Source organism: Gluconacetobacter tumulisoli, assembly GCF_014174155.1.
Classification (GTDB): domain Bacteria; phylum Pseudomonadota; class Alphaproteobacteria; order Acetobacterales; family Acetobacteraceae; genus Gluconacetobacter; species Gluconacetobacter tumulisoli.
This window is the reverse complement of record NZ_JABEQM010000007.1, coordinates 55,731-169,474: the sequence shown is the minus strand read 5'-3', so window position 1 is coordinate 169,474 and position 113,744 is coordinate 55,731. Positions and strand designations below refer to the sequence as shown.

105 protein-coding genes, 3 tRNA genes and 1 pseudogene (2 of these 109 cut by a window edge) are annotated in these 113,744 nt (G+C 67.5%); 51 read left to right on the top strand and 58 right to left on the bottom strand.

The features are described 5' to 3' along the window. Positions 1–241 carry the 3' portion of a Rid family hydrolase gene (locus HLH28_RS10465; RefSeq protein ID WP_182958643.1) on the top strand. The gene continues 83 nt to the left of window position 1, outside the view, so the window shows 241 of its 324 coding nt (coding positions 84–324); the start codon falls outside the window, past its left edge; its stop codon occupies positions 239–241. Between the two features lie 100 nt (positions 242–341). Here HLH28_RS10465 and HLH28_RS10460 read toward each other — a convergent pair whose 3' ends face one another. The 6 genes from HLH28_RS10460 to HLH28_RS10435 all read right to left on the bottom strand — a co-directional run bounded on the left by HLH28_RS10460 (position 342) and on the right by HLH28_RS10435 (position 6,057). Continuing rightward, positions 342–833 carry a UPF0262 family protein gene (locus HLH28_RS10460; RefSeq protein WP_182958641.1) on the bottom strand — a complete coding sequence of 164 codons (492 nt, stop codon included), beginning with the start codon at positions 831–833 and terminating at the stop codon, positions 342–344. 71 nt (positions 834–904) lie between these two features. After that, positions 905–1,831: a 2-hydroxyacid dehydrogenase gene (locus HLH28_RS10455; protein WP_182958637.1), complete on the bottom strand. Its 927-nt coding sequence runs from the start codon at positions 1,829–1,831 to the stop codon at positions 905–907. Between the two features lie 111 nt (positions 1,832–1,942). Further along, on the bottom strand, positions 1,943–2,698 hold the full coding sequence (locus HLH28_RS10450) for a fumarylacetoacetate hydrolase family protein (RefSeq protein WP_182958635.1): 756 nt from the start codon (positions 2,696–2,698) through the stop codon (positions 1,943–1,945). 81 nt (positions 2,699–2,779) lie between these two features. Further along, positions 2,780–4,207 carry an MFS transporter gene (locus tag HLH28_RS10445; protein ID WP_182958632.1) on the bottom strand — a complete coding sequence of 476 codons (1,428 nt, stop codon included), beginning with the start codon at positions 4,205–4,207 and terminating at the stop codon, positions 2,780–2,782. Beyond that, positions 4,204–5,208, bottom strand: coding sequence for a Gfo/Idh/MocA family protein (locus HLH28_RS10440; protein WP_182958630.1), 1,005 nt, complete (start codon positions 5,206–5,208; stop codon positions 4,204–4,206). Before HLH28_RS10440 ends, HLH28_RS10445 begins: the two co-directional genes overlap by 4 nt. A 312-nt stretch (positions 5,209–5,520) precedes the next feature. Further along, the gene (locus tag HLH28_RS10435) at positions 5,521–6,057 is read right to left on the bottom strand and encodes a heme-degrading domain-containing protein (protein WP_182958628.1); all 537 of its coding nucleotides are present in this window, start codon (positions 6,055–6,057) and stop codon (positions 5,521–5,523) included. A gap of 175 nt (positions 6,058–6,232) precedes the next feature. On the opposite strand from HLH28_RS10435, the gene HLH28_RS10430 reads away from it, so the two are divergent. Next, positions 6,233–7,273 carry an L-idonate 5-dehydrogenase gene (locus HLH28_RS10430; protein ID WP_182958818.1) on the top strand — a complete coding sequence of 347 codons (1,041 nt, stop codon included), beginning with the start codon at positions 6,233–6,235 and terminating at the stop codon, positions 7,271–7,273. 128 nt (positions 7,274–7,401) lie between these two features. Here the strand turns inward: HLH28_RS10430 and HLH28_RS10425 are convergent, their stop codons facing one another. Both HLH28_RS10425 and HLH28_RS10420 read right to left on the bottom strand, forming a co-directional pair. Beyond that, positions 7,402–7,812 carry a YjjA family protein gene (locus HLH28_RS10425; RefSeq protein WP_182958626.1) on the bottom strand — a complete coding sequence of 137 codons (411 nt, stop codon included), beginning with the start codon at positions 7,810–7,812 and terminating at the stop codon, positions 7,402–7,404. A gap of 92 nt (positions 7,813–7,904) precedes the next feature. Then, the gene (locus tag HLH28_RS10420) at positions 7,905–8,213 is read right to left on the bottom strand and encodes a YggT family protein (RefSeq protein ID WP_182958624.1); all 309 of its coding nucleotides are present in this window, start codon (positions 8,211–8,213) and stop codon (positions 7,905–7,907) included. A gap of 130 nt (positions 8,214–8,343) precedes the next feature. Between HLH28_RS10420 and HLH28_RS10415 the strand changes: the two genes are divergently transcribed. Further along, positions 8,344–8,419 (top strand) — tRNA-Ala (locus HLH28_RS10415). Between the two features lie 340 nt (positions 8,420–8,759). Continuing rightward, positions 8,760–8,912: pseudogene (locus tag HLH28_RS18090) on the top strand (toxin-antitoxin system HicB family antitoxin); the annotation flags it as partial. Positions 8,913–9,694: 782 nt separating this feature from the next. Here the strand turns inward: HLH28_RS18090 and HLH28_RS18395 are convergent. Genes HLH28_RS18395 through HLH28_RS10395 form a run of 3 tightly spaced genes read right to left on the bottom strand, consistent with a single transcriptional unit; the run spans position 9,695 to position 11,161 of the window. Next, a complete protein-coding gene (locus HLH28_RS18395; protein WP_182958622.1) occupies positions 9,695–10,147 on the bottom strand; it encodes a glutathione S-transferase family protein in 453 nt (150 codons plus the stop codon). 35 nt (positions 10,148–10,182) lie between these two features. Beyond that, a complete protein-coding gene (locus HLH28_RS18390; protein ID WP_182958620.1) occupies positions 10,183–10,425 on the bottom strand; it encodes a thioredoxin domain-containing protein in 243 nt (80 codons plus the stop codon). A 31-nt stretch (positions 10,426–10,456) separates the two neighbouring features. Further along, positions 10,457–11,161, bottom strand: coding sequence for a glutathione S-transferase family protein (locus HLH28_RS10395; protein WP_182958618.1), 705 nt, complete (start codon positions 11,159–11,161; stop codon positions 10,457–10,459). Positions 11,162–11,279: 118 nt separating this feature from the next. On the opposite strand from HLH28_RS10395, the gene HLH28_RS10390 reads away from it, so the two are divergent. Beyond that, on the top strand, positions 11,280–11,885 hold the full coding sequence (locus tag HLH28_RS10390) for a TetR/AcrR family transcriptional regulator (protein ID WP_246395944.1): 606 nt from the start codon (positions 11,280–11,282) through the stop codon (positions 11,883–11,885). Here HLH28_RS10390 and HLH28_RS10385 read toward each other — a convergent pair. Together HLH28_RS10385 and HLH28_RS10380 are read right to left on the bottom strand one after the other, a co-directional pair. Further along, positions 11,866–12,609 (bottom strand): aspartate/glutamate racemase family protein, encoded by a 744-nt coding sequence (locus tag HLH28_RS10385; RefSeq protein ID WP_182958616.1) that lies wholly within the window; start codon positions 12,607–12,609, stop codon positions 11,866–11,868. The two genes, HLH28_RS10390 and HLH28_RS10385, sit on opposite strands and share 20 nt — an antisense overlap. Next, positions 12,606–13,220, bottom strand: a complete 615-nt coding sequence (locus HLH28_RS10380) for a LysE family translocator (protein ID WP_182958614.1) — start codon at positions 13,218–13,220, stop codon at positions 12,606–12,608. The genes HLH28_RS10385 and HLH28_RS10380 overlap by 4 nt, the downstream gene beginning before the upstream one ends. 112 nt (positions 13,221–13,332) lie before the next feature. Here HLH28_RS10380 and HLH28_RS10375 point away from each other — a divergent pair, with 112 nt between their 5' ends. From HLH28_RS10375 to HLH28_RS10365, 3 genes are all read left to right on the top strand, one after another. Next, positions 13,333–14,799, top strand: coding sequence for an aminotransferase-like domain-containing protein (locus tag HLH28_RS10375; RefSeq protein ID WP_182958611.1), 1,467 nt, complete (start codon positions 13,333–13,335; stop codon positions 14,797–14,799). A 101-nt stretch (positions 14,800–14,900) separates the two neighbouring features. Beyond that, positions 14,901–15,383 carry a phosphate-starvation-inducible PsiE family protein gene (locus tag HLH28_RS10370; protein WP_182958607.1) on the top strand — a complete coding sequence of 161 codons (483 nt, stop codon included), beginning with the start codon at positions 14,901–14,903 and terminating at the stop codon, positions 15,381–15,383. Positions 15,384–15,447: 64 nt separating this feature from the next. Beyond that, the gene (locus HLH28_RS10365) at positions 15,448–15,672 is read left to right on the top strand and encodes a DUF2171 domain-containing protein (protein WP_182958604.1); all 225 of its coding nucleotides are present in this window, start codon (positions 15,448–15,450) and stop codon (positions 15,670–15,672) included. A gap of 21 nt (positions 15,673–15,693) precedes the next feature. Here HLH28_RS10365 and HLH28_RS10360 read toward each other — a convergent pair whose 3' ends face one another. From HLH28_RS10360 to hemE, 5 genes are all read right to left on the bottom strand, one after another. Then, positions 15,694–16,350, bottom strand: a complete 657-nt coding sequence (locus HLH28_RS10360) for an SOS response-associated peptidase (RefSeq protein WP_182958601.1) — start codon at positions 16,348–16,350, stop codon at positions 15,694–15,696. Between the two features lie 103 nt (positions 16,351–16,453). Further along, a complete protein-coding gene (locus tag HLH28_RS10355; protein ID WP_182958599.1) occupies positions 16,454–17,338 on the bottom strand; it encodes an aldose 1-epimerase family protein in 885 nt (294 codons plus the stop codon). Between the two features lie 104 nt (positions 17,339–17,442). Continuing rightward, positions 17,443–17,892 carry a protoporphyrinogen oxidase HemJ gene (hemJ, locus tag HLH28_RS10350; protein WP_182958596.1) on the bottom strand — a complete coding sequence of 150 codons (450 nt, stop codon included), beginning with the start codon at positions 17,890–17,892 and terminating at the stop codon, positions 17,443–17,445. After that, the gene (locus HLH28_RS10345) at positions 17,889–18,596 is read right to left on the bottom strand and encodes an HAD family hydrolase (protein WP_182958593.1); all 708 of its coding nucleotides are present in this window, start codon (positions 18,594–18,596) and stop codon (positions 17,889–17,891) included. The genes hemJ and HLH28_RS10345 overlap by 4 nt, the downstream gene beginning before the upstream one ends. Before the next feature lie 2 nt (positions 18,597–18,598). Then, positions 18,599–19,660 (bottom strand): uroporphyrinogen decarboxylase, encoded by a 1,062-nt coding sequence (gene hemE, locus HLH28_RS10340; protein ID WP_182958814.1) that lies wholly within the window; start codon positions 19,658–19,660, stop codon positions 18,599–18,601. Positions 19,661–20,088: 428 nt separating this feature from the next. On the opposite strand from hemE, the gene HLH28_RS10335 reads away from it, so the two are divergent. The 3 genes from HLH28_RS10335 to HLH28_RS10325 all read left to right on the top strand — a co-directional run bounded on the left by HLH28_RS10335 (position 20,089) and on the right by HLH28_RS10325 (position 21,342). Continuing rightward, positions 20,089–20,742 carry a Maf family protein gene (locus HLH28_RS10335; RefSeq protein WP_246395942.1) on the top strand — a complete coding sequence of 218 codons (654 nt, stop codon included), beginning with the start codon at positions 20,089–20,091 and terminating at the stop codon, positions 20,740–20,742. Positions 20,743–20,823: 81 nt separating this feature from the next. Beyond that, positions 20,824–20,899, top strand: a tRNA-Ala gene (locus HLH28_RS10330). A 299-nt stretch (positions 20,900–21,198) separates the two neighbouring features. Continuing rightward, the gene (locus tag HLH28_RS10325; protein ID WP_220790032.1) at positions 21,199–21,342 is read left to right on the top strand and encodes a hypothetical protein; all 144 of its coding nucleotides are present in this window, start codon (positions 21,199–21,201) and stop codon (positions 21,340–21,342) included. A gap of 446 nt (positions 21,343–21,788) precedes the next feature. Here the strand turns inward: HLH28_RS10325 and HLH28_RS10320 are convergent, their stop codons facing one another. After that, positions 21,789–24,416 carry an ABC transporter permease gene (locus HLH28_RS10320; protein ID WP_246395939.1) on the bottom strand — a complete coding sequence of 876 codons (2,628 nt, stop codon included), beginning with the start codon at positions 24,414–24,416 and terminating at the stop codon, positions 21,789–21,791. After that, positions 24,413–25,183, bottom strand: coding sequence for an ABC transporter ATP-binding protein (locus HLH28_RS10315; protein WP_182958588.1), 771 nt, complete (start codon positions 25,181–25,183; stop codon positions 24,413–24,415). The genes HLH28_RS10320 and HLH28_RS10315 overlap by 4 nt, the downstream gene beginning before the upstream one ends. Positions 25,184–25,241: 58 nt before the next feature. On the opposite strand from HLH28_RS10315, the gene HLH28_RS10310 reads away from it, so the two are divergent. Continuing rightward, a complete protein-coding gene (locus HLH28_RS10310) occupies positions 25,242–25,922 on the top strand; it encodes an arylesterase (RefSeq protein WP_182958586.1) in 681 nt (226 codons plus the stop codon). A 137-nt stretch (positions 25,923–26,059) separates the two neighbouring features. Here HLH28_RS10310 and HLH28_RS10305 read toward each other — a convergent pair whose 3' ends face one another. Continuing rightward, positions 26,060–26,632 carry a helix-turn-helix domain-containing protein gene (locus HLH28_RS10305; protein WP_182958583.1) on the bottom strand — a complete coding sequence of 191 codons (573 nt, stop codon included), beginning with the start codon at positions 26,630–26,632 and terminating at the stop codon, positions 26,060–26,062. A gap of 377 nt (positions 26,633–27,009) precedes the next feature. Here HLH28_RS10305 and HLH28_RS10300 point away from each other — a divergent pair, with 377 nt between their 5' ends. The 3 genes from HLH28_RS10300 (at position 27,010) to HLH28_RS10290 (ending at position 33,313) form a co-directional block, all read left to right on the top strand. Next, positions 27,010–28,875, top strand: coding sequence for an NAD(P)/FAD-dependent oxidoreductase (locus HLH28_RS10300; RefSeq protein WP_338029708.1), 1,866 nt, complete (start codon positions 27,010–27,012; stop codon positions 28,873–28,875). Positions 28,876–28,932: 57 nt separating this feature from the next. Next, positions 28,933–30,810 carry an NAD(P)-binding protein gene (locus HLH28_RS10295; protein ID WP_182958578.1) on the top strand — a complete coding sequence of 626 codons (1,878 nt, stop codon included), beginning with the start codon at positions 28,933–28,935 and terminating at the stop codon, positions 30,808–30,810. A 319-nt stretch (positions 30,811–31,129) separates the two neighbouring features. Further along, a complete protein-coding gene (locus tag HLH28_RS10290; RefSeq protein ID WP_338029707.1) occupies positions 31,130–33,313 on the top strand; it encodes a TonB-dependent receptor in 2,184 nt (727 codons plus the stop codon). A 58-nt stretch (positions 33,314–33,371) separates the two neighbouring features. On the opposite strand, the gene HLH28_RS10285 is transcribed toward HLH28_RS10290, so the two are convergent. From HLH28_RS10285 to HLH28_RS10270, 4 genes are all read right to left on the bottom strand, one after another. After that, positions 33,372–33,620 carry a hypothetical protein gene (locus HLH28_RS10285; RefSeq protein WP_182958841.1) on the bottom strand — a complete coding sequence of 83 codons (249 nt, stop codon included), beginning with the start codon at positions 33,618–33,620 and terminating at the stop codon, positions 33,372–33,374. Between the two features lie 676 nt (positions 33,621–34,296). After that, positions 34,297–34,779 carry a hypothetical protein gene (locus tag HLH28_RS10280; protein ID WP_182958571.1) on the bottom strand — a complete coding sequence of 161 codons (483 nt, stop codon included), beginning with the start codon at positions 34,777–34,779 and terminating at the stop codon, positions 34,297–34,299. A 154-nt stretch (positions 34,780–34,933) separates the two neighbouring features. Further along, positions 34,934–36,625, bottom strand: coding sequence for a M28 family metallopeptidase (locus HLH28_RS10275; protein WP_246395937.1), 1,692 nt, complete (start codon positions 36,623–36,625; stop codon positions 34,934–34,936). A gap of 209 nt (positions 36,626–36,834) precedes the next feature. Further along, positions 36,835–38,238: a M20/M25/M40 family metallo-hydrolase gene (locus HLH28_RS10270; protein WP_182958565.1), complete on the bottom strand. Its 1,404-nt coding sequence runs from the start codon at positions 38,236–38,238 to the stop codon at positions 36,835–36,837. 691 nt (positions 38,239–38,929) lie between these two features. Here HLH28_RS10270 and HLH28_RS10265 point away from each other — a divergent pair. Both HLH28_RS10265 and HLH28_RS10260 read left to right on the top strand, forming a co-directional pair. Continuing rightward, entirely contained in the window at positions 38,930–39,367 is a 438-nt protein-coding gene (locus HLH28_RS10265) for a DoxX family protein (protein WP_182958562.1), read from the top strand. Between the two features lie 146 nt (positions 39,368–39,513). After that, on the top strand, positions 39,514–39,672 hold the full coding sequence (locus HLH28_RS10260; RefSeq protein WP_182958560.1) for a hypothetical protein: 159 nt from the start codon (positions 39,514–39,516) through the stop codon (positions 39,670–39,672). A 93-nt stretch (positions 39,673–39,765) separates the two neighbouring features. Here HLH28_RS10260 and HLH28_RS10255 read toward each other — a convergent pair. From HLH28_RS10255 to mnmE, 6 genes are all read right to left on the bottom strand, one after another. Further along, positions 39,766–39,841: transfer RNA gene (locus HLH28_RS10255), tRNA-Lys, on the bottom strand. Between the two features lie 97 nt (positions 39,842–39,938). Further along, positions 39,939–40,826 carry a ParB/RepB/Spo0J family partition protein gene (locus HLH28_RS10250; RefSeq protein ID WP_182958557.1) on the bottom strand — a complete coding sequence of 296 codons (888 nt, stop codon included), beginning with the start codon at positions 40,824–40,826 and terminating at the stop codon, positions 39,939–39,941. Continuing rightward, the gene (locus HLH28_RS10245) at positions 40,823–41,668 is read right to left on the bottom strand and encodes a ParA family protein (protein ID WP_220790031.1); all 846 of its coding nucleotides are present in this window, start codon (positions 41,666–41,668) and stop codon (positions 40,823–40,825) included. The genes HLH28_RS10250 and HLH28_RS10245 overlap by 4 nt, the downstream gene beginning before the upstream one ends. Beyond that, positions 41,631–42,269 (bottom strand): 16S rRNA (guanine(527)-N(7))-methyltransferase RsmG, encoded by a 639-nt coding sequence (gene rsmG, locus HLH28_RS10240; RefSeq protein ID WP_182958554.1) that lies wholly within the window; start codon positions 42,267–42,269, stop codon positions 41,631–41,633. The genes HLH28_RS10245 and rsmG overlap by 38 nt, the downstream gene beginning before the upstream one ends. Further along, on the bottom strand, positions 42,269–44,131 hold the full coding sequence (mnmG, locus tag HLH28_RS10235) for a tRNA uridine-5-carboxymethylaminomethyl(34) synthesis enzyme MnmG (protein WP_182958552.1): 1,863 nt from the start codon (positions 44,129–44,131) through the stop codon (positions 42,269–42,271). Before mnmG ends, rsmG begins: the two co-directional genes overlap by 1 nt. Positions 44,132–44,147: 16 nt before the next feature. Beyond that, the gene (mnmE, locus tag HLH28_RS10230) at positions 44,148–45,455 is read right to left on the bottom strand and encodes a tRNA uridine-5-carboxymethylaminomethyl(34) synthesis GTPase MnmE (protein WP_182958549.1); all 1,308 of its coding nucleotides are present in this window, start codon (positions 45,453–45,455) and stop codon (positions 44,148–44,150) included. A 161-nt stretch (positions 45,456–45,616) separates the two neighbouring features. On the opposite strand from mnmE, the gene HLH28_RS10225 reads away from it, so the two are divergent. Both HLH28_RS10225 and HLH28_RS10220 read left to right on the top strand, forming a co-directional pair. Further along, entirely contained in the window at positions 45,617–46,078 is a 462-nt protein-coding gene (locus HLH28_RS10225; RefSeq protein ID WP_182958546.1) for a methylated-DNA--[protein]-cysteine S-methyltransferase, read from the top strand. A 34-nt stretch (positions 46,079–46,112) separates the two neighbouring features. Beyond that, positions 46,113–47,084 carry a quinone oxidoreductase family protein gene (locus HLH28_RS10220; RefSeq protein WP_182958544.1) on the top strand — a complete coding sequence of 324 codons (972 nt, stop codon included), beginning with the start codon at positions 46,113–46,115 and terminating at the stop codon, positions 47,082–47,084. A 127-nt stretch (positions 47,085–47,211) separates the two neighbouring features. Here HLH28_RS10220 and HLH28_RS10215 read toward each other — a convergent pair whose 3' ends face one another. Next, complete coding sequence (locus HLH28_RS10215; protein WP_246395934.1) at positions 47,212–47,838, bottom strand: YitT family protein; 627 nt, start codon at positions 47,836–47,838, stop codon at positions 47,212–47,214. Positions 47,839–48,050: 212 nt separating this feature from the next. On the opposite strand from HLH28_RS10215, the gene HLH28_RS10210 reads away from it, so the two are divergent. Further along, on the top strand, positions 48,051–48,464 hold the full coding sequence (locus HLH28_RS10210; protein WP_182958540.1) for a hypothetical protein: 414 nt from the start codon (positions 48,051–48,053) through the stop codon (positions 48,462–48,464). Between the two features lie 100 nt (positions 48,465–48,564). Here HLH28_RS10210 and rho read toward each other — a convergent pair whose 3' ends face one another. Further along, complete coding sequence (gene rho / locus HLH28_RS10205; RefSeq protein ID WP_182958538.1) at positions 48,565–49,866, bottom strand: transcription termination factor Rho; 1,302 nt, start codon at positions 49,864–49,866, stop codon at positions 48,565–48,567. A gap of 278 nt (positions 49,867–50,144) precedes the next feature. Next, positions 50,145–51,116 carry a magnesium transporter CorA family protein gene (locus HLH28_RS10200; protein WP_182958536.1) on the bottom strand — a complete coding sequence of 324 codons (972 nt, stop codon included), beginning with the start codon at positions 51,114–51,116 and terminating at the stop codon, positions 50,145–50,147. Between the two features lie 298 nt (positions 51,117–51,414). Between HLH28_RS10200 and trpB the strand changes: the two genes are divergently transcribed. The 5 genes from trpB (at position 51,415) to HLH28_RS10175 (ending at position 56,931) form a co-directional block, all read left to right on the top strand. Then, a complete protein-coding gene (gene trpB / locus HLH28_RS10195; protein WP_246395972.1) occupies positions 51,415–52,683 on the top strand; it encodes a tryptophan synthase subunit beta in 1,269 nt (422 codons plus the stop codon). Continuing rightward, a complete protein-coding gene (trpA, locus tag HLH28_RS10190) occupies positions 52,680–53,528 on the top strand; it encodes a tryptophan synthase subunit alpha (protein WP_182958533.1) in 849 nt (282 codons plus the stop codon). Before trpB ends, trpA begins: the two co-directional genes overlap by 4 nt. Positions 53,529–53,657: 129 nt before the next feature. After that, positions 53,658–54,533 (top strand): acetyl-CoA carboxylase, carboxyltransferase subunit beta, encoded by an 876-nt coding sequence (gene accD / locus HLH28_RS10185; protein WP_182958531.1) that lies wholly within the window; start codon positions 53,658–53,660, stop codon positions 54,531–54,533. Between the two features lie 10 nt (positions 54,534–54,543). Further along, positions 54,544–55,863, top strand: coding sequence for a bifunctional folylpolyglutamate synthase/dihydrofolate synthase (locus HLH28_RS10180; protein ID WP_182958528.1), 1,320 nt, complete (start codon positions 54,544–54,546; stop codon positions 55,861–55,863). 105 nt (positions 55,864–55,968) lie between these two features. Then, positions 55,969–56,931, top strand: a complete 963-nt coding sequence (locus tag HLH28_RS10175; protein ID WP_182958525.1) for a nucleoside hydrolase — start codon at positions 55,969–55,971, stop codon at positions 56,929–56,931. 210 nt (positions 56,932–57,141) lie between these two features. Here HLH28_RS10175 and HLH28_RS10170 read toward each other — a convergent pair whose 3' ends face one another. The 4 genes from HLH28_RS10170 to HLH28_RS10155 form a co-directional block, all read right to left on the bottom strand. Continuing rightward, positions 57,142–58,530 (bottom strand): sugar porter family MFS transporter, encoded by a 1,389-nt coding sequence (locus tag HLH28_RS10170; protein WP_182958522.1) that lies wholly within the window; start codon positions 58,528–58,530, stop codon positions 57,142–57,144. 63 nt (positions 58,531–58,593) lie between these two features. Then, entirely contained in the window at positions 58,594–59,592 is a 999-nt protein-coding gene (locus HLH28_RS10165) for an asparaginase (RefSeq protein WP_182958519.1), read from the bottom strand. Positions 59,593–59,624: 32 nt separating this feature from the next. Next, entirely contained in the window at positions 59,625–60,428 is an 804-nt protein-coding gene (locus HLH28_RS10160; RefSeq protein WP_220790030.1) for a hypothetical protein, read from the bottom strand. Between the two features lie 72 nt (positions 60,429–60,500). Beyond that, entirely contained in the window at positions 60,501–61,031 is a 531-nt protein-coding gene (locus HLH28_RS10155) for a transcriptional repressor (RefSeq protein ID WP_182958516.1), read from the bottom strand. Between the two features lie 164 nt (positions 61,032–61,195). Between HLH28_RS10155 and HLH28_RS10150 the strand changes: the two genes are divergently transcribed. From HLH28_RS10150 to HLH28_RS10140, 3 genes are read left to right on the top strand one after another with little or no spacing between them, the layout of a single operon-like run. Then, positions 61,196–62,098 (top strand): metal ABC transporter solute-binding protein, Zn/Mn family, encoded by a 903-nt coding sequence (locus tag HLH28_RS10150; RefSeq protein WP_246395932.1) that lies wholly within the window; start codon positions 61,196–61,198, stop codon positions 62,096–62,098. Between the two features lie 28 nt (positions 62,099–62,126). Beyond that, positions 62,127–62,951, top strand: coding sequence for a metal ABC transporter ATP-binding protein (locus tag HLH28_RS10145; protein ID WP_182958496.1), 825 nt, complete (start codon positions 62,127–62,129; stop codon positions 62,949–62,951). Positions 62,952–62,973: 22 nt separating this feature from the next. Further along, complete coding sequence (locus HLH28_RS10140; protein WP_182958493.1) at positions 62,974–63,789, top strand: metal ABC transporter permease; 816 nt, start codon at positions 62,974–62,976, stop codon at positions 63,787–63,789. A gap of 51 nt (positions 63,790–63,840) precedes the next feature. On the opposite strand, the gene HLH28_RS18260 is transcribed toward HLH28_RS10140, so the two are convergent. Together HLH28_RS18260 and HLH28_RS10135 are read right to left on the bottom strand one after the other, a co-directional pair. Then, positions 63,841–63,975 carry a hypothetical protein gene (locus tag HLH28_RS18260; protein ID WP_275943724.1) on the bottom strand — a complete coding sequence of 45 codons (135 nt, stop codon included), beginning with the start codon at positions 63,973–63,975 and terminating at the stop codon, positions 63,841–63,843. After that, positions 63,972–64,481, bottom strand: a complete 510-nt coding sequence (locus HLH28_RS10135; RefSeq protein ID WP_182958490.1) for a flavin reductase — start codon at positions 64,479–64,481, stop codon at positions 63,972–63,974. The genes HLH28_RS18260 and HLH28_RS10135 overlap by 4 nt, the downstream gene beginning before the upstream one ends. Positions 64,482–64,585: 104 nt before the next feature. On the opposite strand from HLH28_RS10135, the gene HLH28_RS10130 reads away from it, so the two are divergent. The 6 genes from HLH28_RS10130 (at position 64,586) to HLH28_RS10105 (ending at position 73,227) form a co-directional block, all read left to right on the top strand. Next, entirely contained in the window at positions 64,586–65,626 is a 1,041-nt protein-coding gene (locus HLH28_RS10130; RefSeq protein WP_182958487.1) for an enoyl-CoA hydratase/isomerase family protein, read from the top strand. A 216-nt stretch (positions 65,627–65,842) separates the two neighbouring features. After that, positions 65,843–67,264, top strand: coding sequence for a protein adenylyltransferase SelO (locus HLH28_RS10125; protein WP_182958484.1), 1,422 nt, complete (start codon positions 65,843–65,845; stop codon positions 67,262–67,264). Positions 67,265–67,350: 86 nt separating this feature from the next. Further along, on the top strand, positions 67,351–68,799 hold the full coding sequence (locus tag HLH28_RS10120; protein ID WP_182958481.1) for a sugar porter family MFS transporter: 1,449 nt from the start codon (positions 67,351–67,353) through the stop codon (positions 68,797–68,799). 217 nt (positions 68,800–69,016) lie between these two features. Then, positions 69,017–70,198 (top strand): beta-ketothiolase BktB, encoded by a 1,182-nt coding sequence (gene bktB, locus HLH28_RS10115; RefSeq protein WP_182958479.1) that lies wholly within the window; start codon positions 69,017–69,019, stop codon positions 70,196–70,198. A 396-nt stretch (positions 70,199–70,594) separates the two neighbouring features. Continuing rightward, complete coding sequence (locus HLH28_RS10110; RefSeq protein WP_182958476.1) at positions 70,595–71,107, top strand: hypothetical protein; 513 nt, start codon at positions 70,595–70,597, stop codon at positions 71,105–71,107. 839 nt (positions 71,108–71,946) lie between these two features. Then, positions 71,947–73,227: a DEAD/DEAH box helicase gene (locus HLH28_RS10105; RefSeq protein ID WP_182958798.1), complete on the top strand. Its 1,281-nt coding sequence runs from the start codon at positions 71,947–71,949 to the stop codon at positions 73,225–73,227. Positions 73,228–73,779: 552 nt separating this feature from the next. Here the strand turns inward: HLH28_RS10105 and HLH28_RS10100 are convergent. Beyond that, positions 73,780–75,780, bottom strand: a complete 2,001-nt coding sequence (locus tag HLH28_RS10100; protein ID WP_182958473.1) for a S9 family peptidase — start codon at positions 75,778–75,780, stop codon at positions 73,780–73,782. Between the two features lie 103 nt (positions 75,781–75,883). On the opposite strand from HLH28_RS10100, the gene HLH28_RS10095 reads away from it, so the two are divergent. Together HLH28_RS10095 and HLH28_RS10090 are read left to right on the top strand one after the other, a co-directional pair. Further along, on the top strand, positions 75,884–76,528 hold the full coding sequence (locus HLH28_RS10095; protein ID WP_246395970.1) for a DedA family protein: 645 nt from the start codon (positions 75,884–75,886) through the stop codon (positions 76,526–76,528). Then, positions 76,525–77,472: an SDR family oxidoreductase gene (locus HLH28_RS10090; protein ID WP_182958470.1), complete on the top strand. Its 948-nt coding sequence runs from the start codon at positions 76,525–76,527 to the stop codon at positions 77,470–77,472. The genes HLH28_RS10095 and HLH28_RS10090 overlap by 4 nt, the downstream gene beginning before the upstream one ends. Before the next feature lie 130 nt (positions 77,473–77,602). Here the strand turns inward: HLH28_RS10090 and trmB are convergent, their stop codons facing one another. The 6 genes from trmB to HLH28_RS10060 all read right to left on the bottom strand — a co-directional run bounded on the left by trmB (position 77,603) and on the right by HLH28_RS10060 (position 84,883). Continuing rightward, a complete protein-coding gene (trmB, locus tag HLH28_RS10085; RefSeq protein ID WP_182958467.1) occupies positions 77,603–78,391 on the bottom strand; it encodes a tRNA (guanine(46)-N(7))-methyltransferase TrmB in 789 nt (262 codons plus the stop codon). Between the two features lie 19 nt (positions 78,392–78,410). Continuing rightward, entirely contained in the window at positions 78,411–79,598 is a 1,188-nt protein-coding gene (gene metK / locus HLH28_RS10080) for a methionine adenosyltransferase (RefSeq protein ID WP_182958464.1), read from the bottom strand. Between the two features lie 159 nt (positions 79,599–79,757). Continuing rightward, complete coding sequence (gene dapB, locus HLH28_RS10075; RefSeq protein ID WP_182958461.1) at positions 79,758–80,531, bottom strand: 4-hydroxy-tetrahydrodipicolinate reductase; 774 nt, start codon at positions 80,529–80,531, stop codon at positions 79,758–79,760. Between the two features lie 294 nt (positions 80,532–80,825). After that, the gene (gene dnaJ, locus HLH28_RS10070; RefSeq protein ID WP_182958792.1) at positions 80,826–81,953 is read right to left on the bottom strand and encodes a molecular chaperone DnaJ; all 1,128 of its coding nucleotides are present in this window, start codon (positions 81,951–81,953) and stop codon (positions 80,826–80,828) included. Positions 81,954–82,141: 188 nt separating this feature from the next. Next, entirely contained in the window at positions 82,142–84,052 is a 1,911-nt protein-coding gene (gene dnaK, locus HLH28_RS10065) for a molecular chaperone DnaK (RefSeq protein ID WP_182958458.1), read from the bottom strand. 207 nt (positions 84,053–84,259) lie between these two features. Further along, positions 84,260–84,883: a nucleotide exchange factor GrpE gene (locus HLH28_RS10060; RefSeq protein ID WP_182958455.1), complete on the bottom strand. Its 624-nt coding sequence runs from the start codon at positions 84,881–84,883 to the stop codon at positions 84,260–84,262. 271 nt (positions 84,884–85,154) lie between these two features. On the opposite strand from HLH28_RS10060, the gene HLH28_RS10055 reads away from it, so the two are divergent. The 3 genes from HLH28_RS10055 (at position 85,155) to HLH28_RS10045 (ending at position 89,018) form a co-directional block, all read left to right on the top strand. Beyond that, positions 85,155–85,868: a response regulator transcription factor gene (locus HLH28_RS10055; RefSeq protein ID WP_182958453.1), complete on the top strand. Its 714-nt coding sequence runs from the start codon at positions 85,155–85,157 to the stop codon at positions 85,866–85,868. A 110-nt stretch (positions 85,869–85,978) separates the two neighbouring features. Further along, positions 85,979–87,664: a sensor histidine kinase gene (locus tag HLH28_RS10050; RefSeq protein ID WP_246395967.1), complete on the top strand. Its 1,686-nt coding sequence runs from the start codon at positions 85,979–85,981 to the stop codon at positions 87,662–87,664. A 7-nt stretch (positions 87,665–87,671) separates the two neighbouring features. Continuing rightward, complete coding sequence (locus HLH28_RS10045) at positions 87,672–89,018, top strand: cation:dicarboxylate symporter family transporter (RefSeq protein ID WP_182958445.1); 1,347 nt, start codon at positions 87,672–87,674, stop codon at positions 89,016–89,018. Positions 89,019–89,085: 67 nt separating this feature from the next. On the opposite strand, the gene pqqE is transcribed toward HLH28_RS10045, so the two are convergent. The 5 genes from pqqE to pqqA are packed head-to-tail and all read right to left on the bottom strand — an operon-like array spanning position 89,086 to position 92,291. After that, positions 89,086–90,189, bottom strand: a complete 1,104-nt coding sequence (pqqE, locus tag HLH28_RS10040; RefSeq protein ID WP_182958442.1) for a pyrroloquinoline quinone biosynthesis protein PqqE — start codon at positions 90,187–90,189, stop codon at positions 89,086–89,088. Beyond that, positions 90,186–90,500, bottom strand: coding sequence for a pyrroloquinoline quinone biosynthesis peptide chaperone PqqD (pqqD, locus tag HLH28_RS10035; protein WP_182958439.1), 315 nt, complete (start codon positions 90,498–90,500; stop codon positions 90,186–90,188). The genes pqqE and pqqD overlap by 4 nt, the downstream gene beginning before the upstream one ends. Then, positions 90,497–91,234, bottom strand: a complete 738-nt coding sequence (gene pqqC / locus HLH28_RS10030; protein WP_182958436.1) for a pyrroloquinoline-quinone synthase PqqC — start codon at positions 91,232–91,234, stop codon at positions 90,497–90,499. The genes pqqD and pqqC overlap by 4 nt, the downstream gene beginning before the upstream one ends. Beyond that, positions 91,231–92,154, bottom strand: coding sequence for a pyrroloquinoline quinone biosynthesis protein PqqB (gene pqqB, locus HLH28_RS10025; protein WP_182958433.1), 924 nt, complete (start codon positions 92,152–92,154; stop codon positions 91,231–91,233). The genes pqqC and pqqB overlap by 4 nt, the downstream gene beginning before the upstream one ends. A 56-nt stretch (positions 92,155–92,210) precedes the next feature. Next, positions 92,211–92,291 carry a pyrroloquinoline quinone precursor peptide PqqA gene (pqqA, locus tag HLH28_RS10020; protein WP_182940777.1) on the bottom strand — a complete coding sequence of 27 codons (81 nt, stop codon included), beginning with the start codon at positions 92,289–92,291 and terminating at the stop codon, positions 92,211–92,213. Positions 92,292–92,587: 296 nt separating this feature from the next. On the opposite strand from pqqA, the gene HLH28_RS10015 reads away from it, so the two are divergent. Next, positions 92,588–93,814 carry an AI-2E family transporter gene (locus tag HLH28_RS10015; protein ID WP_182958431.1) on the top strand — a complete coding sequence of 409 codons (1,227 nt, stop codon included), beginning with the start codon at positions 92,588–92,590 and terminating at the stop codon, positions 93,812–93,814. Between the two features lie 40 nt (positions 93,815–93,854). On the opposite strand, the gene HLH28_RS10010 is transcribed toward HLH28_RS10015, so the two are convergent. After that, the gene (locus HLH28_RS10010; protein WP_182958428.1) at positions 93,855–94,607 is read right to left on the bottom strand and encodes a Crp/Fnr family transcriptional regulator; all 753 of its coding nucleotides are present in this window, start codon (positions 94,605–94,607) and stop codon (positions 93,855–93,857) included. A gap of 192 nt (positions 94,608–94,799) precedes the next feature. Here HLH28_RS10010 and HLH28_RS10005 point away from each other — a divergent pair, with 192 nt between their 5' ends. From HLH28_RS10005 to HLH28_RS09975, 7 genes are all read left to right on the top strand, one after another. After that, entirely contained in the window at positions 94,800–95,279 is a 480-nt protein-coding gene (locus HLH28_RS10005) for a hypothetical protein (RefSeq protein WP_182958425.1), read from the top strand. An 88-nt stretch (positions 95,280–95,367) separates the two neighbouring features. Continuing rightward, positions 95,368–96,159 carry an OmpW/AlkL family protein gene (locus tag HLH28_RS10000; protein WP_182958422.1) on the top strand — a complete coding sequence of 264 codons (792 nt, stop codon included), beginning with the start codon at positions 95,368–95,370 and terminating at the stop codon, positions 96,157–96,159. A gap of 4 nt (positions 96,160–96,163) precedes the next feature. Continuing rightward, the gene (hemN, locus tag HLH28_RS09995; protein WP_338029705.1) at positions 96,164–97,534 is read left to right on the top strand and encodes an oxygen-independent coproporphyrinogen III oxidase; all 1,371 of its coding nucleotides are present in this window, start codon (positions 96,164–96,166) and stop codon (positions 97,532–97,534) included. After that, positions 97,518–98,213: a 2OG-Fe(II) oxygenase gene (locus HLH28_RS09990; RefSeq protein ID WP_182958418.1), complete on the top strand. Its 696-nt coding sequence runs from the start codon at positions 97,518–97,520 to the stop codon at positions 98,211–98,213. Before hemN ends, HLH28_RS09990 begins: the two co-directional genes overlap by 17 nt. A 144-nt stretch (positions 98,214–98,357) precedes the next feature. Next, positions 98,358–99,995, top strand: a complete 1,638-nt coding sequence (locus tag HLH28_RS09985; RefSeq protein ID WP_182958415.1) for an electron transfer flavoprotein-ubiquinone oxidoreductase — start codon at positions 98,358–98,360, stop codon at positions 99,993–99,995. A 78-nt stretch (positions 99,996–100,073) separates the two neighbouring features. Beyond that, positions 100,074–100,823, top strand: coding sequence for an electron transfer flavoprotein subunit beta/FixA family protein (locus HLH28_RS09980; protein WP_182958413.1), 750 nt, complete (start codon positions 100,074–100,076; stop codon positions 100,821–100,823). 2 nt (positions 100,824–100,825) lie between these two features. Continuing rightward, positions 100,826–101,758 (top strand): FAD-binding protein, encoded by a 933-nt coding sequence (locus tag HLH28_RS09975; protein ID WP_182958410.1) that lies wholly within the window; start codon positions 100,826–100,828, stop codon positions 101,756–101,758. A gap of 58 nt (positions 101,759–101,816) precedes the next feature. Here HLH28_RS09975 and HLH28_RS09970 read toward each other — a convergent pair whose 3' ends face one another. The 4 genes from HLH28_RS09970 to HLH28_RS09955 form a co-directional block, all read right to left on the bottom strand. Then, the gene (locus tag HLH28_RS09970) at positions 101,817–102,020 is read right to left on the bottom strand and encodes a hypothetical protein (RefSeq protein WP_182958407.1); all 204 of its coding nucleotides are present in this window, start codon (positions 102,018–102,020) and stop codon (positions 101,817–101,819) included. Positions 102,021–102,137: 117 nt separating this feature from the next. Next, positions 102,138–102,677, bottom strand: coding sequence for a superoxide dismutase[Cu-Zn] (gene sodC, locus HLH28_RS09965; protein WP_182958404.1), 540 nt, complete (start codon positions 102,675–102,677; stop codon positions 102,138–102,140). A gap of 60 nt (positions 102,678–102,737) precedes the next feature. Then, positions 102,738–104,165 carry an MATE family efflux transporter gene (locus tag HLH28_RS09960; RefSeq protein WP_182958789.1) on the bottom strand — a complete coding sequence of 476 codons (1,428 nt, stop codon included), beginning with the start codon at positions 104,163–104,165 and terminating at the stop codon, positions 102,738–102,740. Positions 104,166–104,412: 247 nt separating this feature from the next. Next, the gene (locus HLH28_RS09955) at positions 104,413–105,147 is read right to left on the bottom strand and encodes a TetR/AcrR family transcriptional regulator (protein WP_246395929.1); all 735 of its coding nucleotides are present in this window, start codon (positions 105,145–105,147) and stop codon (positions 104,413–104,415) included. 280 nt (positions 105,148–105,427) lie between these two features. Here HLH28_RS09955 and HLH28_RS09950 point away from each other — a divergent pair, with 280 nt between their 5' ends. The 4 genes from HLH28_RS09950 to HLH28_RS09935 all read left to right on the top strand — a co-directional run bounded on the left by HLH28_RS09950 (position 105,428) and on the right by HLH28_RS09935 (position 112,391). Beyond that, positions 105,428–106,597, top strand: a complete 1,170-nt coding sequence (locus tag HLH28_RS09950) for an efflux RND transporter periplasmic adaptor subunit (RefSeq protein WP_182958401.1) — start codon at positions 105,428–105,430, stop codon at positions 106,595–106,597. Positions 106,598–106,603: 6 nt separating this feature from the next. Then, positions 106,604–109,762 carry an efflux RND transporter permease subunit gene (locus HLH28_RS09945; protein ID WP_182958398.1) on the top strand — a complete coding sequence of 1,053 codons (3,159 nt, stop codon included), beginning with the start codon at positions 106,604–106,606 and terminating at the stop codon, positions 109,760–109,762. Positions 109,763–109,766: 4 nt separating this feature from the next. Continuing rightward, a complete protein-coding gene (locus tag HLH28_RS09940; RefSeq protein WP_182958395.1) occupies positions 109,767–111,287 on the top strand; it encodes an efflux transporter outer membrane subunit in 1,521 nt (506 codons plus the stop codon). Positions 111,288–111,710: 423 nt separating this feature from the next. After that, the gene (locus tag HLH28_RS09935; RefSeq protein WP_182958392.1) at positions 111,711–112,391 is read left to right on the top strand and encodes a DUF1275 family protein; all 681 of its coding nucleotides are present in this window, start codon (positions 111,711–111,713) and stop codon (positions 112,389–112,391) included. A 195-nt stretch (positions 112,392–112,586) separates the two neighbouring features. Here HLH28_RS09935 and pyk read toward each other — a convergent pair whose 3' ends face one another. Beyond that, on the bottom strand, positions 112,587–113,744 hold the 3' portion of the coding sequence (gene pyk, locus HLH28_RS09930; RefSeq protein WP_182958389.1) for a pyruvate kinase. Its footprint extends 282 nt past the window's final position; only the last 1,158 of its 1,440 coding nucleotides appear in the window; the start codon falls outside the window, past its right edge — the gene reads right to left on this strand; the stop codon is at positions 112,587–112,589.

Here is a 113,744-nt window from a genome sequence, read left to right as displayed (position 1 = left end):
ATGCCGCCTGGCCCTTGACCACGGCGCGGCCGCCCTGGCGCGCGACGGTCATGCGATGCATGACGTGACGCGGGCCGTCTTCCTGCTGCGCGATACCGACGGCTTCGCCGCCTGCTTTCCGCACCTGCGCGAGGCATTCGGATCGGGCCGTCCGGCCACGACCCTGCGCCTGGTTCCCGGCTTCGACGACCCGGACGTGCTGATCGAGATCGAGCTGGTGGTAGGACGCCCCGACGCCTGAACCTGTCTGCACATGCGTACCGGTGCCGATCCGATGCACACTCTCGCTCGGCAGGGCGAATTTTGAGTCCGCCTCGCCGGCCGTCACCGCGCGGCGCCGACTATCGGCGCTGCTGCAGGACGCAGGCCAGAGTGAACAGCCGGCGGGCGGTTTCGGCATCCATTTCGATCTTACCGCGCAGCCGGTCGATCATCAGTTCGGCGCCATCATTATGCAGGCCGCGCCGGCCCATATCGATCGCACGGACGCGCATCGTGTTGCCCTCGGTCACCGCCTCATCGAAACTGTCGACCAGCAGGATGTAATCCTTGATCAACCGGCGGAAGGGCATCAGCGAGACCCGATAGATCCGCAGCGGCCGGTCGTCGTCGGCGTGGCGCAGATCGAAGATCAGCCCGTTGGTCTGGACCGACAGATGCAGGTTGAACGGCCCGGTCAGCCCCTCGGGCATGAAACGGGCCGTCTGCCGCAGGTCCGCTACCGCCTGGTCGACGTCATTTCGCCGGGTCTGGCTGGCCAGCAGCCCGCCATCCACATCGTCGAGGATGACATGGGCCAGGCTGCCCGGCCCCGCGTCAGGCGATGGATGCACCGAAAACCCTTTCTGTGGTCCCAGGCCCCGGCACGCCCCGGGAACGGGAACCGCACCGGGGCGCCGTCATGCTACACGACGGGGGTCAGCAGCGACTCCCCGGCAAACCAGGCGGCGAGGTTGCGGACGACCAGGTCGCCCATCGCCAGGCGCGTCTCCACCGTGGCACTGGCGCGGTGGGGCTGCAATACGACATTGTCCATCGTCTTCAGGGCGTCGGGCACGTGCGGTTCGTGCTGGAACACGTCCAGCCCGGCGCCGCCCAATGTGCCGGCCTGCAGGGCGGCAACCAGCGCGTCCTCGTCAACCACGCTGCCGCGCGCGACATTGATCAGCACGCCCTCGGGCCCCACGGCCTCCAGCACCGCCTGGTTGACGATGTTGCGCGACTGCGCCCCGCCGGACGCCGCGACGACCAGGATGTCGCTGGCACGGGCCAGTTCGACCAGGTCGGCATGGTAGGTGTACCCGGTCTCGGGGAATTCGCGGATGTCGTGATAGGCGATCGGCATGCCGAACGCCTGGCCCCGCACGGCGATCGCGCGCCCGACCTGCCCCAGGCCCAGGATTCCCATCTTCTGTCCCGTGACGGTGTGCCCCAGCGCCAGCGGCGCCTTGCCCCACGACCCGGCGCGGACATACCGGTCGCCGATCGCCAGGCCACGGCAGGTCGCCAGGATCAGGCCCAGGGCCATGTCGGCGACATCGGCGGTCAGCACGCCGGGCGTCGTCGTCACCCGGATGCCGCGATCCCGCGCCACGTTCAGGTCCACCGCGTCGGTGCCGATGCCGTTGATCGCCACGATCCCCAGTTCGGGCAGCGCCGCCATCACGTCGGGCGGCACGCCCACGCCCCCGCCGGTCGCGATCCCGCGGATGGACGACGCGACCCCCTGCAGGGCCGCCAGGTCGGTGAAGCGATGCACGGTATAGGCATCGTCCAGCGCCTTTTCGATCTGCGGCATCATCGGTTCGAGCAGAAGGATGTCGGGTTTCATTCATGGTCTCCGGTTCTTGGCCCCGGCGTGCCGGGGCGGGGAAAGACAAGGTGGATAAACAAACGACAGGACCGATTAACGACCTGGCGCCAGCGACTGGGGCGCCCGGGATCAGCAGGTGATCGACAGCGTGCCCAGATGCGCGAAGGTCGCACTGACGCGCGCGCCGGGCGCGACGAAGACCGTGCCGGTCGTCGACCCGGTGGTGACGATCGCCCCTTCGGCCAGGCCGCCGGCGTACCGCGCGGCGTGCGCGGCCAGCCAGACCAGCGTGCGGATCGGATCGCCCGCCGAATTGCCGCCCACATGATCGGCGACCACCTTGCCGTCGATCGACAGCACCACCCGTTCCTCCAGCGGAACCAGCGATTGCCAGTCGGTCACCGCGGGACCGACGAACAGGGCGCCATGGCTCTGCTGGTCGGCCAGATGGTCCAGCGCCGGCTGGCTGCCGGGGGTGACGAAGCGCGTGTCCACGATTTCGATCGCCGTATGGACGGATACGATCGCGTCCCGCACCTCGGCGGTCGTATAGGGCACGTCGCGCGCGGGCAGGGCGCGGCCGAACCGGTAGGCGATCTCGGCCTCGACGCCGATATGGCGGCATAGGCCCGGCGGCAGCGCGGTAACGCCGTCGAACACGGTCGCCTCCAGGATCGGGGCGGCGAACGGCTCGGATTCCGGGGTGCGGGCCCCGACCTTCCATCCGGCGATCCGCCCGCCCAGGGCGCGGATGGTTTCGTGCTGCACGGCGTAGGCGTCGGCGGCGGACCCGACCCGATACCCGTCGGGCAGGCGGGTCAGGGGCGGCGCACCGGACCGGACCCGCAGAAAGGACCCGGCCAGATGATCGACTGAAACGGTCACGTAGATACTCCTGCACGCCAAATCGAACGCGCCACGATACCGCCCCCGGAGGGGAAAACCATCCGGAGGCGGCGCGGCTCTTCAGGTATTGATCAGATCCCGACGGTCCAGCAGGTCGCGATCGCGCGGTTCGGGTGCGAACAATGTCGCCAGGATGGTCATGCAGGCCAGCAGCATGACATACAGCGCCAGCGGCAGCCACGAGGCCAGGCCGGGATGGGCCGCGCCGACATAATGGCTCGACACCATGGCGATGATCACCGACCCCACCAGCGGGGCCAGGCCGCCCGACAGCACGGCCGAGATCTCACGCGTCATCGACACGCCCAGATACCGGTGACGGCTGCCGAACATTTCCGGCAACAACGCCCCCTGCGTTCCGAACATGCCCCAGGTGGCGCAGCCCAGCGCGACCGACAGGGCCAGGATGGTCAGCGGCAGGTAGCCCAGGCTGAGGATGTACCAGACCGGGATCGCCGCCACGAGCTGCAGCGTCGCGAAGGCGCGATAGACCTTGATCCGCCCGAACCGGTCGCTGAGCATGCCGGCGATCGGCACGATGAACGCCCCCACGACGGCGGCGCACAGCAGCGACAGCGCGCCGGTCGCGTTGCGCATGCCCACGACATTGACCGAATAGCTGACGGCCAGCACCTGGTAGATCGACGATCCGCCATTTTCCGCCATCCGCAGGCCCATGCCCAGCAGGATCGTCTTCCACGATTCCCGCACGACCTCGGGCAGGCTTTGCGATTGCGCGCGCTCCTCTTCCTCGATCTCGACGAACGCCGGCGATTCCTTCAGCTTCACCCGCATGTACAGGGCCACCAGCAGGATCAGCGAGCTGAGCAGGAACGGCAGGCGCCACAGCCAGCTGTGCAGGACGTCCTGCACATGGAACAGCAGCGCGAAATACACGATCGCCGCGACGATGGTGCCGATCTGAATGCCCAGGAACGGCAGCGCGGCATAGAATCCCCGCTTTCCCTTCGGGGCGTATTCAGTCATCAGCACGGCGGCGCCCGCTTGCTCCGCGCCGGCCCCCAGGCCCTGAAGCAGGCGCAGCACGATCAGCATCACCGGTGCCCAGATGCCGATGCTCTGGTAGGTCGGGATCAGGCCGATCGCCGTGCTGGCGCCCCCCATCAGGGTGACGGTGATCAGCAGGACCATCTTGCGTCCGTACCGGTCGCCCATCATCCCGAACAGGATGCCGCCGACGGGCCGGACGGCAAAGCCCAGGAAATAGGTGCCGAAGCTGGAAATCAGCGCCATGCTCGGGCTCTGGCGCGGAAAGAAGAGCGGGCCGAATACCAGCGCCGCCGCCAGGCTGTAGAGCGCGAAATCGTAATATTCCAGGGCGCTGCCCAGGGAACTGGTCCAGGCCGCACGGCGCAGGTCCGCCGTGGTCACGGTATGGTGCGCCATCGCCGCCTCCCGGGTCGTCACGCGCGGCAACGGGCCGGCGGCGTGCACATGGGCAGCCCCGGCAAGAATTGGCTGTTTCATGGCAGGTCTACCCCGATCTCGCGTCCGGTTCTGGCGGATTCACGCAGCGCAAGCGCAATGGCCAGCGAGGCAACCCCGTCCTCGCCCGTGGCGGCCGGCAGGCCGCCGCCATGGATGGCATCGGTGAACAGTTCCAATGCGCGATGATAAAGATTGTGATGCTTTAAGGGAATTTCCCGTTCGCCGTCGCCATCGCGGACCGACACGGTGCCGATCGGCCTCTGGCTCATGCAATCGCGGCCGATGATGACGCCGCGTTCCCCCATGATTTCCACCCCGCCCGGCGAATAGGGTACGGTGTAGCCGCCATGGATCTGGACCAGCATGTCGTCGGGGAAGCGCAGGACGGCCATGATCCCGTCCTCGATCCCGTCCTGGGCCAGGCGGCCGCTCTGCGTCATGGCAAAGACGCTGACCGGGTCCTGGTCGAACAGGAAACGCAGGGTATCGATATCATGGATCGTGCTGTCCAGGATCACTCCGCCGCCCTGGTCGTTGACGCGCCAGCCCTGCAGGGCGGCAGCCAGGAAATTGGCATGGAAGACCCGCCCGGCGATCAGCCGGCCGACACGCCCGTCCTCGATCATGCCGTGGATCGCGATATGGGTCGCGGCATTGCGCAGATGGTGGTTCGTGCCCAGAACGACGTCGCAGGCCCGGCAGACGCGGACCATTTCGTTCGCATCCTCGACCGACAGGGCCAGGGGCTTTTCGCACAGGACATGCTTGCCCGCCCGCGCGGCGGCAATCGTCTGCTCGAAATGCAGGCGATTGTTCGTGCTGATATACACCGCGTCGATGTCCGGCCTGGACAGCAACTCGTCCAGCGACGTGGTGTGATAGGGAATATCATTATCGCGGGCGAAGGCGGCGCCGCGCTCCGTACTGCTGCTCAGAACCGCGCGGACCTCGCCACCGGGCTGCGCCCGGATCGCATCGATGATCCATTCCCGCGCGACGTTGCTGGCACCTATCAGACCCCATCCGGTCGGATGCGTCATTCCGTCCTCCCTCGAGGCACCAGGGCCCCGGTCCGTTCCCGTTATGTTATTGTTAAGATTGCCGTGGCGGTCGGACGTCGCACCAAAAACACGATACGGCGCCGAGAGTTCCGCCGGGCCTGCATGGCCCCCTTCCTCGCGTGCCGGTCCTGTCTGTCGGTCGTCCGGGCAATCCGTTTCCCGGGAACGGCATGTCCGCCGCCCCCGCAGGATACGAGCCCCCATGATAGAGGCCAACGCCCAAGGGGCCGCAAGCGCTTCCGCAAACGATCTGCTTCACAAATTCGTATTTGTGCGCTGCAAAATTTACGATCAGGGCCGAAGCTGCATCTCGTCCGTCGGAATGCCCAGGAACGCGCCCAGCGCCTCGACCACCAGCCGGTGGTCCTCGCGCTGCGGCAGGCCGGACACGCAGACCGTCCCGACCACTCCCACCCCGCGCACGCGCAACGGAAAGGCGCCGCCAAAGGGGGCGTACTCGGCCTCCGGCAGGCCGAAGCGCGCGGTGATCGTCTTGCCTTCCTGCTGCAGCAGCAGCCCGATCGCATAGGACGGGCGGTGGAAGCGCTCGGCCACGCGCGTCTTGCGCGCGATCCAGCCCAGATTGTCCGGCGTCGCGCCTTCCAGACACGCGCTGAACAGCGTCTGGCCGCCACGCCGGATGTCGATGGCGATCGGGTGGCGCCTGTCCGCCGCCGTCCGCCGCAGCCAGCATCCCAGTTCCCAGGCGTCGGCCTCGGTCAGGCCCGGCAGGACCAGATCCCGCTCCTGCCGGGCGATCAGTTCCAGGTCCCTGACCTCCGACGACAGGCCGCTGGCCGCGCCGCCCGTTCCTGCCTGATTCGCCATCCATGTGCTCCCTGTCTGCGACGCCGCGATGCGGCGACATGATGTGCCGCGATAGCACCGAAAACGCAGTGGCGACCGGTGGGTGACTTTATCGTGATTTCTGCCCGGTCCGATCCGGATCGATAGTCCCGTCACGTTTCCCCCCTTTTCTGCGGATATCGACGCGATGGATCTCATGACGGATCTTTCCACCAGCACCGACGCCCTGGTCATTCACGGCGCGGGCGACCTGCGGATCGATTCGGTCGCCCTCCCGCCCCCCGGACCGGACGAAGTCAGCGTCCGCATCGCCTGGGGCGGCATCTGCGGATCGGACATGCATTACCTGCAGCATGGCGGCGTGGGCGCATCCGTCCTGCGCGAACCCATGGTCCTGGGGCATGAGGTTTCGGGCATCGTCCTGTCCTGCGGCGCGAACGTCACCGGGTTCCAGGCCGGCGATCCGGTGGCGATCCACCCGGCCCGCCCGTGCGGCACATGCCCCGAATGCCGGCGCGAATTACATAATCTGTGCCGCAACATGCGGTTTTTCGGCAGCGCGGCCTACCTGCCGCACACCCATGGCGGATTTCGCCGGGTCATGACCGTGGCCGCATCGCAGCTGCATCACCTGCCGCCCGGGCTGGATTTGCGCCGCGCGGCCCTGGCCGAGCCGTTCGCGGTGGCGCTGCACGCCATCGCCCGCGCCGGAACCTGCGCCGGGGCATCCGTGCTGGTTCAGGGATCCGGCCCCATCGGGGCGCTGATCGTCGCCGGCCTGGCCGTCAGGGGGGCCGCCCGCATCGTGGCCACCGATTTGCATGATTTTCCGCTGTCGGTCGCCCGCCGCCTGGGCGCGACCGAAACATGGAACACCGCCACCACCGCCCCGGACGAGGAATTCGACATCGTGTTCGAGGCCACGGGCGTCGTTCGGGCCCTGCCCTTCGCGATCGCCCACACGCGCCGGGGCGGCATCCTGGTCCAGGTCGGGATGTTCCCCCCCGGCAATATCGAGGTGCCGATGGCACAGATCATCGCGCGCGAGCTGGATCTGCGCGGCTCGTTCCGCTTCGATTCCGAATTCGTCGACGCGCTGGACCTGCTGGCGGCGCATCCGGATATCGCGGATGGACTGGTCACCCACGAATTCGGTTTCACGTCCTACGGCGCCGCGTTCGCCGCCTCGTCCGACCGGCAGAGCGCGTCCAAGGTTCTGCTCAGCATCGGGGAATGAGGCGTCCCCCGCCGCATTGGGCGGGGGAAGGCAAGGGCGCTGCCCTTGACCCACCAAAGGGCGCAGCCCTCTGGAAACCCCGAACTTTCTGAAGCCTTATGGGATCGCAAGGGCCGAGGCCCTTGCTGTCACAGCAGGGATTGCGCGCGGCTGAGGACCTGGTTGCAGACCTTCTGCGTCATCTGCTGCTTGATGCCCTGGCCGGCGCCGGCCAGGGAGAATGTCCTGCCATTCCCGGTGTCCAGCAGCCCGCGTTGCCCCGCCTGATATTGGCTGCTGTCGGTACCCGTCTTCTGGCCGAGGGCGCTCATGACCGGGGACGCCGTGCTGGCCCCCAGATAATTGTTCTGAACGCAGAACCCCAGGACGCCCGCCAGATTGCCCGGCGCCGCCGACGTCACCGACGGCAGCCCCATTCCGCCGCCCATGTTCATGCCAGGCATCCCCGGCATGCTCGGCATCTGCGCCCGTGCCGTTGCGACACCCGCCGCGAGCGCCAGAACGGCAAGAGCCGACGAAACAGCGATACGTCCGGTCATGACCATGTCCTTTCTATCTATCGTCAGGCCCGCCATCCTGAGCCGAAGTTATGTCCGCATTATGAAGGATAAAGGATATCCGCCTCGGCCTGTCAGGGGACGCCACCGATGATCAGGGCAAAATAAAGCTGCCGCAGCAGCGGGGTCAGGACATATTGTATCAACAGCAGCAGCACCAGCGGGCTGAAATCCATGTTGCCCATCGCCGGCAGGATACGTCGGATCGGCTGCAAGGCGGGCTCCGTCAGGCGGTTCAGGAAATTGCCGATATTCCACACGATCCGGTTACGGGGATCGAGCACGCCGAATCCATACAGGAAACTGAACACGCACGAGATCACGAGCACCCACGTGTACAGTCTGATCAGTTCGAACAACAGGGTGAAGACAAGAGTGATCAATGCGGCAATCTCCGGCAATGGCAGGACCGAAAGCCTATCGTCAGCCGGACGCCGGCACAACTCCACGCGCCCCCCGATCCCCGCTTGACAAACGCCCGCTTGCCGTTATTTATCCAGCCCGTCAGGCAGTGGGGCTGTAGCTCAGTTGGGAGAGCGCCTCGTTCGCAATGAGGAGGTCAGGGGTTCGATTCCCCTCAGCTCCACCACTGGCCGACATTTCCACCTGAAAATCAGGACGTTGGAAGAGGGGTTGAAAATCGCCCCCTCGTGCTGTCCCTCTTGAATGACTGGGATAGCCAAGGCCCCGGCAGACATTCGTTAAGCCGTGACCTTCCCCAGACATCGCGACCGCGATGGGCTCCGGCCCGGATGTCGTCGCTCCAATGCTCGACGGCCCTCGCGCCGGGATCCCGTTTTATCCCGAGATCGGCATCTTCCCCAGGGAACTCGTCGGCCCCGGCGAAGGGGTTGGCTTCTATGCCGACAGCATGACCGACCTGCGGCACCTGGGGGCATCTCGCTTCCGGTCTTCCTTCGACATGTGCGCCGAAAAGGAATCAACCCGGTGCGGCATATTCGGGCAAGTTCCCGGTCCGGGTGGACAAGGAACTGCATGCGCGCACCGCCGAAGCTGCTGCGGCCATGGGCGTAAGCCCCAACCAGTTTATGCAGGATGTGATCTCCGAGGCCGCCAGCTGATTCTTTCCCGGTGCAACTCATGCGGCCGGACGACTGGAACCGATGGCAGGAATGAGCCACCGCGGGCGGCCCGACCACGCGCCGGGCGTCCGCAAAGGTTTCGCCTGACGGCCGAAGTCCGGCATTTTCGCCCGCGCCGAGGCCGGTCCGGAGGACTCAAAATATCCCTGTTTCCCCAGGGTCATCCGCCCTTGCAGCCCTCGTGCGCCACCTTATGTCCTGTTCCACATCCCAAGGAGGGCGCTATGGACAGGAACAGAAGTACCCCATCTTCCGCATCCAAGAAAGCGACGGCGTCCAAGACCGCGCAAACGAAGACGAAAGCCTATGCCGATCTCGCCACCGGCAAGGATCCGAAAGAACATCCTGCGCCCGGACAGAGTCCGAGACCCACACCCGGCGCCACGAAGTGAGCGACACGCAAAAAAGCCCGGCCAACGCCGGGCTTTTTTGATGGCAGTTCTGCTCGGCCCGCGCAACAGCCCCCCTCCCCGCCGTCCTCTGCTACCGCGTCTTGAGCAGGCCATCGTACTGACAAGCAGCCTCCCCTTTTCCAACATTCGAAAAGCCATCATTGGCTTCCCGCCACGGCTGTCCCGGTTCCCACGTTCTGGGATCGGTATGCATTTGCGAACTTTTGCCAAGGCGCGGTGATTCGACCGGCACATGGGAGCCTGGAACAGGCGACCACGTCGATGTACCGGCTTGGAGAAAAATCGCTGCCGACAATTCTGTCTCTTCTTAAACCTCGTAAAATGCTGATGTTTTCGAAGACATCCTGGTCAAGATATACGCATGAATTGCCACGCACGAAATGGGAAGACCTGCCGCCCGTCATGAATGGTGCGGCGCATATTGAAACAGGCCGCTTCGTGTCGTGCGACGGCTTGTTTTCCGTCGAGAGCATTTGCCTGAATCATCCCGGCGAACGGGGATGGACAGGACCGGATTTTTGGCACCCGATCATCACGGAATTTCTCGACCGCCCTTGAAATCTCCAGGGCGGTCCGTTCGGCAGGACGAGTCCGCAGCCCACCGCGCCCGCCCGGCGTTGGCCTTCCATGCCCCTGTCGCCATCGTGCCGCGATGATGGCAAACCAGAAATGCAGGTTCGCGACATCGTCCAGATTTTTCTGCTGGCGTCGCCATGGCACGGTCCACGGATAGCGGGCCATGTCCGCAATGCCGTACGCCTCGCCCGCACGGAAAGGCCGTTCGGCCATGCGGAATGCCATGGAGCCGATCGGTCTCGTTCACATAAAGCGTGATCTCATGAGGAAATTCTCCGGCGCACATCGGCTGAAATGATGATTCTGGCTGGCCGTCGATCCCAGTTCTGCCCATCTGCCAGAACAGCCACTCCGTCACAACCTTGCGTCCCCGGATATCGGCGGGAATGAAGCGCCAGGAATTCGGACTTGAACTGATCGCCTGCGCTGATATCCTCGGGATGGATCATCCAATCCAGCCGGGGCTTCCCGTGATCCCATGGCCATTCGGCATTGGCCAGCAAGAGGGACCGATTATCCTGTGGCCCCTTCCCGTCACACAGCCGGCGGATAGTTGGACGGAAACAGGGCACGACGCGCAGTCTCGTCGAAATCGGTCTTGAACGGATGGTCCCGACCGACAATCCTGGCCCGGGCCGCCGCCGGGCGTGCGTCGATCGCGGCGAACCAGCGCCCGATATTGGGATAATCCGCAAACGGATCGTCCTCTGTCTTCAGGACCCGTGCGGCGACATTCAGCCAGCCCCAGCCCGACATGTCCGCAATCGTGTATTCGGCACCGACGATATAGTCCCGTCCGGCCAGATGGGTGTCGAGCACGCGATAGTGACGCGCGATCTCGCGCCTATAGCGATTGACGGCGTAGTCGGATCCCTCGGGCGCATAATGCTGGAAATGCACCGCCTGCCCCGAAAAGGGCCCGATGCCCGTGGCGATGAAGAACAGCCAGGACAGCAGTTCCGGCCGGTCGGCCGGATCGCCCAGGAAACGCCCGGTCTTTTCGGCAAGGTACAGCAGGATCGCACTGGAATCGAACACCCGAGCCGCCTGGCCGCCCGGCCCGTCGGTATCCACGATGGCCGGCACCTTGCCGTTCGGATTGATCGCGAGGAAGGACGGGTCGTGCTGCGCGCCCTTGCGGGTATCGACGGGAATGACCTCGTGCGGCAGGCCCGTTTCCTCGAGGAACAGGGCCACCTTCGCCGGATTGGGCGTGGGATGGAAATAGAAGCGGATCATGGACATCTCTCCTTCGGTCCGTCGGGCCGGTCGCCTGACCTTGTGTTTTATATCGTTCGATCTAAAACACGGCAAGATGGCATGACGCGAACGCCCCATCCTGCGGGCGATGGGGAGAATGATGGCAAGACCACGGGAATTCGATGAGGCGGCGGCACTGGATGCGGCCATCGAATGCTTCTGGACGCGCGGATATGAAGCGACCTCGGTCCGGGACCTGGCGGAGCGGATGGGCATTACCGGCGCCAGCCTCTACAACGCCTTTGGTGACAAGCATGCCCTCTTTCGCCGCGCGCTGGACCGCTATTCCGAACGCGGCACCACCGCACGCATCGCCCGGCTGGAGGGACAGGTGCCCCCGCGACAGGCGATCGAGACCGTCTTGCGCGACATCATCGAGGAATCGCTCCGTGACACGGCGCGCAAAGGATGTCTCGTGATCAATTCGGCGCTGGAGGTCGCGCCGCACGAACCGGACTGCAGGCAGGCGGTCGCCGACCGGCTGGGCCGGATCGAGGCGTTCTTCTGCCGCGCCGTCGCCGCCGGGCAGGCGGACGGGACGATCACGCCCGTCCTGCCGCCTGAAGACGTGGCGCGAAACCTGCTCGCCGTCCTTCTCGGAATCCGCGTCATGGCGCGGGTCCAGCCGGAGCGGGAACTGTTCGAGGGCATGCTGCGATCGGCGCTGACCCTGCTCGGTCCGGTTACCCCGGCCGCCGGGTAATACCGCCTGGGTCGGGCAATGCCCGGCCCGATGCGCCCAGGCTCATCGTCACCGCCGCCTCGGCATGCAGCGCGGTGGTATCGTACAGCGGCACCGGGCTGTCCTCGGGACCGATCAGCAGCATGAGTTCCGTGCAGCCCAGGATCACCGCCTCGGCCCCGCATCGCACCAGTCGCCCGATGATCTCGCGGCACGCCTGCCGCGAGTCCGGCAGCACGCGCCCCTGCACCAGTTCCTGATAGATCACCCGATGGATCGTTTGGCGATCCTCCTCGTCGGGGACGAGCACGTCCAGGCCGTGCCGACCCGACAGGCGGCCCTTGTAGAAATCCTGTTCCATGGTGAAGGCCGTGCCCAGGAGGGCCACGCGGCGCAGCCCGTCCGCGCGGATGCGTTTGGCCGTCGGATCGGCGATATGCAGCAGCGGGATATCGATCGCGTCCTGCACCTCGTCGGCCATGCGGTGCATGGTGTTCGTACAGATCATCACGAACGCCGCCGCGCCATGTTCCAGCCGTCTTGCCGCGTCGATCATCAGCGCCGCCGCGTCGTCCCAGCGACCGGTGCGTTGCGCATTCTCGATTTCGGCGAAATCGAACGACCACATCAGACAGCGCGCGGAATGCAGCCCGCCCAGGCGCTGGCGCACGCCGTCATTGATCAGGCGGTAATAGACGGCCGAACTCTCCCAGCTCATGCCGCCGATCAGGCCGATCGTCCTCATCGCGCGGCGGCCTCCTGCAACAGGGGATACAGCGACGCCACCAGCAGCAGCGCCATCCCGAGATTGAAGCCGCGCAGGATGGCCGGCCGCGCCAGCCAGCGCCGCATGCCGGCACCGAACCCCGTCCAGAGGCTGACCGTCGGCAGGTTGATCGCCCCGCAGATCAGGCAGGCCACCAGCAGGTTGAACAGGAAATCGCCCCGGGGCGTATAGGCGGACACGATACCGATCGCCATGACCCAGGCTTTCGGATTTACCCACTGGAAGCCGGCAGCCTGGAGGAAGCCCAGCGGCCGGCCCGCCCCGGACGACGAGGCGTCGACGCCCGCATTGGCGATCTTCCACGCCAGCCACAGCAGGTAGACCGCACTGACATATTTCAGCAGCCCATAGAGCCAGGGCAGCCGGTCGAAGACCGTGCCCAGCCCGACGCCCACCAACCCCACCATGATCACGAAGCCGACCGAGACGCCGAGCATATGCGGCAGCGTCCGCCGGAAGCCGTGCGTAAGGCCCGATGCCGCCAGCATCGTATTGTTCGGCCCCGGCGTGATCGACGCGACCAGGGCGAACACGGCCAGGGGTCCGAAATCGTGCCAGAAGGCGGACATGGGGGAAATCTCCGTTTGCAGGACCGCGCGTGACGGAAGTATTGACGATCTGGCCGGAACAGGACCGGTACAGTTCATCTGCCTTTCTCCATACTGTACCGGGAACCGGACCATGCCAGTTGAACATGCCCGCTCCTCCGCCCTGCCGCCCCGCTGGCAGCCGGTGCGCGGGGGCGACCGGACCCTGGTCGCGCAGTTGGAAGACGAGCTTTCGGCCCGCATCGCCGATCACGCCCTGCGCCCGGGCAGCCGCCTGCCATCGGTGCGGCGCATGGCGGAAAGCGCCGGCCTCAGCCGCTTCACCGTGGTCGAGGCCTATGAACGCCTTGTGGCGCGCGGCCTGGTCGAACCGCGCCATGGCTCGGGCTATTTCGTGCGGAGACGGGCGGCGACGCCACCGATCGCCGATGCCGTCTCCCCTGCCGGGGCACCGTCATCGCGGCTGGATGTCGCGTGGCTGCTGCGGGGCATGTTCGATGACGGCGCCCCGGTCGAGATTCCGGCGGCCGCCGGCCTGCTGCCCGCGGGCTGGCTGGATGCGGATATCGTCAATGCCGCCATCCGTGCGGTCGGCCGCCGGGCTGGCGCGGAATTTCTCGATTACGGCCATCCGCGCGGACATGCGCCGCTGCGCGTGCAACTGGCCTCCATTCTGCAAAGCCAGGGCATCGCGGCCCATCCCGACCATCATCTGATGACGACGGCCGGCGTGACCCAGGGACTGGACCTGATCCTGCGCCTGCTGGTGCAGCCCGGCGACACCGTTCTGGTCGAGGATCCCGGCTGGTTCCTGATCTTCGGGCGGCTCGCGACCTATGGCACGAGGATCGTCGGCGTGCCGCGCGGCCCGGACGGACCCGACCTGGAGGCGCTGGACCGGCTGGCCGCGACCCATCGGCCCCGGCTGTTCCTGATCAACAGCGCGGTTCACAATCCGACCGGCCATACGCTGGCCGCGGCCGCGGCCCATGACGTGCTGCGCCTGGCCGACCGGCACGATTTCCTGATCGTGGAAGACGATACCTACGCGGATTTCCATCCAGGCGTCCCCATCAGGCTGGCCACGCTGGACCGCCTGCGCCGCGTCATCCTGGTCGGCGGCTATGCCAAGACACTGGCGGCCGGCCTGCGGGTGGGGATGCTGGCCGCGCGGCCGGACCTGATCGCGCGCCTGACCGACCTGAAGCTGCTGGCCGGTCTGACGACGCCGCGCCTCGGCGAAAGCGTGGTGCACCGCCTGCTGCACGAGGGCCATTACACCCGTCACCTGACGCGGGTGCGCCAGCGCGTCGACCAGGCGCGCCACCGCTGCATCGAGGCCCTGACCGGCTGCGGCCTGATGCTGCCGCATCTGCCCTATGCGGGCATGTTCGTGTGGGCCGATTGCGGACGCGATTCCGAAACCGTCGCACGCCTGGCCGCGGACCACGGCGTGCTGCTGGCCCCCGGTTCCCTGTTTTCGCCCCTGCAGGCGCCGTCCACCATGCTGCGCTTTACCGTCAGCGTCGCGGACCAGCCGAAATTATGGCCGGTTCTGCGCACCATCCTGGCCGAAGCAGGCGCACGGGCGGCGGGCTGAGCGGCCCTCCCTTTCCGTGCCTTCGTGCCCTACGGTGTGTAAATGATCGCGTTTCTGTTACCTTCGCGGCCATCGCGAAGGATGGACAGAGGCAAACCGACATGATTCCCCGAATACCAGGCTTCCTGCAGACGGCGAAAGTCTTCGACCTGTTCGAGGAATGTGCGATGCTCGTACTCACGTTCCTGATCGTCATCATCGCCAGCCTGTCGCTGTTTCACGTCGTCGTGGCCGTCGGGCACATGCTGCTGACCGCCGGACTGTCCCCGACCAGCCCGCAGGTGCTGCAAAGCCTGTTCGGCATGTTCTTTACCGTCCTCATCGCCCTGGAATTCAAGCATTCCATCCTGGTCCTGCCCGACGTCCAGCCCCACAGCATGATCCGCATGCGCTCGGTCCTGCTGATCGGGATGATGGCCACGGTGCGGAAATTCATCGTCCTCGATCTCAGCGGCGTGAATGTCATGGAAATGCTGGCCCTGTCGGCCGCCGTCCTGTCCCTGGGCATCGTCTACTGGTTCATCCGCACGCCCGCCCCGGGATCACCCCCGGCGGATGATGCCCACCCGGCGGAACATCCCTGACAGGTGCGGCAACCGGGCATGTGATGTCGCGTTACATCGGATCTCGAGCACTGGGGAAAATCCGATGGTTGATCTGGCCCTGATCAAGGAACATGCGGACGTCATCGGCGCCGACGGCGTGCATGTCGGCACCGTCGACCATGTCGAGCGCCATCGCATCCGCCTTGCGAAAACCGACGCCGCGGACGGCAAATGTCACTACATCTCGATCGGCCTGATCGCCGGTGTCGAAGGCGACACCGTACGGTTGTCCGCAAATGGCGACGTGGCGGTCACGTTCGAGGAATAGCGGCCGAGGCTTGCGGCCCGGTTATCCGATCGCCTGCAGCAATTCCGGCCCGTTATTGCGTGTGCTGTTGACCGCCATGCCGATCGGCCAGAATCGCAGGACATCTTCCCCGGCCGCATGCAGCAGGTCGCCCGCGACCTGGGGCGGGGCATTCAGCCAGATATCCTGGTCCCGCTCCTCAACGATGACGGGCATCCGGTCGTGGATCGACCGCACCGCGTCGCTGGCCCGGGTGGTGATGATCGCAAACGTGCGCAGGATATCGCCCTCATACTCCCATGACTCCCACAGGCCGGCCAGCGCCAGGGGTGCCCCGTCCCGCCGCGCGAACGCGTAGGGTGGCCGGGGGAGCGAACCGGTCTTCCATTCGTAATAGGCCGTCGCCGGAACCAGGCACCGGCGGGACCGGAACGCGGCGCGAAACATGCCGGAGGTCGCGACCGTTTCCGCACGCGCGTTGATCGGCTGCCGCTCCATATCTTTTGCCCAGTTGGGCACCAGGCCCCACATCAGCAGGTCCAGCCTGCGTTCGCCCGTCGCCGGATGACGCCGCACGACCGGCGCGGGCTGCCTTGGCGCGATGTTCCAGGACGCCAGCCAGTCCGGGGCCGGGCCCGTCGTCCGGAAGACCTGCTGCATCAGCTCCTTCGGCAGGTCGTTGGCGAAACGTCCGCACATTCGAAAAAGGACCGTCCATAAATAATGAAGTGGAAACCATATTCAGGACCAAGGGGCCTTGCCCCTTGAACCCCATCAAAGGCCTGCCTTGGAATCCAACTGGTCAATGGGGGACGGGTTTCAGCTTTACAGACCATGAGGCGGTCCAGTCCTGCCCGGGCGCGATGTGCAGCAATCCGGGTTTGGTCATGAAATCTCCTGAAAAATCCACGGGGCTGGCAAAACCGTGCCACGGCTCGATACACAGGAAATCCGCCCCCGGTTTCATCCACAGGCCGAGTTGCTCGAACCCATGCCATGCCATCGTCAGCCCATCGCCATCCGGGGTGCGGAACATGACTTCCCGGCTGGCCGGATGATCCAGGATCAACGCGTCCGCCGCGAACAGATCTTCGGACAATTTCAGGATTCGCCCCTCGATCGGCGAGGGAAACAGGTCGGGCAGCAGCAATCCCTTCGCCACCCGCCGGACCGGCGCGGGTTCCGGACTGGCGAATTCCAGGACATGGTCCTCCTTCGCCACGTCGGCACGCAAAGGCCAGACGAAGGCAGGATGCGCGCCCAGCGACGCATGCAAAATGGCGTGATCGTCCGGATTATGCAGCGTATAGCCGACATGCAGCCTGTCGCCATCGACCCTGTAACCGATCGTCAGGGAAAACCGGAAGGGAAAGACCTGGCGGCTGGCCTCATCATCGTCCAGGACCAGCGTGCATCCGGTCTCCGTCCGCTCGACCCAGCGGAACATCCGGTCGCGGGCGAAGCCGTGCTGGGTCAGATGGCAGGGCTTGCCGTCGATCCAGGCCGTATCGTCCGCCAGTCTTCCGACGATGGGAAACAGAACCGGCGCATGGCGCGGCCACGCCGGCAGGCCGGCCCAGATCAGCTCGCGCCCCGCCGCATCCCGCAGCGAATGAAGCTCCGCCCCCGCCGCAGCGACGCGCACCGCCATCCTGTCGGTCCCGAATACATGATCCGTCGCGTCCATCGTCGCCGCCTCCCATTCCGGAATGGCCAAATCTACCGGAAAACAGGCGACCACGTCATGTCACAAGGACTTTGCCCTTGCCGGGTTCGGGCGGAACCCGACCTTCAGAACGGCCGGACAATCACCATGATGACCACGATCATCATCAGAACGGTCGGAATCTCGTTCGCTGCACGATAGAAATTTTCGGGCCGCGTATTGCGATCGGACTGGAATTGCCGCCGCCAGGATGCACATGCGCCGTGAAAGCCCGCAAGGCCCAGCACGCCGGCGATCTTGGTGTACCACCAGCCGGCATGCCAATCGACGGTGCCCGGCGTCAGGGCCAGCAGGATGCCGAACAGGAACGTGCAGATCATGGCCGGGGTCATGATCTGCCGCAGCAATTTGCGTTCCATGATCTTGAACCGTTCGCTTTCCGGCGACCCGGGCGTGACCTGGCAATGATAGACGAACAGGCGCGGCAGGTAGAACAGGCCCGCCATCCACGCGATCAGGGACATCACATGCAGGGCCTTGAACCATGCCAGGAACGGCAGGAATCCTTCGATCAAGACCGTCCCCCGTCCCGGCCCTGCGATGCCAGGATCCGCTCCAGGAACGGCGCGAATTCGGACAGATGCCCGATGCGGAACAGGCCCGGCCAGTCCGGCGCCGGATGGTCCAGCGGGCGCAGCAGGACGCAGGCCATGCCCGCCGCCTGCGCCGCGCGCGCGCCGGTATCGGTGTCTTCCAGCACGATGCAATCGTCCGGGGCCACGCCTTCGATTTCCGCGGCATGCAGATAGACCGCCGGATCGGGCTTGGGCTTGCCCATGTCACGTGCCGAATGGATCCGGTCGGCCACGAACCGGTCCAGCCCGGTCCGACCGAATTTCACGTCCATTTCCGCGATCGAGGAATTGGAGCCGACCCGCACCGGCAGGTCCAGCCCGACCACCGCCGTCAGCATGCCATGCGCGCCGTCGATGGTCCGGGCCTCCTGCCGCATCAGCTCGACCAGCTTGCCCTGCATCGTTGCGACCCAGTCCGCCGGCAGCGCGCGGCCGGTTTCGGCCTCGGCCTCGATCTTGATCACCGTCAGGGCCTTGCCCGCAAGGCGGCGCACGGCCTCCTCATCGTCCAGATCCAGCCCGATCTGGCGCAGTTCGCGCGCAACCGCCCGGCAGGACGGTCCCTCGCTGTCGATCAGCACCCCGTCGCAATCGAAGATGACGAGGCGCAGGCATCCATCCGGCCGGACCGCCCTGGGCAGCATGCTCACCCCTCCCTGACGATGCGCACGAGTTCGCCGACATGTTCCGGCGGGGTGGGGGGCACCACGCCATGGCCCAGGTTGAAGACATGCGGCCGGCCCTTCATCGCATCGCGGATCGACCGGGCCTCCGCCGCCATCGCCTCGCCCCCGGCCAGCAGCAGCAGCGGGTCGAGATTGCCCTGCAGCGTCAGGTCCGGCGGCACCTGGCCGGCCATCGCGGCCATGTCGGTCCCGGTATCCAGCGCCATGACCTTCACGCCGGTGTCACGCGCGTATTCCGCGGCCATGATCCCGGCCAGGCGCGGGAAGCCGATAACCGGAACACCCGGGCGACGGGCCTGGATTTCCTGCACGATGGCCCGCGTCGGCGCGATGACATGGCGGCGGAACTGCGATGGCGGCAGCAGGCCGGCCCAGCTGTCGAACAGCATCACGGCCTCGGCCCCGGCATCGATCTGCGCGCACAGCATGTCGGCGGTCGCCCGCGTCAGCATGTCCATCAGCCGGTCGAACAGCATCGGGTTGGCATAGGCCATGCCCCGCGTCGCCTCGAAATCCCGCGAACCATGGCCCTCGACCATGTAGCAGGCGACGGTGAAGGGCGCGCCGGCGAAGCCCAGCAGCGCCACCTTGCCGCCCTGCGCCGCGCCGATCGGATCGGGGCCGTCCAGGGTCGCACGAAGGCGCGACAGCGTTTCCATCACGGGCGCCGTCGCGTCGGGAACCCGCCGGGGATCCAGCCGCGCCAGATCGGCCTCGGACCGGATCGCGCCCAGGACCGGCCCGGTGCCCTGCACGAATTCCAGCGACTGACCCATGGCCCAGGGCAGGATCAGGATGTCGGAAAACAGGATCGCCCCATCCATCGCATAGCGCCGGATGGGTTGCAGCGTGATTTCCGTCGCCAGGTCCGGCGTCATGCAGCGGGTGATGAAATCCGCCTTGTCCCGCAGCGCCCGGAATTCCGGAAGATATCGCCCGGCCTGCCGCATCAGCCACAGGGGGGGCGGCCAGACGGCTTCGCCCTGGAGCACCCGCAGAAGAGGTTTCCCTGTATCCGTCATCGCCTCGTCGTTCGTTCCTGTCATTGCGGGAATATCCCGTACTTTCTCGGAAGATGACAGGACCCGGGCAAACGTCCGGTACGCCGTCACCAGGTTTCGGGTCCTACCTCTAAACATGAAATAAGAAGAAAGAAATGCTGTAGAGGGATATAGGGCCTGTGGATGACGGGGTACCCACGTTTCCAAAAACGTACCCCGTCTTTCCCACAGGGTGTACAGTTTGCAGGCGCCTGATCTTCAAGGGGTTATCGAACTTATCCAGAAACTACCGACAAGGCGCTGTGTACAACCCACCGTACGGAGCCCGATGGACGTTGTCCACGGTACTCGGTACGGCCAAGAAGCGTCCGGAGTACTATCCCCATGTACCCCAGTACTCATCCGGGCCGGATATGCCGTTTGATTATCGCAGTACGGAGACACGGATCTTGAGCGACTCGTCATTAGTACCGCCCCCCGTCCTGTTACAGGCCGAGTCGCCCCGGATAGTACTGGCCAGCCAGTCCCGAACCCGCAGGATTCTGCTGGAACAGGCGGGATTGCACATCGAATCCCGCCCCGCCCGCGTGGACGAGCACGCCATTCGGGAGTCGGCGCTGGCCGAAGGTGCGTCGCCGGACGATGCAGCCCTGCTGCTGGCCGAAATGAAGGCGCGGCGCATCGACAATTCCGATGCGGTGGTGCCTGACGCGGTGGTGATCGGCGCCGACCAGATCCTGGCCTGCGACGGCGAATGGTTCGAAAAGCCCGCCGATCGCGACGGCGCGCGGACGCAATTGCTGCGGCTGCGGGGACGGACGCATGTGCTGCATACGGCGGTCGTCGTCCGGCGGGGCGGCCAGACGATCTGGCATCACGTCGCGCGGCCGGAACTGACGATGCGACCGTTTTCCCAGGCGTTCCTGGACCGCTACCTGACAGCCGAGGGCGACGCGATCCTGTCGTCTGTGGGCGCCTACCTTCTGGAAGGACGCGGTGTCCATCTGTTCGACCGGGTGGAGGGCGAGCACGCCGCCATCCTCGGCCTGCCGCTTCTGAAGCTGCTGGGTTTCCTGCGCCAGCATGGGGTGGTGATGTCGTAAATAGGGGGTTGCCAATGGGTCGGACGGCAGTTATACCCCGCGCACTCACACGGTGCCGGACGGAATGGCAACGGTGACGGCGGGGCCATAGCTCAGTTGGGAGAGCGCCTGAATGGCATTCAGGAGGTCGTCGGTTCGATTCCGATTGGCTCCACCAGTTCCTGCCGGTTTCTATGAAAATCAGTGTCAGGTTTGAGGGGCCGAAAATTGCCCCTCTGTGGCGCGTTGACGGACAACCGTCAGATCGCCCCCCTTCCCCCGCTACCGCCGATGGCTGCATGATCTCACGACCCTGATCCTCTCGGGATCATGTTTTGACGCCATGTCCGAATTGCCGATCGGATTCAGATGTCGGCGTGAAACGGCCTGCATGGCAGGAAGGCAAACATGGATGCAACGTCACCCGGACGTCGAACATCGCGGCTATTGGGTTTTGGGGCCGGATCCGCGGGCGCATTGGCGGTCGGTGCGCTTTCGATCGGTGCCCTTGCCATCGGGGCGGTCGCGATCGGGCGGCTGGCGCTGGGACGGGTCACGATCCGGGAATTGCGGGTGGAAAGGCTGACCGTCGGCGAATTGAAGGTCGAGCGGCATGATTGACGCGGCCTCCGCCAGGGTGGACCATTGTTTCCGCAGGACCTGCAGTGTGCTGGCCATTGCCGGTATGTGCGTGGCCACCGGCTGTTCCCACCCGCGACCGGCCGACGAACGGGCCGCGCTGCTGAAGGCGCCTGTCGGCGATGCGGGTGCGCCCCCCATGCCGCGGGTGCCCACGGATCAAAAAATCCACGGAAGCATATCTGTGGGGACGGGCTTCGGAAGCGGGCGCGGATACGGCGTCGGCGGTCCCGGCGTGGGACTGACGCCCAACGGATTTTGACCCGATGAACCGGGTCGTGGGTGGCTGCCTCAGGGCGCTGTCCTGAAACCCGCCAAAGGGCGTCGCCCTTTGGGAACCCGGTCGTTCATCCATGATCGGGGTCCAGGGCCTCGGGCCCTGGTGGGCTCGGGCAACGCCCGACCTGTCCTTCCCGGTTCGATATGGGTCATGATCGTGTCCGACCCGCATCGCGCAGCGCCCATCGGCAGAACAGCAGCCCCGATCCGATCATCGCGACCAGGGTGCCCGACAGGGTCAGGGCCAGGTTGGCCCATGCGCCGGTCCATGGCACATGCAGGACGCCCCGTGTCACCAGCCAGGCGACGACCGTACCCAGTCCTGCCGCGCACAGGCCGGCGGCCAGCCCCAGCACGACGAATTCCACCAGCCAGATCGTCCGGACCTGGCCCGCGCTGGCCCCCAGCGCCCGCAAGGTTGCGGCCGTGGCGACGCGTTGCCGCCATCCCGCCGCCAGCGTCGCCGCCAGGACCAGGCCGCCCGCCGCCAGCACGACCGATGCCGCCGCCGCCAGCGCGGTGGCCAGGCGAGCGACCAATGTTCCCAGTTCCGCCAGCACGTCGGCGACCCGGATGCCGGTGACCCCCGGCAGGGCGTCGGTGACGGCCGCCAGCACCGCGGCATCCTGGTCCGGCCGGCCGGAGGTCGTCACCGTGGCCACGAATGTATGCGGGGCGTGCGACAACAGGCCCGGCGAGACCACGAACGCGAAATTCAGCTGCAGCGACCGCCATGCCACCGTGCGCAGGTTCGCCACCCGGAAATCGATCGACCGGCCCAGGACGTTCAGCCGCACGACCGAGCCGATTTTCACGCCCCAGCCGGCGGCCACGCCGGAATCGAGCGACAGCAGCGGCGGCCCGTCATAATCCGCCGGCCACCACGCCCCGGCGGCAAGTTTCGTGCCCGGCGGGGGCGTTGCCGACAGGGTCAGCCCGTGGTCGCCGCGCAGGGCCCATCTTGTCTGCGGGGTGGCCGGCACCTGTTCGGCCGGCACCCCGTCGATCGCGACGACCCGCGTGCGCATCGACGGAAGCTGCTGGATCTCGTGCACCGATGGCTGGGCGCGCGCCACGCTGTCGAACCGTTCCAGATCGTAGGGCTGTATATCCACGAAGTAGAAGGACGGGGCATGGCGCGGCAGCTGGTCGCGCAATTGCGCCATGATGGCGCCTTCGACCAGGATGATCGTCGCCATGCCCGCCAGTCCCGCGCCCAGGGCGACCAGAAGGCGGGCCGTCGGCGCGCCGGGCCGGGCGAACAGCGCCAGTCCCAGCCGCAGTACGCCGCATTCCGTCCCCATGTGCCCCACGACCCCGCCGACGAGGTGGCGCAGTCCCAGGCCGGCCAGTGCCAGAGCCCCGGCCGCCCCCAGCACCACGCCGAGGAACCCGGCGACGAACATGCTGTCGGGTGTCATCACGACCGCCAGCAGCCCCAGCAGGATTGCGCAGGTCCCCAGCGCGGCCCCGGTCCGGATCCGGCCGGCGCGATCCAGCGCCCGCCTGCGTCCCTGGTCGTGGAACAGGGCGGCCGGCGGGGTTGCGGCTGCCCGGACCAGCGGCACGATGGCCGAAAACGCGGCCACCAGCGCGCCGAACAGGCCGGCCAGCAGCACGGGCCAGACCGACAGCGCCCGGGCCGGCGCCACCGGCAGCAGGCCCGACAGGGCATGGACCGCCACCGACGGCAGCACCAGGCCGGCGGCCATGCCCGCGCCGATACCGATGCCGCACAGCCCCATGACCTGCAGGCCGAATGTCAGGGAAATCAGGCGTGCCGGCGCCCCCAGGCAGCGCAGGACGGCGATGGTGCGTCCCCGTCCCTCCAGCCACGAGGCGACGCCCGCCGACACTCCCAGGCCGCCCAGCAGCAGGGCCGTCAGGCCGGTCAGGCCCATGAACCGCGCGACCTGGTCGATCGTGCGCGTCAGGCCCGGCGCGGCGTCGGCCACGCCCCGGATACGCCAGCCCTGGTCGGGGAATTGCCGGGCGATGGCGCCGGCCAGCGATGCCGCGCGCAGGCTTCGTCCCCCGTCCGGGCCATCCAGGGCGATCCGCAGCGACCGGCTGGCCAGCGCGCCGACCTGCAGCAGGCCGGCGGCGTCCAGGGCCCGGCGGTCCATCATCACGGTCGGCGCCAGCACGACGCCGCCGGCATTGTCGGGACTGTGCGTCAATGTCCCCGCCAGTCGGAAGCGGGCCGACCCGATCCGCAGCATGTCCCCGGCTTTCAGGCCCAGCCGGTCGATCACGATCGGCTCGGCCAGCACGCCGGGCGGGTCGGTGTCGGCGAACAGGGCCTGGCCGGGGGGGCGGGACGGCGTGCTGGCCACGGTGCCGACCAGCGGATAGGCGGCGTCGACGGCCTCGATTTCGACCAGCATCCGCCCGCCCGGTCCGTCGCCCGCGACCTCGCGCGGGGCATACAGCATCGAGCGCATCCGCAGCACCTGCGAGATCCGGCCGCCACGTGCGGTGACGAAGCGGGACAGTGCCTCCGGCAGCGGATCGCTGCTGTCGATCGCCAGGTCCCCGCCCAGCAGCGTGCGTTGCTGGTCCGCGATCCCGTCCTGGATCATGGCGCGCAACCCGCCGACGGCGCCGATCGCCGCCACCCCCAGCGCCAGACAGAGCAGCACGATCCGGAAACCGCCGATGCCGCCCCGCAGGTCGCGCAGGGCCAGCCGTGCGGCCAGCCGCAGCGCCGACAGGCCCGTCGGCCCGGCGTCGCGGGCGAGGTCGGGCGTGGTGTCGGGCGTAGCGGCCGGGCTCATGGACCGTCCTGCCGCAGGGGATGATCGGTCGTGACCCGGCCATCGCGGACATGCAACCGGCGGTCGCATCGGGCCGCCAGCGCCGGATCGTGGGTGATCAGCACCAGCGTCGTGCCATATTGCTGCTGGAGGCTGAACATCAGCGTCATCACGCTCTCGCCCGTGCGGGTATCCAGATTGCCCGTGGGTTCGTCGGCCAGCAGCAGGCGCGGCCGGGTGACGAACGCGCGCGCCAGCGCGACGCGCTGCTGCTCGCCGCCCGACAGTTCGGTCGGCAGATGGCCCAGCCGCCGGTCGAGCCCCACCGCCGCCAGGGCGGCCGTCGCGGCCGCGGCCCCGTCGGCGCGGCCGGCCAGTTCCAGCGGCACCAGCACGTTTTCCAGCGCCGTCATGGTCGGGATCAGCTGGAAGGACTGGAAGACGATGCCCGTCGTCCGGCGGCGGAAGCGGGCCAGCGCGTTTTCATCCAGCTCGCCCAGCACCGTGCCCGCGATCCGAACCCGGCCCCGCGTCGGGCGTTCCAGCCCGGCCAGCAGCATCAGCAGCGACGTCTTGCCCGACCCGGACGGGCCGACGATGCCCACGGCCTCGCCCTCGCCCACCCGCAGGCTGACGCCGGACAGGATGTCCAGGCCGCCGCCGGCGCCCTGGCCGCCATGGGGGTCGCCCTTCGGGTTGACCCCCGATGGACGGGCCGGCACTGTCAGCCACAGATCCTCCGCCTCTACCAGAGCCGGCCGTCCACTCGGGAATCCTTCGCCGTCCATGCGTAATCCTTCCGACAATCCGGGTTGCCCCGTCTCATACGCTACATGGCCGGGGCGAATGGCCCGAACCCTTTTTGCCGCCCTGTGCCTGTGCGGCGCGGTGTGCATGGCCCCGCCCGGCCGGGCGGCGGACGGCGCGGACCGGCCGGTCCGGATCCTCGCGCTGGGGGATTCGCTGATCGCGGGCTATGGCCTGGCGCATGGCGACGGGTTCGTCGCGCAGCTCCAGGCCGCGCTCGACGCGCGGGGCGATCGGATCACGGTGCTGGATGGCGGCGTGTCGGGCGATACCAGCACCGATGCCCTCGCGCGCCTGGACTGGGCGCTGGGCGACCGGCCGGATGCGGTCATCGTCGAACTGGGCGGCAATGACGGGTTGCGGGGCCTGGACCCGGCGCGGATGGAGCGCAACATAACGGCCATTCTCGATCGCCTGCAGGCGCTGCATCTGCCGGTGCTGCTGTCGGGCATGTATGCGCCGCCCAACATGGGTGCCCCTTACGCGCAATCCTTCCGCGCGGTGTTCGACCGCCTGTCGCACCGCCCGGGCATCCTGTGGGATCCGTTCTTCCTCGATGGCGTGGCGGCCCATCCCGGTCTGGTCCAGGCCGACCATATCCATCCCAACCCAAACGGCGTCCGGCTGATCGTCCGCCGCCTGACCCCGATGGTCGAGCATCTGGCACGGATGGCGCACCAGCCGGAAGTGCCCGAGACCCCGAAACCCGATCACGAATAAAACAGATCGGCTCCCAAAGCCGCCGGCCTTTGGCGGGTTTCAGCGCAGCGCCCCGAGGCATGCCTTAAAGACGGCGGATGGGAAACGCCCAGATCCCGATGGTATGCGAAGCCGCCTCGCAGCGCGGTTGTCGGATATCAGACCAGATGCACGGGAAGCATCGAGCAATTCACCCAGAGCACCTGGCTCTCCCCGTCATGAGCGTTCATGAAGCGATGAGGCCGATCGCTCGTGAAGCGGAAGCTGTCGCCCTGGCCCACCAGCATCTCCCGGTGTTCCACGATCAGCCGGATCCGGCCCTCCAGAACCAGTCCGGCTTCGATTCCTTCATGTGCGTATAATTCGTCGCCCGTCGTGCTGCCCGGCGCCAGGGTCACCATGAACATTTTCAGCGGCGCCTCCTCATGCGGCGTCAGCAGCAGTTTCGTGATCCCGTTCTTCAGCGCGACAGCCGGCCGCTGCGCATGTCGCACCACAATCCGGTCCCGCGACGGCTCTTCGAACAGGTCCAGTAGCTCCCCTGCCGAAGTTTGCAGAATTTCCGCGATACGAATCAGATCCCGCACGGACGGCGAGGACATGCCGCGCTCGATCTGGCTCAGATGCCCGACCGAAATCCCGACCTGATCGGCAATCTGCTGTAGCGACAGCCCCCGCGACTTTCTCCGTTCACGCAGGCGCCGTCCCAGGGCGCCGTCCAGATTTTCCATGCACATCCTTCACGAACCGATAATCGCACGCCCAGATACATCTATTTTTTCACTATAGTAAAAAATCTTGCACTCGTTTCATCACGATACTATAACGAACTCATCACTCACGCACTGTTTGCGTCTTTCCCGCCGTCCGGCATGCCTCAACCGTAAATACCGGGTCGTCAGGAAACATGCTACGGAGTCGCACGTCCATGTCCGACCGACCCGATCCAAGGCCCGGATGCCCGCCCCCCGGGTCAGGACAAAGGTCCACGACCACAAGGCCCGCGATCACGCGACGGGATTTCATCAACGGCGTCACGACTGCCGCGGCATGCGCCACCGTCTCCTGCAGCATATTCCCCGCTTTCGGCGCCACCGACCCGGACAGCGTGCCGCCGCCCCGCAGGACCGGCCTGCGCGGCAGCCATCCCGGCGCGTTCGAAGCCGCCCATGCCTTGCGCGACGGTACCCTTCGGCCGACCGGCGGGCACGACGACGGCGAACTCTACGATCTCGTCGTGGTCGGCGGCGGCCTCAGCGGCCTGGCCGCCGCCCATTTCTTCCACCGCTACGCAGGGTCGGGCAAATCCGTCCTGATCCTCGAAAATCATGATGATTTCGGGGGGCACGCCAAACGCAACGAATTCGTCGTCGACGGCCGCCTCCTGGCCCTCAACGGCGGCACGCTCGAAATCGAATCCCCTGCCCGCTACAACGAATGGGCAAAACGCATACTCGACGAGATCGGTGTCGATATTTCCGCCTACCTGCGCGAGAACCGGCGGGAGGCCGGCCTGCACGAACGGCTCGGCATGGATCGCGCCTTTTTCTTCGACCGGGAAAGCTGGGCCTCCGACGCACTCGTTCCCAGACACGTCCCGCCCGGCACATCCTGGTACGGCTTCGGCCCCGATTTCGTCGCGAACGCGCCGCTCGGCGAAAAAGCCCGCGCCGATCTGGCCAGGCTGCTGGCGTCGCGGCAACCCGACTATCTCGCCGGTGCCAGCGTCGCGGAAAAGAAGAAGCGCCTCGCGACCATGGCCTACGACCGCTATCTGCTTGATTGCGCCAAGGTCGATCCGTCCGTCGCGTGGATCTTCAGCAAGGCCGGGGCGGGCGTCTTCTGTGTCGGCGCCGATGCCATGCCGGCCCTGTTTGCCTGGGCGATGGGCTATCCCGGTTTTTCCGGCCTCGGATTGGGTGAACTGCCCGAAGGCCTGTTGTCCGATCTTCCCGGCGGACAGCACGGCAGGCAGGCCGAAAGCGGTGAGTCCGTGCATTTTCCGGACGGAAACGCCACCCTGGCCCGCCTCCTGGTCGCCTCGCTCGTCCCTGGCGCCACCAGGGCGCGGACCCAGGATGAGATGGGAACGGCGACATTCGACTATGCGAGGCTGGATCTCGCCGGCAATCCGACGCGCATCCGCCTGTCCACCCTGGCATTGAACGTCGCGCATGACGGGCCGCCCGATCAGGCCGAAACCGTCTCCATCCTCTGCGCCCCGGCCGGCAACCCGCATCCGGATACGATCACCCGCATTCGCGCCCGGCAGGTCGTGCTTGCCTGCTGGAACATGGTCATCCCCTATCTCGTGCCGACCATGCCGGCGCATCAGAAGGACGCCCTCGCCTACGGCGTCAAGGGGCCGATCGTCTACGCCAACGTCGCGATCCGGAACTGGCGCGCCTTTCATGAACTTCGTGTCGCCGAGGTCGATTGTCCGACATTGTATTTCGAACAGGTGCAGCTTGCCGAAGCGGCGTCGCTCGGCGGCCTCAAGGCGCCATCCGACCCCGCGATGCCGAACGTCGTGCGCATGATCAAGACCTTCGGGGCGCCCGGCCTGCCGACGAAACGCGATCAGCATCGCGCCGGCCGCGCCATGCTCCTTGCCACCTCCTTCGACACCTTCGAGAGGGAAATACGGGGACAACTGCAACATATCCTCGGACCAGGCGGCTTCGACGCGGACAGGGACATCGCGGCGATCACCGTCAATCGCTGGCCGCACGGCTACGCCTATACCTACAACAGTCTCTACGACCCGCCCGAATGGGTTTTCACCGCATCGGAAAGCCGCCCCTGCGTCACCGGCCGCCAGCCCTTCGGCCGCATCGCCATCGCCAATGCGGATTCCGCCGCCAGTCCCCATACCGACGCCGCGTTCGAGGCCGCTCATCGCGCCGTCGCCGAACTGCTCGACCGCCAGGTTTTTCCCTTCGTCCCGCCATCCCCCGGTCCGGCCACCTTCTGAACCGGATGCCCGCCCCGGCAGGCGACAGTGCATCACCCGTGGAAAGAGGTTTCCGAAATGAAAAGATCCTCCATAACACGACGAGACTTCATAAACGGTGTCTCCGCCGTCACGCTCTCCGGCCTGCTGGGCGGATCATACGCCGCCTCGGCAGCGGATTCCACCACCGCCCGCGCCGACGATCCGCCGCTGAAGCAGGGTCTGCGCGGCCAGTATCCCGGTTCGTTCGAAATCGCCCATGTCGCACGCGACGGCGGCTTCACCGGGCCCGTTCAGGCCCGCGACACCGGCGAACATTACGATCTTGTCGTTGTCGGCGGCGGAATTTCCGGGCTCAGCGCCGCCTGGTTCTATCGTCGCGCGCTCGGGCCGGCCACGCGCGTTCTCGTCATCGACAATCACGACGATTTCGGCGGCCATGCCAAAAGAAACGAGTACCGCATCCAGGGGCGCACGCTGCTGTCCTATGGCGGCACGATGAGCATCGAATCGCCCTTCCCCTACAGCTTCACGGCAAAGTCGCTGCTTTCCGAGCTCGGCGTCGACCTGTCCCGCACCGGCGGAATCGAGCAGCCCAGGATATTCTCCGGCATGAATCGGGGTGTCTTCTTCGACAGCGACCATTTCACGGCCGATCGCATCCTGGCGGGCTATACACCGAATGCACCGGCGTCGTTCTGGAAGGACGCCCCGCTGGACGAACCGTCCCGCCGGGCGCTCATCCATCTGCACGACCCGCGCGTCAACTTCCTGCCCGGCATGACGCCGCGGGCCCGCCGGGTTCTCCTGCAATCCATCAGCTATGAAACCTTTCTTCGAAACTACGCGAAACTGCCCGACCAGGCCGTCGCCTTCTTCCATGGCGACGGATATCGCAACAACATGCGTGTCGACAGCTGTCCCGCCTTCATGGCCATGCGCTACGGCGCGCCGGGCTTCGCGGGCATGGGGATCGAGCAGGACCCGGTCGACGATTCCCCTGTCTTTCATTTCCCCGATGGCAACGCCTCCATCGCCCGCCTGCTCGTCAGCCAGCTGGTTTCCGCAGTCTTCGGAACGCCGCAGAACATGGAAAGCATCGTAACGGCGCAGGCGGATTACGGCGAACTGGACAGGGCCGGATCGCCGGTCCGCATCCGGCTCGGACAGATGGTTGTGCGGGTCGAACATGTCGGGGGGGCCAGCGCGCAGGACAAGGCCGCCGGAAAGGCGCCGGTGCGTATCGTGTATCAGAAGCCGGACGGCTCCGACCCGGCACGCCATGCGGTCACGGCCGAGAACGTGGTCCTGGCCTGCTTCAACAACATCATTCCCTACATCGTTCCGGAATTGCCCGACCCTCAGAAAGAGGCGCTGAAATATCCGTCGAAGGTGCCGATGATGTACACCAGCGTCGTCCTCGGCAACTGGCGTGCCTGGAAGCAGGCCGGCATCAGCAGCCTCAGCGTTCCGCACGGCTACTATCAGCACCTGCTTCTCGACAGCCCGGCGCGCTTCGGCGCATTCGAGACAGTACTTTCGCCCGACGAGCCCGTCACGCTCCACATGCTGCGCAATCCGAATTTTCCCGGCCATCCGCGCAAGGAACAGAACCGCATGGGCCGGGCGGAAATGCTCGCGACATCGTTCGAGACCATAGAGAAGGAAACGCGTGCGCAGCTTCAGCGCATTTTCGGACCGCATGGTTTCAACGAGGAACAGGACATCCTCGGCCTGACCGTCAACCGGTGGCCGCATGGATACGCATACACATACGACACGCTTGGCGACCCCGAATTCCCGGAGGCCGAACAGCCGCATGTCGTCGGCCGCCGCCCCTTCGGCCGGATCGCCATCGCCAACGCGGATTCAGGTGCGTCGGCCTTTACGAATATCGCAATCGACGAGGCGGAACGCGCTGTCCAGGAATGCCTGGTCAGCCGGGGCTATACCTAGAAAGACACGTCTCCGAACGTTTCGACATCCCGCGCTGTCCCGCCGCAGCAAAGATAGGGTAATAATCATGGCATATACTCACCGCGCGACGTCGCGCCTGTCGTCATGCCTGCTCGTTCGCTGCTCCACAGGCATTTGCTCGGCCGTGCTTCTCACGTCCACCGCCTGGGCTGCCACCATGTCTCCCCAGGCATCCGCGACATCCCATCGGCATCATCCCGGACCGGCAGCGGCCGGTCCGGTTGCCGCTCGCCCGAACGCAGCCGCGCGAACACGGCATATGCCTCCGGCCGCACCGAGGCCGGACAGCGAATCCATAGTGGTGCAGACCAGCCGTGCGGTCTCGCACGGCAGCGAGGAAGCCGTCGGCAAGGCCGTCATGGAACAGTTCGTCGAAGGCACGAACCCGCTCAAGATCCTCGCCGCCCGCACGCCGGGCCTCAGCTTCAGTTCCAGCGACGCGCTGGGGCTCGACGCCTGGTCGAGCAGCCTCTACATGCGTGGCTTCTTCTGGGACCGGCTGGGCATGACGCTCGACGGCGTCCCGCTTAATGATCAGTCCTACAATACGATCAGCGGCCTGAATGTCAGCCAGGCCATCATCACCGATGATATCGGCTTTATGTCGGTCTCCCAGGGCGGCGGCGCCGTCGACGTTCCGTCGAACACCAATCTCGGCGGTGCGATCCGCTTCGTCAGCGACGACCCGGCGGATAAAATGGGCGGAAAAGTGTCGCAGGTTTTCGGAAGCAATTCCTCCTTCCGGACGTACGGCCGTTTTGACACCGGCGCGATGAACCGGACCGGCACGAAGATGTACCTGGCCTATGCACGCTCCGACACGCAGAAATGGAAGGGCTACGGCAACCAGCTCGGGCAACAGGCGGAGGCGAAGCTTGTCCAGCCCGTCAATAACGCGTCCAGGGTGTCCGCCTTCATGAACTGGTCGAACAACTCGCAGTGGGGTTATGCCGACCAGTCTCTTGAAATCCTGAACAAGCTTGGCTGGCGCACGGAGTATTTCTATCCCGACTACGCCACCGCCTATCACGTCGCCCAGGGAACCTACCTTCCGCCGGGATACGACAAGATCACCGGTCAGGAACCCTGGTCGGTCAGCCTCTATGACGGCGGGCAGCATCAGGTTTCCTATCTCGGCGCGCTCAATCTCGATTTCGAGATGACCGATCACCTGCGCTGGCAAACCAACTTCTATGGAAACAGCGAAGTCCTCTACACCACCTACGGCGATCCGTGGCAGCCCTCGGCCACCGGGGCCCCCTTCTCGGAACAGGTATGGGAATCGCGGGAGGTCCGCTACGGCATGACATCGGCCGTCCGCTACGACATCGCGCGCAACAGCTTGAACACCGGAATCTGGCTGGAAAACAACAATCAGGAATCAGGGCAGTATTTCTTCAACGAGCCGCTTCTGGGACAGGGCGCGCCGCTCAAGACCGTAGGGCCGTACAACACGTACGGTCCTGCCTTCCTGACATCCTATGACTTCAAATGGACGACCAACACCTTCCAGTATTTCCTGGCAGATACCTATCATGTCCTGAAAAACCTGGATATCCACGCCGGGTTCCGCAGCATGATCGTCAGCACGTCGGGCGGTGCGAATTACAACAACACCGATTACACCGGTGAGGCCGCGCTGGCGAACGGCGGCATGACCGCCGCGTCCGCCTTCCTGCCCAACGTCAGCGCGAACTGGCGGTTTCTCCCCGGTCACGAACTGTATTTCGACGTGGCCGAGAACATGCGGGGCTATGCCGTCGCGCCCTGGGGCAGCGGCTCGCTCTGGGGCGTGCAGAATCAGGACGCCTTCAGGACGCTCCAGCATTCGGTTAAACCGGAAAAGGATTGGGTCTACCTCGTCGGATACCGCTACACTTCGCCTGTCGTGACGGCCTCGCTGGACGGTTATCACGCCGACGTCCGCCACAGGCTTCAGCAGGCGACGGAGGGCACGCTGAATTTCCCCATCACGACCATGGTCGATACCGGCAGCATCTCGATGTACGGGATGGACGCGGGACTGACCCTTCGACCGTTCCGGGGCCTCTCCATCTACAACAGCGTGAGCTACAATCATTCCACCTACGGTCGCGACCTCGTTGAACCGGACGCCGTCTACGCCATGAAGGGCAAGAAGGTCGTCAATTTTCCGCAGGTCATGTACAAAGCCAGCCTGAGCTATGCTTGGAAAGGCGCCGAAGCGCATATCGACGCCAATTACTACTCGAAACGCTATTTCTCCTACGTTAACGATACGTCCGTCCCCGCTTACTGGCTCGTGACGCTCGGGGCGAAGTACCATTTCGGAGAGTACGGGCCGCTGAAGAATCTGTCCGTCGGGTTCAACGTCTATAATCTGCTGAATACGAAATATATTTCGATGATGGGCGAAAACGGCAACCCGCTGAGCGGCGACTATCAGTCGCTGGAGCGCGGCGCGGTCCGGCAGTTTTTTGGTACCGTCAGCGCGTCATTCTGAATGGGCCGGAGAAGCTTGCGCCGGACCATCCGCGGGGCCTGTCAGCTTCCGGATGCGATCAATGGTGCAGCATTCCCATGCCGGCCTGCATGCCCGTCTGCATGGCGGTGCGGAGAATATCGGACCAGACGCCCTGGCCGCCTCCCCTGCCGCCGGCCGAGCGGTTTCCGCGTGGACCGTCGATGACGGGCAGGCCATCATCGTCGCGTGCCGGAGGCGGCGAGGCGCATCCGGCCAGGAGGGCCAGGCCGCACAGAAACGGCAACGTGCGCTTCATGGGGAACGGGACGTCAACGCGGATCGCCAATCTGGATATCCGAAGAGGTAACGGTCTCCTGCCTGTCGGACGTCCTGCCTGGCGCGGCAGAGGATTGTCGGTCCGGCCCATCGCCCGGGCGCGGTCCGCAGCGGCCCGGGCCACCCTGTCGGTGGCCGGAATCAAAACCGCCGCCGAAACGGCCGCCCATCATGCCGCCACCGGGGGACCCCAGGCCGCCGCCATGCAGGCCACCGAACCCGCCGTGACCGCCCTCTCCTGTCCGCGATCCTGGTGGTCCACGCCGGCATTGCGACGGATTTTCGTCCGGGGACGGGCTGCAGGCCCCCAAGGTCGCAAGAAGGGCCAGGCAGCCAAGTATCGACGTCCTGAAGCCTGTCTGAAAATATGGGCCGACGGCAATCCGACGCGCGTTTCCTGCATTGCGCTCCGGCGTCCGAAAATACACGCCGGGCGCGGCGCGGCCCGCATTTTCAAACAGCCTCCTGCGCCTCATGCCTTTTTCCTGCCGAAGGTCGACCGGTCCATTGCAGGGCAGGCACGCGATATGACGGACTGGTTCGGCATCGGATACTCCCTGTTCGGGCCGAGGTCATCATCGTTGAAAAGGGCGTGGGGGACGAGCCTCGGGAATGTCACGAAATGTGATAATCCGATGCTGTTTCTGCGCTGTACGAAACATATCGTTCAATACCCCGGCCCGGGGTCAGGGGGTGCCGGCCCGCCGGAAGAAGCTGAACTGCGTCGGTTCGAAATCGCCGAAATCATTGCCGACGTAATAGGTGCAGTCCAGGCTTGAAAACGTCTTGTCGCGATAGCGGACGGTGCATGTGCTTCGCGGCGCCGTCGTCGAACGAAAGGCGTTGATGCCGAAATCCAGATGCGTGAAGCGGGATTTCAGCGTGCGCAGGGCATAGGTGGCGTGGTCGTCGTCCTCGTCCAGGAGGTCGCCGTCGAGAGAGGCCGGACTGCCGTCCTTCAAAAGGTTCGTCATGTCGATCGTCAGGCTGCCGTTCCCGATCGTGACGCCGAGGCGGGAGCATGCGAACCGGCCGCCGCACTGCCCGGAATAATATGTCGGCGACGCCCCGTCCTTGACGTCATCGGTCAGGAGTGTGGCCGCGCAGCTTGGAACCACGACCGATTCCAGAGAAAGGCAGGCCAATCCAGCAAAGATATGCCGCAGCATGAGCGTTCCATCGTGACAAGGATACCCCTGTCACGATAAGGCGCCCGGCCCCGAAGTCATGATTCAAAGAGAAACAATATGTCCGGCCTCGAGATCCCGGAATGACCGGATGTCAAATGCTGGGGTCCAAGGGGCAAAGCCCCTTGAGTTCCTCTTACTCCCCACCCCGTTCGGCAGCGCTCTCCGCGCGAATGGCGGCGAATTCGGAGCCCGCCTTCCACTGCGGCCAGTCATGCGAGAATGCGACAGCGCGCCCGACCTGGTAGACCAGCGCCGCGTCCTCGGCCGCGCCGCGCAGGTCCCAGTTCGCGCTCCAGGCATCGCAGGCCTGATGGTAGCAGGCCATATAGGCCTTCAGCCATGCCTCGCCGGCCGGGACCCCGCCCGACAGAAGGTCGTAGGGGCCGGCCATGTCCATCATTGCGACGACGGGCACGCCTGCGCGGGCGAAGGGCAGATGGTCGGCGCGATAGAACGCGCCGCGTTCGGGCCGGGTCTCGGGCTGCACGGTGCGACCCTGCGAAACGGCGGCGGTCGCGAGGTCGTCCTGCAGGCTGTCCTGCCCGGCGCCGATGACGAAGGCATTATGGGCGGGGCCGGCCATCTGCAGCACGTCGATGGTGAAATTCGCCGCCGTCTTCGCCAGCGGCGCCAGCGGATGCGCCGCGTACCATGTCGAACCCAGCAACCCGCGTTCCTCGGCCGTCCAGGACGCGAACATCACCGTCCGGGCCGGTTTCGGACCGGCCTTGAACGCACGGGCGATTTCCAGGACGGCGGCGATTCCCGACCCGTCGTCGATGGCGCCACGCCGGATCACCGGCCGGCCCTGCGTGTCGGTACCGACGCCGAAGGCATCCCAATGTGCGCCGTACATGACGGTCTCGCCGGGATATTTCGCGCCGGTCAGCTTGCCGATGACATTGTGGCTGCGCAGATGGGCGACCGAAACCGGAACATCCGCGGTCAGGGTCGCGCCCGGAATCGTCACGGGCTGGAACGCCGGGTCGCGCGCCTTCACGCGCAGGGTCGCCAGGTCCAGTCCGGCGCGGGCGAACAGGCGCGTCGCGGCGTCGCCTTCCAGCCAGCCCTGAAGCGGCACCGGCCTGTCGGTCGTGTTGTCGCGCACGATATCGAACGCCTCGCCACCCGGCGCGATCACCGTCGTCCAGGGATAGGAGGCGCCCGGCGTATCATGCACGATCAGCGCGCCGATGGCGCCGCGCCGCGCGGCCTCCTCATATTTATAGGTCCAGCGGCCGTAATAGGTCATCGTCCGGCCGCCGAACCGTCCGGCGACGGGTTCGCCCGGCCTGGCGTCGAAATCCGGATCGTTGATCAGGAAGACGGCAATCTTGCCTTTGAGATCGACATTTTTATAATCGTCCCACTGGCGTTCGGGTGCATGCACCCCATACCCCACGAAGACCATCGGCGCGGAATCGATCCGGATCCGCTCGACCGGCGACAGGGTCGCCAGATAGACGTCCTTCTTCAGCTCCAGCGGCATGGCCGCCCCGCCGATCGTGACGTCGAGCCGCGACGGCGTCCCGATCCGTGTCCGCAGCAGCGGCACCTCCTGGGTCCAGCCGCCGGCCTCGCCACCGGGTTCCAGCCCGATCTTTCGATATTGTGCGATCAGCCAGGCGACCGTCCGGGCCTCGCCTTCCGTTGCGGGGGAACGGCCCTGGAAGTCGTCGGAGGCAAGCGTGCCGATCGCGGCCGACATGCGGGCCGGATCGACCGGCGCCCAGGGGGAGGACGCGGGCGGGGCCGCGTGCGCGGACGTCAGCGTCGCAAGGGCCACGACGGGAATCAGGGCTGCGAACGGACGACGAGAAATCATGGAATGCATCTCCGGTCAGGGCGTATGGCGCGTGCGCCGGGCTTTGAATGATCTGATGAGGATTTTTTTAAGGTCGGGCACTGCCCGAACCCGCCAAAGGCCAGGGGCCTTTGGAAACCAATCCGCTGATTCAGGATCGGGGTCCAGGGCCTCCGGCCCTGGTGGGTTCGGGCAAAGCCCGACCTGGGGGCCGCGGCCCCCTTGGGTTCCTAGTGCGACAGGCTGGTGAACAGCGACAGGTAATAATCGATCGCCAGCGGAATACCGGCGATGGGCGTGCGCTCGTTCAGGCCATGGCTGAAATTCTCGGATTCCTTGATGAAGAGCGCGCTCACGCCATAGCTGGGCACGTGGGCATTGCGAAACCACATGCTGTCGCTGGCGCCCGACGACATGCTGGGAAACACCGGAACCCCGGGATAGGTCTCGTTCATCGCCTTGTCCACGGCCGAGATGAGGTCCTGGCGCATGGGCGAGGCGTCGGTGGCCACCGAACCCGTGGTGACGTCGGCGAAATGTACGTTCGGATCGGCGGCGACCTTTTCCAGTTCCGCCATGATGGCGGCACGAGGATGGCCGGGGAAGATGCGGCAATTGATATTGGCGGTCGCGCGTTGCGGCAGGGCATTGAGCGCGTGGCCGCCATTGATCATGGTCACCACGCAGGTCGTGCCGATCTTGCCGATCATGGACGGGTCGGCGGTCAGGGTGGCGATAGCCTTCCTGTCGGCGGGATTCGCGGCAAAGGCGCGCATCGCGATGCCGATTTTCCCGGGCTCCCATTTCGCGGCGTTCAGGAAATAGCTGCGGGTCAGGTCGTTCAGTTCGGGCTTGAACTGATAATGCTGGATCCGCAACAGCGCGGCGGCCAGCTGGTCGATCGCGTTTTCGGCACGCGGTTCCGACGAATGGCCCCCCGGATTGGTGACTGTCATTTCAAAATCGGCGTAGCTCTTTTCGGCGCCCTTCCAGGTGAAGTAATCGGGCTTGCCGGTATGTTCGTCCAGGACGCCGCCGCCGCCGTCGATGTTGAGCACGAGGTCGGCATTCGACAGCTTGCCGGCGATGATCGCGCTGGTCTTCATCGTCGTTTCCTCGTCGCCCGAGAATTCGATGATGATATCGCGGCGGGGCTTGTATCCCTCCCGTCTCAGCTCGTTCAGCGCGGCGATGGCCAGCGTGCCGTCCAGCTTCATGTCCGTCGCGCCCCGGCCGAACAGGTAGCCGTTTTCGACCACCGGCTTGAACGGATCGCGCTGCCAGTCGGACGGCTTGGCTTCGACCACGTCCATGTGCCCCGAAATGACCAGCGGCTTCAGCGACGGATCGCTTCCGGGCCAGCGCGCGATCAGGTAGGCCGTGTCGTCGACGGGCGTGATCGTGATATTTTGATCGGAAAAGCCGCCCGCGACCAGCGCCGCCTTGTAGAGCGTCGCGACCTGGGGCGTCTGGTTGCCGGGTCCGATGACCGACCGCAGCGCGATGGCCTTTTCCGCGAGGTCGAGCGCCTGGCTGTCGGCCTGGGGATGTTCCACGGGGGCCGCATGGGCGGCGCCCGCCATCGTCGCTGTCATCGTGGCCGCCATTGCCATGGCGGTTATCGCTATCCGCATCGAAACGCTCTCCTGTCCAATGCGCCAGAGTAACGTCATTTGGGTGATGTGCGCCAGTGACGCCGTCCACCCGACAGGTGTGGTCTGGGACGTTGCCAGAAGAGTGTTGACGAATTCCATAAAGGCACGGGCTTTCGCGCGGGTCGGGTGGGCCCCGGGAAAGACCGCCCACAGGTCGATCGCCGGCAGCGCCCAGTCCTCCAGCACGCGCGGGACGCGGCCATTTGCCAGTTCTGGCGCGGAATATCCAGTCGGAGGCGATGGTCAGTCCCAGGTCGGCCAGGGGCGCGGCCTGGATACCCTCGGCGGCGCCGAGGCGCAGGCGCCCGTGCAGCGTCAACGGGCAGACGCGCGTCCCTGCCGGAATGTCCAGGTGGTGGCCCGGCCTTGGGTGTAGATCAGGGCGCACGGGGCGATTGCCTCGTAAGGTCGGGCGCTGCCCGAACCCGGCAAGGGCCTCGGCCCTTGCATCCCGTTCGTGTCCCGGTTTTCCAAACGGGTGGGGCAAGGGTTTGCCTACGGCTGCGCCCGTTTCGACCTGTAGATAAAAAATGGAAATAAACAGTTTATATTGTTTCTATTTATCCAGGACAGGCAGGACGATACGGTTTCGAACAGACAGGCCGGCGATGATCGCAGCAGGTGCGAGGCTCCCCGGTCCGCAGAACATAGAAACCGGAAAGCCTCTGCCATGTTCACGATAAACGCATTTTCCCGCGACGCGCTTCTTTTGACCGCCCGTCTCCTTCTGGCAACATTGTTCCTGGTGATGGGCTGGGGAAAGCTGAGCGATTTCGGCGGCGCCGTCGCCTATATGGCGCAGACCCATGCCCCGTTTCCGGAACTGGCGGCGGTTCTTGCGACTGTGACGGAACTGGGGATCGGGCTGGCCATCGTGGCGGGGGTGCTGACCACGCCGCTGGCCCTGATCCTGGCGGCCTACACGCTGATTACCGGCCTGATCGGTCATCCATTCTGGAACATGTCCGGCATGCTGCGCTATGACAACATGATCCATTTCTACAAGAATATCAGCATTATCGGCGGCCTGTTGGCGCTGGCCGCCACAGGGCCGGGCCGCTTCGCCCTGGCTTTTGGCCAGCGCACCGGAAGCGACATCCGGCGATAAGGCCGCCTGGCCTGCCGGATAGGCTATCGCGTCTGCTGCCGTGCCGCCCCTTGCGATCCGCCCCGCAGCATGCATGCCGCAATCGACAGCGGACGCAGGGCCGGATAAGAATTTTCGCGGATCCACGAGATGGGAAACGGGTGCGGATGTTTTTTCTGGGGCTGGGACTGTTCCTGATCGCGCTGTGTTCGCTGAAGCCCGTTACGAGATGGCTGCAGGCCCGGGCGGACGAAGCCACAGAGCGCGCACGCAAACTCCGGCTGGAAAATGACCGGATGGAGAGGGAACGACGCGGCACGTATTGAGGGGGTGGAAGAACGCGCCTGCACCCTTCGATCGATGAATCGTTCTGCCGCTGCGGCGGTACGATCGAAAAACGAATTATGGGGGAGGCTCCATGGTGGGCGCACAAGGACTCGAACCTTGGACCCGCTGATTAAGAGTCAGCTGCTCTACCAACTGAGCTATGCGCCCATGGAGTTGGCCCTTTCGGGTGACGCGCTTCTAACAGCGCACCACGGGGAGGGCAAGGGGGTTTATTGAAAAAAATCCCCCGTTTCCCGATGGCCCGTCATCCGTTCAGGCGGGACAGTACCGCATCGAACTGATCCAGCGAATGATAGAGGATGCGGATCGATCCCCCCTTCCCGTCGAACGCGATCTGCACCTTCAGGCCCAGCCGGGCCGACAGGTCACGCTCCAGCACCTGGATTTCAGGGTCCTTGCGCTCGGCGGCGGCGGGTGCGGCCTTTTGCGGCTGACGGGCGGATTTCTGGATCAGGGCCTCGGTCTGGCGGACGTTCAGCCCCTGGTCCAGGACGATCTTCAGCGCCGCCACGGGGTCGGGATGGGCCAGCAGCGCGCGGGCGTGGCCCGCGGTCAGGTCGCCGTTGCGCAGGGCGCTGCGCACGGCCCCTGGCAGGTTCAGCAACCGGACCATGTTGGCGACATGGGACCGCGACTTACCCAGTGCGCCGGCCAGTTCTTCCTGCGTTAGGCGATAATCCTGCAGCAGCCGCTGCAGGCCCTCGGCTTCCTCGATCGCGTTCAGGTCGGCGCGTTGCAGGTTCTCGACCAGGGCGGCGGCCATCGCGTCGCCGTCATCCAGCGCGCGGATATGCACCGGAACCTCGTGCAGCGCGGCCATCTGCGCCGCGCGCCAGCGCCGTTCGCCGGCGATGATCTGGAAGACGTTTTCGCGTTCGGGGTGCGGGCGGACCAGGATCGGTTGCAGGATGCCGCGCGTGCGGATCGAATCCGCCAGTTCGTTCAGGGCCTCGGGTTCCATCGCCTGGCGCGGCTGGAAGGGGCCGGGTTCCAGAAGGTCGACAGGCAGGGTGCCGCCCCGGTCCCCGGTCGCCTTGCCCGACACGCTGGCGATCGCGGGTGCCTGGTCGCCCAGCAGCGCCGCCAAGCCCCGGCCCAGGCGCGGACGGGCCTGATCCTTCTTCGTGCTCATGCCCGTGCGGCCTTCCGTTTGGGTTTGCTGACGCCCATCCGGGCCATCACCTCTTCGGCCATGGCCTGATAGGCCATCGCACCGCTGGATTTCGGGTCGTAGGTCATGGCCGGGCGACCATGGCTCTGGGCCTCGGAAATGCGGATATTGCGCGGGATCAGGGTGTCCATCACCTGATCACCGAAGAAGCCGCGCGCGTCGGCGGCCACCAGTTCCGACAGGTTGTTTCGCCGGTCGTACATGGTCAGCACGATGCCTGCGACATGCAGGCTGGAATTGAAGGCGCGGCGCACGCGATCGACCGTTCGCACCAGTTGGCTGATGCCTTCCAGCGCGAAGAATTCGCATTGCAGGGGCACGATGACCCCATCGGCCGCCACCAGGGCGTTCAGGGTCAGCAGGCCCAGGCTGGGCGGGCAGTCGATCAGGATCAGATCGAATCCCTGCCCGGCCCGCGCGATGGCGTCGCGCAGCCGGAATTCCCGCCGGTCCTGCATGACCAGTTCCAGTTCCGCGCCAGCCAGTTCGGTATCCGCCGCGATGATCGACAGGTTCGGAATTTCGGTGGCCTGGATCAGCTCGTCCGGCCCGGTCTCGTCCATCAGCAGGGCATAGGTGCCCAGGCGGCGGGCGTCATAGCCGACACCCAGCCCGGTGGAGGCATTGCCCTGCGGATCGATGTCGATCAGCAGGACCGAAAATCCCTGCTCCGCCAGTCCGGCGGCCAGGTTGATCGCCGTCGTGGTCTTGCCGACGCCGCCTTTCTGGTTCGCGAGGGCAAGAATACGAGGAGCGCGCACGGCGTCATGGACCCGCTGCACGTTCTTCTGAGTGTCTGACACGCCTGATATCGCCCAATCTGAGTATGGTACCGTCCGCGTTGGTGCGGCTTGGTAATCGGGATACGGCCATGTGCCAGCCGGCAGCGGCCGAGGTCAACTCATCCTCGACGTTTCTGCCCTTCAGGAACAGACAAAATCCATCCGGGACCAGAAAACGGGTGGCCCAGTCCAGCAATTGCGGCAGGGCGGCCAGCGCACGGGCGGTGACGACCTGCACCGGCGCGATGTCCGCGCGTTCGATCCGTTGGGCGACGACGGTCACGCGCACGCCTGCCACCCGGGCGGCCTCACGCAGGAAGGCGGCCTTGCGGACATCGGATTCGATCAGGGTCACCTCGGCCTCGGTCGCCATGGCGATGATCAGGCCAGGGAAGCCGCCGCCCGATCCCATGTCCGCCAGCCGGACCCCCGGCGGAATCAGGCTGGCCAGTTGCAGGCTGTCGGCGATGTGGCGGTCCCACAGATGCGGCAGGTCGCGCGGCGACACCAGGTTGATCCGTCCGTTCCAGCGGGTCAGGATCTCGGCGAACAGATCCAGCCGCCGGCGCAGGTCGGGCGACAGCATGGCATCGTCCCCCGCGTTCGGTTTCACGTGAAACATCACGCTACCTGCCGCAGGTGCGACAGCAGCGCCACCAGCGCTGATGGCGTGACGCCGGGAATGCGCTGCGCCGCGCTGAAGCTGGCGGGACGGGCGGCGGCCAGGCGTTCCTGCATTTCGGTGCTCAGCCCGCCGATGCGGCGATAATCGAGGTCATGGGGCAGCACGATGCGCGTGTCGGCCTCCAGTTGTCGGATCTCGCGCGCCTGGCGAGACAGATAGCCGCTATAGCGGGCCTCGGTTTCGACATGGCAGCGGACGCGCGTCGGCAGGTCGGCGAACCAGGGGGCGATGCGGTCGATGGCCTCAGGCGCCGCCGCCGTGGCCAGGACGTCCAGCAGGCTGCGCCGCCGCCCGTCGGCGGACACCGGGACCCCGGCCTGGTTCAACCTGTCCGGCAGGAAGCTCTCGTCGCCCGCGCGTCGCATCGCGCCGTCGATCGCGTCGCGGTCGGCCTGGAACAGACGCGCGCGCGTCGACCCCACGCAACCCCAATCCAGCCCGCGTCCGGTCAGGCGCAGGTCGGCATTGTCCGCACGCAGGCTCAGCCGGTATTCGGCGCGGGAGGTAAACATGCGATAGGGTTCGGAAACGCCCTGCGTGGTCAGATCGTCGATCATGACGCCGATATAGGCTGCCCCCCGGTCGATGCTGACGGGGGCTGACCCGCCGGCCCGCCGGGCCGCGTTGATGCCCGCCAGCAGGCCCTGGGCGCCCGCTTCTTCATAGCCGGTGGTGCCGTTGATCTGCCCCGCCAGGAACAGGCGCGGCAGGGCGGCCAGTTCCAGGCCTGGCGTCAGTTCGCGCGGGTCGACGAAATCATATTCCACCGCATAGCCGGGACGCACGATGGTGCAATGTTCCAGCCCGGGGATGGACCGGATCATCTCGGCCTGCACGTCGGCCGGCAGGCTGGTGGAAATGCCGTTCGGGTAGACCAGGTCGCCGCCCGGATTGCCCGGCAGGGCCTCGGGTTCCAGGAAGATCTGGTGACTGTCGCGTTCGGCGAAGCGGACCACCTTGTCCTCGATCGAGGGGCAATAGCGCGGCCCCCGCCCCGCGATGGCTCCACCATAGACAGCCGACAGATGCAGATGCGCGCGGATCAGCTCATGCGTGCGCGCCGTGGTGGCGGTGATCCGGCATGACAATTGCGGGTTGGTGATGGCGGCGGTCAGTCGGCTGAACGGTTCGGGCATCGCATCGCCCGGGTCTTCGGCCAGATTGTCCCAGTCGATGGTCGCGCGATCCAGGCGCGCGGGCGTGCCGGTCTTCAGCCGCCCCATCGTCAGGCCCAGCGCCTGCAACCGCTGGCCCAGGGCCTGGGCCGGTGCCTCGCCAACCCGTCCGGCGGGGGTGCTGTCATGCCCGATATGGATCACGCCGCGCAGGAAGGTCCCCGCCGTCAGCACCACGGCGCCGGCGCGCAGATGCCGCCCGTCCTCGCACACCACGCCGGCCGCGTGGCCGGCGGCATCCAGGACCAGGTCGCCGGCGGCCCCTTCCGCGATATCCAGGTTCGGGGTTTCGGCCAGAAGGTCGCGGATGGCCTGGCGATAGAGCGACCGGTCGGCCTGGGCGCGCGGCCCGTGCACCGCCGGCCCTTTCGAGCGGTTCAGCAGCTTGAAATGGATGCCGGCGCGGTCGGCCGCCTGCCCCATCAGCCCGTCCAGCGCATCGATCTCGCGCACCAGGTGGCCCTTGCCGATGCCGCCGATCGCCGGGTTGCAGGACATGGCGCCGATCGTATCCAGCCGGTGCGTCAGCAGCAGCGTCCGTGCCCCGCAGCGCGCGGCGGCGGCGGCGGCCTCACATCCCGCATGGCCGCCCCCGATGACGATGACGTCGTGCTCGCCCTTCACCCGAGAATTCCCCTTCCTACTTGCCGATGCAGAACTGGCCGAAGACCGTATCCAGCAGGTCCTCGACCCCGACCGCGCCGGTCAGGCGGCCCAGCGCCCGCATGGCTTGGCGCATGTCCTCGCCGCGCATCTCGGGCCAGTCCATATCCAGTGCGGTGGCCAGATGGGAAGCGGTTTCTTCGATCGCCGCGCGATGGCGTGCCCGGGTCAGCGGCGGGCCGGCCGATGCCGCGGTCAATGCCCGTGCCCGCTCGGCCAGGGCGGCGCGCAACATATCCATCCCCTGGCCGTGATGCACGCTGATCCCGATCGCGCCGTCTGGCGCCGGCCCCAGGTCGATCTTGTTGCGGATCAGGATCGCCCCTGCCGCCACATCGTCGGGCGGCGCATCGCCGTCGAACATCGCGATCACGCAATCGGCGTGTTTCACGTGAAACAGCGCCCGCCGTACTCCCTCGGCTTCGATCTCGTCATGCGTCTCGCGCAGGCCGGCGGTGTCGATCAGGGTCACCGGCACGTCGCCCAGCACCACCCGCACCTCGATCGCATCGCGCGTCGTTCCCGCGATGGACGACACGATGGCGGCCTCGCGCTCGGCCAGCGCGTTCAGCAGGCTCGATTTCCCGACATTCGGCGCACCGACGATCGCGAATGTCAGGCCACGGCGCAGCTTCTCCCCCCGCCCGCCATCATCCAGATGGGCCTGCATCTCCTGCCGCAGGGCGGCCAGATCGCCCAGCAGCGCCCGTTCGATCTCGGGCGGCAGATCCTCGTCGGGGAAGTCGATCAGCGCTTCCTGATGCGCCAGCAGAACCCGCAGGCGCGCCGCCCACCCGTCATACAGGCGGCTCAGCATCCCGTCCGACTGGTCCAGCGCCTGACGCCGCTGGGCCTCGGTCTCGGCTTCGATCAGGTCGGCGATCCCTTCGGCCTCGACCAGGTCCATCCGGCCGTTGGCGAAGGCGCGGCGGGTGAACTCCCCCGGTTCGGCCGGGCGCGCCCCCAGCGCCACCAGGGCGTCGGCCACGGCCGCGATCACCGCCGGCCCGGCATGCAGATGCAGTTCCGCGCTGTCCTCGCCGGTATAGCTGCGCGGACCGGGGAACCACAGCACCAGCGCCCGGTCCAGCAGGACGGGGGCGACGGGATCGTCCCGACGCCACAGGCCGCGCAGCGACGCCTGCCGGGGGGCAGGCAGCCCGCCGCACAGGCTGCGCAGGATGTCGTCGCAGCCTGCCCCGCTCAGGCGCATGACCGCGATCGCCGCCCGTCCGGCACCGGTCGCCAGCGCGAAGATCGGCGTATGTCCTGCCCGTGCCGTCATGGGTATATGTCCGTCCCTGCCCCGTTCGTGGGTTCACCGCTGGCGGGTGATCCTGCGCTATCCTCTTGCATGTGGCGTCATCCGGCGGAAGAGTACAGAATTTCCTCCCTCCGGCGGATATGGGTTCGCCGGGCATGGATGGATGATCCTGGGACAAGGGAATGCCGCAACTCTCGATGCACTCGCCGCTGGGCGGCCTGACCCTGTCGGAAGACGACGGCGCGATCGTGGCGCTGGACTGGGGCTGGGGCCGCGACCAGGACGAAACGCCCCTGCTGCGGGCCGTCCGCGACCGTCTGGACGCCTATTTCGACGGGGCGGCCGATCCGTTCGACGACCTGCCCCTGGCGCCGTACGGCACGGCCTACCAGCAGAAGGTCTGGCAGGCCCTGCGCGCCATTCCGGTGGGGCAGACACGGACCTATCGCGATATCGCGCGGACGGCCGGCGGGTCGCCCCGTTCGGTCGGGCAGGCCAACAGCGTCAATCCGATTCCGATCCTGATCCCCTGTCATCGCGTCGTCGCCGCCCTGGGGCTGGGCGGCTACTCCGGTGACGGCGGGTTGGCCGACAAGCAGTTCCTGCTGGGGCTGGAAGGCGCTGCCGTCCCGTCCCTGGTCTGATAGAGACGCCACAAGAACCAACGGAGAAAACGCCATGTTCAGGGCAATTCGCATCCACGATTACGGCGGTCCCGAGGTCCTGAAGCTGGAAACGCTGCCCACGCCCGTGCCCGGCCGGGGGGAAATCCTGATCCGGCAGGAGGCGATGGGCGTCAATTTCATCGATACCTATTTCCGCAAGGGCCTGTACAAGCTGCCGACCCTGCCGGCCATCCTGGGCATGGAAGGCGCCGGCGTGATCGAGGCCATCGGCGCGGACGTGACCGACATGGCCCCCGGCGACCGTGTCGCCTATCCCACGGCCCTGGGAGGATATGCGGAGGTCCGGACGATCGCCGCCGATCGCGTCGTGCCCCTGCCGCCCTTCATTTCATCGGAGGTCGCGGCGGCCGTCATGCTGCGCGGACTGACGGTGCATGCCCTGCTGCGCGAGGTGCATGAGGTCAAGCCGGGCGAGACGATCCTGGTCTACGCCGCCGCCGGCGGGGTCGGGCTGCTGATGTGCCAGTGGGGACGGCATCTGGGCGCACGGGTCATCGGCGTGGTCTCGACCGAGGAAAAGGCCGAACTGGCCCGGCAGAACGGCGCGTCCGACATCCTGATCGGGCATGACAACCTGCCCGCGCGCGTGCGCAAGCTGACGGACGGGGCGATGGTGCCCGTGGTCTATGACAGCATCGGCAAGGATACGTTCGTGGCCAGCCTGGACTGCCTGGCGCCGCGCGGGCTGATGGTCAGCTACGGCAATGCGTCCGGCGAGGTCACGGGGGTGTCGGTGGGAATGCTGGCCACGCGCGGCAGCCTGTACCTGACCCGTCCCGGCCTGACGACCTATATCGCCCAGCGTTCGGCCCTGCTGAAGGGGACCGAGGAACTGTTCGGCCTGATCGGCCAGGGCGTGCTGTCGGTGCGGATCGGCCAGCGCTTTCCCCTGGCCGACGCCGCCGACGCCCAGCGCGCCCTGGAGGCACGGCTGACGACCGGCAGTACGATCCTGCTGCCCTGATGGGTGAGGTCGGGCGTCGCCCGAACCCACCAGCGCGCATTTCCAAACAGGCTCTGAGGCCCTGGGCCCCGATCATGGGCGGTGGCCCTGGGGCGTTTCGGGCCTCCGGAGGCAGACAGCCAGGCCCTCAATAGCCGGTGTAGCGGCCCGGCCGGTGCCAGGTGAACAGGATGCCGTGGATGGCCAGCACGCTGCAGCTCGACCAGATCAGGCCACCCGCCCCCAGCAGCAGGCCCGAGACCGTCAGGATCACCACGTCGAACGCCAGCGACACCAGGCCTGCATTCCATCCCCGCTGCCGATAGAGCCACAGCGCCAGGACACCGGTCCCGCCGACGCCCGCGCCATGCCGCGCCAGGGCGAGAATCCCCATGCCGATCGCCGTCCCGCCCGCCACCGCCGCGAAGGCCGGATGCACCCAGGCGATATGGATGGCCCGCGCCGTCACGAATGACGACAGCGAGATCAGGATATTCACCAGGAACGATTTGAAGGCGAACGTCCGGCTCATCGCCCGTGCGGCAAACAGGAAGAACGGCAGATTGACCAGGGTGAACAGAAGCCCGACCGGAAGATGCACCGTATAGGACAGCAGCAGCGCGATTCCGGCCGTGCCCGCGGTGACCAGCCCGGCCGTCTTCAGCAGCAGCAGCCCCAGGACGATCAGCGTGCAGCCCACCATCAGGGCATAGATATCCTCGGCCCGGCTGTGCGGGCGGGGTGTCGTCACGCCCGCGCTTGACATGTCTGCCATGGATGGTCTGCTGCCTTCTCAACGTCACGTCCCCTGCGGGGATGGTGGTTCCGTCGCATGGAGTACTGCATGCTGGCGCGATTTTCCATGGCCGTCGGGTCCGGTCAGCCCGGCACCCTGTCACGCGAGACCCCGGCCGGGCCGCCGGCCCTTTTTTGGAACGGGACCGACCGATGAAACTGGTCTTTATGAAAAATCCCGGGAAATACGACATGTTGCGGATCGAAGGAACGTGCGTCCCGGTAGAGGACATCCTCTGTCCCAAGCAGGGGGTCATCGCGCATGACATGATCCATTATGCCGTGGAGAAAAATATCGCCCGGCGCGGCTTCCTGTCCAGGGTGGCGGCGGACGAGGTCCCGGGCTACGCGATGGCGCATGAGGGGGAGGCCGAGGCGGTCGAGCGGCTGGTCGAATGCATCCAGGCCGAGCTCTGGTCGGGGCGCGGCGCGGCCGCCGAACTGATTGCGCTGTATCGGCTGTCCTGCGCGGCCCGGGGCCATGCCGCATTCGACGTGTCGGAGGTCGAGGTCGCGGCGATCCGTCGGGAGGTCGACGATCTGGCCATCCGGTGGGCGGCGTTACCCATTGGCGGCAGCATGGTCCTTGCGTTTGCCGCCCGCTGACAGGCGGGCCCCTGGCTGTGCCGGATCGGCCATGAAAAAACCCCGGCACCGTGGTCCGGTACCGGGGTTTTCATATTGGCGGAGTAATGCCGGCCGGCGATCAGGTATTCATCGCGTCGAAGAAATCGCGATTGGTCTTGCTGTATTTCAGCTTGTCCAGCAGGAAGTCCATCGCATCCATCGTCCCCATCGGGGCCAGGATGCGGCGCAGGACCCACATCTTCGACAGTTCGGACCGTTCGACCAGAAGCTCTTCCTTGCGGGTGCCGCTCTTGGTGATGTCGATCGCGGGGAAGGTGCGCTTGTCCGCCAGCTTGCGGTCGAGGATGAGTTCCGAGTTGCCGGTGCCCTTGAATTCCTCGAAGATGACCTCGTCCATGCGGCTGCCGGTATCGATCAGCGCGGTGGCGATGATCGTCAGCGATCCGCCTTCCTCGATATTGCGGGCCGCGCCGAAGAAGCGCTTGGGCCGCTGCAGGGCGTTGGCGTCCACGCCGCCGGTCAGCACCTTGCCCGATGACGGCACGACGGTGTTGTAGGCGCGGGCCAGGCGGGTGATGGAATCCAGCAGGATGACGACGTCGCGCTTGTGCTCGACCAGGCGCTTGGCCTTTTCCAGCACCATCTCGGTCACCTGGACGTGGCGGGTCGCCGGTTCGTCGAAGGTCGAGGACACGACCTCGCCCCGGACCGAGCGCGCCATGTCCGTGACCTCTTCCGGCCGTTCGTCGATCAGCAGGACGATCAGGAAGACTTCGGGATGGTTGGCGGAAATCGACGAGGCGATGCTCTGCAGCATCACGGTCTTGCCGGTGCGCGGCGGGGCCACGATCAGGGCGCGCTGGCCCATGCCGATCGGCGAGACCAGGTCGATGACGCGGGGCGTGAAATCCTTGGTCTGGCCCTTGTTGCCCTTGGTGCCCTTTTCGGGTTCACCGCCGACGGCGTTGGCCTCGACCTCCATCTTCAGCCGGCGCTCGGGGTAGAGCGGCGTCAGATTGTCGAAATTGATCCGGTGGCGGACAGCCTCGGGCGGCTCGAAATTGATCGTGTTGACTTTCAGCAGCGCGAAGTACCGCTCGCCGTCGCGCGGGGCGCGGATCTGCCCCTCGACGGTGTCGCCGGTCCGCAGGCCGAAACGCCGCACCTGGCTGGGGGAGATATAGATATCGTCCGGACCCGGCAGGTAATTGGCTTCCGGCGAGCGCAGGAAGCCGAAGCCGTCGGGCAGGATTTCCAGCGTGCCCTCGCCGTGGATCGCCTGGTCATTGTCGGCAAGGGTCTTGAGGATGGCGAACAGCATGTCCTGCTTGCGCAGGGACGATGCGTTTTCGATCTGCAGGCTTTCGGCGTAGGCCAGAAGGTCCGCGGGCGTTTTGGCCTTGAGTTCGGCGAGATGCATTCAGGATGCCTTGAATGGGCAGGTCACGATCGGGGAGAGAACAGGTTGACCCGAAGGAGGTGCACCGGCACCAGCCAGACGCCCGGACAAACCGGAACCCGGTCAACATCGTTCCACACGGAGGGGGCGCGTAACGGGTGAAGTCCGTCAGCGATGACGGCGACAGTAGGGATGCCTGTCCGAAAGGTCAAGTCCGGTGCGGGGGCGGCGCGTTCACGCCTGCGCGTGGCCGCGTCGCGGGAAACGGGTTTTCCGAAGGGAGTTTTTGAACCGGCCGCTCAGCGGCCGGTGCCCAGCCATCCCCGCTTCCAGAACCACAGCAGCGGCAGGATGACCGTCGCCGCCATCAGCGCCAGCGAATACCAGTAGCCGTAGCGCCAGCCGAGCTCGGGAATATCATGGAAATTCATGCCGTAGATTCCGGCCACCAGCGTCGGCGCGACGCCGATGAAGCTGACGACGGTCAGGATCTTCATGCCGTTATTCTGCTCGATGCTGATGAAACCCAGCGTGGCGTCCAGCAGGAACTGCACCTTGTTCGACGTCTGGGACACGAAATCGTTCAGCGATCCGATATCCCGCGCGACGGTGGCCAGGCGCGCGCGCAGCCGTTCGGACAGGTCGTGCTTCTTGTTCTCGCTGACGAAGATCGCGATCCGCTCCATCCCCAGCAGGCTGTCGCGCACCGACGACGCCAGGTCGCCGGACTGCCCGACCCGCCGCAGCAGCGACCGCAGGATCAGGTCGCCCTTCCCCGCACTCGGCTGGTCGGCCCGGAACACTTCGCGCGACAGGGTGTCCAGCGACTGGCCCAGATGTTCCAGGATGTCGGCCAGGCGGTCCACGACCGCCTCCATGATCAGGACCGAGACCTCGTCGCCGCTCAGCTTGTCCTGGCGATCGGCGATCTGGCGGGCCACCACGTCGAAGGCCGAGAAGGCGGTGAAGCGGATCGTCAGCAGCCGGTTGCGCGACAGGATGAAGCCGACGGGCGAGACGAAGAAATTGTCCTGCATCCGCCGGACCAGCGGCGTGGACAGGTAGACGGCGTCGTCTTCCATGAAGAGCCGCGAGGAACTCTCGATTTCTTCCAGCTTGTCGCGGGACGGAATGCGCTGTCCGGTAATGCGGGCGGCCAGGGCCTGCTCGTCGGGCGTCGGGTCCAGCAGGTCCAGCCACGGGCTGTCGGCCGCGTCGGCCTCGTCCTTGATGGTCAGCGCAGGCGCGCCGGGCCTGTGCGCAAGAAACATGCCGTCCTTATCCCTCCGTTCCGGCCAGACCCGGGGACCTGCCCCCCGGGCCAGCCCCGAGGGTCACATCCCAAGGCAAGGCCCCAAGGCTGGACCAAGGTATCCGGTGCCGTGGCGCGCCTGTCAAATGACGCCCGGCCGGGGCGCCCGGCTCCTTCTGGGCGGCAGATACGAGACTGGTAATTTTCCGGCGCTCGGTCCAGAACACCCTACGCCGTCGCGCGGGGGCGCACCGGCGGACGGCGGGGGATCCCGCCCGCATCCAAGGCTTCGGGAGAACGACGTGAGCGCAGCAGACATGCAGGGAACGCAGCCGGACGGGCCGTCGGCAGGGAACGCGCAGGCCGGGGACACACAGCCCCGGCCCAACAGCCTGCGCAGCGGGCCGGACGCGCGGGGCCGCTTCGGCATCTTCGGCGGCCGCTTCGTGGCCGAGACGCTGATGCCGCTGGTGCTGGAACTGGACCATGCCTATGCCGAGGCAAAGGCCGACCCGGCCTTCCGGCGGGAACTGGACTACTACCTCAAGGATTACGTCGGCCGTCCCAGCCCGCTCTGGTTCGCCCGCCGCCTGACCCGGGAACTGGGCGGCGCGAAGATCTACATGAAGCGCGAGGAGCTGAACCACACCGGCTCGCACAAGCTCAACAACGTCATGGGCCAGATCCTGCTGGCCCGCCGGATGGGCCGCACCCGCATCGTCGCCGAAACCGGCGCCGGCCAGCACGGGGTCGCCACCGCCACGGTCTGCGCCCTCTTCGGCCTGAAATGCGTCATCTACATGGGCGCCACCGACGTCGAACGGCAGAAGCCCAACGTGTTCCGCATGCGCCTGCTGGGCGCCGAGGTCGTGCCCGTGACCTCGGGCGCCGGCACGCTGAAGGATGCGATGAACGAGGCGATGCGCGACTGGGTCACCAATGTCCGCGACACCTATTTCCTGGTCGGCACGGTGGCGGGCCCGCACCCCTATCCCGAGATGGTCCGCGATTTCCAGTCGGTGATCGGCGAGGAGACGCGCGAACAGATGCACGCGGCCGAGGGGCGCCTGCCCGACATCATCGTCGCGGCCATCGGCGGCGGCTCCAACGCCATGGGGATCTTCCACCCGTTCCTGGACGATGCGTCGGTGCGCCTGATCGGCGTCGAGGCAGCCGGCCGCGGCCTGGACAGCGGCGAGACCGCAGCCTCGATCCAGCGGGGGCGGCCTGGCGTGCTGCACGGCAACCGCACCTACCTGCTGCAGGATGCCGACGGCCAGATCGACGAGGCCCATTCCATCAGCGCCGGCCTGGATTATCCCGGCATCGGGCCGGAACATTCCTGGCTGCACGAGATCGGGCGCGCGGAATATGTCGGCGCGACCGACGACGAGGCCCTGGCCGCCTTCCAGCTCTGCACCCGGACCGAGGGCATCATCCCGGCGCTGGAATGCGCGCACGCGCTGGCGCATGTGGCCAAGCTCGCGCCCACGCTGGATCCGGAAACCCTGATCGTGCTGAACGTGTCCGGCCGGGGTGACAAGGACATCTTCACCGTCGCCGCACATCTGGGAGTGACATTGTGAGCCCTGCTTCAGGCCGCCCCTCGAGCCGCATCGCCCGGCGCTTCGCCGCACTGAAGGAAGAGGGACGCGGCGCCCTTGTCCCCTACCTGCAGGCCTGCGACCCCGATTACGACACCTCGCTGGCGCTGCTGCGCGCCATGCCCGGTGCCGGCGCCGACCTGATCGAGATCGGCGTGCCCTTCAGCGACCCCAGCGCCGACGGGCCGATCATCCAGGCCGCCGCCCGCCGGGGCCTGAAGGGGGGCTCGACGGTCGGCAGGGTGCTGGAAATGGTGGCCCGCTTCCGCGAGGGCGAGTCCGATACCCCCATCGTCCTGATGGGCTACCTGAACCCGATCGAGGCCTACGGGGTGGAACGGTTCTGCGCCGACGCCGCGCGGGCCGGGGTGGACGGGCTGATCGTCGTCGACCTGCCGCCCGAGGAGGCCGACCTGCTGGAGGGCCCGGCCGCCGCGAACGGGCTGGACCTCGTCCGGCTGGTGGCGCCCACCACGACGGATGCGCGCCTGCCGGTGGTCTTCGACCATGCGTCGGGCTTCATCTACTATGTCAGCATCACCGGCGTGACGGGCACGCGCACCGCCAGCAGCGACGAACTGGCCGCCGCCCTGCCGCGCCTGCGGGCCGCGACCGACCTGCCGGTGGCCATCGGCTTCGGCATCCGCACGCCCGACCAGGCGGCGGCGGCGGTGCGGGTCGCCGACGCGGCGGTCGTGGCCTCGGCCCTGATCGCGACGCTCGAGGATTCGCTGGACGAAGACGGGCGGGCGACCGCCGACACGCTGCCCCGCGTGCTGGGGCAGCTGGGCGACCTGTCCCGCGCGGTGCGCGCCGCCCGGAAGTAATCGCGCCGGTCTTCCCCGGCCTGCCCCCTGGGACCGTCCGGCCGGACGGCAGATCTGGCGTTCCCGGGCGCCAGCCTGTAATGAGGCAGGTTTCGGGGGCGATCGCGCCCTGCGTCATGGAGAGATGTGATGAGCTGGCTGACCGAGTACGTCCGCCCCAAGATCCGCGGTCTGCTCAAGCGCGAGGTGCCGGACAACCTGTGGACGAACTGCGAATCCTGCAGCCAGATGATCCTGGTCAAGGATCTGCACAAGGCGATGAATGTCTGCCCGCATTGCGGCCATCACATGCGCGCCTCGGTGGCCGAGCGGTTCGGCTGGACCTTCGACAACGGCGCATACACCCAGATCGACCTGCCGAAGGTGGCGGTCGATCCGCTCTCGTTCCGCGACCGCAAGCGCTATACCGAGCGCCTGAAGGACGAGCGCGCGAAGTCGCAGCTCGACGAATCCATGGCCGTGGCGCACGGCAAGATCGGCGGCCATGACGCCGTCGTGGCGGTGATGGCGTTCGAATTCATCGCCGGCACGATGGGCGCCGCCCTGGGCGAGGCCTTCGTGGCGGCGGCGCGGCTGGCGATCCTGCAGAAGGCGCCGCTGGTGGTCTTCACCGCCTCGGGCGGGGCGCGCATGCAGGAAGGCATGATCAGCCTGATGCAGATGCCGCGCACCACGGCGGCCGTGCAGATGCTGCGCGAGGCCGGGCTGCCGTACATGGTCGTGCTGACCAACCCGACGACCGGCGGCGTCACCGCGTCCTTCGCCATGCTGGGCGACGTGCAGATCAGCGAACCCAACGCTCTGATCGGCTTCGCCGGCCAGCGCGTGATCGAGGACACGGTGCGCGAGAAACTGCCCGAAGGCTTCCAGCGTGCGGAATATCTGCTGGACCACGGCATGGTGGACATGGTCGTCAAGCGCCCCGACCTGCCGGAGATGCTGGGCCGCCTGATCGGCCTGCTGAACCATCGGCAGATCACGGCCGCCCTGCGTCCGGCGGCCTGACCGCGCCGCCATGTCGACTGCGCGCGCGTCCACGCTGGGGCCGGAATTCGTCGGGCGCGCCGGGGCCGTCCTGGAACGGCTGAACCGGCTCTATCCCGCCCTGATCGACCTGTCGCTCGGCCGGCTGGAGGGCCTGCTGGCGCGGCTGGGCCATCCGGAACGGCATCTGCCGCCGGTGATCCATGTCGCCGGCACCAACGGCAAGGGCAGCACCTGCGCCACCCTGCGCGCGATCGGCGAGGCGGCGGGCTGGCGGGTGCATGTCATGACCTCGCCGCATCTGGTCGACGTCACCGAACGCTTCCGCGTCGCCGGCCGCATCGTCTCGACCGACGATCTGGTCGCGGTGCTGGAGGAGGTCGAGCGCGTCAATGGCGGCGCGCCGATCACGGTGTTCGAGGTCCTGACCGCCGCCGGTTTCGTGCTGTTCGCCCGCCATCCTGCCGAACTGGCGGTGATCGAGGTCGGGCTGGGCGGGCGCTATGACGCCACCAACGTGCTGGAACGGCCGGCCGCCTGCGCGATCGCGTCGATTTCCATGGATCACGAGGCGTTCCTGGGCGACAGCCTGGCCGTCATCGCGGGCGAGAAGGCCGGGATCATGAAGCCCGGCGTGCCCGTCGCGACCGGCCGGCAGGCGGACGAGGCGATGGCCGTGCTGCGGGACACCGCCGCGCGGCGCGGCGCACCCCTGCTGGTGCGCGACGTGGACTGGACGATCGAACCCGTCGCGGGCGGCCTGCGCTATGCCGACGCGCACGGGGTGCTGGACCTGCCGCCGCCGTCGCTGGCGGGCACGCATCAGGTCGACAATGCGGGCCTGGCCGTCGCGGCGCTGCGGGCGGCCGGCCTGCCGGTGCCCGACACGGGGTGGGCCGGGATCGCCCGCACGACATGGCCCGCCCGCCTGCAACGCCTGACCGGCGACCTGGCCGCGATGCTGCCGCCGGGGTGGGAATTGTGGCTGGATGGCGGCCACAATCCCGGGGCGGGACAGGCGCTGGCGGACATGCTGGGGCGCTGGGCGGACCGTCCGGTCCATCTGGTGGTCGGCATGAAGCAGACCAAGGATGCCTCGGGTTTCCTGTCGCCGATGCTGCCGCATGCCGCCAGCGTCCAGGCGGTGGCGGAACCCGGCCAGCATCTGGCCCTGCCGGTCGAGGCCATCATCGCCGCATCGGCGGGCCGGGCGACCCCCGGGCCGACGGTGCGCGACGCACTGGCGCGACTGGCAGACGGCGCGTCCGGCCCGCCGGCCCGGGTCGTGATCTGCGGCAGCCTGTACCTGGCGGGGGTGGCGCTGGCGCAGGACGGGTGGACCGCCAGTTAAGTTCGGGGCGCTGCCTCAAGCCCCGGCAAAGGGCGGTCGCCCTTTGCAAACCCGGGATTTGGGGGGAAGGGCAGCGCTCTGCGTAATGCCGCAGGGGAGATCATCTTGCCGCGATACAAAGTCATCTTCGATACCGATCCCGGCGTGGACGACGCCATGGCGCTGCGCTTCCTGACGCGCCGTCCGGAATTCGATCTGCTGGCGATCACCACCGTGCACGGCAACCTCGATATCGATACGGTCACCCGCAACGCGCTGTGGCTGGCCGACTGGATGGGCCTGTCCGCGCCGGTCGCGCGCGGGGCGGCGACACCGCTGGACCGGCCGGCGGGAACGGGGGCGCCGCATGTCCATGGGGCGAACGGTATCGGCGACCTGACGCTGCCTGACCAGGTGGCGCGCACGCCCGACCCGCGCCCGGCCTGGCAGGTGATCGTCGACCTGGTGCGGGCCCATCCGGGCGAGGTCACGCTGATCGCCGTGGGGCCGCTGACCAATCTGGCGCTGGCCCTGCGGCACGATCCGGCGATCGCCGGCTTGGTCGCCGGCGTCAGCATCATGGGCGGCGCGTTCGGCACGCGCGGCCATGCCGGCAACGTGACCCCGGTGGCCGAGGCCAACATCCTGGCGGACCCCGAGGCCGCCGACGCCGTGCTGACGGCGGCCTGGCCGGTGACGCTGCTGGGCCTGGACGTCACGCAGGAGGTCGTGATGCAGGCGGCCTACCTGGACCGGCTGGGCGCGCACGGCGGCGCGGACGGGGTGTTCCTGCGCGCGGTGTCGCGATTCTACCAGGATTTCCACGAACGCTCGCGCGGGTTCGCGGGGATCTTCGCCCATGACAGCCTGGCAGTGGTCAATGTCATGGCCCCGGAGCTGTTCACCCGGCGACGTGGCCCGGTGCGGGTGGTGTGCGGCGGCATCGCCGACGGCCAGACCATCCAGAAGCCCGAGGGCGCGCTCTGTCCGCCCTCGCCCGCCTGGGACCCCTACCCGTCCCAGTCAGTGGCGGTCGATGTCGACACGGCCGCCGTGCTGGCCTTGTACGCGGACACGTTCCTGGCCTGATACCAAGTCGCCTTGGGATCGACGTATGACCAGGGCTCTGCCCTGGACCCGGCAGGGCCCGAGGCCCTGCACCCCGATCGTTTGACAACGAACGGGTTTCCAAAGGGCGACTGCCCTTTGGTGGGTCAAGGGCAACGCCCTTGGCGGGGACATCTCATGCGTCAGTCCATGGAAAGTTGGTATGAGGGGCCAAGGCCCCTCGAACCTGCCTCACCGGCCGATGTCGCGCAGGCGGACGCCGGCCATCAGGCGATGTTCGATCGCTTCCAGCGACATGCCCTTGGTTTCCGGCACGAACAGCCAGGTCAGCACGATGAACAGGGCGTTGAAGCCCGCGAACAGCCAGAAGGTCGGCCCGTTGCCCAGCGTCTGCAGCAGGGTCAGGAACGTCGCGCCCACGGCCATGTTGCTCAGCCAGTTGGTCAGGGTCGAAATGGCGATGCCCAGGTCGCGGCCCGTCAGCGGCTGGACCTCGGAACACAGGACCCAGATCAGCGGCCCGGCCGACATGGCGAAGCCGGTGATGTAGACCAGCAGCAGGAACACCGACAGGATCTGCGTCGTCTGGCTGGCGACCCCGCGATCGATGATCAGGCCCAGCGCGCCCATGCCGAAGGTCATGACCACGAAGCCGGTATACAGGATCGGCTTGCGTCCCCACCGGTCGACCAGCCCCACGGCCACGAAGGTCGCCAGCATGTTCACCAGCCCGACGATGGCGGTGCACCACAATTGCGCCGGGCCGACATAGCCTGCCAGGGCGAAGATCTTCGGCGCGTAGTACATCACGACGTTGATCCCCGCCAGCTGCTGCATGATCTGCAGCAGGATGCCCAGCAGGATCGACCGGCGGAAATTCCGGCTGCGGCGCAGCAGCGCGAACCCGTGCTGCTTCTGCTGGAGCTGCGCGCTGATGTCGCGGATTTCCCGCGAGGCGTCCTGCGGGCTGGCGCGCAGGGTGCGCAGGACCTCCAGCGCTTCCTGCCGCCGGCCCTTCATCATCAGCCAGCGGGGGCTGTAGGGCAGGAACAGCACCCCGATCAGGAACAGCCCCGCCGGAATGGCCGCGACCCCGAACATCCAGCGCCAGTTGCCGCTGTAGCTGAACAGCGTGTCGCTGACGAACGCCATGAAGATGCCCACGGTGATCATCAGCTGGTAGGTCGAGATCATCGCCCCGCGCACGCGCTCGTTGGCGATTTCGGACAGGTACAGCGGCGCGGTGAACGCGGCGATTCCGATGGCCAGCCCCATGACCACCCGGCCGGCGATGATGCTGGGCGTGGACCAGGCGAACGCGCAGCCCAGCGACCCGGCCATGAAGATCGCGGCCCCGATCACCAGCGACCGCTTGCGCCCCAGATGGTGCGACATCCAGCCCGCGAGCAGCGCGCCGACCGCCGCCCCCGCCATCATGGCGCTGACGATCCATTCCTGTGCCAGGGTCGAGGCGTGGAAATCCCGGGCGACGAAATCCAGCGCGCCCGAAATGACGCCGATATCCAGGCCGGACATCAGGCCGGCCAGCGCCGCGAGGCAGCCGATGACGATCGAACGCAGGTGAATGGAGTCGCTGACGGGTGGAGAGAGTGCATTCATGGGCGGAGCCTTGTTTTTTGTTGTTTTGTTTTTCAGGTCCGGACGGCGTCGGGCAGGGTCGGGTCAGATCATCCCGCTGGCGCGCACTTCCCCGACCTTGAGTCCGTTCCAGTTTCTCAGGTCGTACCGGGCCAGTGTGCCCAGAATCGGATCGCCTTCGCAATGGGGACCCAGGAAGCGGATCAGCAGGGCGGCCATCGCGACTTCGGCCGCGCGGGGCGCGCCGTCATGGCATTTGACGGCGATGCCCAGGCCCTGCTCCGGCAGGCTGGCGGCCATGATGCCCTCGGCCCCCATCTTGCTGAAGACCCGGGGGCCCAGCGCCTGCATCAGGCGCGTGTCGAACCGGCCGGTGCCGGCGACCATGAACGGCGACGCGGCCACGGCGGCGCGCAGGCGTGCCGCCGCCCGCGCCCGCTCGGCCCCCAGCCCATGGCCGGTGCCGAAGCGTGCGAACCCATGGGCCAGCGCGCGCAGCGGAATGGCGTAGGTCGGGATCGAACAGCCGTCGATGCCCCGGTTGTCCGCCCCATGCGCGGCGCCGGTGACGTCGGCCAGCGCCGCCGTGACCTCGCGCATGACGGGATGGCCGGGATCGACATAGCCGCCCGGCGCCTCGCCCCGGTCGCAGGCCAGGCAGATGAAGCCCGCATGCTTGCCCGAACAATTGTTATGCAGGGCGGACGGCGCGCCGCCCGTCCGCGCCAGGTCGCGCGCCGCGGCGTCGTCCACCGGCCAGTGCGTGCCGCATTCCAGGCAGCCGGCATCGCGACCGGCCCGCGCCAGCATCCGCGCGGCGACGGCGACATGCGCGGGCTCGCCGGTATGCGACGCGCAGGCCAGGGCCAGTTCCTCGTCGCCCAGGCCCAGCCGGTCGGCGGCGCCGCTTTCCACCAGCGGCAGGGCCAGGAACGCCTTGACGGCCGAACGCGGGAAGGTCGGGCGATCGATGTCCCCCAGCGCGAAGACCACGTCCCCGGCGGCATCCACCACTACGGCGGTGCCGGCATGGCGTGATTCCACGCGGCCGCCGCGTTCGACTTCCGCGATTGCTGTGTCCATGGGCGGGCGCGTCCTCGGTGTGGGTGGCGGGATCAGCCGCCGGTCAGGAAATAGCAGGGGGTGCCGGAACTGCGCGTGGAATCCGGGTCGTCCTCGATCAGGTCGTCGACCATGAACCGCTTCAGGCGCAGGACGGCGATATCGTCCTCCGGCCCCTCTGCCTGCAGGTCGGCGTCATCCACCAGCAAGGACAGCCAGTACGGAACGCCGCCCCGTTCGGTCAGCAGCAGCGGCTGCCGCGGGCTCAGGTCCAGCCCCTCGCGCAGCATGTGCTCCGCATCGCGTGCCGTGGCGATGTGATAGAGGTAGCTGTCCGGCGGATCCGAAGGCTGAAGGCCGCGATAATGGACCCGCGCCAGCTGGATCTCGGCCGCGTCCAGATGGGCGACCTGCCGGCGGGGCGGGGCCGGCGGGGGGACGGGCGCCGGCTCGGGCGCCGTTGCCGGGGCGCGGGCATGGAACAGGTCCTGCTGCCCGTTCCCGATCTCGGTTCCGGCCGCCGGGCGGCGCGGGGCACGGGACACGCGGGGACGCGGGGACTGCGGGCCGGCGTCTCCGCGGGGCAGCGGCAGTTCGCTCATCTCGTCCGAAGAAAGGCGGGAACGCGCCATGTCGATACTCCGCCGCAGACGGTCGTCGGGTCCATATCCCGGCAGGATGCCGGCAAGGTCGCGACAGCCGCGCTCCCGCCAGTACAGGGCCAGGGCCCGTGCCTCATGGGATGCCGCGATCCGCGCCACCTGCCGGCCCTGCGCGTCCTCGATCCGGAATGGCGTCCGTCCCGTCCGCCGGTCCGTCAGACCGGCCGGCCTGACCTTGAATCCGTTCTTCTCCATGGCCTCGATTGTATCGCGATCTGGCGGGATGTCATCCGGCGGGCGTGTTTTTCGAACGCGGCGATGCCGAAATCACGGCCTGCCATGCGCGTGGGCCGGGGGGATCGCGCCTGTTCCGCAGGCGCCGCACAGGCCCTCGGCCTCGACCGTCGACTGACGCACCGTGAAGCCGATGCCCCGCGTCGCGTCGACCAGCGCGTGGACGATGTTCCGGTCGTCCAGTTCCGTCACCTGCCCGCACCCGGTGCAGATCAGGAACTGCGCCGCGTGCGGATGGCACCCGCCTTCATGGGCGTGGTCGCCATGCGACCGGTCCAGCGCGTGGGTGCAGCCGACGAAGGCCGACAGGCGTTCGATCTTGTGGATCAGGCCCTGTTCCAGCAGGAAATCCAGCGCCCGGTAGACCGTCGGCGGGGCCGCGCCCTTCTTGTCGGCGCGCAACCCGTCCAGCAGGTCGTAGGCCCCGACCGGCCGCCCGGCATCCAGCACCAGGCCCAGGACCTGGCGCCGCAGTTCGGTCAGCCGGGATCCGCGCGCCACGCACAGCCGTTCCGCGTTGTCCAGCAATGCCCCGGTCCTGTCGGTGAACATGTGTCCTGTCATGCCGGCCTTCCGCCTGCCCTCCCTGTCGCCCGTCCCGCGCGGCGATGCCACGGGGCAGCCCAACCCCGGTTTCCATACGCCGGAAAGCGCGCTATATGAAGGGTCGATATTTGTTATATTATAACATACAGTGCTTGCCCGCGCTCACTCCGGATCGTCCCGCCATGCCCTGCCCGGCATTCTGCCGCTATCGTCCATCACCTGTCCTGATCCTCGTCCTGCTGGCGGCCCTTGGCCTGCTGGCCGGTCCGGCGCGGGCGGCGCCGCTTCCCGTCGTCGCGGCCGAGACGGTATGGGGGGACATCGCGCGGCAGGTCGGCGGCCCGGATGTCGCGGTTGCCAGCATCCTGACCAACCCGGCGACCGACCCGCATCTGTTCGAGGCCAGCCCGTCCGATGGCCGCATCGTGGGCGGGGCGCGGATCGTCATCGCCAACGGCGGGGGCTATGACGGCTGGCTCGACCGGCTGGCGGACGCGGATGCGCGCACCCGCCCCGTGCTGCTGGTCGTGGCCGGGCTGGTGGGCTGGCACGACGGCGACAACGCGCATTTCTGGTATGATCTGGCGGATGTCCGGACCCTCGCCACCGCCTTCGCCGGGGCGTGCGCGGACCTGATGCCCGACCGCCGCGCCGCGCTGCAGGACAGGCTGCATGCGTTCCTGGCGTCCCTGGACCCGTTGCAGGCGCGGATCGACGCCCTGCGGGCGCATTATGCCGGCGTGCCGGTCACCGCCTCGGAACCCGTCTTCGGCGACATGGCGCGCGCCGCGGGCCTTGCGATGCAGGACGAGGCGTTCCAGCGTGCGGTCATGAACGGCACCGATCCCGCCCCGTCCGACGTGGCCCGGTTCGAGGGCAACCTGACCGGCCGCCATGTGCGCGTGCTGATCGTGAACGACCAGACGGCCGGCCCGGCGACCGACCGGCTGGACGGGCTGGCGCGGGCGGCGGGAATCCCCGTCCTGCGCGTCGGTGAAAGCCTGCCGCCCGGCATGCGCTACCAGGACTGGATCGCCGGCACGCTCGATCGCCTTTCGCAGGCCCTGTCCCGGGGCGTGCCATGACAGCGCATGAAGTGACCGGGGACCATCCATGACGGGGACGTGCTGCGACGCGACCGTCCCCGCGCCCGCCGGCCCGGCCGCGCCGCCGGTCCGCCTGGATCGCGCGACCATCCGCATCGGCGGCCGGACCATCCTGTCCGATGCCAGCCTGACCGTGTCCGAAGGGGCGTTCGTCGGCGTGCTGGGCCCCAATGGGGCGGGCAAGACCAGCCTGATGCGCGCGATCCTGGGCATCGTGCCGGTGGCGGCGGGGCATATTTCGGTCTTCGGCCGTCCGGTCGGGCGCGGCAATCACGATATCGGCTACATGCCGCAGTTCCACGGCCGCGTCGTGCCCCGCCTGGACGGGCGCAGCTTCATCGCCGCCGCCCTGCATGGCGAACGCTGGGGCCTGCCGTGCGACTGGCGCTGGGGCCGCCACCGCCGCCATGACGCGGCCGAGGTCGATCGCGTCCTGGCCCTGGTCCGCGCCACGCACCTGGCCGAACGGCCGATCCACCAGTTGTCGGGCGGCGAACGCCAGCGCCTGCTGCTGGCGCAGGCGCTGCTGGGGCGGCCCCGGCTGCTGCTGCTGGACGAACCGCTGGCCAGCCTCGACCCCCATCGCCAGCGCGAGGTCGTGGCCCTGGTGAACGACATCCGGCGCCAGCTGGGCATCGCGGTCCTGTTTTCCACCCACGACCTCAATCCGCTGCTGGGCGTGATGGACGAGGTCCTGTATGTCGGGCGCGGCGCCGCGCGCCTGGGCCCGGTGGACGAGGTCGCGACCGGTCCCGTCCTGTCCGCCCTGTATGGCACGCCGGTCGAGGTGATCCGCGCCGGCGGACGCATCTTCGTCGTCGCCGACACCTGACCCGGCCGGTAGCATCCCGATCATGTTCGCCTTCGAATTCATGCGCCACGCCTTCGCCGCGACCGGGATCGTCGCGGTCCTGTCCGGCCTGGTCGGCTATTTCATGGTCCTGCGGGGGGAAAGCTTCGCCGGCCACGCCCTGTCGCACGTCGGCTTCGCCGGCGCGACGGGCGCGCTGCTGCTGGGCGTGCCGCCGCTGTGGGGACTGCTGGTGCTGACGGTGGCGGCCGGGCTGGCGATGGGCCTGGGCGGTCGCGGCACGACGCAGGGCAGGGACGTCGCCATCGGGCTGGTCCTGTCCTGCACGCTGGGCTTCGGCCTGCTGTTCCTGCATTTCCTGACGACGTCCGCCACCCGCGCCACCGCGCTGCTGTTCGGCAACGTGCTGGGGGTCGACCGGGCCATGCTGGGCTGGCTGGCGCTGTTCGGCGCGGCGTGCGGCGCCGCGATGGCCGTGCTGTCGCGGCCGCTGCTGTTCGCCAGCCTCCAGCCCGAGGCCGCCGAGGCCCGGGGCGTGCCGATGCGCGCGGTGTCCACCGCGTTCCTGGCCATCGTCGCGGTCGCGACGGCGGAATGCGTGCAGGTGACGGGCGTGCTGCTGGTCTTCGCCCTGATGGTCGGGCCCGCCGCCACGGCGCAGCGCCTGACGGCTTCGCCGGGACGGGGGGTCGTGCTGTCGATCGTGCTTGCGGTGGCCGAGGGCTGGGGCGGGCTGGCGCTGTCGTGGTGGACCGACTGCCCGACCTCGTTCTGGATCAGCGCGTTAAGCACCCTGTCCTATCTGCTGGCCTGCCTGCCGGGTGTCAGGCGCCGCCTGAAGACGCGGGCCGCCGCCTGACTGGCGCACGCCTCAGGCGCTCCCGGCGGGTTCGGGCAAGGCCCGACCTGTTCAGGTCGGCAGCGACCAGGTCCACCACGCCATCAGGCCGATGAACAGTGCCAGCCCGACATGCAGCGCGACCAGCGTGCGTCCGTCGATGACCGGCGGCATGCCGCCGGAACGGCGTCGGGATGCGGCCATCATGCGCCCTCCTGCGTGCCCTGCCCCTCATGCGGCAGGGCATGATAGGCCCGGTTGAAATAGACCAGCCCGCCCAGCGCGTCGCCGATCCGGATGGATTCGACCAGGCCGAACATGACGCTGTGGGTCCCGATCTCGACGATGCGCTCGATCCGGCAATCGAACGAGGTCACGGCTTCCTCCAGTACCGGGGCGCCGGTGGTCATCGTCGTCCAGTGGCCGAAGGTGAAGCGTTCGTACATGTCCAGCTTCCCGGCGAACGCGCCGGAAATGTCCCGCTGCCCGGCCGACAGCACGTTGATGCAGAGCGGGCCGCCGGCGTGAAAGGCCGGACGGGCGCGGGATTCCCGGTTCATGCAGACCAGCAGGGTGGGCGGCGCGTCGGTGACCGAACAGACGGCGGATGCGGTGAAGCCGACCGGATCGTCGCGCGTCCCCGTCGTGACGACGTTGACCGCGGCGCCCAGCCGCGCCATCGCATCCCGGTAGGTCTGGGAATCAACCGCCATTCTTGCACCTTTCCTGCCGGTGTCCGACCCTGTCGGCCGATACCCCGCTCCGTGCATCTTCTGTCATATTATCACTCAGGGGAAAACAGGAGGAAACCACCAACATGGATGCCGACACGCTGTTGACCGCGCGGCAGGGCCGCCTCGGGCGGCTGACCCTCAACCGTCCGAAGGCGCTCAATGCGCTCGACCGTCCGCTGTTTTACCGGATCGCCGCCTGCCTTGAGGCCTGGCGCGACGATCCGGGGATCGAGACGATCCTGATCGACAGCACCAGCCCCCGCGCCTTCTGCGCCGGCGGCGACCTGCGGGCCATCCGCGCGGCGCTGGCGGCGCACGGCCCGGACGCCGCCGCCGCGATCTTCCGCGACGGCTACCGCCTGGCATCGGTGCTGGCGCATTTTCCCAAGCCGGTGGTGTCCTTCATGGACGGCATCGCCATGGGCGGCGGCGTCGGGCTGGGCGGCCATGTGCGGCACCGGATCGTGACCGAACGCAGCGTGGTGGCGATGCCCGAGACCGCGATCGGCCTGACCCCGGATGCCGGCGGGTCGTACATCCTGTCGCGCGCGCCCGGCCTGTATGGCCTGCGGATGGCCTTGACGGGCGGCCGCATGCAGGGCGCCGAGGCCGTGGCGGCGGGTTTCGCCGACCGGATGCTGCCGTCCGCCGCCCTGCCCGACCTGGTGGATCGTCTCGCCGCCCAGCCGGCGGGGCAGGTCGTCGACATGGCCCGGCCGGTCGACCGGCCGGACATGCCGCGTCCCGACAGCGTGAACGCCATCTATGACGCCCCGGGCGTCGAGGCCATCATGGATCGCCTGGCCGCCTGCCCCGACCCCTGGGCGGCCGAGGACCTGCGTGCGCTGGGCCAGGCCTCGCCCTTCGCGCTGCGCGTCACCTTCCGGGCGTATCACACCGCCCGTCGGCTGCCGGACCTGAATACGGTGCTGGAACAGGAATATCGCCTGATCGCCAGCCTGATCCGCCATCCCGATTTCGCCGAGGGCGTGCGCGCCAAGATCCTGGACAAGGACAACGCGCCGCGCTGGGCCGACGCCGCGACGGCAACCGCCGCCGATATCGAGGCCTGCTTCGCTCCGCGTGCGGACTCGCTGGACCTGCCGATCTTCCCGGCGCCCTGACATCCGCCAAAGGCCAGGGGCCCCGGGAAACCGATTTGTTTATCAATCGGGGGATCGGGCAGGGGCCCGGCCTGCCCGGCCAGATGATATAAGGGGCTGTTTGGAAACGCGCCGGTGCGTAGGGGCGGCCTTCCGGGCCACCCGGCACGGCGCGCAGAAACGCACGCCGGATCCGCCGCCCGCGTGCATTTCAAACAGCCTTCAAGGAGCTGCCTCATGCCCGTTTCCGCCTCCTACCGTCCGGCCTGCGATCATCTGCGTCTCGGCGACGCCTTCTACGACCCGGTCGCGGCGGCGTCGTTCCCCGCGCACATCCTGCGGTTCCGCAACCAGGCGGCGGCGGCCGAAATCGGGCTGGACAGCCTGACCGACGACGAATGGATCGCCCATTTCGGCCGCTTCGTCCCGCTGCCGGACGGGCTGCCCACGCCCCTGGCCCTGCGCTATCACGGGCATCAGTTCCGGTCCTACAACCCCGAGCTGGGCGACGGGCGGGGCTTTCTGTTCGCGCAGTTGCGCGACGTCCGTGACGGGCGGCTTCTGGATATCGGGACCAAGGGCAGCGGCCGTACGCCCTGGTCGCGCGGCGCCGACGGGCGGCTGACGCTGAAGGGCGGCGTGCGCGAGATCCTGGCCACCGAAATGCTGGAGGCCCTGGGCGTCGAGACGTCGCGCACCCTCAGCGTCATCGAGACGGGCGAGAATCTGCAGCGCGGGGACGAACCCTCGCCCACCCGGTCATGCGTGCTGGCGCGCCTCAGCCACTCCCATATTCGCATCGGCACGTTCCAGCGTCTGGCGGCGCTGGACGACCGGGCCAGCCTGGCGCGGCTGGTCGCCTATGTGATGGACACCTACTTCCCCGACCGGGCGGGCGCGGGCGATGCGGCGGTGGCGCTGTTCGACATCGTCTGCGCGCGGGTCGCGCGGATGGGCGCGCAATGGATGGGTGCGGGGTTCGTCCACGGCGTGCTGAACACCGACAACATAAACGTCACGGGCGAAAGCTTCGATTACGGTCCATGGCGTTTCCTGCCGCGCTACGACCCGGCCTTCACCGCCGCCTATTTCGACCATTCGGGCCTGTACGCCTTCGGACGCCAGCCCGAGGCCCTGCTGTGGAACCTGGCCCGGCTGGCGGAATGCCTGATTCCGCTGGCGAATGTTGATGATCTGCAGAAGATCTTCGACGATTTCCCGGATCGTTATGGAAGGGAGATGAACGGCGTCATCGTGAAACGCCTTGGCCTGTCGTCCCTTTCCGAAACGGACGACCGCGCGCTGGCGGCCGAGACGTGGCGATTTCTCGAACGATCGGCCATAGGGTTTGAATTTTTGTTCTTCGACTGGTATGGTGGAACGCAGAGCAGGCATCGCGCAGCGAACAGTCCCAATGCCCGCCTCTACGAGAGTGCGGATTTCGAGCCGTTGCGACAGCGGATCGAGGCCCATTCTCCCCGGCCGGGTCTGGATCTTTCCGATCCCTATTTTTCGCGGACCGTGCCCTGCACGATGCTGGTCGAAACGGTGGAGAAGATATGGCAGCCGATTGCAACCCGGGACGATTGGAGCACGTTGCACGACACGCTCTCCACGATCGGGGACATGAAGGCGGCCCTGTCTCCACGATCGGCCTGAAACGTTCGCCCGCCAGGATGGGCATCCCCGCGAAGCCCCGCAACATGGCAGGAGACTGAAGCTTTTTTCCGAAGAGGGAGAACAGGATGCAGAATTTCTCGCCGCAGGCCCCCGCCCTTCCCGCGCTGTCCGATTTCGAGGTTTCGGACAACGCGGGGCGCACTCTCTGGCTCGCAGCCGCCGTGGCCGCCATATGTGGCGGCCTCTACGGCTACGACACCGGCATCATCTCGGGCGCGTTGCTGCTGATCACGCAGGATTTCCATCTCGGCAGCCTGTACCAGGAACTCGTCGCCTCCGCGATCCTGGCGGGTGCGGTGGTGGGGGCCGTCGGCACGGGGTGGCTGTCTGAACGCTATGGCCGTCGCGCCTCGGTCATGATCGTCACCGCCGTATTCGTGACCGGCGCGCTGGCCTGCGCCGCCGCCCCGGATGTCGGCATGCTGATCGCGGCGCGTGTCTATCTGGGCCTCGGCGTCGGCGGATCGACGCAGGTGGTCCCCATGTACATCTCGGAACTGGCGCCCGCGGCCCGGCGCGGCAAGCTGGTCACGCTGTTCAACGTCGCGATCGGCATCGGCATCTTCCTGGCCAACATCATCGGCTTCTCCGCGCGTGACGCCTGGGGCTGGCGCCCCATGATCGCCATCGCGGCCCTGCCGGCGGCCTTCGTGTTCGTGTCGATGTTCTTCCTGCCCAAGAGCCCGCGCTGGACGGCGGAGAACGAGGGACTGGACTCCGCGATCGCGCAACTGACGCGCGTGCGGACCTCGCGCAAGGAAATCCGTAAGGAAATCAGGAAGATTCAGGAAGCATCGGATAACGTCGCCGACGAAAATCGCGGCTGGCGCGGCCTGCGGCAGCCCTGGGTGCGGCCGGCCCTGGTCGCGGCGCTGGGCGTCGCCTTCTTCACCCAGTGCGGCGGGCTGGAGATGATGATCTACTATGCGCCGACCTTCCTGTCGGATGCGGGCTTCGGTCATTCCTCCGCCCTGCTGGCCAGCCTGGGCGTCTCGGTGGTCTATCTGGTGATGACGATGCTGGGGTCGGCGATCGTCGATCATGTCGGCCGGCGTCGCCTGATGCTGATCATGGGGCCGGGGTCGGTCGTCAGCCTGCTGGGGCTGGGCCTGATGTTCGCCCTCCATCCCGACAAGGGCAGCGTCGGCAGCTGGATGATCATCGTGTTCCTGCTGATGTTCATGATGTTCAATTCCGGCGGCATCCAGGTGGTCGGCTGGCTGCTGGGGGCCGAAATGTTCCCGCTGTCGATGCGCGGCACCGCGACCAGCCTGCATGCCGCCACCCTGTGGGGCAGTGACCTGCTGGTGACCAGCACGGCGCTGACCCTGGTGAATCTGATCTCGCTGGGCGGGACGATGTGGTTCTATGCCGGGGTCAATCTGGCGTCGGTCGTGTTCATCTTCTTCCTCGTGCCCGAAACGCGGGGCGCGTCCCTCGAAGACATCGAAACCGCCCTGCACGAGGGACGCTTCCGTCCCACCCGCGGCCACACCGCGATCGTGGAGGCCTGATATCAAGGTGGGGCTCTGTCCGAACCCGGCAAGGGCCTCGGCCCTTGCATCCCATTTGTTTTACAAAATCTAGGCTTTCCAAAGGGCTAAGCCCTTTGGTGGGTCAAGGGCAGAGCCCTTGCCTTCTCCTCCCTCCTGCCTCGGGAGTGGAGCGGCCGCATGAAACATGCCATCATGCCGTCAACAAAAACCAACATATCGTCCGGATCCCTCGGTCATGACCAGCATCTTCGTCGTCTCGGCCGTGCGCAGTGCGATCGGCGGTTTCGGGGGCGCCCTGCGCGGCACCGCCCCGTCGGCGCTGGCGGCACGGCTGATCGCCGCCGCCGTCGCGCGGGCCGGCCTTCCGGCGGATGCGGTGGGGCAGGTCGTGCTGGGGCAGGTGATCCCGACCGAACCGACCGATTTGTATCTTTCGCGTCACGCGGCGGTGCGGGCGGGGCTGCCGGTGGGCACGGTGGCGATGAACGTCAACCGGATCTGCGGTTCGGGCCTGCAGGCCATCGTCTCGGCCGCGCAGGCCATCCGCCTGGGTGACGCCGATATCGCCGTGGCCGGCGGCGTCGAAATCATGAGCCGCGCCCCCCAACTGGCGACCGACGCCCGTTTCGGCCGGCGGCTGGGCAACCAGACCCTGCTGGACCTGCTGGTGGGCGCGCTGACGGACCCGTTCGACGATGTCCATATGGGGATGACGGCGGAAAATGTCGCCCGCCGCCACGGCATTACCCGCGCCATGCAGGATGATCTGGCATTAGAAAGCCACCACCGGGCCTCGGCGGCCATCCGCGCCGGCTATTTCGACGATCAGATCGTTCCCATCGAAATCCGCGCCGGCGGCCGCACCACCCTGTTCGACCGTGACGAACATGTGCGCCACGATGCCGTCCGGGCCGATTTCGACGCATTACGCCCTGCCTTCCTCAAGGACGGCGGCACGGTCACGGCGGGCAACGCGTCGGGGATCAATGACGGCGCGGCCATGGTCGTGCTGGCATCCGAAGACGCGGTGCGCCGCCTGGGCCTGGCACCGCTGGCGCGCCTCGTCGCCTACGGCCACGCGGGGGTGGAACCCTCGCACATGGGCATGGGCCCCGTACCCGCCACCCGCGCCGCGCTGGACCGCGCAGGCCTGGGCATCGCGGACCTCGACATCCTGGAAATCAACGAGGCCTTCGCCGCCCAGGCCTGCGCCGTCAGCCGCGTCCTGGACCTGGACCCCGCGCGGGTCAATCCGAACGGCAGCGGCATCTCCCTCGGCCACCCGATCGGCGCCAGCGGCGCCATCGCCACCGTCCGCCTGGTCCACGAACTGGCCCGCACCGGCGCTCAGACCGGCCTGGTCAGCCTGTGCATCGGCGGCGGACAGGGCATCGCCGCGATCTTCGAACGGGTGTGACGCTCGGGCGCTGCCCGAACCCGCAAAGGGCCTCGGCCCTTTGATCCCATGCGTAGATCGCAGCGATTATGCCCGCGCGGCCACGGCCACGAGAGATGGCTTACGGTCTGTTCGTCTGAAATGGGATTGCGAACAAACCGGCATTCGCCATGGCATGATCGGCCGGATACGGACTGGCGACTTTCGGAAAGATATAATGAAAAAGCGGACCGAACCCGAACAAGGACGACTGGCCGCTACCGCCTCTATTTTCAGACGTTCGGGCAGTCCGATCTCACGTCCGAAACCGGATATCCAACGATGATAGCTCATTCGTTAGACGCTGGGAGATTGTCGCGAAAATCTTTCCGGCTAGCGTAGCACTATAATTGATCTTGCCGGCTTTGTAAGGACGCCATGGTTTCACCTGACTCCCTGCGCCTGTTCAAGGGGATCTGGCAGCGGGCACTGAAGGAGCCGTCGCTTCAAGCATTGACGCCCGATCGCATAGCCAGTTGGGCAAGCGAAAAAGGGGTGGCTGATCCGATCACCGTCGCACGCGATGTTGGTATGTGGGTTCCCGACGCCTACAAGACCACGGACTATCTTTTTGGACAGGATGAGTGCGTTTTTGCGTTCGAGACCTTTCGCCGCTGGCTTAAAAGTCACTTCTTTTGCAACACTGCCGATTATAGAGGACTAACATGGCTCAATCGGCACATGTTCGCTCACGGCACGGCGTCGTCCTGGCAGCAGCCGAGAAATTTCAGTCGTTTGATCGTAGCGTTGGCGACTCTGTCTGCCATAGAATCTTGGTATGACGCGAGTCATCACGTTTCATTCATGCTTCCGGAGATGAACGACGCCAGCAAGCTTCTGGCAGCAGGCATTGTTTCGCGGTCAGGTGCAGATGCAAATGAATTTGATTGAGCAGGACATTTACCAGAAAAATGGTCGGCTTGTAACTGAATTGCCGACCGACAATGGGGTGACCTTGCGCAAAGCCGTGCTTGCTGAAGACTGCATGCGTGATCTTGTGAGACCGCTCCGCGATGCAGGGTGGAGCGTCACAGTAACCGAGCCCGACGACGCGGCATTGTTTATGACGGTAACCGCTTCATGCGGGGAGAAGCAGATCAACGTAGCTTTGCTTTACAGTTGCGGGTCCGACAACAGTCTTTATCGTACGCTTGCTGAACGATGTGATGCCATTCTGTATCGGGGAGCTCCCTATCATTGGGCTGGCAACCTCCGGCCTCAGCATGACAGGTACGTGCTGAATGAGACCTCGCCCCAATTGGCCCAACGAGAACTCGGGCAAACCTGCCTGGACAGAATCGAGTTGGAGAGACGGTCATCCCAAATGACCTTTCCAGCGTTAGAAGTCAGCATGCTGACCGTGGATTGTCCCCCGAAACCGGTCGGTTCGGAGTCGGTCGGTCATGGTAGACATGGTTGATGTGCTCGCCACTGAAGCCGTTCACTCTATAGCGGACCCTCCGCTTACTCACCGAGGCAGTCGTGACGTATGGCAGTCTGCTGCCAGTCCTTCATGCAGCCGAACATGCGTTCGATATATACTGCGCCGACAGTGGGCGCGGCGGTTCAGCGGGTGGAGTGTGGGACAGGCGCGGGTGGAGGGGAAAACCACCACGCGTCCCTTTTCTCCGCGTTGACGGGATGTAGCATCACCCGTAAAAGTCCGCGTCCCGAACCAGCGAAGCCCGAACAGGCGCAGCCTTATTCAGCGCCGGAGGCGCCGCTTGACCATGTCCATGACTTTCGCCGACCTCTCCCTGGCGCCGACCCTGCTACGCGCACTGGCCGAGGAAGGGTATGCCAATCCCACCCCGATCCAGGCCCAGTCCATCCCGATGCTGCTGGAAGGCCGCGACCTGCTGGGCATGGCTCAGACCGGCACGGGCAAGACCGCCGCTTTCGCGCTGCCGCTGTTGCATCGCCTTGCCATGACGCCCCGCCCGGCGCCCAAGGGCGGTGCCCGTGTCCTAGTCCTCGCGCCCACGCGCGAACTGGTTTCCCAGATCGCCGACGGCTTCGAGAGCTTCGGTCGCCATCTGCAGCCCAGCGTGACAACGATTTTCGGCGGCGTCAGTCAGTTTCACCAGGTGAATGCGCTCAAGGCTGGCGTAGACATCATCGTGGCCACGCCGGGGCGGTTGCTGGATCTGATCAACCAGGGCCTCTGCGACCTGTCGCAGCTTGAGGCGCTGGTGCTGGACGAGGCCGACCAGATGCTCGACATGGGCTTCGCCAAGCCGATCGAGCGCATCGTTGCGACGCTGCCGAAGGATCGGCATACCCTGCTGTTTTCGGCAACGATGCCGAAATCCATCGCCTCGCTGGCCGAGAGCCTCCTGCGCGATCCGGCGAAGGTCGAGATCGCCCCGCCCTCAACCACCGTCGACCGGATCGAGCAGTCGGTCATGTTCGTCGATGCGGCCGACAAGAAGGCGGCGCTCCTGGCGCTGCTGCGAACGCCGGGGATCGGCCAGGCCGTGGTCTTCACTTTGCAGAAGAACATTGCCAACGAAGTCTGCGCCTTCATCACCGAGGCGGGCATCACGGCCGAGGCTCTGCACGGCAACAAGTCGCAGGGCCAGCGGGAACGCGCGCTGGACGCCTTCCGTTCCGGAACCGCGCAGGTCCTGGTGGCGACGGATATCGCAGCACGCGGCATCGACGTCGACACGGTAACCCATGTTTTCAACCATGACCTGCCGAGCCTTCCGGAAAGCTATGTCCACCGCATAGGCCGCACCGGCCGCGCTGGCCGCAACGGCTTCGCCATCACGCTCTGCGATGCCGAGCAGCGCGCCTGGCTGCGCGATGTCGAGCGGGAAATCGGCCGCACTCTGATCGTTCAAGCCGATCACCAGTGGCATTCGGAGGCGGCGCGGAACTCGACCATGCGCCCACCCGTTCTGGGCGGTGCGCCGGCCAAGGAAATCAAGCCGCAGAAGAAGCGGGAGCGCAAAGTCTGGACCGAGGAAGAGAAGATGGCTGCGCGGGCAGCGGCCAGGGCGGTTTGAGAGGACGTCTGATCAGGCTGGCGGATGGGTCACGAAAGGTCTTTACCCTCCGCCGGTTTTACCGATTCTGGCGAATGCAAAGGCACCCAGTCCGGCCGTAACCTCCATCAGAACGAAGATCCGTCATCGGTTCGGGCGCCAGTCAAAATAGGCATGCGCTATGCTCCCAAGGGGGTAGGCCGTAATGCAGCCATGGCCTCCGGAAACCGGGTATGGTCTCGGGCACCAATGCGCGCGCACCGGACGTCGATTCAACCGTGCGAATGTCCGATTTGCACAGTGTCTGACTAAAAGCAGACCAACCGTTTTCCCGACAATTCCGATCTTCTGTCCTGCCGAACCGATGTGCGTTTCCAAAAAACCCTTCCCCTATATTGAATGTTCGAGAGGGGATCATAGAAGTCGTCATGGAAAGTCCACTCTCGAATTGTAGGTCCTCGTCAGGTGACTGGCTTGGAGCAATACAAGCGATGTTCGCAAAGATATCGTCGTCCTCAACACATGATTTCCAAAGGCGACCGCCTTTGGCGGGGTGCGGGGCAGGGCCTCGCGTCAGGACCGCATGACGACCCTTTCGCTGACGTCCGGGACCGTAAAGCCGAAGATCTGGCCGTAGAAATCCAGTTCCAGGTCCAGCGCGCGGCGGATTGTCTCTTCGCGCCGGAAACCGTGGCTTTCGCCCGGGAATTCGTAATGCGCGTGTGGAACCCCGTTGTCCGCCAGGGCGTGCGCCATGGCGCGGGCCTGGCCGGGGGGGACCACGGCGTCGTCCAGCCCGTGCAGGAATAATACGGGGGCACGAATTCCCGTGGCCTGCGTCAGGGGGGAGCGAGCCAGGTAGGTGGCCTCGGCTGCCGGATAGGGACCGACCAGGCTGTCGAGGTAGCGGGATTCGAATTTATGCGTCTCCTGCGCCAGGGCGCGCAGGTCGGTGACGCCGTACAGGCTGGCGCCCGCGGCGAACAGGCTGGACCGGGCCAGCGCCAGCAGCACCGTCAGGCCGCCGGCGCTGCTGCCGCGAATGGCGACGCGGTGCGGATCGACGCGGCCGGTCTCGATCAGATGCTGGCAGGCGGCGATGCAGTCCGCCACGTCGATTTCGCCCCATTTCCCCTCCAGCCGTTGGCGATAGGTACGCCCGAAGCCCGTCGACCCGCCATAATTGACGTCGACGACGGCGAAGCCGCGGCTGGTCCACCATTGCACCTTGAAGGAAAAGGCCTCGCTTGCCCGGCCGGTCGGGCCGCCATGGGCCATCACGATCAAGGGCGGCCTTTCGTCCGCCGGGCCGTGGAAACGGCTGTTGGCCGGGGGGTAGAAGAACGCGTGTCCCCGCAGCGCCCCACCCGGCCCGTCGGGCAGCGGGAAACGGATCGTCTCGGCCCGCGCGATGTCGCCGGGCGCCAGCGGCAGGTCTGTCGCCACGCGCAGGATGTCCGGCGGCACGCCGTCATGGCCGTGCACCACCGCCGGCGGTCCGTCGGGCGGGGTATCGATCCAGGCCAGCGACCCGTCCGGCAGCGGGGCCGGGCACTGCGCCGGGTGGCCCAGGCTGGCGGGACGAACCGTCACGGACGGCGGCGCGCCGCCCGTGATGCGGATCGTCCGCCCCTCGCCATGGTCGATCGCGATGGCCAGGATCGACCCGTCGGCCAGGGGGCGATAGCTGCGTTGCCCGAACACCCAGTGCGGCAGGCCGATCTCGGCCTCCATCGGGGCGACGGGCGCGGGGGCGCCGTCCGGCAGGGTGAAGCGCAGCAGGTTCCACCAGCCGCTGCGGTCCGACGCCGCGTACAGCACCTGCGCGTCCGCCCAGGCGGGTTCGATGACCGATTCCGGCTCGCCATCGCCCGCCATCGTCCGGGCATCGTCCAGCGCGCATCCGCCGCTCGCGTCGCGCGCCAGGCGGGCGACGCGCAGGCGTGTCGCCTCCCAGGGCATCGACGGGTGGTTCCATTCGATCCATGCCAGATACCGCCCATCCGGCGACGGCCGGGGCGAACTGACGAAATCCGGGCCGGACACCAGGATCCGCCCCTCCTGCGTCGCGGGATCGCCGGCCGCCAGCGGCAACGCCACGAGGGTCGAGACCGGCTCGCCCCCCGCGCGATGGTCCTCGCGCACGCAGAACAGCCGGTCGCCGGCGGGGTCGAAGGCAAAATCGGCAAAGCGCAGCCCGGCGACGGCACTGATCGGCCGTGCCGGCCCGTCCGCCTCGACGATCCAGATGCTGCCGTCGGTACGGCTGCTGAAGGCGACACGCCCGCCCGACACGACATAGGCTCCGCCGCCGTATTCATGCACCCGCGTGCCGATATCCAGCGGCGGCGGGGTGACATCGACCGTGCCGCCCTGGGCCGTCCAGCGGACCAGCACGGTTCGTCCGGCCTCCGACGGGCGGGTTTCCAGCCAGAAGATCGCGTCGCCGTCGGTCTGCAACGCCGACAATCCGACCGTCTTGCCCGCGACCAGCGCGGTGGTGACGGCGGACGGCCAGGTTCCATAGGGCCGCTCGGTGGCGGGCGGCGCATGCGCGACGGTCGGATCTGTCATCTGTGTGCTCCTGTTTGCCTGTCCCGTTCGTCGTATTGACTTGACACCGCGCCGGCCAGACGGTTCCTCAGCCTGTTCTCCGCAACAGGACAGGTCCGGTCCCCTGCTTCATCAGTTCGAATCCCTTTTCATCCATTACGGATACGGCGTGATCGGCGTGGTCGTCATGCTGGAAAGCATGGGCCTGCCGCTGCCGGCCGAAACGCTGATCATCTCCTCCGCGCTGTATTGCGCGGCCACGCACCGGCTGGATATCGGCTGGGTGGCGGTGGCGGCTGTCGTCGGGGCGATCATGGGGGATAATTTCGGCTACCTGATCGGGCGGACGTTCGGCTATCGCCTGCTGGAACGGCACGGCTCGAAGGTCTATTTGACGCCGCAACGCCTGATGCTGGGGCGCTATCTGTTCAGCCGTCATGGCGGCAAGGTGGTGTTCTTCGGCCGTTTCATCGCCGTGCTGCGGGTCTTCGTCGCCCTGCTGGCGGGGGCGAACCGGATGCCGTGGCATACGTTCCTGCTGTTCAATGCCCTCGGCGGCATCGGCTGGGCGGGGGGTTATGCGTTCTGCACCTATTACCTGGGGCACGAGGTGCTGCGGATCTCGGGGCCGGTGGGAATCGCGCTGGGGCTTGTCGCGGCCGTTGTCATCGGCGGCGGGTTCCTCTTCCTCAAGAAGAACGAGCTGCGCCTGACCCAGGAGGCCATGCAGGCGGCCGAACGCGAACAGAAGGGGGAAAAACCGGCATGAACGTACCCGCGAAATGGACGATCGATCGCGCGCCCGACCTGACCGGACGGGTCGCGGTGGTGACGGGCGCAACCGGCGGCCTGGGGTACGAAACCGCGTGCGGTCTGGCGGCGAAAGGGGCGACGGTGATCCTCGCCGGGCGCAATCCCGACCGGGGCGCGGCAGCGCTGGCCCGCCTGCAGGGCCGGCTGCCGGACGCACGGGCCCGGTTCATGCCGCTCGACCTTGCCAGCCTGGCTTCGGTCGCCGCCTTCGCGCGGGACCTGGCGGACCAGGTGTCGTCGCTGGATATCCTGGTGAACAACGCCGGCCTGATGGGGGCGCCGACCCGGCAGGAAACGGCCGACGGGTTCGAACTTCAGTTCGGAACCAACTATCTGGGCCATTTCGCCCTGACCGCGCGGCTGCGGCCGCTGCTGGTCCGGGCGCCGGGGGGCGGCCGCGTCGTGAGCGTCGCCAGCCTGGCGGCTTGGAAAGGGCGGATCCTGTTCGACGACCTGCAGTCGCGGCACCGCTACACCCCGTTCGGCGCCTATCGGCAGAGCAAGCTGGCCAACCTGATCTTCGCCCTGGAACTGGACCGGCTGGCGCAATCCGGGGGCTGGGCGCTTCATTCCATCGCCGCTCATCCCGGCTGGTCCCTGACCGATATCGCGGTCAGTCGCTCCGACGCGCCGCAGGGCGCGGCCGAACGCCTGATGCGCCGCCTGACCCATGCGGCCTTCCGCCTGATGGGGCAATCCGCCGAGGCCGGCGCCCGCCCGATCCTGTTCGCCGCCGCCGGAACCCAGGCCTCGGACGGCGGCTATTACGGCCCGTCGGGCCGGGGGGAACGGCGCGGCCGGGTCGCTGATGCCCGTGTGCCGCCACAGGCCCGCAACCTGCCGGTGGCGCGGCGGCTGTGGGAGGTGTCGGAACGGCTGACGGGTGTTGCGCTGTCGTAAGGCTGCGCAAGAGGCATAGCTTCAGGATCGGGCTCCGCCCGAACCCGGCAAGGGCCGCAGCCCTTGCATCCCGTTTGTTTATGAAGTTCCGGGGTTCCAAAGGGCAACGCCCTTGTGGCAGGCTCCGGCCTCAGCGCCGCGTGAACACCCAATACAGCGGCTGCCGTCCGGCGCGCAGCGCCTTGGCCTCATAACGGGTCGGGGGCCAGCACTCGGGCCGCTCGGTGGCCGGGGGGGCGGTATCGAACAGATCCTGCGCGCCCATGACCTCTTCCACCCAGGCCTGGTAGGTCGGGTCGTCGCTGGCGACACGCCAGGTGGCGCCGGGCTTCAGCACGCGGGCGACCAGCTGGATCGTCGCGGGATGGACGAAGCGACGCTTGGCATGTCGGGCCTTGGGCCACGGGTCGGGGAACATCAGGAACATCCGGTCGATCGACCGGTCCGGCAGGGCGCGCAGCAAGGCGCGCGCGTCCTCGTCCCACAGGCGCAGCATCTCGGGAACCGGGGCCGTGTCCTCCTGCCCGTCCGGCACCAGCCGGGACAGCAGCGAGCACATGCCGTTCTCGAACACTTCGCAGGCGATATAGCCGACATCGGGATGGGCCGCATGCTGGGCCAGCGAATGCTCGCCGCCGCCGAACCCGACCTCCAGCCACAGTTCGGAGGGCGCGCGGCCAAACCCGCGCACGGGGTCGGTCAGTACGGAAGGGGCCAGGCGCAGGCGCGGCAGCGTCAGGTCCAGCAGGCGCTGCTGACGGGGCCGCAGCGGATGCCCCCGGTGCCGGCCGTACAGCCGATCCGGCGACGCCTTGACGTCGGTGGCGGATAGAGGCGCCCCCGCGCGGGGCGCCGCCGGCAGGGGCCCCGAAGATGGCGACTCCGTCGCCCGCGCGGCGTCGTCCTGCCCTGCCGTCATGTCGCGTTCGGCGTGGGGATCAGCGGTTGAACGCGCCGCGCAGCGCATCCACCAGGTCGGTCTGTTCCCAGGTGAAATTGTCGCGTCCGGCGTCCGGCGTCCGGCCGAAATGCCCATAGGCGGACGTTTCGGTATAGATCGGGCGGTTCAGGCGCAGATGCTGGCGGATGCCGCGCGGCGTCAGGTTCATGACCTCGCGCAGGACGTTGCCCAGCTTCGCCTCGTCCACGTCCTTGCCGGTGCCGTCCAGGTCGACATAGACCGACAGCGGATGCGACACGCCGATGGCGTAGGAAATCTGCAGGGTGCAGCGGTCGGCCAGGCCGGCCGCCACGACGTTCTTGGCCAGATAGCGGCAGGCATAGGCCGCCGAGCGATCGACCTTGGTCGGATCCTTGCCCGAGAACGCGCCGCCGCCATGAGGGGCCGCGCCGCCATAGGTATCGACGATGATCTTGCGCCCGGTCAGGCCGCAATCGCCGTCCGGTCCGCCGATCACGAAGACGCCGGTCGGGTTGGCGTAGAATTCGTCGTCCGGGCACATCCAGCCGTCCGGCAGGACGTCCTGCACGATCCCGCGCAGGGCCTCGCGGATCGCCGGCTGGCTCGCGCCCTCGTCATGCTGGGTGGAAATGACGACCGAGGTCGCGCCGACCGGGCGGCCGTCGACATACCGCAGCGTGACCTGGCTCTTGGCGTCGGGCTGCAGGTTGGCGACGCGGGCGTCGCCGGCCTTCCGCAGGTCGCGGATGCGATGCAGGATGCCATGGGCGTAATAGAGCGGCGCCGGCATCAGCGTCTCGGTCTCGCGCGTGGCGAAGCCGAACATGATGCCCTGGTCGCCCGCGCCCTCGTCCTTGGCACCAGCGCTATCGACGCCGACGGCGATGTCGGCGGACTGCGCATGGAGATAGCATTCGACGTTGGCGTTCTTCCACGAGAAGCCGGCCTGATCGTACCCGATGTCGCGGATCGCGGCGCGCGCGCCCTCGATCAGGCTTTCGGTGGTGACCGAGGACGGTCCGCGAACCTCACCGGCCAGGACTACCCGGTTCGTCGTGACCAGCGTTTCGCAGGCGACGCGGGATTCACCGTCGGCGGCCAGATAGGCGTCCAGGACGGTATCGCTGATCCGGTCGGCGACCTTGTCGGGATGGCCTTCGGACACCGATTCCGATGTGAACAGAAAATCGCCTTTGTTACGCATGATGGTCCTGTCTACCTCGAAACGGTGAAAGATATGACGCCGCCGGGCATGCGGGGTCCGGGCGGGTCCGTTTGGCCGAATACCTACAGAGCGTCAAGTGTTTTCACGGGATATCACGGTCCCGCCATGGGGAATAGGCGCCGCCGGCGCGCGGTTCGGTCACGCCAGCCCCAGGACGTCTTCCATGTCGTACAGGCCGGGTGGCCGGTCGCGGACCCACCAGGCCGCGCGGACGGCGCCGGTTGCGAACACCCGCCGGTCGAACGCCCGATGGGTCAGGGCGATCTGTTCGGTGGCCGAGGTGAACAGCAGCGTATGCTCGCCCACGATCTGGCCGCCGCGCAGCACGGCGAAGCCGATGGCGTCCGCCCCGCGCGGGCCGGCATGGCCGGTCCGGCCGCTTTCCATATGGGTGGCCAGGTCGATGCCGCGCCCGTCGGCGACGGCCTGCCCGATCGCAAGCGCCGTGCCGGACGGGGCATCGACCTTCTGGCGGTGATGCATTTCCACGATCTCGGCGTCATAGCTGCCGGACGGCAGGGCCGCCGCCATCTGGCGGGCCAGGCGCGTGACCAGGGTGACCCCGGGGGAATAATTCGCCGCCTGGACGACGGGAATGTGGCGCGCCGCGTCGCGCACCGCGTCCTGGTCGGCCGGCGACAGGCCGGTGGTGCCCAGCACCCAGGCCACCCCGGCCCGCGCCAGGATCGCGGCATGGTCGCGGACTGTGACGGCATGGGTGAAATCGATCGCCACGTCGCAGCGCGGGACCAGGTCGGCCAGGGTCGCGAACAGGCCGGGGGCCGCCGGCGCGGCATCGCGCGTCGTGCCGCCGGCCAGCACGGCGCCGCTGGCCGTAACCTCCTCGCGCAGCAGGCGTCCGACCCGCCCATTGATCCCGGCAATGCCGATCCGGACCGTCTGTGTCGTCATGTGCGTGCCCCGGATTCATGCCCCGAAAAGACGGTAGGCGGCGCGACCGGGGGATCGCGCCGCCTGGATATCCACGGTGCGAGTGGGGGGATCACCATGGACGGAGTTTTTTACCGCTATCCCGCCCCCCTTTCAACAGCAGGGGAAAGGGAGAGGGGCAGAGGCTGTTTTTGAAATCCTTCTGAAAACGCGGTCTGCTGCGCGGGGGTGTCGCGCAGCGGCCGTGGTGGCCGCGCGCATCGGCGCACAGGAAATGCGCGTCGGATCGCCGGCAAACCGTGTTTGCCGGAAGGCTCAGAGTTTGCCTTCGAAGAAGTCCCGGACCTTGCTGAAGAATCCCGCGCTATCGGGATTGGCGCGGTCGTGGTCGCCGGCCTCGCCTTCGAATTCCTCCAGCAATTCCCGCTGCCGCTTGGTCAGGTGGCGCGGGGTCTCGACCGAGACCTGGATATACATGTCGCCGCGCGCCGACGACCGCAGCACAGAAAAGCCCTTGCCGCGCAGGCGGAAATTCTCGCCGGTCTGGGTGCCGGCAGGGATCTTCACCTTCGCGCGGGATCCGTCGACGACCGGGACCTCGATCTCGGTGCCCAGGGCCGCCTGCGTCATGCGCAGCGGTACGCGGCAATAGATGTTGGCACCGTCGCGCTGGAAAATCGGATGCGGTTCGACCGCGACATGGACATACAGGTCGCCCGGGGTCGCGCCCTTGCCCCCGGCCTCGCCCTCGCCGGACAGGCGGATGCGCGTGCCGTCCTCCACCCCCGCCGGGATCGCGATCTCCAGCGTGCGGTCCTTTTCCACCGTGCCTGCGCCATGGCACGCGGCACAGGGATTGCGGACGACCTTGCCCGCGCCATGGCAGGTCGGGCAGGCGCGTTCGACCAGGAAGAAGCCCTGCTGGGCGCGGACCTTGCCGGCGCCATGGCAGGTCGGGCAGGTCTCCGCCCCCTGGTCGCGGTCCGCCGAGCCGGTGCCGTCGCAGGATTCGCAGGTCACGCGGGTGGGCACGGTGATCGGCTTCCGGACCCCGGCGAAGGCCTCGACGAAGGAAATCGTCACCTGCACCTGGATGTCGCCGCCGGACCGGCGCCCGCCGCCGCGACGGCCACCCATCATGTCGCCGAACATCTGTTCGAAGATGTCGCCCAGCCCGCCGCCGAAATCGAACCCGCCGGCCCCCGGGCCGCCGCCCTCGAACGCCGCATGGCCGAACCGGTCGTAGGCCGCGCGCTTCTGCTCGTCCTTCAGGACGTCGTACGCCTCGCTGATCTCCTTGAAGCGCGCTTCCGCCGAAGCGTCCCCCGGGTTGCGGTCGGGATGGTACTGCATGGCCAGCCTGCGATACGCCCTTTTCAGCTCGTCGCCATTCGCATCGCGGGAGACTTCGAGAACGGCGTAGTAATCAAGCTTGGTGGCCATCATGGTCCTCACTGGCGGGGCCGTGCCGGAATGTCCGCGCCATCATGGGCACCGATGCCCATGGGTTCGAACGGCCCTGTCATACATGGAAAAAGCGCCCGTCTTCACAGAAGCGCGGGCGCCTTCGGTCGCTGGGGGCGGCGCGGGATGTGACCCGCGCCGCCGGTAATCGAGCTGTCTTGCGACGATCAGGCGGACTTCTTGTCGTCGACGTCCTCGAAATCGGCGTCGACAACCTTCTCGCCGTTCGGACCGGTTGCGCCGGCAGAACCGGCACCCGGCGCCGCCTCGGCCTGGCCGGCCTTGTAGACGGCCTCGCCGATCTTCATCGCCGCCTGCGACAGCGTGTCGGACGCAGTCTTCAGGGCGGCGGCGTCGCTGCCCTCCAGCGCCTTGCGCACCGCGGCGATAGCGGCCTCGGCTTCGGCCTTGTCGCCGGCCGGGACCTTGTCGCCGGCCTCGGCCAGCGATTTCTCGACCTGATGCGCCAGGCTTTCGGCCTGGTTGCGGGCCTCGACCAGCTCCTTCTTGGCCTTGTCGGCCGACGCATTCGCCTCGGCGTCCTTGACCATCTTCTCGATGTCGGACTCGGACAGCCCGCCCGAGGCCTGGATCTTGATCTGCTGTTCCTTGTTGGTCGCCTTGTCCTTGGCGGACACCGACACGATGCCGTTGGCGTCGATGTCGAACGTCACCTCGATCTGCGGCACGCCGCGCGGGGCGGGGGCGATGCCGGTCAGGTCGAAATTACCCAGCAGCTTGTTGTCCGCCGCCATCTCGCGCTCGCCCTGGAACACCTTGATGGTCACGGCGCCCTGGTTGTCCTCGGCGGTCGAGAAGGTCTGGCTCTTCTTGGTCGGGATCGTCGTGTTGCGGTCGATCAGGCGGGTGAACACGCCACCCAGCGTCTCGATGCCCAGCGACAGCGGCGTCACGTCAAGCAGCAGCACGTCCTTGACGTCGCCCTTCAGCACCGCGCCCTGCACGGCCGCGCCGATGGCCACGACCTCGTCGGGGTTGACGTTGCGCGCAGGCTCCTTGCCGAAGAACTGCTTCACTGCCTCGATGACCTTGGGCATGCGGGTCATGCCGCCGACCAGGATCACCTCGTCGATCTCGGCGGCCGACACCGCCGCGTCCTTCAGGGCCGCACGGCAGGGCTCCATCGTGCGCTGGATCAGGTCGTCGACCAGGCTTTCCAGCTTCGCGCGGCTCAGCTTCAGCACCAGATGCTTCGGGCCCGAGGCGTCGGCGGTGATGAACGGCAGGTTGATCTCGGTCTCCTTGGAGGAAGACAGCTCGATCTTCGCCTTTTCCGCCGCTTCCTTCAGCCGTTGCAGCGCCAGCTTGTCGGCGCGCAGGTCGATGCCCTGCTCGCGCTTGAACTCGTCGGCCAGGTAGCTGATGATCCGCGCGTCGAAATCCTCGCCGCCCAGGAACGTGTCGCCGTTCGTGGACTTCACCTCGATCACGCCGTCCGAGATCTCCAGGACCGACACGTCGAACGTGCCGCCGCCCAGGTCATAGACCGCGACCGTGCCGCCGTTCTTCTTCTGCAGGCCATAGGCCAGCGCCGCCGCCGTGGGCTCGTTGATGATGCGCAGCACTTCCAGGCCGGCGATGCGGCCGGCGTCCTTGGTCGCCTGGCGCTGCGCGTCGTTGAAGTACGCCGGGACGGTGATCACGGCCTGCGACACCGTCTCGCCCAGATAGGCCTCGGCGGTCTCCTTCATCTTGCCCAGCACGAAGGCGGCGATCTGCGACGGGGCGTATTTCTTGCCCTGCGCCTCGACCCACGCATCGCCATTGTCGCCGGACACGATGGAATAGGGGACCAGGCCCTTGTCCTTGGTCACGGTCGGGTCGTCATAGCGGCGGCCGATCAGGCGCTTGACCGCATACAGCGTATTGGTGGGGTTGGTGACGGCCTGGCGCTTGGCGGACTGGCCGACCAGCATTTCGCCGTTGTCGGCGAAGGCGACCATCGACGGGGTCGTGCGCGCGCCTTCGCTGTTCTCGATGACGCGGGTCTCGTCGCCCTCGCGGATGGCGACGCACGAATTGGTCGTGCCCAGGTCGATACCGATAACCTTGCTCATGAATGCTCTCCTCTCAGCAGCCCGACCCGGCCCGAAGCACCGGATGGGACCCTAGATCCTGTTGTTCTGGCGGATTGGACGGACTGTCTCATCACATCCGCGACCATGCCGCCGAACCTGTCCTGCATGTATTCAGCCCCGCCGTTCGTTTCAAGGGGCGTTTCATGGGACAGGGCCCGGACGGCGATCTTTCGCGGACGGGATGCCTCAGCCGTCCGTCTTGTCCGGCGCGGGCGATCCCTTCGACACCACGACCATCGCGGGCTTCAGCAGGCGGCCGTGCAGGGTCCAGGCCGGGGTCCAGGCCTGGATCACGGTGCCGTGCGGATGCTCGTCGCTATGCTGCTCGGCCATCGCCTGGTGATGGTTCGCGTCGAACGGGGTGCCGGCCGGGTCGGCGGCGGTGATGCCGTGGCGTTCCAGGATGCCGATGAACGAGCGCTCGGTGCTCTCGATCCCCTCGCGCATGCGGGCGATCAGCTTGTCCTCGCCCTCGGTCACGTGGGGCAGGCTGGCCAGCGCGCGCTTCAGGTTCTCGGCGGCCTCGACGACGTCGCGCGCGAATTTCTGAGTCGCGTACTGGCGCGCGTCCTCGATCTCGCGCTTCGTGCGGGTGCGCAGGTTCTGCATCTCCGCCTCGGCGCGCATCCATTTCTCGCGCATCTCCTCCAACGCGCTCTCCAGCTCCTGGATGCGGCGTTCGCCGTCCGGGGTGCCAGGGGCGGCGGCGTCCTGGTCCGTTGCGGTACCGGACGGCTGGCCCGGCGGGATGACGCCGTCCTCTCCGTTCGGAGAGTCGACGACGGGTGTGGGGTCTGTATCGTGGCTCATATCTGATGAAGTAGGTGAGCCCGCGCCGATGGACAAGGCGTTGCAGGCGCCCGCGGCATGACGAATTTGCGGGTTTCGTCCGCCCTGCGGACAGGCGCCGCCCGCCGCGCGCCCGTCCGGCCGGGCCGAAGATGGATGGATGGTCAGGATCCGCGCCCATGACAGGGCGGTGCGGCTGACGCTATGATGCGCGCCACCCCGGGGCCGGCCAGCCGCCCGGGCGGAGAGCGGGAAGGCCGTGGACCGGCCGGCAAGGAGCGAGAACACGGTAATGGAGCCGACGAAACACACCATCGCGCTGGTCGACGACGACCGGAATATTCTCACGTCGGTCCAGATGACGCTGGAGGCCGAGGGATTCACGGTGCGGACCTACACCGACGGTGAAAGCGCCCTGCACGGGATCATGAGCCGCCCGGTCGACCTCGCCGTCCTCGACATCAAGATGCCGCGTATGGACGGGATGGAACTGCTGCAGCGCCTGCGCAGCCGGTCGCAGCTTCCGGTGATCTTCCTGTCGTCGAAGGACGAGGAAGTGGACCAGCTGATGGGCCTGCGCCTGGGGGCCGACGATTACATCACCAAGCCGTTTTCCCAGCGCCTGCTGCTCGAACGCATCCGCGCCCTGCTGCGCCGGAACGAGGCCAGCCGTGTCGAGGCCGCCGGCGGCCAGGCGATCGGCGGCACCATGGTGCGCGGCGACCTGTCGCTCGACGAGACCCGGCACCAGTGCCTGTGGCGCGGCAAGGACATCCAGCTGACGGTGACGGAATTCCTGCTGGTCAAGGCGCTGGCGGCGCGGCCGGGGCTGGTCAAGTCCCGCGACCAGCTGATCGACGCGGCGTATGGCGAGAACATCTATGTCGATGACCGCACCATCGACAGCCATATCAAGCGCGTTCGCAAGAAATTCCGCCAGGTGGACGAGGAGTTCAACCAGATCGAGACCCTGTACGGGATCGGATACCGCTACAAGGAGGAATGAGGTTGCGCCTCGGCAACTGGGTCCTGCCCCTGCCCGATCCGTTCACCCGCTTCCGCAACATCGTGGTTCCGCGCACCGAGGCCCTGAACCGCGACGCGGCCGCGGCCTATATGGAATACCGCACGCGGCTGGTCTCGCCGCTGATGCGCCGGATCCTGCTTGTCAACGCGCTGCCGCTGGTGCTGCTGGCGCTGACGTTGCTGTATCTCGACCAGTTCCAGAACAGCCTGCTGGAGGCCGAGGTCACGGCATTGCGCGAGCAGGCGCGGATCTACGCCGGCGCGCTGGGGCAGAGCGCGGTCGCCTTCGGACGCGGGCAGCCGGTCCTGGACGCGCCGCTGGCCCGCCCGCTGCTGCTGCGCCTGACCGAACCCAGCCCCAGCGCCCATGCCCGCCTGTTCGCGCCCGACGGGCAGGTGGTGGCCGACAGCCGCGTCGAGGAGGCGGCGGTCCAGCACGGCTGGACGCGCGGGCATGTCGACGCCCAGCCCTTGCCCTCGCCGCTGGCTGGCGACGATGACGCCGACCGCCAGTCCGGCCGGGCGGCCGACGACATGCCCGCGCGCGCCGGTTTCGGCGAACGGTTCTACGACGCGCTGCTGTCGCTGCTGCCCACCCTGTCGGGTGCGCGGATCGTGACGCTGGATACGCCCGACACCGATCCCAGCGTCCAGCCCGTGACCGGCGCCGGCGGCCAGTCGGCGCCGGAAATGCCCCCCTATATCCGCCGCACCGCGCATCACCATCTGATCGTCACCGTCGCCGAGCCGGTGATGCATGACGGCCAGACCATCGGCATCATCCAGCTGACGCGCCAGGCGCGGGATGTCGATCGCTCGCTGTTCGCCGTGCGGTCGTCGATCCTGTCGCTGTTCCTGATGGCGCTGGCGATCACCGTGCTGCTGTCGTGGTACCTGTCGCTGACCATCGCGCGGCCGCTGCTGCGGCTGGCGGCCTCGGCCCATGTGATGCGCGAGACCTCGGGACGGACGGATACCGTCCCCGTCCGCCTGCTGGCCCGCCGGGATGAAATCGGCGAGGTCGCCCGCGCCCTGCGCGACAGCACCCGCGCGCTGTGGGCGCGCATGGATGCGATCGAACGCTTCGCGGCCGACGTCAGCCATGAAATCAAGAATCCGCTCTCGTCGATCCGCTCGGCCATCGAGACGCTGGGCCGGATCGAGGATCTGAACCGGCAGCGGCGGCTGCTGACGATCATCACCGACGATGTCCGGCGGCTGGACCGCCTGATCACCGACATTTCCGACGCCAGCCGCGTCGACGCCGAACTGTCGCGCGTGCGGACCGAACCGGTCGCCGTCGTGCCGATCCTGGCGGTGCTGACCGAAATCCACCAGGCGACGCGCACGCCCGGACAGCCGATCCTGAGCGTGACCAGCACCGGCGAGACGCCCGACCGGCCGCTGGCGGTGCTGGCGGTGGAAGACCGTCTGGTGCAGGTGCTGCGCAACCTGATCGGCAACGCGATCTCGTTCTCGCCGCCCGACGGGCGGATCGTGCTGGCGGCCGCGCCGGCGCCCGGCGGAATGGTGGAAATCGCCGTGATGGACGAGGGCCCGGGCATTCCCGCGGCCAAGCTGGACGGCATTTTCGACCGTTTCTATTCCGAACGCCCGACCAGCGAGAATTTCGGCCAGCATTCGGGCCTGGGCCTGTCCATCAGCCGCCAGATCGTCGAGGCCCTGAAGGGCACGATCCGGGCGGAAAACCGCCTGGCCGCTGACGGGACCGTCATCGGCGCGCGCTTCGTCGTCACCCTGCCCCGCGTGGGATAAGGACCGCATGACATCCTCCGCTCCCCCCGCCCCGCCCTTGTCCGCTCCAGCCCTGTCCACGCCAGCCCTGTCCCGGTCCGGTTCGGGGCACCGGCTGTTCTTCGCGGTGGTGGCGGCCACCGTGCTGGGGGCCGTGCTGGGCGTTGCCGCGCCCGGATGGGCGGCGGGGCTGCGCGTGCTGGGCGACGCGTTCCTGCACCTGATCTCGATGGTGGTCGGGCCGCTGGTGTTCTGCGTCGTGGTGCAGGGGATCGCCGGGGCGGAATCGCTGCGGGCGGTGGGGCGGATCGGCCTCAAGGCCCTGCTGTATTTCGAGGGCATGACGACCCTGGCCCTGCTGATGGGGGTGGGCGGCGCCTTGCTGTTCACGCCGGGGCGGCACATGGGCGTGCGGATCGACACGCTCGATCCCTCGGCGCTCACGGCCTATGCCGGGCATGCCGACGCGATGCGGCAGGGCGGGATCGCGGGATTCCTGCTGAACCTGATCCCCGCCAGTCCGGTGGCGGCCTTCGCCCGCAACGACGTGCTGGAAATCCTGTTCTTCTCCATCCTCTTCGGCGCCTGCCTGCTGATGTCCGGCGACGCCGGCCAGCCGGTCCGCGTGCTCGTGGCCTCGGCCAATGCCGTCCTGTTCCGCATGATGGGGGTGGTGACATGGTTCGCGCCGCTGGGCGTGCTGGGCGCGGTCGCCTACACCACCGCGCGGTACGGGCTGGGATCGCTGGGCCACCTCATGTCGTTCGTCCTGCTCTATGTCCTGATCGTGGCGGTCTTCGTGGGGGTGTGCCTCGGCGGGGTGCTGCGGGCGTGCGGGGTCGGGCTGTGGCCGTTCCTGGCCTATTTCCGCGAGGAACTGGTCATCACCTGCGCCACCACCTCGTCCGACGCGGTGATGCCGCAGGTCATGCGCAAGCTGACGGCGCTGGGCGTACGCTCCGACGTCGTGGGGCTGGTCATGCCGGCAGGCTATTCCTTCAATCTGGATGCACTGTCGATCTACCTGGGGCTGGCGACGCTCTTTCTGGCGCAGGCGACCGGCACGCCGTTGTCGGCGGGGCAACTGGCGCTGATCCTGGGCATGGCGCTGGTGACGTCCAAGGGCGCGCATGGGGTGCCGGGCGTCGGCATCGTGGTGCTGGCGGCGACCCTGGCGGTCGTGCCGTCCATCCCGCCGATCGGGCTGGTGCTGGTGCTGTCGGTCGACTGGTTCATCGGCATCGCCCGGGCCCTGGGCAACCTGGTCGGAAACTGCGTGGCCACCGTCGCCGTCGCGGCATGGGAAGGGCAGTTCGACCCCCACACGGCCCGCCGCGTCCTGCGCCCGAAGGGCGAGGGAGCAGCAGGCCTTTGAAATCCAGCGCCCGGGATTGTTTGCCCAGGGCGACCGCCCTGTGCCCGGGCTCGGGGCAGCGCCCCGATTACCGCCCGCCCCCCGGCGCATTGCCGAACCGGCGATAGACAAAGGGCGGCGGTTCGGCCGGCAGTTCCTCCAGGATCGCCGTGACCCGGTCGTGATGTGGCGACCGGGAGCAGATCGGGTCCGTCGCCCCGGCGTCGCCCACCAGCGCCAGCGCCTGGCACCGGCAGCCGCCCCAGTCCTGTTCCCGGAAGTCGCAGCCCCGGCAGGGTTCGGGCATCCAGTCCGTGCCGCGAAACAGCCGGAACAGCGGCGCGTTCTCCCAGATGTCGGCCAGGGTGGCGGTACGGATGTCGGGGAAGGACACGCCCGGAATGGTCTCGGCCGCATGGCAGGGCAGGACCCGCCCGGCGGGCGAGATATTGACGAACCGCTGCCCCCAGCCGCCCATGCAGGGCTTGGGCCGGTCGGCGTAATAATCCGGCGTGACATAATCGATGGTCAGGCTGGACCCCAGGCGGGCGCGTGCGTCCTCGACCGCCTGCGTGGCTTCGTCCAGCTGGGCGCGGCTGGGCATCAGGGCGGCGCGGTTCACCAGGCCCCAGCCGTAATACTGGGTATGGGCGATCTCCACCCGGCGGGCGCCCAGGGTGCGCGCCAGCTCCAGCATGCGCGGCACGCGCCCCGCATTGCCGCGATGGATGACGAAATTCAGGGTCAGGGGCATGCCGTCCGCGACGACGAACCGCGCGGCCTCCAGCTTCTTCGCCTGTGCGCCCTTCATGCCGCCGACCTGCTCGGCCGGGCCGGTATCGACGTCCTGGAACGACAGCTGGACATGGTCCAGCCCGGCCTCGGCCAGCGGACGGAACGTCGCCTCGGTCAGCAGCACGCCGGAGGTGATCAGGTTGGTATACAGCCCCCGCGCCGCCGCGTGCCTCACCAGTTCCGGCAGGTCGGGACGCGCCATCGGCTCGCCGCCGGAAAAATGCACCTGTAGAACGCCCATCTCGGCGGCCTGGTCCAGGATGCCGATCCACTCGGCGGTCGAAAGCTCGGCCTCCCGCCCGTCCAGCGCCAGCGGGTTGGAACAGTACGGGCATTGCAGCGGGCAGCGATGCGTCAGCTCGGCCAGCAGGCTCATCGGGGGCGGGGGCGCGTTCATCGTATCAGCACCTGACGTGCGGTCAGGTCCGCGATCATCGCCAGCACGTCATGGGCGATGACCGCGCGCGGGGCGTCGAACTGCCCGGCCAGCAGGTCGATGATGGCCCCCACCGGCCGCTGCCCGTCCACCAGGCGCAGGATCGCGGTGGCGATCGGGTCGGGGACGAAGGCGCGCTCCGGGGCCTGGATCACCCACTGGTCGCGCACCCGGTCATGCTGAAGGCGGACGCCACGCATGAACCGCACGACCGCGGCCTCGGCCAGGCCCGGTCCCGTGGGGGCGGCCGCCGCGGTGGGAACGTCGGTCATGCGGGATCGGGCCGGAAGGCGCCGGGCGGGATGCGTCCGGGCACGACATAGGCGTAATCCAGCGCGTCCAGCATCGCCCACAGCACGCCGCATTTGAATTTCAGGGCGTCCAGGACCGCGGCCTGTTCCTCGGCGGTGCGGGCATGTTCGCGGACATAGGCCAGGGCGAAGTCGGAATCGCGCGGCGCCTGCGTCAGCCGGGGCTGGAAATAGGCCAGCGTTTCCGGCGTCACGAAATCATAATGCCGCAGCATCCCCGACACGCGTTCGCTGATGATGGTGGGGGAAAACAGTTCGGTCAGCGACGACGCGACGGCTTCCAGGATCGACCGGTCGCGGACGAATTCGACATAGGCATCGACGGCGAAGCGCGTCGCCGGCAGCAGCCCGTCCAGCGACTCGACATAGGCGCGGTCCAGCCCCAGTCCGTCCGTCAGCTTCAGCCAGCGGGCCACGCCGCCGGTGCCCGGCGCATCGCCGTCGTGATCGACCAGCCGCCGCCGCCATTCCCGCCGCAGTTCCGCCGTCGGCAGGCGCGCCAGCAGGGTCGCGTCCTTCGCCGGGATCCGGCACTGGTAGTAATAGCGGTTCAGCGCCCACGCCTGCACCTGCGGCCGGGTCAGCGTTCCGCCGTGCAGCGCCCGATGGAACGGATGCAGGTTGTGGTACCGCTCGGCGCCGATGGCGCGCAGGGCGGCTTCCAGTTCGTCGGGGGAAAGGGGCTGGACGGTCATGCCGTGATCCTCATGCCATCATGGGCGACGTCCCATCCCGCATCGCGGGCCGCGCGGTGCTCGGGGCTGTCCGACAGCAGGACGGGGTTCGAATTGTTGATGTGGATCAGCACCTTGCGCCGGACGTCCAGATCCGCGAACGTGGCGATGGTGCCGCTATCCCCGGCGACGGACATATGTCCCATCCGCTGGCCGGTCTTCTGTCCGACGCCGGCGCGGATCATTTCGTCATCCCGCCACAGCGTGCCGTCGAAGAACACCAGGTCGGCGTGGCGCAGGCGCGCGCGCAGGGCGTCGGTCATCCGCGCGCATCCGGGGATGAAGAACGCCTGCCGCGTCCCGTCGGATATCGCCAGCCCGATCGTCTCGCCATTCTCGACGATCGCCGCCGGGTCCGGTCCGCTCTCGGCATAGAGCGGCACCTTGCCGGGCACCGGAAACGCGGTGACGGTCAGCCCGGCGGCCGTGCCGTCTGGCAGCGCCAGCGCGAACGGGGTATCCAGCGGCAGGGACACGCGCGCGACGATTGCGCGGTCCAGGGCCTCGAAGATCGGGTTGGCATCCAGCAGGTCCAGAACCGGCCGCGTCGCCAGCAGGGTGAAGGGCTGGCGTTCGCGCAGGGTCAGCAGGCCGGTGACGGTATCGACCTCCCCCCCGGTCAGGATCACCCCGGCGATCGGGGTGGAACGCAGGCCCTCATGCGGGTGCAGGGCCTCGGTCTGGCCGATCTGCGCCCGCAGGTCGGGCGAGGCATTGACGACGAACCAGTGTCGGCCGTCGCCGCTGATGGCAATGGAAGCCTGGGTGCGGGCCGGCGCCGCCGGATCCCCGGCCCGAGCCCGCCTGCAGCCGGCGGCATTGGAATTCCATTGCGGGAAACCGCCGCCCGCCGCCGCGCCGAGAACGATGATGTCGATCATGGCCGACAGGTCTAGAAGAAAAACGCCGCCCGCGCGAGGCGGGCGGCGTGCACGGCTTATTTCTTTTCGCCGCAGACGTAGGTGTTGATTTCCGCGCCCAGCGGAATTTCGGTGATCTTGGGTGCAGTCCAGGCCATGATAACCTCCATCGTCCGGTCGCCCGTATCGGGCCGTACAGGGGACAATCCCCTTCCTTGGGGGATGTGAGCCCCGATCGCCACGGGTTTCAAGGCCGGATTTGCGCAAATCGATCCTGCATGCGGGGATGTGGCCTCACGTTCCTGTGACGGGACCTGCGACCCGATCCGCTGTTGCACATGGCGCGGGGCACCGATGCCGCCGTCACTTGTGCCTTGCGCGCGCGGTGGCGGAAGACTACCCCGGATCACGGCGCCGGCCCGCCCGGCGGAGCGCCAAGCCATGAGACAGGGCCATGCCGCCTGTACCCGATATCGACGCCGCGACCTTCGACGCCCACCAGCAGCAGCGCGCGAACGAGGTCGTGCGGCGCAGCCGCATGAACGTGCAGACCACCTGCCTCCTGGTCCTGACGGTCCTGGCGGTGTTCTATACCCTGTATTTCGCGGCGGCGATCATCCTGCCGATCGTGCTGGCGATGGTCGTGAACCTGCTGCTGTCGGCGCCGATGCGCGTGCTGCATTTCCGGCTGCGCCTGCCCAAGACGCTGGCGGCGCTGCTGCTGATCCTGTGCGTGTTCGGCGTGGTGGGCGCCATCGGGACGGCGATTTCCGTTCCCGCCGCCGGCTGGATCGCCCGCGCGCCGCAGACGATGTCGGCGATTCAGGCCCGCATGGTGCTGCTGCATGGCCCGATCCAGATGATCCAGGCGGCCAACGACCGCATCGCGAATTTCTTCGCCGTCGTCGGCGGCCAGCGTGGCCATGGCGGCAGCGGGCAGGTCGTGCTGCTGGCGCCGTCCTCCACGCCCGGCGGGGGCCTGGGCACGTTCGGATCCAGCGTCCTGCTGGGCACGCGGGCCTTCGTGGGGCAGCTTTTCACTATGATGCTGATGCTGTTCTTCCTGCTGGCGCAGGGTGACAGCCTGCTGCGCCGCTTCGTCGAGATCATGCCGACCTTCGCCGACAAGCGCCGCGCGGTGCAGATCGCCTACCAGATCGAACGCAACGTCTCGCTCTACCTGACCACCATCACGATCATCAACGTGCTGGTGGGGCTGGCGAACATGCTGCAATGCTGGGCGTTCGGCCTGCCGAACCCGTTGCTGTGGGGGGTGGTCGCGTTCCTGCTGAACTATATCCCCATCATCGGGCCGATGACCGGCATCGTGATCTATTTCGTCGTCAGCCTGTTCGTCTATCCCTCGGCCCTGCAGGCGCTGCTGCCGCCGGCGGTCTATCTGGGCATCCACCTGATGGAAGGCGAGACGATCACTCCCATGGTGCTGGCCCGACGCTTCACCCTGAATCCGGTGCTGGTCATGGGGTCGCTGATGTTCTGGGACTGGCTGTGGGGCGTGTGGGGGGCGTTCCTGTCGGTGCCGCTGCTCGCGGTCTTCAAGATCATCTGCGACCATGTCGACGTGCTGACGCCGATCGGCCATATCGTCGGCGGCCCGACGCGCCCGCGCACGGTCCAGTCCGCGATGATGCCCCGCCACGCCAAGGAACCCGCGGACTGACCGGCCGGGCCGCCGGTAAAAGGCGTTCCCGGACGGATTTTCAGCTGTCGCCGCTGGCCAGGGTTTCCAGCCGCGCCATTGCGGCGATGCGGATGGCATGGCCCTTGCCGATGGCGATCATGCCCTCGCGGCGCAGCCAGCTCAGCGTCCGGCTGACGGTCTCGATCGTCAGGCCCAGATAATCGGCGATATCCGCGCGGGTCATCGGCAGGGGGACGATTCCGGTGGGGTCCAGGGCATCCTGCATGCGGTCCAGCAGGAAGCTCGCCACCCGTTCGCGCGCGGTCTTGCGGCCCAGCAGCAGCATCTGGTTCTGGGCGGCGACCAGTTCGTTCGATGCTTCCTCCAGCAGGCGGCGTTCCATGCGGGGGAAATCGTCCAGCAGGTGCCGCATCCGCGCCCGCGAAAACCGGCACAGCCGCACGGTGTCCAGGGCCTCGGCCCCGAAGGCGTAATGGTCGGACACCGCCAGCCCCAGGAAATGGCCGGTCCCGGCGAAACCGGTGATCTGCCGCCGTCCGTCCGGCAGCGCCTTGAACAGTTTGACGGTGCCCGAGGTGATGTTGAAGAAATCGGTCGCCGGCCCGCCTTCCTCGATGAAGCAGCGGCCCGGCAGCACCAGCGTCTCGACCGCCGTTTCCGCCAGCCGGGCGATGTCGCCGTCATCCAGGGCGCTGCACACGCTGCGGGAACGGACGCCGCAGGTCAGGCAATATTCGGGGCTGCGGTGCGCGCCGGTCAGGACGATACGGCGGGGCCGTCCCTCGAACTGACAGGTGGTCGGATCAGGCATGATGTTCCGGGCTCCTCCCGGTTCGGGCCCGTCCGGGGTGGCGGGACCAGTGGTCCGGCGGACGCGGGGTTCGCCGGCGGGGACACGACAATACCGCAGGATGCGGGCAGAGTTGACCTGAATCAATGCCTGAAAGGGCCATGATCGCGAGCGTTCCCCGGTAATGACAGCACGTAAGGTCCGGGTCGCCCCTTGAATGAACATGCCTCCCGTATCGTGGTCGACCTGCTGCGGCCCGACGAAAGCGCCCTGGTCTACCCCCTCGTCAGGTCGGTCTTTCCTGCGATGGACCGCCGTTGCTGGATGCGTACGGCGCGGCGCGCGACGCGGTCCGGCCCGCGCCTGCGGCAGGGAATCCTGGTGGCGCGCCATGGCGCCGGCGGTTTTCCCTGCGGCCTGATATCCTTTCATTGCGACCCAGACATGCGTTTCGGCCGGGTCCTGACGGCCGAGCATTTCATCGCCCTGACCTTCGGCGACGGCGGCTCGGTGCTGGATGCCTTCCTCCCGGCGCTGGACGCCATCGCGCGGCAGGCGGGCTGCGGCGCGGTCCGGACGGTGATGCCGGGCACCGCACCTGCCCTGCTGGCCGGGCTGGCGGCGCAGGGTCACCGCCCCGCGGGCGCGGTGACGATACGACCGGTGGCGGTCCCCGGCCGCGGCACGCCTTGATTCATGTCAAGGCACCCGATGGGCGCCCGTGATCTTTCCAGACCACACGATGTGTTCATCGCGAAAAGATCATAGAGGCCCGAAACGAATGAAACCGACCCGTAGCCTTGCCTTCCGGATGACGGCCAGCCTGGCGATGCTGGCGCCCGTCGCGGGATACGCGCAGTCCGCGACCCCTTCGACCTACGTGAATGCGCCGGTCGTCGCCCCGGTTGTCGCGGCGCCGCCGTCCCATGGCGGGGGATGCGGGCTGTTCGAAACCTGTGCCGGCACACGGATCGGCCTGGGCAAGGGCGATTTCCTGATCCGCCTGTCCGCGCTGGGCGTGATGCCCGAGGACCGCGACAGCAAGCTGTGGATCAACGGCGCCGCGGTGTCGGGCCGGGTCAAGACCACCCGTCAGGTGACGCCGGAACTGACGTTCGAATATTTCTTCACCGACAACCTGTCGGTCGACCTGATCGCCGCCAGCTCGCGGCACGAGGTCGCGGCCGATGGCGTGGGCGGCGCCGCCCATGTCGATGTCGGCAGCGCCTGGGTCCTGCCGCCCACCGTGACGTTCGCCTGGCATTTCCGTCCGCACAAGCGTTTCAACCCGTATGTGGGCGTCGGCGGCACGATGGCCTGGTTCCACAACGTCTCGCCGGCCGGCGGCCTGGCGCAGAAGCTGAATGTCGGCTTCACCGGCGGCCCGTCCGTCAATGCCGGCTTCGATTACCAGCTGGTCGGCAACTGGTTCTTCAATTTCGACGTCAAGCAGATGTTCATGCGCATGCATGCCTGGGCGAACGACCGTGGCGGCGTCAACGGACCGTTCATCAAGGCGCATGATTCGCTCGACCCGACGGTCGTCGGCGCCGGCATCGAATACCGGTTCTGATCCCGTGACCGCGGCGGCTTCCCCCGATCTCCTGTCCCGGTACGGGGGAAACCTGCCGCGCTATACCAGCTACCCCACGGCGGCGCAGTTCACCGGGCATGTCGGCCCGGTGGACGCCGATGCCTGGCTGCGCGCCGTTCCGTCGGGGGCGGCGCTGTCGTTGTACCTGCACGTGCCGTTCTGCGACGCGCTGTGCCTGTTCTGCGGGTGCAACACCGCCGTGATGCGCGATCCCGACGGGCGGGCGGCCTATGGCGCGCTGCTGATCGACGAACTGACGCGCGTGGCCGACCGGCTGGGCCCCGGGCGGCCGGTGTCGCACGTGCAATGGGGCGGCGGGACGCCCACCACCCTGCCGGCCGACACCCTGCGGCAGGTCATGCAGACCGTCCGCCGCCTGTTCCGGGTCGAGGATGGCGCCGAAATCGCCATCGAACTCGACCCACGCTATCTGCCCGACGATTATCCTGCCCTGCTGGGGGCGCTTGGATTCAATCGTGCCAGCCTGGGCGTGCAGGATCTCGACCCCATGGTGCAGCGCGCCTGCGGACGGAGCCAGAGCCACGCGCAGACCGCGGACTGCATCCGGCGGATGCGCGACGCCGGCATCGGCTCGGTCAATGTCGACCTGATCTACGGCCTGCCGTACCAGACGGTGGACGGCGTCGGTGCCACCGCTGCGTCGGTCGCGGCGCTGAACCCCGACCGGCTGGCGGTGTTCGGCTACGCCCATGTGCCCTGGAAGCAGCGGCGGCAGGTCCTGCTGCCCGCCGACGCCCTGCCCGGCCCGGCCGATCGCCTGGCCCAGCGCGCGCGGATCGACGCCGTGCTGCGCGTGGCGGGATATCGGGCTATCGGGCTGGACCATTACGCGCGTCCCGCCGACGGCCTGGCCCGGGCCGCCGATGCCGGGACGCTGCGCCGCAATTTCCAGGGCTATACCGTCGATCCGGCAACGGTGCTGGTGGGCGTGGGGGCGTCGGCGATTTCCGCCTTCGCGCAGGGCCTGACCCAGAACGCGACGACCGCCGTCGCCTATGCGCAGATGATGGCCGGTCCGGGGCGCACGCTGCCGGTCGCGCGCGGCGTGCGCCGCACCGCCGGGGACCGGCTGCGGGCGGACGTGATCGAGGCGCTGATGTGCAACCTGCGCGCGGACCTGGGCGAGATCGCGCGCCGCCACGCCGCCCGGGACGATTGCTTCGCCGACGCGGCGCCGGCGCTGGAACGGCTGGCGGCGGACGGGTTCGTGACGCTGGACGGCCAGACGATCCGCGTGACCGAAGCCGGGCGGCCGTTCCTGCGATCGGTCGCGGCGCTCTTCGACGCCTACCGCACGCCGGCCGACACGACACGGCATGCCGCGGCCATCTGAACGGGACACCCCGGTCCAGCCCGCGGGACATGCGACCGCGACCGCGCGGGCCGGCCTCGCCGCATCGCTGGATGCGGCGCGTGGTGCGGCCTGGCCGTTCGCGCACTGGACGCTGGCGGACATCCTGCCGCCCTCCGCCGTGGCGGCCCTGCTGGCCTGGGATCCCGGCCGCGCGGCCCGGGGCGGCGATACCGGCGGCCGGCGAGAGGCCCGCAACGGCCACCGCGTCTTCGTGACCCCTTCCCGGCGCGCGCAGGTCCCCGGCCTGGCCATCCTGGCCGACATGTTCGATGCCCCCGCATCGCGGCAGGCGCTGGCCGGCCTGTGCGGCGCCCGGCTGGCGGGGACGGCGCTGCGGCTGGAACTGTGCCTGGACACGGACGGGTTCTGGCTGGAACCCCATACCGATATCGGGGCGAAGAAGCTGACCCTGCTGGTCTCGCTGTCGACCGATGCCGGGGCGGCCGACTGGGGCACCGACCTGATGACCGGCGAGGGACGCGCGGTCGTCCGCGCATCCGGGGCGTTCAATTCCGGCCTGCTGTTCGTGCCGGCCGCCGACAGCTGGCACGGGTTCGTGCGCCGTCCGATCCGGGGCCTGCGCCGGTCGCTGATCGTCAATTTCGTCGGCCCCGACTGGCGCGCCACGGACGAACTGGCCTTCGGCCCGGCGGCCTGAACTTTCCTTTCGCCACCCGCGAATCTCCGGCCATGCCATGGTCTTTTTTTGCGTTTCGCCCCCGTTCGGTTCTAGGAATGCGTCCAGGACTTTCCACCCAGGCCGTGGCCCACCCGATCATGGCGCAGCAGGACCGAGAGAGGTATGACCGAACACGCGCGCGAGACGATGGAATTCGATGTAGTCATTGTCGGCGGCGGTCCGGCCGGCCTGGCGGCGGCCATCCGACTGCGGCAGCTGTCGCCCGATGCGACAGTGTGCCTGATCGAGAAAGGGAGCGAGATCGGCGCCCATATCCTCTCCGGCGCGGTGATCGAACCCCGGGCCTTGGAGGAACTGCTGCCCGACTGGCGTGAACGCGGCGCGCCGCTGAACACCCCGGTGACCGAGGAGGCGATGCTCTACCTCACCGAAAGCCGGGGCTATGCCGTGCCCATGCTGGACCGCGTGATGCCGCACATGCGCAACCACGGCAATTACATCGTCAGCCTGGGCGATGTCTGCCGCTGGCTGGCGGCCCAGGCCGAGGAACTGGGCGTCGAGATCTATCCCGGCTTCGCCGGCGCCGAGATCCTGGAGGAAGACGGCCGCGTCGTGGGCGTCGCCACCGGCGACATGGGCGTCGGCCGCGACGGCCAGCCCGGCGCGAACTATGCCCCCGGCATGGAGCTGCGCGCCCGCTACACCCTGTTCGCCGAGGGCTGCCGCGGCTCGCTGACCAAGCGGTTGATGGCGATGTACAACCTCCGCAAGGGCGTGGATCCGCAGACGTACGGCCTGGGCATCAAGGAATTGTGGGAAATCCCCAAGGACCGGCACCGCCCCGGCCTTGTGCAGCACAGCTTCGGCTGGCCGCTGGACGACCGGACCTACGGCGGCGCGTGGATGTACCATTTCGGCGAGAACCTGGTATCCTACGGCTTCGTCGTCGGCCTGGATTATCCCAACACCTGGCTGTCACCGTTCGACGAGATGCAGCGCCTGAAGCTGCATCCCTCCTTCCGCGCCTATTTCGAGGGCGGCCGGCGCATCGCCTATGGCGCGCGCGCCCTGTCCGAGGGTGGGCTGCAATCGGTGCCGCGCCTGACCTTCCCCGGCGGCGCGCTGGTCGGCGACGCGGCGGGCTTCCTGAACGTGCCCAAGATCAAGGGCACCCACACCGCCATGAAATCCGGCATGCTGGCGGCCGAGGCGGTGGCCGAGGCGATGGAATCCGGCAAGGCCGAACCCGCGTCCTATACCAGGCGCGTGCGGCAGTCGTGGCTGTGGCAGGAACTGCGCGGGGTCCGCAATATCCGTCCGGCCTTCGCACGGTTCGGCATGAAGGGCGGCGCGCTCTATTCCGGGATCGACGCCATGCTGCTGCGGGGCCGCGCCCCGTGGACCCTGCATCACCGCCATGCGGATAACGAGACTCTGGAATCCGCCACCGTCTCGGCGCCGATCGCCTATCCCAAGCCGGACGGCAAGATCACCTTCGACCGCCTCTCCTCGGTCTTCCTCTCCGCCACGAATCACGAGGAAGACCAGCCGGTCCATCTGAAGGTGCGCAACCCCGACCTGTGGAAGACGGTCAACTGGGACGTGTTCCGCGCGCCCGAAAGCCGCTATTGTCCCGCGGCGGTGTATGAAGCCGTCGATACCGACACCGCGCCGCGCCTGCAGATCAACGCGCAGAACTGCGTGCACTGCAAGACCTGCGACATCAAGGACCCCGCCCAGAATATCGACTGGGTCACGCCCGAAGGCGCGGGCGGCCCGAACTATCCGGGCGGGATGTGATTTTCCGGTGAAATACGGTATGGGGGGCGTCCTGAACGGACACCCCCCTCCCTCTGAAGACAGCAGGCAAAGACGTCAATGAAGGTTCTTGTCCCGGTAAAACGTGTGATCGATTTCAACATCAAGCCCCGCGTCAAGGCGGACGGCACGGGTGTCGAGACGGCGGGCGTGAAGATGTCGATGAACCCGTTCGACGAGATCGCGGTCGAGGAAGCGGTACGCCTGAAGGAAAAGGGCATCGCGACCGAGGTCGTGGCCGTGTCGATCGGCGTGCAGCAGGCGCAGGACACGCTGCGCACGGCGCTGGCGATGGGCGCGGACCGCGCGATCCTGGTCCTGACCGATGTCGCGGTGGAACCCCTGGGCGTCGCCAAGACCCTGAAGGCGCTGGTGGCGAAGGAAAGCCCGGACCTGGTGATCCTGGGCAAGCAGGCGATCGACGACGACATGAATGCGACCGGCCAGATGCTGGCGGGCCTGCTGGCCTGGCCGCAGGGCACGTTCGCCAGCAAGCTCGACATCGCCGACGGCCGTGCCACCGTGACGCGTGAAGTCGACGGCGGGCTGGAAACCGTATCGCTGGCGCTGCCGGCGATCGTGACGGCCGACCTGCGCCTGAACGAACCGCGCTACGCCTCGCTGCCCAACATCATGAAGGCGCGCAAGAAGCCGATGGAAACCCTGGCCCCCGCCGACCTGGGGGTGGACGTGACGCCGCGCCTGACCGTCGTGTCGGTGGCGGAACCCCCGGCGCGCAAGGCGGGTATCAAGGTCGACTCCGCCGCCGACCTGGTGGCGCGTCTGCGTAAAGAAGCGAAGGTGATCTGATCATGACCGTACTCGTTCTGCTTGACCATGAGGCCGGCGCGATCAGGCAGGCGTCCCGGTCAGCCGTCACGGCGGCGCTGACCCTTGGCGACGTGCATGCCCTGGTCACCGGCGATGCGTCCGTTGCCGCCGCCGCGGCGAAGATCCCCGGCGTCGCCCAGGTCCTGCATGCGACCGATGCCGGCAGCGCCCACGACCTGGCCGAACCGCTGGCCGCCCTGATCGCCGCGCTGGCCGGGGATTACAGCCATGTCGTCGCGGCATCGGGCGCCACCGCCAAGAACGTGCTGCCGCGGGCCGCGGCCCTGCTGGACGTGCAGCCGATCCCCGACGTGGTGTCGATCCTCGATGCGGACAGCTTCGTCCGCCCGATCTATGCCGGCAGCGCCCTGGCGACGGTGAAATCGTCGGACGCGAAGAAGGTGCTGACGGTCCGCGCCGCGCATTTCGACCCGGCCCCGGCCGAGGGCGGCAATGCGGCGGTGCGCGACGTGACGGCGCCCGAGGCCCCGGTCCTGTCCGAATTCGTCTCGATCGAACGCTCGAAATCCGAGCGGCCGGAACTGGACTCCGCCCGAATCGTCGTCTCCGGTGGGCGCGGCATGCAGAACGAGGAGAATTTCAAGCTCCTCAACCCGCTGGCCGACCGGCTTGGGGCGGCCATCGGCGCGTCCCGTGCGGCCGTCGATGCGGGCTTCGTACCAAACGACTACCAGGTCGGGCAGACCGGCAAGATCGTCGCGCCCGAGCTGTACATCGCCGTCGGCATCTCCGGCGCGATCCAGCACCTGGCCGGCATGAAGGACAGCAAGGTGATCGTCGCCATCAACAAGGACCCGGAGGCCCCGATCTTCCAGGTCGCCGATTACGGCCTGGTCGCCGATCTGTTCGAGGCCCTGCCGCAGATCGAGGCCGCGCTGGACAGCGCGGAATAAGGGAAAGGCAAGGGCTGCGGCCCTTGCCGGCTCGGGCGGGGCCCGGCCCTTCCGGCCGTCAGTCTTCGCCCAGCCGCGCCCGGGCGCGGCGGACGACGGTTTCATACTCCTCGGGGCTCAGGTGCCCCTCGTTCAGCATCGCGCTGGCCCGCGCCAGCGCGTCGCGCGCATGCGCCGCATCCGGAATCGGATAACGCCGCCCGGGCAACGCGAAATCCGTGTCCGGCAGCGCCGCGCGCTCCTCCTCGGTCAGTCTGGACATGGTCCCTGCCTCCCTTGTGCCGGGCCTGTATACCATTCCATGGCACAGGCTGCCGTTGATCTCGCGTACGGAGCGCCGGCGGCCGGCTTCAGCGGGGCACAAGGCGCCCCGCCCTCATCATGACTGCGGATGGAGCACCGCGCAGGCGACCCGGTCGCCGGCGCCACCGATCGGCTGGGTCTGATAATCGTCGGGATGGGCGTGGATCACCAGGGCCGCGCCGTCGGTATCCAGCAGGGGCGGATGGCTGCCCGCCGGGGTGAGGGAGACCAGCGTCGAATACAGCTCGACGGTCGCCGAACCGTCCGGCCCGACATGGATATTGGGCAGGTCGCCCGCGTCATTCGCATTCGCGTTCAGCAGGCCGTGCACGACGGGCGTCACGGCGTGGACATGTGCGCCCGCGCTGGTGAATTTGGGCGTCGCGCAGTTCCCCTTCTCATGGAAATGCACCCCGTGCCAGCCGGGCGCCAGTCCGGTCGTCTGGATGCGCACCAGCACGCCGCCCGGCGCCGCGGTGACCTGGACCGTCCCTTTTGACGCGCCGTCGGCGCCGATCAGCGCGCCCGATGCCGTATCGGCGGCGAATGCGGCCAACGGGGCCGAGGCAAGCGCGCATGCAAGGACGGCAACCCGTTTAAGGCCTGGATTGAACATCACGATTTCCTTCTCCGTATCCGGTTCGGCCGACCCTGGCCGCGGCCTGCGTCGCATCCTTCACGCGGGCGTCGCCGTCCGGTTCCTGGGGCGGTCCGGCAGATCGTCGGCGATCTGCTGTTCCTCGTCCAGTTCGTCCAGTTCCATCATCGCACTCTTGGCCGTGCGGCCCGGCAGTTCGGTCGCCAGGCCCGGGGTCACCCGTCCCGGCTTCAGCCGGCGCACGACCGAAAAGGCGCTCAGCACCGCCCAGCTTCCGACGACGACGCTGCCCAGCACCTGGCCGACCTGCACGCCGCATGGCCCGAACCGCATGCCGATCCACACGAACGGAATCGTGCCCAGGGTCGCCCGCCCCCAGTTGAACAAGGTGGAGTACAGCGGAAAGCCCAGGTTGTTGAAGGCCGTGTTGGCGACGAAGAGCATGCCGATGAAGACATAGCCGCCGATGGTCCAGGTGCAGAACAGGCGGATCAGCGCCGCCGTGGTCCCCTGCGCCGAAAAGCTTGCGACCACCAGGTTCTGGGCCGGCAGCAGGATCAGCCAGGTCACCGCGACGCACAGGGCCACCAGCTTCAGCGACGCCACCAGTGTCTCGTGCACGCGGTCCAGCTGCCCGGCGCCGAGATTCTGCGACATGATCGGTCCGACCGACCCGGTCAGCGCGAAGATGAAGGAGAAGGCGACCGGCACGATCCGGTCGATCGTCGCCTGTCCCGCCACGGCGGCCAGCCCGAAGGTGGCCATCGCATGGGTCACGAACAGCCCGCCGATCGGCGTCGCCAGGTTGGTCAGGATCGCCGGCATCGCCACCCCGCCGACCAGACGCGCGTCAGGCAGGACATGTCGCGCGGTCGGCCATTCCAGCATGTCGCGCCGGCGGACGGCGTGAAACCCCAGGGCCGCGACGAACGCGCGCGACAGGACGGTGCTGACCGCCGCCCCCTCCAGCCCCAGGTGCAGCCCGAAGATCAGCAGCGGGTCCAGCACCGCCGACGCCAGCGCCCCTACCAGCGTCACGTTCATCGACCGCCGCGCGTCGCCGACGGCACGCAGCAGGCTGGAACAGCCCATCCCCACCGCGATCAGCCACAATCCCGGCGAGACGATGCGGATATAGCGCCCCGCCTGGTCGGCCGCCCGTCCCGTCGCGCCGAACAGATGCAGGATCGGGGCGGAAAACAGCAGCGTGCCCAGGCCCAGGACGGCGGTCGTGACGATCATCACCAGCAGGAAGGATGACGCGATCCGCCGTGCCCGGTCATGGTGGCCGGCCCCGATCTGCCGGGCGGTGACGGCCCCCAGGCCGATCGACATGCCGATCGACGTCGCGATCTGGACATAGCCGACGGCCCCGGTGAAGCCGATGGCCGCCGTCAGCGCCGGGTCGTCCAGGCGCGAGATATAGAACAGGTTCAGCAGGTCGACCGCGAAGACCGCCATCAGGCCGATGGCGCCTGTCCCGGCCATCACGATCACATGGCGCATGATGGCGCCCGAACAGAAACGCGCCGGGTGGGCGGTCACCGCGCGGGCTCCATCGTCGATCCGCTGTCCTTGCTGTCCCGGGTCCGGCCGCCGGCCGCTCCGGCGGCCCGGATCGCGACCTTCCGGACGTGTCTTGCAGTCATCGCCCGGATGATACCCTCTTTCCCGCCGGGCGGAAGCCCGCTTGTGCATGCCCCCGCCCGTGCGGGCGGCGCAAGGAAGATCGCGGGGCCGGGGCGGGCCTATGTCATGCCGGGATCGCCACCGCCCGGCGTGCCGCGCATTCCGTCTCGGCCGCCAGGCCGCGCAGGAAGATCCGCACCCAGCGGCGGATATTGGCCTCGGTCGCCGCGGGGGTGGCCGGTTCGCGGCAATGGAACAGCTCGCCCAGGATCATCTTGCCGATGGTCATGCCGAACAGGCCCCGGCCCAGGTCCACCACGTCGTCGATCGCATAATGTCCGGCGGCCTGCTGGCGAAGCAGCCAAGCCTCGACCTGGTTGCTGTGGCCGCTGATCTCGATGCTGTCCATGATCTTGCGGATCTCGCGCGAATCCCGGATTTCGCCCACGATCGCGCGGACCAGGCACATCCGGTCGGGCTGCAGGACATTGGACGCGATCGACAGCAGGATCGCCACCAGCTCGTCCTCCGCCGTGGCAAAGCAGCCGGCGGGCGGGATGTACTTCCCCTCGAACAGCCGCTCGCGGATCAGGTTCCGAAACAAATCGTGCTTCGACGGGAACATCTGGTAGATCGTCTTCTTCGACATGCCGGACACATGCGCCAGCTTGTCCATCGACGCGGAATGATAGCCGTGGTCGTGCAGTACCCTGCAGGCTGCCTGCAGGATCAGGTCCCGGCGCTCGCCCTCCTCCAGCACGGGCGGTCGCCCCGGGCATCGCTTCTCCTGGCATGCGGCGACGGTGTCGTCGGCGGGCAGGGGCGGCATGGCCGGTATCGTGGCCCCGGTGTCGGGCATTACCGGTTCTCCTCGTAACGTCTGGTCGGCAGATCCGCAGATCGGCGGGCTCGGTTGGCGGGCCCCACTCGGCGGGCTCCAGGTCGGCGGGACCCACGGCAGCGGGCCCCCCGTCGGGCATTGACCGGATTTTAGAAACGAAATAGTTTCCGATCAAGAAAACCACGCAGTTTCCATATGACGGTCGTGCATGGGTCCTTTTCGGCAGGCTGCCCGGCTCGCGAAATCCCATGCCTCAATTCGTGCCCGCACCACGTTTTTTCCAGGGTTGAACCACGCAATGACGTACCCTCGTCCCTCTCGTGCCGTCCTCCTCGCCGCCGGCGCGTCGCTGGCGCTGGCCGGCTGCGGCCGGAAGGCCGCCCCTCCCGCCCCGCCACCGCAGGCGGTGGACGTCATGACCCTGCGCGCCAGCCCGGTCGGGATCACCACCGACCTGCCCGGCCGGACCGAGGCGGTGGAGATCGCGCAGGTCCGCCCCCAGGTGAACGGCGTCATCCAGAAGCGGCTGTTCGTCGAAGGCTCCGACGTGACGGCGGGCCAGCAGCTCTATCAGATCGACCCGTCCGCGTACCAGGCCACCTATGATTCGGCGCATGCGCAATTGCTGCGGGCCCAGGCCGCCCGCGTCACGGCACAGGCCCGCCTGGACCGCTACGGCCCGCTGGCCCGCGCCCATGCCGTCAGCCGGCAGGATTACGACGACGCCCTGGCCACCGCGCGGGAAGCCGACGCCGACATCGCCCAGGCCCGCGCCACCATGAACCGCGCGGCGGTTGACGTGGGCTATACGCGCGTGCTGTCGCCCATCTCCGGCAGGATCGGCCGGTCGCTGATGACGGTGGGCGCGCTGGCGACCGTCAACCAGACCTCCAACCTGTCCATCGTCACCCGCCTCGACCCGATCTATGTCGACGTGAACCTGCCCGCCACGCGCCTGCTGGAACTGCGGCGCGAACTGAAGCAGGGCCGGCTGAGCCGCGCCGGCGACGACGCCGCGACCGTCAGCCTGACGCTGGAGGACGGCAGCAGCTACGAAACGCAGGGCCGCCTGGAATTCTCCGAGGTCAACGTGGACGAAACGACGGCGACCGTCGTCGTCCGCGCCGTGTTCCCCAACCCCGACCACATGCTGCTGCCGGGCATGTACGTGCACGCCGAATTGCAGGAAGGCGTCGATCCCACCGCCCTGCGCGTGCCGCAGGTCGCGGTGGCGCGCACGCCACATGGCGACCCGATCGTCATGGTGGTCGGCACGGACAGGAAGGTGTCGATCCGTCCCGTCACCACCGGGCCCGCCGTCGGCACGGACTGGATCGTGACCGCCGGGCTGAAGCCCGGCGAACAGGTCGTCGTCAGCGGCCTGCAGAAAATTCACCCGGGCGACACCGTCAATCCCAGCGAGGTCGCGCAAACGGATGCCCCCCAGGGGCAGGGCAAGGCGGGATAATCGTCCATGTCGCGTTTCTTTATCGACAGGCCCATCTTCGCATGGGTCATCGGCCTTGTGATCATGCTGGTCGGCGCCGTTTCGGTCTTCCGCCTGCCGATCGCGCAGTACCCGTCCATCGCACCGCCGCAGATCGCCATCAGCGTCACCTATCCCGGCGCGTCGGCCGAAACGGTCAACAACACCGTCGTGCGGCCCATCCTGCAGCAGATGTACGGGCTGGACCATCTCGAATACGTGTCGGCGCAATCCTATGCCAGCGGGCAGATGGAAATCGACCTGACGTTCGAGCAGGGAACCAATCCCGACATCGCGCAGGTCCAGGTGCAGAACAAGCTGCAGCTCGCCCAGCCGCGCCTGCCGTCCGAGGTCACGGCCCAGGGCCTGACCGTCACCAAGGCGGTCAGGAACTTCATGCTGGTCCTGGCCTTCATCTCGACCGACGGGTCCATGTCGGGCTTCGACATCGCCGATTACGTGGCGTCGAACGTCTCCGACCCGATCAGCCGCGTGTCCGGCGTGGGCGACCATACGCTGTTCGGCTCGGAATACGCGATGCGCATCTGGCTGGATCCCGGCAAGCTGTTCAAGTACGGCCTGACCATCAGCGACGTGCAGGCGGCGATCCAGGCCCAGAACATCCAGGTCTCGTCGGGCGAAATCGGCGGCCTGCCGGCCAAGCCCGGCGCGCGCCTGGACGCTACCATCATCGGTCCGACCCGCCTGACCTCGCCCGAGGAATTCGGCAATATCCTGCTGCGCGTGCAGCAGGGCGGATCGCAGGTCCGCATCCGCGACGTGGCGCGGGTGGAACTGGGGCCGCAGAGCTACACCGTCAGCTCGTACTACAACAACAAGCCCACCGTCGGCATGGCGCTGAAGCTGGCGCCCGGGGCGAACCAGCTGACGACCGAAACCGCCGTGCGGGCCGAAATCGACCAGCTGTCCAAATTCTTCCCGCCGGGGCTGAAGGTCGTGTATCCGCTGGATACCGAGCCCTTCATCGTGCTGTCGATCAAGGAAGTCGTCATCACCCTGCTCGAGGCCATCGGCCTGGTGTTCCTGGTGATGCTGGTGTTCCTGCAGAATTTCCGCGCGACGCTGATCCCGACCATCGCCGTGCCGGTGGTGCTGCTGGGCACCTTCGGGGTGCTGGCGGCGCTGGGGTTCACCATCAATACCCTGACCATGCTGGCCATGGTGCTGGCCGTCGGCCTGCTGGTCGACGACGCCATCGTCGTGGTGGAAAACGTCGAGCGCGTGATGGCGGAAAAGAAGCTGTCGCCCAAGGAGGCCGCGCGCGTCTCGATGGACGAGATTTCCGGCGCGCTGGTCGGCATCGTGCTGGTGCTGACGTCGGTCTTCCTGCCGATGGCGGCGTTCGGCGGGTCCACCGGCGTGATCTACCGCCAGTTCTCGATCACCATCGTGTCCGCCATGTGGCTGTCGGTCCTGGTCGCCATGATCATGACGCCGGCGCTGTGCGGCACGATGCTCAAGCCCGGCACGCATGAGAAGACGCGCGGGCCGGCGGGCTGGTTCAACCGCGTGTTCGACCGCACGAACCGGGGCTACCAGTCCGGCATCCGCTGGATGCTGGGGCGCTCGGCGCTGTCGCTGGTGCTGTACGTGGCGGTCACCGGCCTGACGGTGTTCCTGTTCACCCGCATTCCCGGCGGCTTCCTGCCGGACGAGGACCAGGGGCTGGTATTCGGCCAGGTGACGACACCGCCGGGGTCCACCAAGGAACAGACGGCCGCGGTCAACCGCAAGGTCACCGACTACATCCTCAAGTCCGAGGGCAGCAACGTCGTCTCGGTCTTCTCGATGAACGGCTTCAACTTCGCGGGCCAGGGCCAGAACGCCGGCGCGTTCTTCATCCGGCTCAAGGATTGGGACGTCCGTCCGGGGGCGGCGCGTACGTCGTCTGCGGTCGCCATGCGGGTGATGATGCATTTCTGGGGCGATCCGGAGGCACAGATCTTCGCCATCAACCCCCCGGCGGTGCTGGAACTGGGCAACGCGACCGGCTTCGACCTGGAACTGGAGGATCGCGGGCATCTGGGGCATGACAAGCTGCTGGCCGCCCGCAACCAGATCCTGATGGCGGCGGCCAAGGACCCGCGCCTGGTGGCGGTGCGTCCCAACGGCATGGAGGACGCGCCCCAGTACAGCCTGAACATCGACCGCGAGAAGGCGAACGCGCTGGGCATCACCAATGCCGAGATCAACACCACGATCCAGGGCGCGCTGGGCTCGATCTACGTCAACCAGTTCATGCGCGACGACCGCGTGAAGCAGGTCTACATCCAGGGCGAGCCCGATGCCCGCATGCTGCCCAGCGACCTGGACAAATGGTACCTGCGCAACGCGACGAACGGCCTGGTGCCCTTCAACGCCTTCGCCTCCGGCAAATGGATCGTCGGCCCGCAGAAGGTCGAGGATTACAACGGCCTGAACGCGTTCGAAATCCTGGGCCAGCCGGCGGCGGGCTACAGCACCGGCACCGCCGTCACCGCGATCCAGGAAGCCCTGGCCAAGCTGCCGCCGGGCATCGGCTATGAATGGACCGGCCTGTCGTTCGAACAGATGGCCTCCGGTTCCTCCACCGCGCCGCTCTATGCCCTGGCCGCGACCGTGATCCTGCTCTGCCTCGCGGCCCTGTATGAAAGCTGGGCGATTCCCTTCGCGGTGCTGCTGGTCATCCCCCTGGGCGTGCTGGGCGCGCTGGCGGCGACCCTGACGCGGGGCCTGGCGAACGACGTCTATTTCCAGGTCGGCCTGCTGACCACCGTCGGGCTCGCGGTCAAGAACGCGATCCTGATCGTGGAATTCGCCAAGGCGTTCTTCGAGGCCGGGGACGATCTGGCCGAGGCCGTGGTCAAGGCCGGCCGCGAACGCCTGCGCCCGATCCTGATGACGTCGATCGCCTTCGTCTGCGGCGTGTTTCCGCTGGCCGTCTCGACCGGCGCCGGGTCGGGCGCGCGCGTCGCCATCGGCACCGCCGTGGTCGGCGGCATGCTGTCGGCGACCTTGCTGGCCATCTATTTCGTGCCGCTGTTCTTCGTTCTGGTGCTGCGGCTGTTCCGGGTGACCCGGATCAAGGACCGGACGGACCCGCATGCCGCGCCGTCCGGCGCGTCCCATGCGCCCGGTCAGGAGTAAGTCGATGAAGGGAGTTCTCCATCCGCGCCGGGCGGCGCTGCTGCTGATGGCGGCCCTGCCCGGATGCACCCTGATTCCGGACTACAAGCGCCCGCCGCTGCCGGTATCGGCGACCTGGCCCCAGGGCGCGGCCTATCACGCCAGCGGAACCGGGCAGATCGGCACCGCGGCGTCCGAACTGGGCTGGCGCGACTTCTTCATCGATCCGCGCCTGCAGGCGGTGATCGCGCTGGCGGTGCGCGAAAACCGCGACCTGCGCTCGGCCGCGTACGCGGTCGTCCAGGCGCAGGGCCAGTATCGGGTGCAGCATGCCTCGCTGTTCCCGCAGATCGGTTCGACCGGCCAGGCCATATATCAGGCGCCGTCCGGGAACGCGGGCCTCAGCTTCGCGCCGGGCCTGGAGGCAGGCAAGAACGGCCAGGCCTACGGCAACGGTCACGTCTTCAAGTTTTACCAGGCCGGCATCGGCTTCTCGTCCTACGAGGTCGACCTGTTCGGCCGCATCCGCAGCCTGTCGCGCGAGGCGACGGACGAGATGATGAGCCAGGTGGAAAACCAGCGCAGCGTGCTGATCAGCCTGATCTCGCAGGTCGCGACGACCTATGTCGCCTGGCTGGCCGACCGCGAGCAATTGCGCGTGACGGAGCAGACCCTGGCGTCGCAGCAGGAAAGCCTGCGCCTGACCCAGGCCCGCTTCGACCGCGGCGAAACCGAGCAGCTGACCCTGCGACAGGTCGAGACCGAGGTCGAGCAGGCGGCGGCCAACCGCGCGCAATATCAGCGGCAGGTCGCGCAGGACGAAAACCAGTTGGTGCTGCTGGTGGGGGCGCCGCTGCCGGCAGACCTGCCGCCGCCCGCGCCGTTCGGCCACCAGACCGTGCTGGCCGATTTGCCGGCCGGCGTGCCGTCGGACCTGCTCGACCGGCGGCCGGACATCATGTCGGCGGAATATGCCCTGCTGTCGGCCAATGACGACATCGGGGCCGCGCGCGCCGCCTTCTTCCCGCGTCTGATCCTGACGGCGTCGGACGGGGTGTCCAGCCTGCAGTTCCGCAACCTGTTCACCACGGGCGCCACGACGTGGGGGGTCAATCCGCAACTGCAGATCCCGCTGCTGACCTGGGGCCAGAACGAAGGATCGCTGCAGGTGTCGAAGGCGCGGCGGAACCAGCGGCTGATGGCGTATGAAAAGGCGATCCAGACCGCGTTCCACGAGGTCTCGGACGCGCTGGCCGCGCGGTCGACCTACCTGGACCAGTCCCGCCAGACCGACGCGCTGGTCGCCTCGTCGGGCGACGCCTATCGGCTGGCGCGGATGCGCTTCGACGCGGGCGTGGATTCCTACCTGACGACGCTGGACTCGCAACGCACGTTCTATAACGCGCAGCAGAACCAGATCGTGGTGCAGGAAGCGCGCTACCAGAACCTGATCACCGTCTATCGCGCACTGGGCGGGGGCTGGACGGAACACGCCCCGGCCGCCACCGCGACGGCGGCCCACCCGGCCGGCCCGACCGCCGGCTGAACGCCGGCGACAAAACGGCATGCGTGCAGAAGGCGGGCCCCAGGCCCGCCTTTTCGCATTTCGGGTCGCCATGCGCCCGAAATAACCGATGGTCGTGATCCGGGTATATTGTGCGGTGCAATGTATTGTGCAGTGCAACAAAAGCAGTGTTTTGCGTTTATTTGTATATTTCCGTTGACGGACAGAAAAAAACAGATCATTAAAGACCTACCAGAGCGAGAAGACCGGAACGGCCCGCTCCCAAGAACAAGAAACCTGCGGCATTACGATCGTGGGAATGAAAAGCCAGGGGCCGTGACGCCCTTGGGACCTGATTTCGCAAGAGGTGCATCGCATGCGATGCACCTCTTTTTTTGTTCAAATTCCCGCGATACCCGCTAAAACCCCACCGGTGAAACCCGCAGGAGTGAAAAGACGCAGGCCGTGAAAACCCAATCCCACGATCCCAGGTTGGTCATCGCCGTCATCATGGTGACCGTCGCGATGGGGGCGCTGGACGCCATTTCGCTGACCCACCTTCAGGTTTTCACGGGCTACATGACCGCAACGGTCATCCTGATCGCCGTGCATCTGGTCTCCGCCCAGTCCATCCTTGGCCCGGGGCTGCTGGCCATCTCGTCCTATCTGGTCGGCGCCGCGCTGGGCGGCCGGCTGGTGCGGCGGGCGCATTCGCGCCGGCGCACCGTCGCCGACCTGCTGATGGGCGTAGGCGCGCTTATCCTGGCGGCGGCGGCGATCTGGTGGGTGGACATGACGTGGCGGTACTATGTCACCCTTGTCGTCCTGGCCGTCGCGATGGGGTTGCAGACCTCGGCCACCCGCCACGCCCAGGTCACGGACCTGACCCTGCCGGCGGCGACCCTGCTGTTGCACGGCCTGGTGCATGACAGTCGCCTCGCCGGCGGCCCCGCGCGCGGCACCTGGCGCCGGCTGGCCGCCATCTTCGGCCTGTTCGGCGGGGCGGTGCTGGGCGCGTGGGCGTCCAGCCTGTCGGTGCCGATCGCGATCGCGCTGGTCGGGCTGACGATCACGGGCGCGGGATTCCTGCTCTATCTCCGCGATCACCCGCTGCTGGAGCGGCTGGAAAACGTCAGCCCCCTGTAGGCGACCGACGTGCCCAGGGGCGCGCCCAGCTTGGCTGCATTCCAATTGCGGATAAATGGATTGGTTTCCAAAGGCCTGCGGCCTTTGGCGGGTTTCAGGGCAGAGCCCTGAACCTCAGAAGGTCTCATACCCGACGCCAGACAGGACGATCCGGCGGCCCGGTCCCCGCCTGTGGCGAGGAACCGGGTGCCGGGGTCAGGGGACGAGGGCGACGCGCAGCGTGTTGGTGCTGCCGGCGACGCCGAAGGGCAGGCCGGCGGCGATCACCACGGTGTCGCCGGACCGGGCCAGGCCGCTGGACACGGCCGCTTCGATCGCCTGGTCGACCACCGTCTCGACCGTGCGGACGGGGGTTTCCTGGCCGACCGATTGCGCCAGGACGCCCCACACCACGCACAGGCGGCGGGCGATCTCATCCGTGGGCGTCAGGCCGATGATCGGGCAGGACGGACGTTCGCGCGAAATGCGCAGCGCCGTGGCGCCCGCCAGCGTGAAGGCCACGATGGCCCGCGCACTCACGGTAGTGGCGATCTGGCCGGCCGCGGCGGCGATCGCATCGGCGACATAGCCCTCGGGCGCCGGGCAGCTGGCCTGCATGATCGACAGCCAGACCGCGTCGTCTTCCACGCGGCTGACGATGCGGTTCATGATGCTGACGGCCTCCAACGGGAACTGGCCCGCCGCCGTCTCGGCGGACAGCATCACCGCGTCCGCGCCGTCGAACACGGCCGTCGCCACGTCCGACGCCTCGGCCCGGGTGGGGGTCGGCGCGCTGATCATGCTTTCCAGCATCTGGGTGGCGACCACCACCGGCTTGCCCATCTGGCGGGCCAAGCGGATGATCCGCTTCTGCGCCAGCGGCACGGCCTCGGGTGGCAGTTCCACGCCCAGGTCGCCGCGCGCGACCATCACCGCGTCGGACAGCCGGACGATCTCGTCCAGATTGTCCATCGCCTGCGGCTTCTCCACCTTGGTCATGATCCAAGCCCGGCCGCCGGCGATGGCGCGGGCCTCTTCCACGTCCTCGGGACGCTGGACGAAGGACAGGCCGATATATTCGACGCCCAGTTCCAGGGCGAAGTCCAAGTCCTTGCGGTCCTTGGCCGTCAGGGCGGGAATCGGCAGCACGATGTCGGGAACGTTCACGCCCTTGCGATCCGACAGCACGCCGCCGACGGCGACGATCGTGTCCAGATGGTCGGGACCCGTCGCGCTGACCACCAGGCGCAGCTTGCCGTCATCCAGCAGCAGGTTGCTGCCGACGGTCGCGGCATGGATGATTTCGGGGTGCGGCAGGCGCACGCGCGTGGCGTTGCCCGGGGCGTCGTCCAGGTCCAGGCGGAAAGTGGCGCC

Bases quoted from the DNA above. Each gene is read 5' to 3' on its own strand.
- HLH28_RS10455 (WP_182958637.1), bottom strand. From the start codon at position 1,831: ATGAAACCCGACATCCTTCTGCTCGAACCGATGATGCCGCAGATCGAA.
- HLH28_RS10445 (WP_182958632.1), bottom strand. From the start codon at position 4,207: ATGAAACAGCCAATTCTTGCCGGGGCTGCCCATGTGCACGCCGCCGGC.
- HLH28_RS10440 (WP_182958630.1), bottom strand. From the start codon at position 5,208: ATGACGCATCCGACCGGATGGGGTCTGATAGGTGCCAGCAACGTCGCG.
- HLH28_RS10435 (WP_182958628.1), bottom strand. From the start codon at position 6,057: ATGGCGAATCAGGCAGGAACGGGCGGCGCGGCCAGCGGCCTGTCGTCG.
- HLH28_RS10430 (WP_182958818.1), top strand. From the start codon at position 6,233: ATGACGGATCTTTCCACCAGCACCGACGCCCTGGTCATTCACGGCGCG.
- HLH28_RS10425 (WP_182958626.1), bottom strand. From the start codon at position 7,812: ATGACCGGACGTATCGCTGTTTCGTCGGCTCTTGCCGTTCTGGCGCTC.
- HLH28_RS18395 (WP_182958622.1), bottom strand. From the start codon at position 10,147: ATGGCATTCCGCATGGCCGAACGGCCTTTCCGTGCGGGCGAGGCGTAC.
- HLH28_RS10395 (WP_182958618.1), bottom strand. From the start codon at position 11,161: ATGATCCGCTTCTATTTCCATCCCACGCCCAATCCGGCGAAGGTGGCC.
- HLH28_RS10390 (WP_246395944.1), top strand. From the start codon at position 11,280: ATGATGGCAAGACCACGGGAATTCGATGAGGCGGCGGCACTGGATGCG.
- HLH28_RS10385 (WP_182958616.1), bottom strand. From the start codon at position 12,609: ATGAGGACGATCGGCCTGATCGGCGGCATGAGCTGGGAGAGTTCGGCC.
- HLH28_RS10380 (WP_182958614.1), bottom strand. From the start codon at position 13,220: ATGTCCGCCTTCTGGCACGATTTCGGACCCCTGGCCGTGTTCGCCCTG.
- HLH28_RS10375 (WP_182958611.1), top strand. From the start codon at position 13,333: ATGCCAGTTGAACATGCCCGCTCCTCCGCCCTGCCGCCCCGCTGGCAG.
- HLH28_RS10370 (WP_182958607.1), top strand. From the start codon at position 14,901: ATGATTCCCCGAATACCAGGCTTCCTGCAGACGGCGAAAGTCTTCGAC.
- HLH28_RS10365 (WP_182958604.1), top strand. From the start codon at position 15,448: ATGGTTGATCTGGCCCTGATCAAGGAACATGCGGACGTCATCGGCGCC.
- HLH28_RS10360 (WP_182958601.1), bottom strand. From the start codon at position 16,350: ATGTGCGGACGTTTCGCCAACGACCTGCCGAAGGAGCTGATGCAGCAG.
- HLH28_RS10355 (WP_182958599.1), bottom strand. From the start codon at position 17,338: ATGGACGCGACGGATCATGTATTCGGGACCGACAGGATGGCGGTGCGC.
- HLH28_RS10345 (WP_182958593.1), bottom strand. From the start codon at position 18,596: ATGCTGCCCAGGGCGGTCCGGCCGGATGGATGCCTGCGCCTCGTCATC.
- hemE (WP_182958814.1), bottom strand. From the start codon at position 19,660: ATGACGGATACAGGGAAACCTCTTCTGCGGGTGCTCCAGGGCGAAGCC.
- HLH28_RS10320 (WP_246395939.1), bottom strand. From the start codon at position 24,416: ATGAGCCCGGCCGCTACGCCCGACACCACGCCCGACCTCGCCCGCGAC.
- HLH28_RS10315 (WP_182958588.1), bottom strand. From the start codon at position 25,183: ATGGACGGCGAAGGATTCCCGAGTGGACGGCCGGCTCTGGTAGAGGCG.
- HLH28_RS10310 (WP_182958586.1), top strand. From the start codon at position 25,242: ATGGCCCGAACCCTTTTTGCCGCCCTGTGCCTGTGCGGCGCGGTGTGC.
- HLH28_RS10305 (WP_182958583.1), bottom strand. From the start codon at position 26,632: ATGGAAAATCTGGACGGCGCCCTGGGACGGCGCCTGCGTGAACGGAGA.
- HLH28_RS10295 (WP_182958578.1), top strand. From the start codon at position 28,933: ATGAAAAGATCCTCCATAACACGACGAGACTTCATAAACGGTGTCTCC.
- HLH28_RS10280 (WP_182958571.1), bottom strand. From the start codon at position 34,779: ATGCTGCGGCATATCTTTGCTGGATTGGCCTGCCTTTCTCTGGAATCG.
- HLH28_RS10275 (WP_246395937.1), bottom strand. From the start codon at position 36,625: ATGATTTCTCGTCGTCCGTTCGCAGCCCTGATTCCCGTCGTGGCCCTT.
- HLH28_RS10270 (WP_182958565.1), bottom strand. From the start codon at position 38,238: ATGCGGATAGCGATAACCGCCATGGCAATGGCGGCCACGATGACAGCG.
- HLH28_RS10265 (WP_182958562.1), top strand. From the start codon at position 38,930: ATGTTCACGATAAACGCATTTTCCCGCGACGCGCTTCTTTTGACCGCC.
- HLH28_RS10260 (WP_182958560.1), top strand. From the start codon at position 39,514: ATGTTTTTTCTGGGGCTGGGACTGTTCCTGATCGCGCTGTGTTCGCTG.
- HLH28_RS10250 (WP_182958557.1), bottom strand. From the start codon at position 40,826: ATGAGCACGAAGAAGGATCAGGCCCGTCCGCGCCTGGGCCGGGGCTTG.
- rsmG (WP_182958554.1), bottom strand. From the start codon at position 42,269: ATGTTTCACGTGAAACCGAACGCGGGGGACGATGCCATGCTGTCGCCC.
- mnmE (WP_182958549.1), bottom strand. From the start codon at position 45,455: ATGACGGCACGGGCAGGACATACGCCGATCTTCGCGCTGGCGACCGGT.
- HLH28_RS10225 (WP_182958546.1), top strand. From the start codon at position 45,617: ATGCCGCAACTCTCGATGCACTCGCCGCTGGGCGGCCTGACCCTGTCG.
- HLH28_RS10220 (WP_182958544.1), top strand. From the start codon at position 46,113: ATGTTCAGGGCAATTCGCATCCACGATTACGGCGGTCCCGAGGTCCTG.
- HLH28_RS10215 (WP_246395934.1), bottom strand. From the start codon at position 47,838: ATGGCAGACATGTCAAGCGCGGGCGTGACGACACCCCGCCCGCACAGC.
- HLH28_RS10210 (WP_182958540.1), top strand. From the start codon at position 48,051: ATGTTGCGGATCGAAGGAACGTGCGTCCCGGTAGAGGACATCCTCTGT.
- rho (WP_182958538.1), bottom strand. From the start codon at position 49,866: ATGCATCTCGCCGAACTCAAGGCCAAAACGCCCGCGGACCTTCTGGCC.
- HLH28_RS10200 (WP_182958536.1), bottom strand. From the start codon at position 51,116: ATGTTTCTTGCGCACAGGCCCGGCGCGCCTGCGCTGACCATCAAGGAC.
- trpB (WP_246395972.1), top strand. From the start codon at position 51,415: ATGCAGGGAACGCAGCCGGACGGGCCGTCGGCAGGGAACGCGCAGGCC.
- accD (WP_182958531.1), top strand. From the start codon at position 53,658: ATGAGCTGGCTGACCGAGTACGTCCGCCCCAAGATCCGCGGTCTGCTC.
- HLH28_RS10180 (WP_182958528.1), top strand. From the start codon at position 54,544: ATGTCGACTGCGCGCGCGTCCACGCTGGGGCCGGAATTCGTCGGGCGC.
- HLH28_RS10170 (WP_182958522.1), bottom strand. From the start codon at position 58,530: ATGAATGCACTCTCTCCACCCGTCAGCGACTCCATTCACCTGCGTTCG.
- HLH28_RS10165 (WP_182958519.1), bottom strand. From the start codon at position 59,592: ATGGACACAGCAATCGCGGAAGTCGAACGCGGCGGCCGCGTGGAATCA.
- HLH28_RS10160 (WP_220790030.1), bottom strand. From the start codon at position 60,428: ATGGAGAAGAACGGATTCAAGGTCAGGCCGGCCGGTCTGACGGACCGG.
- HLH28_RS10155 (WP_182958516.1), bottom strand. From the start codon at position 61,031: ATGACAGGACACATGTTCACCGACAGGACCGGGGCATTGCTGGACAAC.
- HLH28_RS10150 (WP_246395932.1), top strand. From the start codon at position 61,196: ATGCCCTGCCCGGCATTCTGCCGCTATCGTCCATCACCTGTCCTGATC.
- HLH28_RS10145 (WP_182958496.1), top strand. From the start codon at position 62,127: ATGACGGGGACGTGCTGCGACGCGACCGTCCCCGCGCCCGCCGGCCCG.
- HLH28_RS10140 (WP_182958493.1), top strand. From the start codon at position 62,974: ATGTTCGCCTTCGAATTCATGCGCCACGCCTTCGCCGCGACCGGGATC.
- HLH28_RS18260 (WP_275943724.1), bottom strand. From the start codon at position 63,975: ATGATGGCCGCATCCCGACGCCGTTCCGGCGGCATGCCGCCGGTCATC.
- HLH28_RS10135 (WP_182958490.1), bottom strand. From the start codon at position 64,481: ATGGCGGTTGATTCCCAGACCTACCGGGATGCGATGGCGCGGCTGGGC.
- HLH28_RS10130 (WP_182958487.1), top strand. From the start codon at position 64,586: ATGGATGCCGACACGCTGTTGACCGCGCGGCAGGGCCGCCTCGGGCGG.
- HLH28_RS10125 (WP_182958484.1), top strand. From the start codon at position 65,843: ATGCCCGTTTCCGCCTCCTACCGTCCGGCCTGCGATCATCTGCGTCTC.
- HLH28_RS10120 (WP_182958481.1), top strand. From the start codon at position 67,351: ATGCAGAATTTCTCGCCGCAGGCCCCCGCCCTTCCCGCGCTGTCCGAT.
- bktB (WP_182958479.1), top strand. From the start codon at position 69,017: ATGACCAGCATCTTCGTCGTCTCGGCCGTGCGCAGTGCGATCGGCGGT.
- HLH28_RS10110 (WP_182958476.1), top strand. From the start codon at position 70,595: ATGGTTTCACCTGACTCCCTGCGCCTGTTCAAGGGGATCTGGCAGCGG.
- HLH28_RS10105 (WP_182958798.1), top strand. From the start codon at position 71,947: ATGTCCATGACTTTCGCCGACCTCTCCCTGGCGCCGACCCTGCTACGC.
- HLH28_RS10100 (WP_182958473.1), bottom strand. From the start codon at position 75,780: ATGACAGATCCGACCGTCGCGCATGCGCCGCCCGCCACCGAGCGGCCC.
- HLH28_RS10090 (WP_182958470.1), top strand. From the start codon at position 76,525: ATGAACGTACCCGCGAAATGGACGATCGATCGCGCGCCCGACCTGACC.
- trmB (WP_182958467.1), bottom strand. From the start codon at position 78,391: ATGACGGCAGGGCAGGACGACGCCGCGCGGGCGACGGAGTCGCCATCT.
- metK (WP_182958464.1), bottom strand. From the start codon at position 79,598: ATGCGTAACAAAGGCGATTTTCTGTTCACATCGGAATCGGTGTCCGAA.
- dapB (WP_182958461.1), bottom strand. From the start codon at position 80,531: ATGACGACACAGACGGTCCGGATCGGCATTGCCGGGATCAATGGGCGG.
- dnaJ (WP_182958792.1), bottom strand. From the start codon at position 81,953: ATGGCCACCAAGCTTGATTACTACGCCGTTCTCGAAGTCTCCCGCGAT.
- dnaK (WP_182958458.1), bottom strand. From the start codon at position 84,052: ATGAGCAAGGTTATCGGTATCGACCTGGGCACGACCAATTCGTGCGTC.
- HLH28_RS10060 (WP_182958455.1), bottom strand. From the start codon at position 84,883: ATGAGCCACGATACAGACCCCACACCCGTCGTCGACTCTCCGAACGGA.
- HLH28_RS10055 (WP_182958453.1), top strand. From the start codon at position 85,155: ATGGAGCCGACGAAACACACCATCGCGCTGGTCGACGACGACCGGAAT.
- HLH28_RS10050 (WP_246395967.1), top strand. From the start codon at position 85,979: ATGGAATACCGCACGCGGCTGGTCTCGCCGCTGATGCGCCGGATCCTG.
- HLH28_RS10045 (WP_182958445.1), top strand. From the start codon at position 87,672: ATGACATCCTCCGCTCCCCCCGCCCCGCCCTTGTCCGCTCCAGCCCTG.
- pqqE (WP_182958442.1), bottom strand. From the start codon at position 90,189: ATGAACGCGCCCCCGCCCCCGATGAGCCTGCTGGCCGAGCTGACGCAT.
- pqqD (WP_182958439.1), bottom strand. From the start codon at position 90,500: ATGACCGACGTTCCCACCGCGGCGGCCGCCCCCACGGGACCGGGCCTG.
- pqqC (WP_182958436.1), bottom strand. From the start codon at position 91,234: ATGACCGTCCAGCCCCTTTCCCCCGACGAACTGGAAGCCGCCCTGCGC.
- pqqB (WP_182958433.1), bottom strand. From the start codon at position 92,154: ATGATCGACATCATCGTTCTCGGCGCGGCGGCGGGCGGCGGTTTCCCG.
- pqqA (WP_182940777.1), bottom strand. From the start codon at position 92,291: ATGGCCTGGACTGCACCCAAGATCACCGAAATTCCGCTGGGCGCGGAA.
- HLH28_RS10015 (WP_182958431.1), top strand. From the start codon at position 92,588: ATGCCGCCTGTACCCGATATCGACGCCGCGACCTTCGACGCCCACCAG.
- HLH28_RS10010 (WP_182958428.1), bottom strand. From the start codon at position 94,607: ATGCCTGATCCGACCACCTGTCAGTTCGAGGGACGGCCCCGCCGTATC.
- HLH28_RS10000 (WP_182958422.1), top strand. From the start codon at position 95,368: ATGAAACCGACCCGTAGCCTTGCCTTCCGGATGACGGCCAGCCTGGCG.
- HLH28_RS09990 (WP_182958418.1), top strand. From the start codon at position 97,518: ATGCCGCGGCCATCTGAACGGGACACCCCGGTCCAGCCCGCGGGACAT.
- HLH28_RS09985 (WP_182958415.1), top strand. From the start codon at position 98,358: ATGACCGAACACGCGCGCGAGACGATGGAATTCGATGTAGTCATTGTC.
- HLH28_RS09980 (WP_182958413.1), top strand. From the start codon at position 100,074: ATGAAGGTTCTTGTCCCGGTAAAACGTGTGATCGATTTCAACATCAAG.
- HLH28_RS09975 (WP_182958410.1), top strand. From the start codon at position 100,826: ATGACCGTACTCGTTCTGCTTGACCATGAGGCCGGCGCGATCAGGCAG.
- HLH28_RS09970 (WP_182958407.1), bottom strand. From the start codon at position 102,020: ATGTCCAGACTGACCGAGGAGGAGCGCGCGGCGCTGCCGGACACGGAT.
- sodC (WP_182958404.1), bottom strand. From the start codon at position 102,677: ATGTTCAATCCAGGCCTTAAACGGGTTGCCGTCCTTGCATGCGCGCTT.
- HLH28_RS09960 (WP_182958789.1), bottom strand. From the start codon at position 104,165: ATGCGCCATGTGATCGTGATGGCCGGGACAGGCGCCATCGGCCTGATG.
- HLH28_RS09955 (WP_246395929.1), bottom strand. From the start codon at position 105,147: ATGCCCGACACCGGGGCCACGATACCGGCCATGCCGCCCCTGCCCGCC.
- HLH28_RS09950 (WP_182958401.1), top strand. From the start codon at position 105,428: ATGACGTACCCTCGTCCCTCTCGTGCCGTCCTCCTCGCCGCCGGCGCG.
- HLH28_RS09945 (WP_182958398.1), top strand. From the start codon at position 106,604: ATGTCGCGTTTCTTTATCGACAGGCCCATCTTCGCATGGGTCATCGGC.
- HLH28_RS09940 (WP_182958395.1), top strand. From the start codon at position 109,767: ATGAAGGGAGTTCTCCATCCGCGCCGGGCGGCGCTGCTGCTGATGGCG.